This window comes from Vibrio atypicus, assembly GCF_009811315.1.
GTDB lineage: Bacteria > Pseudomonadota > Gammaproteobacteria > Enterobacterales > Vibrionaceae > Vibrio > Vibrio atypicus.
In genome coordinates, this window is sequence record NZ_BLID01000005.1 from 57672 (window position 1) to 173014 (window position 115343).

At 42.6% G+C, this 115343-nt stretch carries 110 protein-coding genes, 1 riboswitch and 1 other annotated feature (1 of these 112 only partly in view); of the genes, 65 read left to right on the forward strand and 45 right to left on the reverse strand.

The features are described from left to right. The first annotated feature begins 53 nt into the window (after positions 1 to 53). Together GVO60_RS12040 and GVO60_RS12045 are read left to right on the forward strand one after the other, a co-directional pair. Positions 54 to 4007, forward strand: a complete 3954-nt coding sequence (locus tag GVO60_RS12040; RefSeq protein WP_159654331.1) for a hybrid sensor histidine kinase/response regulator — start codon at positions 54 to 56, stop codon at positions 4005 to 4007. A gap of 92 nt (positions 4008 to 4099) precedes the next feature. Then, entirely contained in the window at positions 4100 to 5836 is a 1737-nt protein-coding gene (locus GVO60_RS12045) for a methyl-accepting chemotaxis protein (protein ID WP_159654333.1), read from the forward strand. Positions 5837 to 5851: 15 nt separating this feature from the next. On the opposite strand, the gene GVO60_RS12050 is transcribed toward GVO60_RS12045, so the two are convergent. Both GVO60_RS12050 and GVO60_RS12055 read right to left on the reverse strand, forming a co-directional pair. Then, a complete protein-coding gene (locus GVO60_RS12050) occupies positions 5852 to 6124 on the reverse strand; it encodes a DUF1496 domain-containing protein (RefSeq protein WP_371862457.1) in 273 nt (90 codons plus the stop codon). A gap of 34 nt (positions 6125 to 6158) precedes the next feature. Continuing rightward, entirely contained in the window at positions 6159 to 7070 is a 912-nt protein-coding gene (locus GVO60_RS12055; RefSeq protein WP_159654337.1) for a 1-aminocyclopropane-1-carboxylate deaminase/D-cysteine desulfhydrase, read from the reverse strand. A 406-nt stretch (positions 7071 to 7476) separates the two neighbouring features. On the opposite strand from GVO60_RS12055, the gene psrA reads away from it, so the two are divergent. The 3 genes from psrA to fabV all read left to right on the forward strand — a co-directional run bounded on the left by psrA (position 7477) and on the right by fabV (position 11861). After that, positions 7477 to 8103, forward strand: a complete 627-nt coding sequence (gene psrA / locus GVO60_RS12060; protein WP_162596543.1) for a TetR family transcriptional repressor PsrA — start codon at positions 7477 to 7479, stop codon at positions 8101 to 8103. Positions 8104 to 8165: 62 nt separating this feature from the next. Further along, positions 8166 to 10457, forward strand: coding sequence for an acyl-CoA dehydrogenase (locus tag GVO60_RS12065; RefSeq protein WP_159654341.1), 2292 nt, complete (start codon positions 8166 to 8168; stop codon positions 10455 to 10457). 201 nt (positions 10458 to 10658) lie between these two features. Continuing rightward, entirely contained in the window at positions 10659 to 11861 is a 1203-nt protein-coding gene (gene fabV, locus GVO60_RS12070) for an enoyl-ACP reductase FabV (protein ID WP_159654343.1), read from the forward strand. A 64-nt stretch (positions 11862 to 11925) separates the two neighbouring features. On the opposite strand, the gene xthA is transcribed toward fabV, so the two are convergent. Then, positions 11926 to 12732, reverse strand: a complete 807-nt coding sequence (gene xthA, locus GVO60_RS12075) for an exodeoxyribonuclease III (protein WP_159654344.1) — start codon at positions 12730 to 12732, stop codon at positions 11926 to 11928. Positions 12733 to 12940: 208 nt separating this feature from the next. On the opposite strand from xthA, the gene GVO60_RS12080 reads away from it, so the two are divergent. Further along, the gene (locus tag GVO60_RS12080; protein WP_159654346.1) at positions 12941 to 15058 is read left to right on the forward strand and encodes a methyl-accepting chemotaxis protein; all 2118 of its coding nucleotides are present in this window, start codon (positions 12941 to 12943) and stop codon (positions 15056 to 15058) included. 89 nt (positions 15059 to 15147) lie between these two features. Here GVO60_RS12080 and GVO60_RS12085 read toward each other — a convergent pair whose 3' ends face one another. From GVO60_RS12085 to dinG, 5 genes are read right to left on the reverse strand one after another with little or no spacing between them, the layout of a single operon-like run. Then, positions 15148 to 16278 carry a cupin domain-containing protein gene (locus GVO60_RS12085; RefSeq protein WP_159654348.1) on the reverse strand — a complete coding sequence of 377 codons (1131 nt, stop codon included), beginning with the start codon at positions 16276 to 16278 and terminating at the stop codon, positions 15148 to 15150. Beyond that, positions 16266 to 16442 (reverse strand): pleiotropic regulatory protein RsmS, encoded by a 177-nt coding sequence (rsmS, locus tag GVO60_RS12090; RefSeq protein ID WP_159654350.1) that lies wholly within the window; start codon positions 16440 to 16442, stop codon positions 16266 to 16268. The genes GVO60_RS12085 and rsmS overlap by 13 nt, the downstream gene beginning before the upstream one ends. Then, entirely contained in the window at positions 16443 to 16991 is a 549-nt protein-coding gene (locus tag GVO60_RS12095) for a primosomal replication protein (protein ID WP_159654352.1), read from the reverse strand. Further along, positions 16988 to 17767: a sulfite exporter TauE/SafE family protein gene (locus GVO60_RS12100; protein ID WP_159654354.1), complete on the reverse strand. Its 780-nt coding sequence runs from the start codon at positions 17765 to 17767 to the stop codon at positions 16988 to 16990. Before GVO60_RS12100 ends, GVO60_RS12095 begins: the two co-directional genes overlap by 4 nt. A gap of 36 nt (positions 17768 to 17803) precedes the next feature. Then, positions 17804 to 19879 carry an ATP-dependent DNA helicase DinG gene (gene dinG / locus GVO60_RS12105; RefSeq protein ID WP_159654356.1) on the reverse strand — a complete coding sequence of 692 codons (2076 nt, stop codon included), beginning with the start codon at positions 19877 to 19879 and terminating at the stop codon, positions 17804 to 17806. A 515-nt stretch (positions 19880 to 20394) separates the two neighbouring features. Here dinG and GVO60_RS12110 point away from each other — a divergent pair. Both GVO60_RS12110 and GVO60_RS12115 read left to right on the forward strand, forming a co-directional pair. After that, a complete protein-coding gene (locus GVO60_RS12110) occupies positions 20395 to 21414 on the forward strand; it encodes a porin (RefSeq protein ID WP_159654358.1) in 1020 nt (339 codons plus the stop codon). Between the two features lie 68 nt (positions 21415 to 21482). Beyond that, complete coding sequence (locus GVO60_RS12115) at positions 21483 to 22118, forward strand: DUF2057 family protein (protein WP_159654360.1); 636 nt, start codon at positions 21483 to 21485, stop codon at positions 22116 to 22118. A 74-nt stretch (positions 22119 to 22192) separates the two neighbouring features. Here GVO60_RS12115 and bioA read toward each other — a convergent pair whose 3' ends face one another. Further along, positions 22193 to 23470, reverse strand: coding sequence for an adenosylmethionine--8-amino-7-oxononanoate transaminase (gene bioA / locus GVO60_RS12120; RefSeq protein ID WP_159654362.1), 1278 nt, complete (start codon positions 23468 to 23470; stop codon positions 22193 to 22195). Positions 23471 to 23599: 129 nt separating this feature from the next. Here bioA and bioB point away from each other — a divergent pair, with 129 nt between their 5' ends. Genes bioB through bioD form a run of 4 tightly spaced genes read left to right on the forward strand, consistent with a single transcriptional unit; the run spans position 23600 to position 27264 of the window. After that, entirely contained in the window at positions 23600 to 24652 is a 1053-nt protein-coding gene (gene bioB / locus GVO60_RS12125; protein ID WP_159654364.1) for a biotin synthase BioB, read from the forward strand. Beyond that, positions 24639 to 25784 carry an 8-amino-7-oxononanoate synthase gene (gene bioF, locus GVO60_RS12130; RefSeq protein WP_159654366.1) on the forward strand — a complete coding sequence of 382 codons (1146 nt, stop codon included), beginning with the start codon at positions 24639 to 24641 and terminating at the stop codon, positions 25782 to 25784. Before bioB ends, bioF begins: the two co-directional genes overlap by 14 nt. After that, positions 25784 to 26587, forward strand: a complete 804-nt coding sequence (gene bioC, locus GVO60_RS12135; RefSeq protein ID WP_159654368.1) for a malonyl-ACP O-methyltransferase BioC — start codon at positions 25784 to 25786, stop codon at positions 26585 to 26587. The genes bioF and bioC overlap by 1 nt, the downstream gene beginning before the upstream one ends. Then, positions 26584 to 27264 carry a dethiobiotin synthase gene (gene bioD, locus GVO60_RS12140; RefSeq protein ID WP_159654370.1) on the forward strand — a complete coding sequence of 227 codons (681 nt, stop codon included), beginning with the start codon at positions 26584 to 26586 and terminating at the stop codon, positions 27262 to 27264. Before bioC ends, bioD begins: the two co-directional genes overlap by 4 nt. A 71-nt stretch (positions 27265 to 27335) precedes the next feature. Here the strand turns inward: bioD and GVO60_RS22440 are convergent, their stop codons facing one another. Continuing rightward, a complete protein-coding gene (locus GVO60_RS22440; RefSeq protein ID WP_167522339.1) occupies positions 27336 to 27503 on the reverse strand; it encodes a hypothetical protein in 168 nt (55 codons plus the stop codon). A 341-nt stretch (positions 27504 to 27844) separates the two neighbouring features. Between GVO60_RS22440 and htpX the strand changes: the two genes are divergently transcribed. From htpX to GVO60_RS12185, 9 genes are all read left to right on the forward strand, one after another. After that, positions 27845 to 28708, forward strand: coding sequence for a protease HtpX (gene htpX / locus GVO60_RS12145; protein WP_159654372.1), 864 nt, complete (start codon positions 27845 to 27847; stop codon positions 28706 to 28708). Positions 28709 to 28897: 189 nt separating this feature from the next. Next, a complete protein-coding gene (locus GVO60_RS12150; protein WP_159654374.1) occupies positions 28898 to 29317 on the forward strand; it encodes a nuclear transport factor 2 family protein in 420 nt (139 codons plus the stop codon). Continuing rightward, complete coding sequence (locus GVO60_RS12155) at positions 29314 to 30039, forward strand: SDR family NAD(P)-dependent oxidoreductase (protein WP_159654376.1); 726 nt, start codon at positions 29314 to 29316, stop codon at positions 30037 to 30039. Before GVO60_RS12150 ends, GVO60_RS12155 begins: the two co-directional genes overlap by 4 nt. Before the next feature lie 11 nt (positions 30040 to 30050). Further along, positions 30051 to 31331 carry an NAD(P)/FAD-dependent oxidoreductase gene (locus GVO60_RS12160; protein ID WP_159654378.1) on the forward strand — a complete coding sequence of 427 codons (1281 nt, stop codon included), beginning with the start codon at positions 30051 to 30053 and terminating at the stop codon, positions 31329 to 31331. Then, positions 31331 to 32116: a DUF1365 domain-containing protein gene (locus GVO60_RS12165; protein WP_159654380.1), complete on the forward strand. Its 786-nt coding sequence runs from the start codon at positions 31331 to 31333 to the stop codon at positions 32114 to 32116. The genes GVO60_RS12160 and GVO60_RS12165 overlap by 1 nt, the downstream gene beginning before the upstream one ends. Beyond that, the gene (locus tag GVO60_RS12170) at positions 32113 to 33357 is read left to right on the forward strand and encodes an SAM-dependent methyltransferase (protein WP_159654382.1); all 1245 of its coding nucleotides are present in this window, start codon (positions 32113 to 32115) and stop codon (positions 33355 to 33357) included. The genes GVO60_RS12165 and GVO60_RS12170 overlap by 4 nt, the downstream gene beginning before the upstream one ends. A 1-nt stretch (position 33358) precedes the next feature. Next, positions 33359 to 33883: a DUF2878 domain-containing protein gene (locus tag GVO60_RS12175; RefSeq protein ID WP_159654384.1), complete on the forward strand. Its 525-nt coding sequence runs from the start codon at positions 33359 to 33361 to the stop codon at positions 33881 to 33883. Further along, the gene (locus GVO60_RS12180) at positions 33840 to 34400 is read left to right on the forward strand and encodes a chalcone isomerase family protein (RefSeq protein WP_159654386.1); all 561 of its coding nucleotides are present in this window, start codon (positions 33840 to 33842) and stop codon (positions 34398 to 34400) included. The genes GVO60_RS12175 and GVO60_RS12180 overlap by 44 nt, the downstream gene beginning before the upstream one ends. Continuing rightward, complete coding sequence (locus tag GVO60_RS12185) at positions 34397 to 34924, forward strand: DUF3833 domain-containing protein (protein WP_159654388.1); 528 nt, start codon at positions 34397 to 34399, stop codon at positions 34922 to 34924. The genes GVO60_RS12180 and GVO60_RS12185 overlap by 4 nt, the downstream gene beginning before the upstream one ends. Before the next feature lie 57 nt (positions 34925 to 34981). On the opposite strand, the gene purB is transcribed toward GVO60_RS12185, so the two are convergent. From purB to mnmA, 3 genes are all read right to left on the reverse strand, one after another. Beyond that, positions 34982 to 36352: an adenylosuccinate lyase gene (gene purB / locus GVO60_RS12190; RefSeq protein WP_159654390.1), complete on the reverse strand. Its 1371-nt coding sequence runs from the start codon at positions 36350 to 36352 to the stop codon at positions 34982 to 34984. Between the two features lie 164 nt (positions 36353 to 36516). Continuing rightward, the gene (gene hflD, locus GVO60_RS12195) at positions 36517 to 37134 is read right to left on the reverse strand and encodes a high frequency lysogenization protein HflD (RefSeq protein ID WP_159654392.1); all 618 of its coding nucleotides are present in this window, start codon (positions 37132 to 37134) and stop codon (positions 36517 to 36519) included. A gap of 29 nt (positions 37135 to 37163) precedes the next feature. Beyond that, positions 37164 to 38288 (reverse strand): tRNA 2-thiouridine(34) synthase MnmA, encoded by a 1125-nt coding sequence (mnmA, locus tag GVO60_RS12200; RefSeq protein ID WP_159654394.1) that lies wholly within the window; start codon positions 38286 to 38288, stop codon positions 37164 to 37166. Between the two features lie 196 nt (positions 38289 to 38484). Between mnmA and GVO60_RS12205 the strand changes: the two genes are divergently transcribed. Next, the gene (locus GVO60_RS12205; RefSeq protein ID WP_159654396.1) at positions 38485 to 38754 is read left to right on the forward strand and encodes a hypothetical protein; all 270 of its coding nucleotides are present in this window, start codon (positions 38485 to 38487) and stop codon (positions 38752 to 38754) included. Between the two features lie 138 nt (positions 38755 to 38892). After that, the gene (locus GVO60_RS12210) at positions 38893 to 40197 is read left to right on the forward strand and encodes an inosine/guanosine kinase (RefSeq protein WP_159654398.1); all 1305 of its coding nucleotides are present in this window, start codon (positions 38893 to 38895) and stop codon (positions 40195 to 40197) included. A gap of 92 nt (positions 40198 to 40289) precedes the next feature. Here the strand turns inward: GVO60_RS12210 and GVO60_RS12215 are convergent, their stop codons facing one another. Then, positions 40290 to 40706, reverse strand: a complete 417-nt coding sequence (locus tag GVO60_RS12215) for an H-NS family histone-like protein (RefSeq protein ID WP_159654400.1) — start codon at positions 40704 to 40706, stop codon at positions 40290 to 40292. 567 nt (positions 40707 to 41273) lie between these two features. Continuing rightward, positions 41274 to 41456: riboswitch (Lysine riboswitch) on the forward strand. Between the two features lie 114 nt (positions 41457 to 41570). Here GVO60_RS12215 and tet(35) point away from each other — a divergent pair. From tet(35) to hisIE, 9 genes are all read left to right on the forward strand, one after another. Next, positions 41571 to 43172: a tetracycline efflux Na+/H+ antiporter family transporter Tet(35) gene (gene tet(35) / locus GVO60_RS12220; RefSeq protein WP_159654402.1), complete on the forward strand. Its 1602-nt coding sequence runs from the start codon at positions 41571 to 41573 to the stop codon at positions 43170 to 43172. 176 nt (positions 43173 to 43348) lie between these two features. After that, positions 43349 to 43485, forward strand: a sequence feature (His leader region). 53 nt (positions 43486 to 43538) lie between these two features. Next, on the forward strand, positions 43539 to 44435 hold the full coding sequence (hisG, locus tag GVO60_RS12225; protein ID WP_159654404.1) for an ATP phosphoribosyltransferase: 897 nt from the start codon (positions 43539 to 43541) through the stop codon (positions 44433 to 44435). Positions 44436 to 44440: 5 nt separating this feature from the next. After that, on the forward strand, positions 44441 to 45736 hold the full coding sequence (hisD, locus tag GVO60_RS12230) for a histidinol dehydrogenase (RefSeq protein ID WP_159654406.1): 1296 nt from the start codon (positions 44441 to 44443) through the stop codon (positions 45734 to 45736). A gap of 11 nt (positions 45737 to 45747) precedes the next feature. After that, a complete protein-coding gene (hisC, locus tag GVO60_RS12235; protein ID WP_159654408.1) occupies positions 45748 to 46788 on the forward strand; it encodes a histidinol-phosphate transaminase in 1041 nt (346 codons plus the stop codon). Positions 46789 to 46844: 56 nt separating this feature from the next. Then, entirely contained in the window at positions 46845 to 47918 is a 1074-nt protein-coding gene (gene hisB, locus GVO60_RS12240) for a bifunctional histidinol-phosphatase/imidazoleglycerol-phosphate dehydratase HisB (protein ID WP_159654410.1), read from the forward strand. A gap of 10 nt (positions 47919 to 47928) precedes the next feature. After that, positions 47929 to 48543 (forward strand): imidazole glycerol phosphate synthase subunit HisH, encoded by a 615-nt coding sequence (gene hisH, locus GVO60_RS12245; protein ID WP_159654412.1) that lies wholly within the window; start codon positions 47929 to 47931, stop codon positions 48541 to 48543. A 28-nt stretch (positions 48544 to 48571) separates the two neighbouring features. Continuing rightward, positions 48572 to 49309 carry a 1-(5-phosphoribosyl)-5-[(5-phosphoribosylamino)methylideneamino]imidazole-4-carboxamide isomerase gene (gene hisA, locus GVO60_RS12250; RefSeq protein WP_159654414.1) on the forward strand — a complete coding sequence of 246 codons (738 nt, stop codon included), beginning with the start codon at positions 48572 to 48574 and terminating at the stop codon, positions 49307 to 49309. Beyond that, the gene (gene hisF / locus GVO60_RS12255) at positions 49291 to 50064 is read left to right on the forward strand and encodes an imidazole glycerol phosphate synthase subunit HisF (protein ID WP_159654416.1); all 774 of its coding nucleotides are present in this window, start codon (positions 49291 to 49293) and stop codon (positions 50062 to 50064) included. Before hisA ends, hisF begins: the two co-directional genes overlap by 19 nt. After that, positions 50061 to 50696 (forward strand): bifunctional phosphoribosyl-AMP cyclohydrolase/phosphoribosyl-ATP diphosphatase HisIE, encoded by a 636-nt coding sequence (gene hisIE, locus GVO60_RS12260; RefSeq protein ID WP_159654418.1) that lies wholly within the window; start codon positions 50061 to 50063, stop codon positions 50694 to 50696. Before hisF ends, hisIE begins: the two co-directional genes overlap by 4 nt. A 53-nt stretch (positions 50697 to 50749) precedes the next feature. Here hisIE and GVO60_RS12265 read toward each other — a convergent pair whose 3' ends face one another. Further along, entirely contained in the window at positions 50750 to 51955 is a 1206-nt protein-coding gene (locus GVO60_RS12265; RefSeq protein ID WP_159654420.1) for a putative manganese transporter, read from the reverse strand. Between the two features lie 182 nt (positions 51956 to 52137). Between GVO60_RS12265 and GVO60_RS12270 the strand changes: the two genes are divergently transcribed. Together GVO60_RS12270 and GVO60_RS12275 are read left to right on the forward strand one after the other, a co-directional pair. Further along, a complete protein-coding gene (locus GVO60_RS12270) occupies positions 52138 to 53043 on the forward strand; it encodes a manganese-dependent inorganic pyrophosphatase (RefSeq protein WP_159654422.1) in 906 nt (301 codons plus the stop codon). Positions 53044 to 53129: 86 nt separating this feature from the next. Beyond that, positions 53130 to 53510, forward strand: a complete 381-nt coding sequence (locus tag GVO60_RS12275) for a DUF2750 domain-containing protein (RefSeq protein ID WP_159654424.1) — start codon at positions 53130 to 53132, stop codon at positions 53508 to 53510. A gap of 41 nt (positions 53511 to 53551) precedes the next feature. Here the strand turns inward: GVO60_RS12275 and GVO60_RS12280 are convergent, their stop codons facing one another. The 8 genes from GVO60_RS12280 to pspF all read right to left on the reverse strand — a co-directional run bounded on the left by GVO60_RS12280 (position 53552) and on the right by pspF (position 62259). Then, a complete protein-coding gene (locus GVO60_RS12280) occupies positions 53552 to 55120 on the reverse strand; it encodes a hypothetical protein (protein ID WP_159654426.1) in 1569 nt (522 codons plus the stop codon). A 10-nt stretch (positions 55121 to 55130) separates the two neighbouring features. After that, positions 55131 to 55913, reverse strand: a complete 783-nt coding sequence (locus GVO60_RS12285) for a DUF2927 domain-containing protein (protein WP_159654428.1) — start codon at positions 55911 to 55913, stop codon at positions 55131 to 55133. 8 nt (positions 55914 to 55921) lie between these two features. Beyond that, the gene (locus GVO60_RS12290) at positions 55922 to 56707 is read right to left on the reverse strand and encodes a peptide ABC transporter ATP-binding protein (RefSeq protein ID WP_159654430.1); all 786 of its coding nucleotides are present in this window, start codon (positions 56705 to 56707) and stop codon (positions 55922 to 55924) included. Next, the gene (locus GVO60_RS12295; RefSeq protein WP_159654432.1) at positions 56704 to 57702 is read right to left on the reverse strand and encodes a peptide ABC transporter ATP-binding protein; all 999 of its coding nucleotides are present in this window, start codon (positions 57700 to 57702) and stop codon (positions 56704 to 56706) included. The genes GVO60_RS12290 and GVO60_RS12295 overlap by 4 nt, the downstream gene beginning before the upstream one ends. Next, on the reverse strand, positions 57702 to 58589 hold the full coding sequence (sapC, locus tag GVO60_RS12300; RefSeq protein ID WP_159654434.1) for a putrescine export ABC transporter permease SapC: 888 nt from the start codon (positions 58587 to 58589) through the stop codon (positions 57702 to 57704). The genes GVO60_RS12295 and sapC overlap by 1 nt, the downstream gene beginning before the upstream one ends. Further along, a complete protein-coding gene (locus GVO60_RS12305) occupies positions 58576 to 59538 on the reverse strand; it encodes an ABC transporter permease (RefSeq protein WP_159654436.1) in 963 nt (320 codons plus the stop codon). Before GVO60_RS12305 ends, sapC begins: the two co-directional genes overlap by 14 nt. Next, positions 59538 to 61151 carry an ABC transporter substrate-binding protein SapA gene (gene sapA, locus GVO60_RS12310; protein ID WP_159654438.1) on the reverse strand — a complete coding sequence of 538 codons (1614 nt, stop codon included), beginning with the start codon at positions 61149 to 61151 and terminating at the stop codon, positions 59538 to 59540. The genes GVO60_RS12305 and sapA overlap by 1 nt, the downstream gene beginning before the upstream one ends. A 115-nt stretch (positions 61152 to 61266) precedes the next feature. Next, positions 61267 to 62259 carry a phage shock protein operon transcriptional activator gene (pspF, locus tag GVO60_RS12315; protein ID WP_159654440.1) on the reverse strand — a complete coding sequence of 331 codons (993 nt, stop codon included), beginning with the start codon at positions 62257 to 62259 and terminating at the stop codon, positions 61267 to 61269. A 199-nt stretch (positions 62260 to 62458) separates the two neighbouring features. Here pspF and pspA point away from each other — a divergent pair, with 199 nt between their 5' ends. From pspA to GVO60_RS12350, 7 genes are all read left to right on the forward strand, one after another. Continuing rightward, on the forward strand, positions 62459 to 63127 hold the full coding sequence (gene pspA, locus GVO60_RS12320; protein WP_159654442.1) for a phage shock protein PspA: 669 nt from the start codon (positions 62459 to 62461) through the stop codon (positions 63125 to 63127). Positions 63128 to 63236: 109 nt separating this feature from the next. After that, the gene (pspB, locus tag GVO60_RS12325; RefSeq protein ID WP_159654444.1) at positions 63237 to 63470 is read left to right on the forward strand and encodes an envelope stress response membrane protein PspB; all 234 of its coding nucleotides are present in this window, start codon (positions 63237 to 63239) and stop codon (positions 63468 to 63470) included. Further along, positions 63463 to 63852: an envelope stress response membrane protein PspC gene (gene pspC, locus GVO60_RS12330; protein WP_159654446.1), complete on the forward strand. Its 390-nt coding sequence runs from the start codon at positions 63463 to 63465 to the stop codon at positions 63850 to 63852. The genes pspB and pspC overlap by 8 nt, the downstream gene beginning before the upstream one ends. 134 nt (positions 63853 to 63986) lie before the next feature. After that, positions 63987 to 65018 (forward strand): efflux RND transporter periplasmic adaptor subunit, encoded by a 1032-nt coding sequence (locus GVO60_RS12335; protein ID WP_159654448.1) that lies wholly within the window; start codon positions 63987 to 63989, stop codon positions 65016 to 65018. Position 65019: 1 nt separating this feature from the next. After that, positions 65020 to 66108, forward strand: coding sequence for an efflux RND transporter periplasmic adaptor subunit (locus tag GVO60_RS12340; protein ID WP_159654450.1), 1089 nt, complete (start codon positions 65020 to 65022; stop codon positions 66106 to 66108). Beyond that, a complete protein-coding gene (locus GVO60_RS12345) occupies positions 66101 to 69202 on the forward strand; it encodes an efflux RND transporter permease subunit (protein WP_159654452.1) in 3102 nt (1033 codons plus the stop codon). Before GVO60_RS12340 ends, GVO60_RS12345 begins: the two co-directional genes overlap by 8 nt. A gap of 67 nt (positions 69203 to 69269) precedes the next feature. Next, entirely contained in the window at positions 69270 to 69836 is a 567-nt protein-coding gene (locus GVO60_RS12350; protein ID WP_159654454.1) for a DNA-3-methyladenine glycosylase I, read from the forward strand. A gap of 4 nt (positions 69837 to 69840) precedes the next feature. Here GVO60_RS12350 and GVO60_RS12355 read toward each other — a convergent pair whose 3' ends face one another. The 4 genes from GVO60_RS12355 to cls form a co-directional block, all read right to left on the reverse strand. Beyond that, complete coding sequence (locus tag GVO60_RS12355) at positions 69841 to 70704, reverse strand: lipase secretion chaperone (RefSeq protein ID WP_159654456.1); 864 nt, start codon at positions 70702 to 70704, stop codon at positions 69841 to 69843. A 10-nt stretch (positions 70705 to 70714) separates the two neighbouring features. Beyond that, positions 70715 to 71641: an esterase/lipase family protein gene (locus GVO60_RS12360; protein WP_443098426.1), complete on the reverse strand. Its 927-nt coding sequence runs from the start codon at positions 71639 to 71641 to the stop codon at positions 70715 to 70717. Between the two features lie 225 nt (positions 71642 to 71866). Then, positions 71867 to 73072 (reverse strand): cystathionine beta-lyase, encoded by a 1206-nt coding sequence (locus GVO60_RS12365; RefSeq protein ID WP_159654460.1) that lies wholly within the window; start codon positions 73070 to 73072, stop codon positions 71867 to 71869. 62 nt (positions 73073 to 73134) lie between these two features. Continuing rightward, positions 73135 to 74589 (reverse strand): cardiolipin synthase, encoded by a 1455-nt coding sequence (gene cls / locus GVO60_RS12370; RefSeq protein WP_159654462.1) that lies wholly within the window; start codon positions 74587 to 74589, stop codon positions 73135 to 73137. Between the two features lie 371 nt (positions 74590 to 74960). Here cls and GVO60_RS12375 point away from each other — a divergent pair, with 371 nt between their 5' ends. From GVO60_RS12375 to GVO60_RS12455, 17 genes are all read left to right on the forward strand, one after another. Further along, positions 74961 to 76391, forward strand: coding sequence for a sodium-dependent transporter (locus GVO60_RS12375; protein ID WP_159654464.1), 1431 nt, complete (start codon positions 74961 to 74963; stop codon positions 76389 to 76391). 122 nt (positions 76392 to 76513) lie between these two features. Then, on the forward strand, positions 76514 to 77209 hold the full coding sequence (locus tag GVO60_RS12380; protein WP_159654466.1) for a TIGR01621 family pseudouridine synthase: 696 nt from the start codon (positions 76514 to 76516) through the stop codon (positions 77207 to 77209). Positions 77210 to 77220: 11 nt separating this feature from the next. Beyond that, a complete protein-coding gene (locus tag GVO60_RS12385; protein ID WP_159654827.1) occupies positions 77221 to 78171 on the forward strand; it encodes a class I SAM-dependent methyltransferase in 951 nt (316 codons plus the stop codon). Positions 78172 to 78551: 380 nt separating this feature from the next. Further along, positions 78552 to 78752 carry a Flp family type IVb pilin gene (locus GVO60_RS12390; protein WP_159654468.1) on the forward strand — a complete coding sequence of 67 codons (201 nt, stop codon included), beginning with the start codon at positions 78552 to 78554 and terminating at the stop codon, positions 78750 to 78752. Between the two features lie 20 nt (positions 78753 to 78772). Beyond that, entirely contained in the window at positions 78773 to 79204 is a 432-nt protein-coding gene (locus tag GVO60_RS12395) for an A24 family peptidase (protein ID WP_159654470.1), read from the forward strand. Positions 79205 to 79213: 9 nt separating this feature from the next. Then, on the forward strand, positions 79214 to 80029 hold the full coding sequence (gene cpaB, locus GVO60_RS12400) for a Flp pilus assembly protein CpaB (protein WP_159654472.1): 816 nt from the start codon (positions 79214 to 79216) through the stop codon (positions 80027 to 80029). Positions 80030 to 80043: 14 nt separating this feature from the next. Further along, a complete protein-coding gene (locus tag GVO60_RS12405) occupies positions 80044 to 81366 on the forward strand; it encodes a type II and III secretion system protein family protein (RefSeq protein ID WP_159654474.1) in 1323 nt (440 codons plus the stop codon). Continuing rightward, positions 81363 to 81881, forward strand: a complete 519-nt coding sequence (locus tag GVO60_RS12410; protein WP_225874926.1) for a hypothetical protein — start codon at positions 81363 to 81365, stop codon at positions 81879 to 81881. Before GVO60_RS12405 ends, GVO60_RS12410 begins: the two co-directional genes overlap by 4 nt. A 3-nt stretch (positions 81882 to 81884) precedes the next feature. Then, a complete protein-coding gene (locus GVO60_RS12415; RefSeq protein WP_159654476.1) occupies positions 81885 to 83120 on the forward strand; it encodes a CpaE/TadZ family protein in 1236 nt (411 codons plus the stop codon). Further along, the gene (locus tag GVO60_RS12420) at positions 83120 to 84403 is read left to right on the forward strand and encodes a TadA family conjugal transfer-associated ATPase (RefSeq protein WP_159654478.1); all 1284 of its coding nucleotides are present in this window, start codon (positions 83120 to 83122) and stop codon (positions 84401 to 84403) included. Before GVO60_RS12415 ends, GVO60_RS12420 begins: the two co-directional genes overlap by 1 nt. Beyond that, positions 84400 to 85320 (forward strand): type II secretion system F family protein, encoded by a 921-nt coding sequence (locus GVO60_RS12425; RefSeq protein ID WP_159654480.1) that lies wholly within the window; start codon positions 84400 to 84402, stop codon positions 85318 to 85320. Before GVO60_RS12420 ends, GVO60_RS12425 begins: the two co-directional genes overlap by 4 nt. Then, entirely contained in the window at positions 85320 to 86210 is an 891-nt protein-coding gene (locus GVO60_RS12430; RefSeq protein WP_159654482.1) for a type II secretion system F family protein, read from the forward strand. The genes GVO60_RS12425 and GVO60_RS12430 overlap by 1 nt, the downstream gene beginning before the upstream one ends. Next, positions 86203 to 86964, forward strand: coding sequence for a tetratricopeptide repeat protein (locus GVO60_RS12435; RefSeq protein ID WP_159654484.1), 762 nt, complete (start codon positions 86203 to 86205; stop codon positions 86962 to 86964). The genes GVO60_RS12430 and GVO60_RS12435 overlap by 8 nt, the downstream gene beginning before the upstream one ends. Then, positions 86961 to 87467 carry a TadE/TadG family type IV pilus assembly protein gene (locus GVO60_RS12440; protein ID WP_225874927.1) on the forward strand — a complete coding sequence of 169 codons (507 nt, stop codon included), beginning with the start codon at positions 86961 to 86963 and terminating at the stop codon, positions 87465 to 87467. Before GVO60_RS12435 ends, GVO60_RS12440 begins: the two co-directional genes overlap by 4 nt. Then, positions 87442 to 87993, forward strand: coding sequence for a tight adherence pilus pseudopilin TadF (gene tadF, locus GVO60_RS12445; protein ID WP_159654831.1), 552 nt, complete (start codon positions 87442 to 87444; stop codon positions 87991 to 87993). The genes GVO60_RS12440 and tadF overlap by 26 nt, the downstream gene beginning before the upstream one ends. A 1-nt stretch (position 87994) precedes the next feature. Continuing rightward, entirely contained in the window at positions 87995 to 89254 is a 1260-nt protein-coding gene (locus tag GVO60_RS12450) for a TadE/TadG family type IV pilus assembly protein (protein ID WP_159654486.1), read from the forward strand. A gap of 18 nt (positions 89255 to 89272) precedes the next feature. Beyond that, positions 89273 to 89908: an OmpA family protein gene (locus GVO60_RS12455; protein ID WP_159654488.1), complete on the forward strand. Its 636-nt coding sequence runs from the start codon at positions 89273 to 89275 to the stop codon at positions 89906 to 89908. 43 nt (positions 89909 to 89951) lie between these two features. Here the strand turns inward: GVO60_RS12455 and GVO60_RS12460 are convergent, their stop codons facing one another. The 7 genes from GVO60_RS12460 to GVO60_RS12490 form a co-directional block, all read right to left on the reverse strand. Continuing rightward, positions 89952 to 91442, reverse strand: coding sequence for a GGDEF domain-containing protein (locus GVO60_RS12460; protein WP_159654490.1), 1491 nt, complete (start codon positions 91440 to 91442; stop codon positions 89952 to 89954). After that, complete coding sequence (locus GVO60_RS12465) at positions 91442 to 92443, reverse strand: BMP family ABC transporter substrate-binding protein (RefSeq protein WP_159654492.1); 1002 nt, start codon at positions 92441 to 92443, stop codon at positions 91442 to 91444. Before GVO60_RS12465 ends, GVO60_RS12460 begins: the two co-directional genes overlap by 1 nt. Positions 92444 to 92621: 178 nt before the next feature. Further along, positions 92622 to 93227 carry a CDP-alcohol phosphatidyltransferase family protein gene (locus tag GVO60_RS12470; protein ID WP_159654494.1) on the reverse strand — a complete coding sequence of 202 codons (606 nt, stop codon included), beginning with the start codon at positions 93225 to 93227 and terminating at the stop codon, positions 92622 to 92624. After that, positions 93217 to 93867 (reverse strand): ATP-binding cassette domain-containing protein, encoded by a 651-nt coding sequence (locus tag GVO60_RS12475; RefSeq protein ID WP_159654496.1) that lies wholly within the window; start codon positions 93865 to 93867, stop codon positions 93217 to 93219. Before GVO60_RS12475 ends, GVO60_RS12470 begins: the two co-directional genes overlap by 11 nt. Continuing rightward, entirely contained in the window at positions 93833 to 95539 is a 1707-nt protein-coding gene (locus tag GVO60_RS12480) for an ABC transporter permease (protein WP_159654498.1), read from the reverse strand. The genes GVO60_RS12475 and GVO60_RS12480 overlap by 35 nt, the downstream gene beginning before the upstream one ends. Before the next feature lie 23 nt (positions 95540 to 95562). Further along, positions 95563 to 96705 (reverse strand): ABC transporter substrate-binding protein, encoded by a 1143-nt coding sequence (locus GVO60_RS12485; protein WP_159654500.1) that lies wholly within the window; start codon positions 96703 to 96705, stop codon positions 95563 to 95565. 201 nt (positions 96706 to 96906) lie between these two features. Further along, positions 96907 to 97353 (reverse strand): META domain-containing protein, encoded by a 447-nt coding sequence (locus GVO60_RS12490; protein ID WP_159654502.1) that lies wholly within the window; start codon positions 97351 to 97353, stop codon positions 96907 to 96909. Positions 97354 to 97552: 199 nt separating this feature from the next. Here GVO60_RS12490 and GVO60_RS12495 point away from each other — a divergent pair, with 199 nt between their 5' ends. Further along, positions 97553 to 97801 carry a DUF1289 domain-containing protein gene (locus GVO60_RS12495; protein WP_159654504.1) on the forward strand — a complete coding sequence of 83 codons (249 nt, stop codon included), beginning with the start codon at positions 97553 to 97555 and terminating at the stop codon, positions 97799 to 97801. Positions 97802 to 97927: 126 nt separating this feature from the next. Here GVO60_RS12495 and GVO60_RS12500 read toward each other — a convergent pair whose 3' ends face one another. From GVO60_RS12500 to GVO60_RS12535, 8 genes are all read right to left on the reverse strand, one after another. Next, positions 97928 to 98149 carry a hypothetical protein gene (locus GVO60_RS12500; protein ID WP_159654506.1) on the reverse strand — a complete coding sequence of 74 codons (222 nt, stop codon included), beginning with the start codon at positions 98147 to 98149 and terminating at the stop codon, positions 97928 to 97930. Positions 98150 to 98512: 363 nt separating this feature from the next. After that, positions 98513 to 98911, reverse strand: a complete 399-nt coding sequence (locus GVO60_RS12505) for a GspS/AspS pilotin family protein (protein ID WP_159654508.1) — start codon at positions 98909 to 98911, stop codon at positions 98513 to 98515. 1 nt (position 98912) lies between these two features. Continuing rightward, positions 98913 to 99209, reverse strand: coding sequence for a YciI family protein (locus GVO60_RS12510; protein WP_159654510.1), 297 nt, complete (start codon positions 99207 to 99209; stop codon positions 98913 to 98915). Between the two features lie 101 nt (positions 99210 to 99310). Further along, on the reverse strand, positions 99311 to 99709 hold the full coding sequence (yciA, locus tag GVO60_RS12515; protein ID WP_159654512.1) for an acyl-CoA thioester hydrolase YciA: 399 nt from the start codon (positions 99707 to 99709) through the stop codon (positions 99311 to 99313). A 95-nt stretch (positions 99710 to 99804) separates the two neighbouring features. Beyond that, a complete protein-coding gene (locus tag GVO60_RS12520; protein ID WP_159654514.1) occupies positions 99805 to 100356 on the reverse strand; it encodes a septation protein A in 552 nt (183 codons plus the stop codon). Between the two features lie 91 nt (positions 100357 to 100447). Beyond that, positions 100448 to 100675, reverse strand: coding sequence for a hypothetical protein (locus GVO60_RS12525; protein ID WP_159654516.1), 228 nt, complete (start codon positions 100673 to 100675; stop codon positions 100448 to 100450). A gap of 178 nt (positions 100676 to 100853) precedes the next feature. Then, positions 100854 to 103361, reverse strand: a complete 2508-nt coding sequence (locus GVO60_RS12530; RefSeq protein ID WP_159654518.1) for a hybrid sensor histidine kinase/response regulator — start codon at positions 103359 to 103361, stop codon at positions 100854 to 100856. Then, positions 103354 to 104559 carry an acyl-homoserine-lactone synthase gene (locus GVO60_RS12535; RefSeq protein WP_159654520.1) on the reverse strand — a complete coding sequence of 402 codons (1206 nt, stop codon included), beginning with the start codon at positions 104557 to 104559 and terminating at the stop codon, positions 103354 to 103356. Before GVO60_RS12535 ends, GVO60_RS12530 begins: the two co-directional genes overlap by 8 nt. Before the next feature lie 187 nt (positions 104560 to 104746). Between GVO60_RS12535 and GVO60_RS12540 the strand changes: the two genes are divergently transcribed. Further along, positions 104747 to 105685: a tetratricopeptide repeat protein gene (locus GVO60_RS12540; RefSeq protein WP_159654522.1), complete on the forward strand. Its 939-nt coding sequence runs from the start codon at positions 104747 to 104749 to the stop codon at positions 105683 to 105685. Positions 105686 to 106107: 422 nt separating this feature from the next. Beyond that, positions 106108 to 106404 carry an integration host factor subunit alpha gene (ihfA, locus tag GVO60_RS12545; RefSeq protein ID WP_159654524.1) on the forward strand — a complete coding sequence of 99 codons (297 nt, stop codon included), beginning with the start codon at positions 106108 to 106110 and terminating at the stop codon, positions 106402 to 106404. A 98-nt stretch (positions 106405 to 106502) separates the two neighbouring features. On the opposite strand, the gene GVO60_RS12550 is transcribed toward ihfA, so the two are convergent. Then, the gene (locus tag GVO60_RS12550; protein WP_159654526.1) at positions 106503 to 106823 is read right to left on the reverse strand and encodes an HI1450 family dsDNA-mimic protein; all 321 of its coding nucleotides are present in this window, start codon (positions 106821 to 106823) and stop codon (positions 106503 to 106505) included. Between the two features lie 2 nt (positions 106824 to 106825). Beyond that, entirely contained in the window at positions 106826 to 107392 is a 567-nt protein-coding gene (gene yeiP, locus GVO60_RS12555; protein WP_159654528.1) for an elongation factor P-like protein YeiP, read from the reverse strand. 130 nt (positions 107393 to 107522) lie between these two features. Here yeiP and GVO60_RS12560 point away from each other — a divergent pair, with 130 nt between their 5' ends. After that, positions 107523 to 108290, forward strand: a complete 768-nt coding sequence (locus GVO60_RS12560; RefSeq protein ID WP_159654530.1) for a nucleotidyltransferase domain-containing protein — start codon at positions 107523 to 107525, stop codon at positions 108288 to 108290. Between the two features lie 151 nt (positions 108291 to 108441). Continuing rightward, complete coding sequence (locus GVO60_RS12565) at positions 108442 to 110436, forward strand: PTS sugar transporter subunit IIC/EAL domain-containing protein (protein ID WP_225874928.1); 1995 nt, start codon at positions 108442 to 108444, stop codon at positions 110434 to 110436. Positions 110437 to 110438: 2 nt separating this feature from the next. On the opposite strand, the gene GVO60_RS12570 is transcribed toward GVO60_RS12565, so the two are convergent. After that, positions 110439 to 112802 (reverse strand): DNA polymerase II, encoded by a 2364-nt coding sequence (locus tag GVO60_RS12570; protein WP_159654534.1) that lies wholly within the window; start codon positions 112800 to 112802, stop codon positions 110439 to 110441. A gap of 400 nt (positions 112803 to 113202) precedes the next feature. Here GVO60_RS12570 and uvrY point away from each other — a divergent pair, with 400 nt between their 5' ends. Then, a complete protein-coding gene (uvrY, locus tag GVO60_RS12575; protein WP_038138544.1) occupies positions 113203 to 113847 on the forward strand; it encodes a UvrY/SirA/GacA family response regulator transcription factor in 645 nt (214 codons plus the stop codon). After that, on the forward strand, positions 113847 to 115343 hold the 5' portion of the coding sequence (gene uvrC, locus GVO60_RS12580; protein WP_159654536.1) for an excinuclease ABC subunit UvrC. Its footprint extends 339 nt past the window's final position; the window shows 1497 of its 1836 coding nt (coding positions 1–1497); the start codon lies at positions 113847 to 113849; its stop codon lies off the right edge, out of view. Before uvrY ends, uvrC begins: the two co-directional genes overlap by 1 nt.

The following is a 115343-nucleotide window of genomic DNA, read 5'->3' on the forward strand; positions in this document are numbered from 1 at the left end:
ATAGACAAGCAACCTAAAAATTCACCTTTATGATTAACTAGAAGGCGCAATCTATGCCCTCGATTAGGATTTTGTTTACTGTTTTGTTTGTCGCGATGGGGCTTTGTTCGCTCGCGATGTTTAGTGTGACGCAGAAACTAACAGAATTGAGGGAAGAGAATCGTCACTACCAAGAGCAACTTTATCTGTTTTATCAATTGTCCCAAGAGTTGAAGCAAAGTTCGGATCATCTGACCAAATTTGCTCGGGCTTACAGTGTAACGGGTGACGAAAAGTGGGAAATCCTATTTAATCGCGTTCTTCAAGTTCGCAACGGGAAAGCGCCCCTTCCTCAAGGAAATGAGTATCAGTACTGGGATGTTGTGGTCAATTCAGGGTTGGATTTTAATTCGGAAAGCAACCAAACAAGCGTGCCGTTGCTTGAACGAATCCAGAATTCAGGTATTGATTCAATAGAGTATTTGGAACTGAAGAGCGCACTTCAGCTTTCCAACACTTTAGTTCAGCTTGAACGACAGGCTTTTTTAGCAATAAAAGGCTATCAAATCGATGAGTACGGACATGAGGTTTATGTTGGGAAAGTGGATTTAGAAAAAGCACAAGCACTGCTCTATGGCTCTTCTTACTTTTCAGAGAAAGAGAGGATCATGAGTGCTATCGGCGCTGCGCATGCTGCCATTTTAGAGCGTATCGAAGGAAGAATTGATCAGGTTACCGAGAGCGAAGGGCATTACGAAACGTTTAACAAAGCGATACTTGTCGTTTTACTTTCTTCTATCGCTATCTCTTTCATCTTGCTATGGCAGCTCTATATTAGCCCATTAAGCCGTTTACTTAATACGGTGGTGACGCAGGTAAAAGATCAAGATTACGCATTCACGATCACGCAGAAAGCCTACGCTGAGCTGCAAAAGTTTATTGATAGCTTAAACGTGGTTTTCCATCATATTTCGGAGCAACTCAATCACAATACCTTGGTTAAAGATTTTAATATTGTTCTTCGCACTAGCCAATCCACCCAAGTGCTTTGCCGAGAGGTCACTCAGTTTTTACTTCGTCAGTTTCCCCTACAAATGATCGCTATCTATATCTATCAGGATGGGCAACTAAAGCGTATCTCCGGCGCTGGTTTTAGTGAGTCAACGAATGATGTGATACGCGATCCTTCTTCTACTGAGATGGGCGTTTTGCTTTCTTGTCAGCCATACAATATGAGCAACTTAAGTGGCAAATACAGTTTGCTTATCAACGGCGCCTCTCTTGAACTCAATGAGATTTACTATTTTCCGCTTTGTGTGAATGGTCAACCTGTGGCCTTACTTGAACTTGGCACGACAGAGACTTTATCGCCTCAACAATATAAATGGTTAACTCAGATGCTCGATGATCTTTCGGTCAGCATTCAGTTGAGTCAAAACGTTGAGCTACAAAGAAAAGCGGAACAAAAGGTGTTAGAGCAATCACTACTCAATCAAGAGATCTTGAATGCAACGCCAAACCCGATGTATTGCCTATCACCTGACGGTGTTTACCTCACTGTTAACGCGAAGTTTTGCGACATGGTTGGAATGACCATGGATGAAATTGTGGGCAGCTCACCAAGTAAGATGTTTAGTAACAGCACAGCTCAAGTATTTACCACTGTTCATAATGAGTTGAGTGAGCAGCAAGGCAATCGAGATTATGAGCTATCGCTTTACGATAAGGCTGGAAAACTGCGAGAAATGCTGGTTTACGAAGCGTCATTTAATAACGTGAATGGCGTGGTGTCTGGCATTGTCGGTATTTTGCTTGATTTAACTGAACGTAAGCAGATGGAAAATGAATTACGTGATGCAAAAGATACGGCAGATGCGATGAGCCAAGCAAAAGGTGACTTCCTTGCGAACATGAGCCATGAGATTCGCACGCCAATGAACGCGATATTAGGCATGGCACATTTGGCTCTCAATACTGAACTAGACCCCACCCAGAGAAAGTATCTATCAAGAATCAATGAGTCAGCAAAGAACCTGTTAGGCATTATCAACGACATACTCGATTTCTCTAAGATAGAAGCGGGTAAGCTCTCAGTTGAGAGTATTGATTTCAATCTTGACGAAGTCTTTGAAAACATGACTAACGTCATCTCATTTAAAGCGCACGAGAAGGGCGTTGAGTTTTTGTTAGACATCGATCCTAAGGTACCGATTGGGCTCATTGGCGATCCATTACGATTAGGACAAATTCTGGTTAATCTGTGTGGGAATGCCGTTAAATTTACCGAAAAAGGAGAAATCGTTGTATCGGCATCCGTTGATGAACTGACTGATAAATCAGTGATACTGCGTTTTTCTGTAAGAGATACAGGTGCTGGTATCGCACCAGATAAGATGCAGAATTTGTTCAGTGCTTTTTCTCAAGCGGATAACAGTATTACCCGAGAGTTTGGTGGGACAGGGCTTGGGTTAAGTATCAGTAAACAGCTGGTGGAATTGATGGATGGTGGGATTACGGTCTCGAGTGCTGAAGGTATAGGTTCTACATTCTCGTTCACCATTCGTTGTGGTCTCCAAGAAGCAAAAATGCGTGATATTGCCGAATCTATTCCTTCATTGGCAGGCAATACAGCACTCGTCGTGGATGATAATGATTCTGCACGTAGCATTCTGGTTACGCTACTAACCGCGATGCATTTTAAAGCGAAAGCTGTGAGTAATGCTTATGAAGCTTTGGATGAGCTCAGTACCCAACATTTCGACATGTTGTTTGTAGATTGGACCATGCCCGGTATGAACGGTTTAGAGCTGCTTCAAAGAGCCGAAAAAGAGAGTTTGGTCCAAGACAGTAAGAAGTTTCTTGTCACAGCGTATGGGCGAGAGCTCTCTCTTATTGAAGCGAGCAATAAAATGGTTGATGGCTTAATTGTGAAGCCTGTCAATCCATCCAATTTGCTTGACGCCATTATGGATGCCTTCGGGATTGAACACTTAAGTAATCATCAAACTAGCGTGATAACAGAGCGTCCTTGTTTCGATCACCAAACGGTGTTGTTGGTGGAAGATAACGTCGTTAATCAGGAAGTGGCGCAGGGAATTCTTGAAGGCACCAACCTTAACATTATTGTTGCTAACCATGGTGAAGAAGCCATTTCACTTCTCAATTCGAACTCGGTAGATCTGGTTTTAATGGATATGCAAATGCCTGTTATGGATGGCATAACTGCGACTAAGGAAATCAGAAAAAATCCGCAGTGGGACTCTTTACCTATCATCGCTATGACAGCGAATGCGATGCAAAGTGATGTTGAGCATTGTGTTGCGTCCGGTATGAATGGACACATCGCAAAACCTATTAACGTATCGAACTTCTATCAAACACTTTCCACTTACCTAGCTTTGGCTGATGGCAAAGAAATGGCAAGCAACAAGCCGGTCATGCCTACAAATGAGAATGCCGATTACCCTGTACTTGAGGGGATAGATGTCGAACAAGCGATTTTCAATACAGGTGGTAGTGCTAAGTCATATTTTTCCATTTTTGAACGTTTCCTAGAGAGCCAAAAGGTAGATGGCCAAAGCATGCTCCAACTAGCTCGTAGCAAAGAGTGGGAAACACTGGGTCGAATGGCTCATACATTAAAAGGTGCATCCGCAAACCTTGGAATAGATTCTGTAGCGCGTTTGGCTCGTAAGATAGAAACGCAAATAGAAGAGCAAAGTGAGGGAGTCGTGGAGACTTGTCAGCAAATTCGTGACGTTGTCTCCCATTTAAATGATCAATTCACACGCTGGCAAAAACATCATCAGCAGGAATCGAAGCCCATCTGCCATGAATTGAAAGAGCTATACGAGCAGTTAGTTGAAAACGTGAATAACTATGATGTCAATGCGTTAGATGTGATTAAGCAAGTAAAACAGAGTGAGCTCTGGGATTCTGAGCAGGTCGAAACATTGATTAATCTAATAGAGAATTTTGAGTTTGAACAGGCAAAAGAGTTACTCGCTCAGTTGCCTAGGCCCCATTGATTTTGGGCATAAACAATAAGCGATAAAAATCGTAACGAGTATGAAATACAACGTCAATAATAGGCTTTCTTTATGGACAGAGGAAAGACAACATGAATATTAACAACACTATGAAATTGGTGTTTGTTGTAATTGGGCTCGGCATTATTATTAGTGTCGTAACCGTGTTACAGCTCAATGGTTTATTACAGCAAGTCGACCAAATGGCGAAAGTTCGTTATCAGTCTTATCAAGCGGCAGATGAATTGCGTCAAAGCTCTGATGATCTCACCCGATTAGGCCGTACTTATGTACTTACAGGTGACGAGAATTACGAAAAAATGTATATGGATATCTTGGCGATACGAAATGGTGATAAACCTCGCCCTCAAGAATACCACACCATTTATTGGGACTTGGTTTTGAACTATGGACAGAAGCCCAAACCAGACGGCCAACGAGTTTCGCTCCAATCTATGATGGAGAGTTTAGGCTTTTCTGATCAAGAGTTTCGCTTGTTAAAAGAAGCGCAAGGTAATTCAGATGCGCTTGTTAACATGGAAGTAAAAGCCATGAATGCAGTGAAAGGTCTCTATCCAGATAGTTCGGGTAATTACACTAAGCGCGGAGAGCCTGATTTTAAGATGGCAGCGGAGCTATTGCATAGTAAGCAATACCATCAAGAGAAAGCAAAAATAATGGCGCCAATTGATGAGTTCTTTCAAGCACTAGAAGCCCGGACTTCTTCTCAGTTTGATAGTGCGGCGCAAGATGTTAGAACAACGGTTTTGATTGGCAACATCTCTTTGATTGCCGTTTTTATTATTGCCATTGTTGGCTATGTAATTGTTAATCGTAAAGTGATGAAGCCGATTGATGAGATGGCGAAGACTTTAAAGCAAGTTGACGTAGACTCCGATCTTAGCTTGAGAGTAGAAGAAAACAATCACAACGAATTAGGTACCATCGGGACGACGATCAATAAAGTGCTTGTGAGTTATGCGACAACCATCAATAAGATTAACCAAGTTAACTCGACCATTTCTCAAATCTCGGAAGCGATCCAAGATATCACCCAACGTAACATTGATATGTCATCTCAACAGAACCAAGAGATGGAAATGGCAGCAACCGCAATGGAAGAGATGACTGCGGCACTTTCTAATGTCTCACAGAGTACTACCATGGCGGAAGAGTATGCAGGCAGTGCAGAAAAAGAAGCATCAACCAGCAAACAGGTCTTTGATAAGACAACTAATGAGTTTGGTCAACTGGAAGGCGAGTTCTCTAATACGGCAGATATCATTCAGCAACTTGCCGAAGAATCAAATAACGTGGGCAATGTTCTTGATGTAATCAAAGCGATTGCGGAACAAACAAACCTACTTGCTTTGAACGCTGCGATAGAAGCGGCAAGGGCAGGGGAACAAGGTCGTGGTTTTGCCGTGGTTGCTGATGAAGTACGCTCACTTGCTCAGCGGACACAAGACTCAACGGGCGAGATCGAAGGTATAGTTCAAACACTGCAAGAGAAAGCAAAACAATCAACAGTGACGATTCAAAGTAGTGCTGAAAAAATGCAGTCAACTCGTGAAAACATGGGAGTGGCGAATGATGCTCTGGGTACAATTCAAGGTTCTGCGGTCGAGATTCACAAACTCAACACCTCAATAGCCGCAGCGACAGAGGAGCAGTTAACCGTGAGTGATGAGATATCTGGCAATATCTCAAATATCAAAAATCTCTCGTCCGATATGAATGACGCCATCAATCAGTTGGAGCCGATTGTGGTCGATTTAAAACGTAACGTTGACGACTTGAACGGCGCGATAGAGCATATCCGCACATAGATAATTGGGCACGCATCATTTGTCCGGATGCGTGCTTATTTTCTTTTGTTCTTCATTGTCTAATTCTGCCCATTTGAGCTGGCCATTGCTTTCAAAATCATTGGCCGCTTGGCAGATTAGATAATGCTCACCCACCTGTAAAATAGCGCCCATTGAATAGGCTTGATCTTGGTAATAGCAGACTCTTTTAGCGAGTTGAGCTGTGTCTACACCGATACCAACGACCGCTTTGTTAGGAAGAGCAATCACTTTTTCCGCCATCACTTGGTGTGAACTTAAAAGGATCATGCAGGCAAAGAGAAATATACGCATAGCTACCTCATCATTCGATTTCTGCGCTTAACACACCATATTTTCGCTCATACCTAGGCAACATACTCTCGTTACCGAGCAAACCGCCTTGGTGAATGTATATCAGCGTTTTATCTTGATTATCAGGATACCAATATTGTAGACATTGCCACATCATAGGGTCGTAGAGAAGGTCAAATTCAATGTGAGTTTGCTCTTCCAATGCTAACCAAGTGAGATAATCTGGTTTATATAGCTTACCAAAATGATGCTTAGTCGGAAGTTCAAGTACGGTTGGAAAGCTGGTTTCTCCTAGATCAGCAAACTGTTGCTTCAGATACTCAGCGCCACCGACGACAGGGCAGGTAATTACTTCAATGCCATGCGGTGATAAATGTTTGTGTAGATAGAGTGCGGTCGTTCCGGTACCGGATGGCAGCGCAACCGTGAATGTTTGCCCCGCTTCAAACCGAGTCCAAGAAAGTATTTCTCGCGCCAGTTGAGCAATACCGTGTTCTGCATGCTCAAATCGTCCACCTTCAGGAACAACTAAACAATGCTCATTGGGCTGGCGAATTTGTTCAATGTATTGACTCGGATGCAGCTTTGGCTCGTTCACCACATGGATCTTTGCGCCTAAATCCAAAGCGGCACGATAATTACCTTTCGGGTTAGCAATTAGCCAATCTGGCATGTGGTCGACATAGAATTCAAACTGCCAACTTTTGATAGCCGCGAGAGCCGAAAGAGAAAACATGGCATTGGATTGCGCGCTGCCATAACTGATTAATGTTGTTATCTCGTGTAAAGGCTGCTCAAGCAGGGCCATAAATTTACGGGCTTTGTTGCCTGTAAAATGGCTATGAAGTTGATCATCGCGTTTAAGAAAAAACTCAATACCTTCAAATTGATGTTGAGTGATTGGAGTGTCAGCAAGCTTCATGAACATCAGCAATTAATAGGATTAAGCTCCATTTTAACCAAGTTGAGGTAAGGAGCCATATGATCGGGGTCATTAAGATAAAAAAAGCCCAGAGCAAAGGTGCTCTGGGCGGATACAAACATAGGAGTTAATAAGAAAAAGCAGCGTAAATTAGTAGCTTCAGTAAGAAAACAAGTTCGACGGCCTGTCAACTTAATTGGAATGCTCTGCTAACTACACTTATTCAGACTAGTCATTTTCAAAACAGTTCAATAAAAAGTGAAAAAAATTTAATTTTTCTTTCAGAGGGTTATCTGCACAATCATTACTCTGGTCAGACCAATGGCTAATTTTGTGATGTTAACGACTTGTTGATTATTTGTGTCGGGTGTATATTTCAAACAGTTGTTTAATACGAGTGATTGAAATGTCAGGCAGAAACAGTACCAAAGAAAAAATTCTTGATGTCGCCGAAGCTCTGTTTGCGGAGCATGGGTTTAACGATACTTCTCTACGTACTATCACAAGTAAAGCGGGTGTGAACTTGGCCTCTGTGAACTATCACTTTGGCGATAAGAAAACCTTGGTTCGTGCAGTATTGAACCGTTACTTAGAAGCTTTTATGCCTGCAGTACAAGATGCTTTGATCAACTTGAACCTTGGTGAAGGTTACGAAATGTCAGACGTGTTTGAATCATTGCGTGGCCCGTTACGTAACTTAAATGATGTCAGACCTAATGGTACTAGTCGTTTTATGTTGCTGATTGGCCGCGGCTACACCGATGTACAAGGCCACTTACGCTGGTTTATTACGACGCGTTACCAAGACACCTTGTCACTTTTTACAGAGTCGGTAATGAAAGCGAACCCTAAACTCACTCAAGAAGAGTTGTTTTGGCGACTACATTTCACTCTAGGCACTTGTGTCTTCACTATGGCATCTAGCCAAGCATTACTCGAAATAGCAGAAAACGATTACGGAAAGGCGATGGATGCGAAATCTGTCGTTGATCAACTGATTCCATTTTTAGCAGCAGGCGTCGCTGCGGAATAAATCTAACATTAATAAAAAACAAGAATATTGGACCACCCTACAGTGAACAAAAGGATCTGATTATGAGCTCTCTAAGACAAAAATGGGTAAGCGACCCGGCTTTCAAAATGTTTAAGAAAGTGCTGCCACCACTCTCTAGCACTGAGAAAGAAGCAATGGAAGCAGGTAGCGTTTGGTGGGATGGAGAGCTGTTTTCAGGTCATCCGGACTTTACTAAGCTACACCAGTACCCAACACCAACGTTGACGGCTGAAGAACAAGCCTTTATGAACAATGAGCTAGAGACTTTATTAGCGATGCTCGATGATCATAAGATCGTGAAAGAAGATCGTGATCTTCCGCCTGAGGTATGGGAATTCCTGCGTAAAGAGCGTTTCTTCTCACTGATTATCTCTAAAGAATATGGTGGCCGAGAGTTTTCGTCTTTGGCGAACTCAACCATCGTATCTCGCATTGCAACGCGCAGCATCAGTACTGCTGTATCGGTTATGGTTCCTAACTCACTTGGACCGGGTGAGCTTCTTTCTCACTATGGTACACAAGAGCAGAAAGATTACTGGTTGCCGCGTTTGGCTGACGGTACGGACATTCCATGTTTTGCACTGACTGGTCCTGAAGCGGGTTCGGATGCAGGTGGTATCCCTGATGATGGCATCGTTTGTTATGGCGAGCATGAAGGTAAAGAAGTACTTGGTATTCGCTTAAATTGGAATAAGCGTTACATCACGCTTGCGCCGGTTGCTACGGTACTTGGTCTAGCATTTAAAATGTACGATCCTGACGGCCTTATGGGTGACAAGAAAGAGTTAGGCATTACTTGTGCACTTATCCCAGCCGATCACGAAGGCGTTGAGATTGGTGAGCGTCATGATCCGTTAGGCCTTGCGTTTATGAATGGCCCAACCCGTGGTAACGATGTTTTTATCCCAATGGAGTGGTTAATTGGCGGACAAGACTATGCAGGTAAAGGCTGGCGTATGCTGGTGGAATGTCTATCTGCAGGTCGTGGTATTTCTCTACCGGCGCTTGGTACTGCAATGGGTCATCTGACAGCACGTACTACAGGTGCATACGCCTACGTTCGTAAGCAGTTTGGTATGTCGATAGGCAAATTTGAAGGTGTCGCAGAAGCATTAGGTCGCATCGGTGGCTTAACTTACCTGCTTGAAGCGAGTCGTACATTAACCACAACTTCGCTCGATCTGAAAGAAAAGCCTGGCATCGTAACGGCAATCGCGAAGTACCATATGACTGAAATGGCACGTACTATTTTAGATGATTCAATGGATATCCACTCAGGCCGTGCAATTCAAGATGGCCCGATGAACTACTTAGCGGCCCCATATCTTGGTATTCCGGTAGCGATTACTGTAGAAGGTGCAAACATTCTGACTCGTAACCTGATGATCTTCGGTCAGGGTGCGACACGCTGTCACCCATATGTCTTGAAAGAGATGGAAGCGGCTGCAAACCCAGATGAGAAGCAAGGTGCGAAAGAGTTTGATGATCTGCTATTCAAACACATCGGCCACGCGACGAAGAACACTTTTGGCGCGTTCGGTGCGGCGCTGACGGGTTCGCGTTTTATCAAAGCCAACATGAGTGGCCCAACTCAGAAATACTATAAAGAGATGACGCGCCTAAGCCGTGCTTTAGCCGTTAGCGCTGATATCGCGATGGCGACATTGGGCGGTGATCTTAAACGTAAAGAGATGATCTCGGCGCGTTTGGGTGATGTGCTTGCTTACCTATACATGGCATCAGCAGCACTGAAAAAGTATGAAGATGAAGGTCGTCAGCAGCAAGACCTAGACTACGTTCACTATGCGGTTCAGCACTGTTTATACAATGCGGCGCAAGCGCTACAAGACGCGTTCACAAACTACCCACAGAAAGCGGTTGGTCGTTTATTAAAAGGATTGATCTTCCCACTAGGTAATCACTACGAGAAACCAAGTGACAACTTAACGGTGAAACTCGCGGAAAGCTTGATGACACCAGGAGCACACCGAGATCGCCTTACTCACCTTTGCTACATCGGTAAAGAGGAAGATGACAGTGTTGGCCTAATGGAAAATGCTTTCATTGCGATGTACAACGTGAAAGGGTTAGAGCGTAAATTGATGCGTGCAGCGAAAGAGGGCAAAGTGGCTCGTAAGGGCTTGCTAAAGGATCGTTTAGCGCAAGCGCTTGAGGCTAACGTACTAACTCAAGATGAAGTTGACCAAGTTGTTGCTGCTGACCAGTTACGTTACAAAGCAATTCAAGTTGACCACTTTAGCCATGATTTCAGCGAAGTTCGTACTCATGGTGAATCAAAAAAAGCCAAAGCAAAGCTGGATAGTGCGGCGTAACAGGCACACTCAATCCGAATTTGCTTTAATTTAGCATTAGAAGAAGGCACCTCTTGTAGGTGCCTTTATTTTGTGCGGAACTTAGCTGTTCAGGTTGAAAGTGCTCCAACCACTTGCATTTTAGCGACATTTTTACAGAAATTAGATGCGAAGTTGAGGTGAACCTTTTATCCTAGCGGGGTTTTGTTAAGGAAGTTGAATATGATCATCAAACCTAGAATTCGCGGATTTATCTGTACTACTACGCACCCAGTGGGCTGTGAAGCTAACGTAAAAGAACAAATTGCTTACACTAAAGCACAAGGCCCAATCAAAGACGCTCCTAAGCGCGTTCTTGTTGTGGGTGCATCAAGTGGCTACGGCCTATCTTCTCGTATCGCTGCGGCATTTGGTGGCGGCGCTTCAACAATCGGTGTTTTCTTCGAAAAAGAAGGCACAGAGAAAAAACCAGGCACAGCAGGTTTTTACAACTCAGTTGCATTTGAAAAGCTAGCGCGTGAAGAAGGTCTTTACGCAAAAAGCCTAAACGGTGACGCTTTCTCAAATGAAGCGAAACAGAAAACGATCGATTTGATCAAAGAAGACTTAGGTCAGATCGATATGGTGGTTTACTCACTTGCGTCGCCAGTGCGTAAAATGCCTGAAACAGGTGAAGTGATTCGTTCATCTCTAAAACCTATCGGTGAAACGTACACATCGACAGCGGTTGATACCAATAAAGATCTGATCATTGAAGCAAGTGTAGAGCCTGCAACAGAAGAAGAGATCAAAGACACTGTGACAGTAATGGGCGGTGAAGATTGGGAACTTTGGATCAATGCACTTTCTGAAGCTGGCGTGCTAGCTGACGGCTGTAAGACAGTCGCATACAGCTACATCGGCACTGAGCTTACTTGGCCAATCTACTGGGATGGCGCGCTAGGTAAAGCGAAGATGGATCTAGACCGCGCAGCTACTGCACTAAACGACAAGCTTTCAGCAACTGGCGGCACAGCTAATGTTGCAGTTCTTAAGTCAGTAGTGACGCAAGCAAGCTCAGCAATTCCTGTAATGCCTCTATATATTGCGATGGTATTTAAGAAGATGCGTGCGGAAGGTGTTCACGAAGGTTGTATGGAGCAGATCTACCGCATGTTTAGCCAGCGTCTTTACAAAGAAGACGGCAGCGCAGCGGAAGTTGATGACAAGAACCGTCTACGTCTTGATGACCTAGAATTGCGTGATGACATTCAGCAACACTGTCGTGACCTATGGCCACAAATCACATCTGAAAACTTAAAAGAGCTGACTGACTACGTTGAGTACAAAGAAGAGTTCTTGAAGCTATTCGGCTTTGGTGTTGAAGGTGTTGATTACGAAGTTGATGTGAACCCAGCTTACGAAGCAGACTTTGTTGCTATCTAATTGAAGCATGAGTTCTAAAATAAATCCGGCGCCTAGACGCCGGATTTTTTGTTTGAGCTATCTATTACTTAAACGTTGACCAAATCGGCGCGTGGTCAGATGGCTTTTCAATACCACGTAACTCGTAGTCCACATCTGATTCGATACACTTCGTTGCCAGTTTTGGTGTCGCCAATACCACATCAATGCGCAGACCGCGATTATCAGGGAAACCTTTTGAGCGGTAGTCAAACCACGAGAAACGGTCATTGACGTCAGGGTGGATCTGACGGAAAGTATCGACAAAGCCCCAATCTAACAAAGTTTGTAGCCACTGACGTTCTTCAGGTTGGAAAGAACACTTACCTGTTTTCAACCAACGCTTACGGTTTGGTTCACCAATACCGATATCGGCATCAATAGGGCTAATGTTGATGTCACCCATTACGATGATTTGCTCATCATTGTTATGGTGTTCGTTTAGATAGCCCATTAAATCAGCATAAAACTGACGCTTATATGGATACTTGGTTTCATGGTTAATATTGTCGCCTTGAGGGAAGTAACCATTGAGTACCGTCACTTTTTCACCATTGTCATCTTCTAACGTCACCATAATCATGCGTTTTTGGTGCTCTTCGTTATCCGTTGGAAAACCTTTTTGAACTGAGATAGGTTCTTTCTTACACAGCATTGCTACGCCGTAATGGGCTTTTTGGCCGTGGAAGTAAACCTTGTATCCCATGGCTTCGACATCTTCGAGTGGAAACGCTTCGTCGTGAACCTTGATTTCTTGAAGACCAATCACGTCTGGTTGATGTTTATCGATAACGGCTTGAAGTTGGTGTAGTCGAGCACGTAGACCGTTGATGTTGAAAGAGATGACTTTCATCCGAGATCCTTATTGTTTTTCTGTGACGAATTTAAGAGATGTTACCACTTTCTACTTATATAGACTAAAGCAAACCGATTGATTGATTCCTATTAACACATTTGTAAACTTTTCGTTGATATATGGGTTTAATGTGTTGTAATTAAATTGTTAATCAACTAGCTCGCTGATGTGTAAATGCACCATCATTTACTTATAAGGATGTACTATGCGATCTCTGTCCGTTCAATGGAAAATAACGCTATTAGCAGGGTGTTGTCTGCTACTTACTTCACTATCTCTTATCGGTTTTTCTATATATAACGCGGTATCAAATCAAAAATTGATTAAAGAGCAGAGCGCAAGTTCCGTTCTGAAAAAGTCAGAGCAGTTGATAGAGACCCAAGCCGTTCTCAATGCGACAGAGGTTGCAGAATATTTGAGTGAAGCCTTGTATCGAGCAGAAATGTTGGCTTCGAGCGCTATGTTTCAAAAAACGAACACTGAAGAGAACTTTGGTGATAGCGAGGAGCTACGTACCGCATTGGATGAGATGGTCCGTAAATCTGTCATCAATTTTGACTCTATTCAAGGTGCGTATTTGGTGTTCGAGCCAAACTTGTTAGACGGTGAAGATGCTAACTATGAAGATGCAGAGTATGTGGGCTCAAATGAGAAAGGCCGATTTGCGCCATATTGGATTACTGCTACCAATGGTGAAAACATAATTCCAAACGTACTCACAGAAAAAGACCTAGCAGACAACAGCAACAGTGAGCGCTTCTTCTGTCCAATCTCAAGTGGTAGCACTTGTATCTCTTCTCCTAGATTGATCTCTCACGACAGTGGTGAATTTCTTACTTCCTCTATCTCTGTTCCAATACTTATTGATGATATTCCGGTTGGCTTTTTTGGCATTGATTTAAGGCTAGATGCGTTAAAAGGTTTGGCAAACCAGTCAGACGCAAAGCTGTTTGGTGGCCAAGGTTCAATTTCAATTATTAGTTTAGACGGCACTTTGGTCGCAAGTGATGATAGTGCAAAACCAGTCGGACAATCCTACAGTAGTGACATAACATCGAGCGCTCAATTGACAGACCTTTTGTTTGCTCAATCAGTGCAAACAAAATGGAGTGAGGATGGTCAATGGTTGACGGTTTTTGCCCCGATTATGATCGCCAACCAATCTTGGGGTGTGCTGTTTGATATGCCTAAAGAGAGTGTGCTGCATGATGCGGTTCAGTTAGACATTATTATTAGCGAACAAGTGGCATCAAGTATCCAAACTGAAATGATGGCGGGTACTGTGCTGGTTATATTTGGACTTTTGGTCATCACCTTTATGGCATCTCGCTTAGTGAAGCCAATCCGAGAAGTTGTAGCTCGACTGGAAGATATTGCTTCTGGAGAAGGGGATTTAACTCAACGTATTGAAGTTAAATCTGGTGATGAAATTGGCCAATTAGCACAAGGATTTAATCAGTTCTTAGATAAACTTCAAGGCATCATTAAGGATATCGTTGATACAACATTGCAAGTTGCAGCAACCTCGGAACAGTCCAAAGTCGCAGCACAAGGCACTCGCAGTAGTAGTGATGCTCAGTTTAAAGAGGTTGATCTAGTGGCTACAGCTTCTGAAGAGATGACACAAACGGCTAGTCTGGTTGTCCAGAATGCAGAGATAGCGGTACGAGAAGCAGAAAAAGCAAATGAAGCGGCTTCTGTCGGTCAACAAGTGATTGAAGCGTCTCAATATGAGATGGAACGCTTGGTTGAACGTATGACTGCGGCGGTACCAGTCGTTGAAGAATTAGCTAAGAACAACACCAATATCACGGAAATATTAACTGTGATTGAAGGCATTTCAGAACAAACTAACTTGTTAGCATTAAACGCAGCTATCGAGGCCGCGCGAGCAGGTGATCAAGGACGAGGCTTTGCTGTGGTTGCAGAAGAAGTACGTAACCTCGCGAGTCGCACTCAATCTTCTGTTGGCGAAATCCGTGATGTGATTGCCAGTGTACAATCTGGTACTCAAGATGTGGTGGCAGCGATTCAGGAAGGAAACGATTTAGCGAATGACTCATCTCAGCAAGTGGCAAAAGCTGTCGGGGAGTTGAGTCATATCTTTGAAGCTATTGCCTCAATTAGCGATATGAACAGTCAAATTGTAAAAGCGGCAGAAGAGCAACAGTCCGTATCGGGTGAGGTGAATCAGAGTGTGAGTAATATTCGTGATCTCAGTGCGCAGATATTATCTCAGGCAGAAGAGTCAGAGTCCGTGAGTGGTCAGATTGGGACGTTATCTGAAGAACAAAAGCAGTTGGTAAATCAATTTAAAGTCTAATGCTCGGATTGTCATTATTCCCTATAGCGCGAAATTTGGCGCTATAGGGAGTCTAATAAGCGAAGTACTTGCCTAGTCTAAATGACCATTTAGTCTAAATACCAAAAGCCTAGATTAACTAACTCAGTTAGAAGTTCGAGCTCTTGTTCTGGTAAATGATCGATATCAGAGCTTGAGATGCTAGTTTGATTGCAGAGAAGGGTGGTTAACACTCCATCTGTGACTGGGTAAGCGTCACCATTAATGTAAATAACCTGTTTGTTGTTTTGGTTATAAAGTGCGCGTAAGCCAGAGACTTTTACAACCGACCCGCCGGCATCCAAATGAGAACGGATTTCCAAAGGCTGATATGCCTCATCAGGTTCAACGATATCAAGCTGGTGGCGAGACTGGCTTAATGTAGTCGCCATAAAGTCTGCGACGTCATTTTCCGACTCAAGTGTCGCTTTGAGCATTTTGGTCAGAAGAGCTAAATCAGAGTTTAGTATCTCTCCGTTGTGTTGTTGGGTGTTCATTGACGGGTTATGTAAATGGACATCGCCTTTTTCATTTGCCAATACATAGTCAGCAAAGTTGCTAAGCAGTTCCTGCTCTTTTGGAGAACGAAAGCCCATCGAGTAGCTCATGCTTGCTTCTATGGTATTGCCTTCGTGTGGGAAGCCTGGCGGAATATAGAGAATATCTCCAGGCTCTAAAATTTCATCAATAATCGGATCAAAGCCTTCTATCTGACGAAGAGCGCCCGCTTGAACAGATTCTTGATATTGGCCTTGGTCTAGAGCTCCTACACGCCATCGACGTTTACCACTGCCTTGAATAATAAAGACATCATATTGATCAATATGTGGGCCGACGCCGCCTTCCGGCGCTGAGTAACATACCATTAGATCGTCAAATAACCATTGAGGGATCCCTCGAAATGGCTCGACCAGCTCTGCCGCGCCTAAATGCCAATGATTACACGCTTGGACAATCAGTTGGTAATGGCTTTCGCCAAGTTCAGAAAACAGGGACTCTTCTAGGGGGCCATGTTTGGCTTTCCACTGACCATTTATGTTGGAGATAAAGCGTGAATCGACCTCTTCCTCCATCGATAAACCTGCCAATTCGTCGGGAGAGATAGGGTCAATAAAATCAACGAACCCTTGTTTGATTATCGTTGGCTTTTTGTGCCAAAACTCGGAGAGAAATTGGTTCAGGTTGACGTTTAGTTGGTACATGCTTGAGCTTGCTCCAACTTGCTTTCTAAATCCGACTTAACAATATTGATTGCTTGAAGTGCGACTTTTGGATCCACTTCGTTGCTCTCTAATAAGTAGATAAGGTCAACGGCGAGCTTTATTTCGTCCGACGCGTTTTCTAATCCTGTTGGTTGTGTTGACATTTATCTGTATCTCTCTCGGTACGTGATTTGATTTTCAATCTTACGCTTTGCCTCTTGGCAGCGTTTTAAACGTTGTTCCGTCGTTAATAAATCTTGTTCTGCTTCAACTCGTTGAAATGGTGGCAATGAATTGAGTTTACGCTGTTTATCTTTGACCATTTCAATGAGTCGTCTTTCCCATTCGCAATGTTGAGCTAAGTGTTGTTGAAGTTCGTTTAAGGGGCTCTGCATATAGCGATGATGCTTTGGCTCAGCGCGGCGGATACCAGTAGTGGCAATTTCTCGTTGTATCGCACTGATTTGAGCGACTAACTTGTCTGTTAAGTATTCTGCTCGTGATGAGTCCAGTTGCCCGGTTTTTTCTTCTCTTAGAATACTCTCTAATGTGATTTGTGTTTCTTCAACACAAGGTAATAGACGTTTGGATTTACAGGGAAATAACCGCTCATCAAAAAGAGGTTTGTAGTTGTCGCCGCGTTGCTTGTCTAGCTCATGTGCTTGTTGAGCGAGTTGTTCGAGTGTTGCAGTTAATTGCTGAAAGCGACTCATAAGGTGACAAACCAAGCTTCATAAGCGAGTTTTACTGCAAGAATACTGACAACAGTGACAAAGACTGGTCGAATGAATTTAGCCCCAAAACGAATTGCTGAGTGGGCACCTACAAATGCGCCAGCCATCAAACAAACCCCCATAGTTAAACCTAGTACCCAATCAATATGGCCCAAAATGGCGAAGGTCACTAAAGAGGTGAAGTTGCTGGTAAAGTTCATTGCTTTTGCTAAACCAGAGGCGAGCAAAATATTTAGCCGATAGAGCGCCATAGAACTAACCGTCCAAAAAGCGCCAGTCCCTGGTCCAGCAACGCCATCATAAAAACCAAGCAGCATGCCTTGAGCGTACTGTTTTTTGTTTAAGACAGGGCAAGGTTGGGGCATCTCGTTGCGATTAGCGTCTGGTGTTTTATGCCAAATAGTATAGACGGCTGCGGCTAAAATAATCAGCGGTAAGATTTTTTCTAGCCACTCTGTGGTAATGAGATCGACAAATAGAGTCCCAAGCGTCGCGCCAATTAAGGTTGATACAAAAGCGCGTTTCCAGCAGCGTGGCTTGAATAAACGTTTCTTATAGTAAGTGAAAGCTGCTGTAGAGGAAGCAAAGGTAGCGGCTAGTTTATTGGTGCCAAGTGCAATATGCGGTGGTAGGCCTAAAGATAGCAAGGCAGGGACGGTTAACATCCCACCACCACCAGCGACAGCATCGATAAATCCAGCAGAGAAAGCAACTAAGGCCAACACCAACAGCATTGTTGGCTCAAGTAATTCCATATTTCGTTGTTCTTTTATTTATGAGGTCAATAGACTTTAGTGTTCAATGACACGCTTAAAAGGCGGCAAAGAATCCAGCAGCGATTTTCCGTAACGCTTAGTCACAATACGGCGATCTAGGATGGTGACTTTACCAGAATCCCTCTCTTTACGCAGCAGGCGTCCGACAGATTGAATCAGCTTTTTACTCGCTTCTGGGACGGTAATTTGCATAAATGGGTTACCACCTCGATTTTCTATGTACTCAGCATGAGCCTGTTCTACTGGAGAAGTCGGTACACCAAAGGGAATTTTGGTAATGATTAAATTCTCTAGTAGCTCACCCGGTAGATCCAAACCTTCAGAAAAACTCCCCGTTCCAAATAAGACACTGGTTTTTTGGCATTGGATCAGCGTTTTATGTTTATTGAGAATTTCTGTTCGCGATTCCTGGCCCTGAACTTGTAAAGCCCAGCCCCTTTTAACGAAATCTGTGGAAAGAGCCTCTGCAACTTTATTCATTTGCCAATATGAAGAGAATAGAACCAAGTTAGCTTGTTTGTCCTCAATTAAGTTAGGCAAAATTTCGATAAGATATTCCGTAAATTGAGGTGCTTGAGGTTCGTACTTCATTTTAGGAACATAAAGTTCCGCTTGATTTTGGTAATCAAACGGTGAAGCGAGAGCCAAAAATCTTACCCCATCTTCTGGTTTTTCACTGATCCCAGCCTGTCGACAGAAAAAGTTAAATGAGTTCAAAGCTCGCATTGTCGCTGAGGTGAGTACCGCACCGACGCATCGACTCCAAAGCTGTTGGTCAAGTTGCCAACCAACCTCTAGAGGAGAAACATTGACGATGAAATCACCATCTCGCTCAGGGCTCACTTCTAACCAACGAGCTAAAGGTGCTCCTTTTTCTCGTTGAGGTTCAGCCATTAGGTTCCAAACCGCGGCTAAATTGTCCATCCGCTGGATGAAGAAACCTAATTCTGCCAATGCAGGTTCAGCTAACCGACTAGAGAGCTCACCATCTTTAACACGCTCCGCTATTAGATCCGCCACTTTACCTACCGCTTGAGCACCTTTTTGCGACAATTTTTTTAGCTCTTTAGATTCTTCTTCTAGCCAGCTTGGTAGTTTGCCGTTTTCAAAGCGGTAAATACTCTCATTAAAATGGGCAGGATCGAAACGAGTTGCCAGTTGAGATAAAGAGGGGATTAACTGTTGTACAGAATCTTGCAGCTCATTTCTAAATCGACTGACACGCTTTTCATCAGCCATCCCCGCAAATTTTGCAACTGACTGATTGAGTCGCTCTAGCCAAGTCGCTGCACCTTTTAGACTAGCCGCTGCAGAGGAGTGGTCTCTGGCGACATGAGGTAGGTGGTGTGCCTCATCAAATACATAAATTGTATTTTCAGGTTCAGGTAAGATTACGCCGCCGCCTAGGTCAGCATCAGCCATAACTAAACTATGATTGGCAATAATGACATCTGCTTTGTCCATTTCTGAGCGAGCTTTTTGGAAAGGACATCCTCGGTGTGCAGGCATGCTGCCGTTACAGCTATGTTTGTCACTGACAATCATTTGCCAGATTTCATCACTGATCGGTTTTGGCCAGGAATCTCGGTCACCATCCCATTTGTTCTCAGCAAGCTTTTTGTACATCAGTTCTAGCTGGTCAATGTCTTTCTTTTTAGGTTTTGTTTCAAACATAGCGAGCTGGCCGCCATCAACTCCGGAAGCGGATGCGAGTTTCTCTGCGCAGCAGTAACGCTGTCTTCCTTTTGCCAAAATGAAAGAAAACTCACGATCTGTCAGTCTTCTATATAGAGGCAGGTCTTTGTTGACCAGTTGTTCTTGAAGCGCAACGGTAGCGGTGGAGATGACAACTTTACGGTTATTGAACAGCGCAACGGGAATCGTCGCCATTAAATAAGAGAGAGACTTACCAATTCCCGTTCCAGCTTCAGCCACAATAATACGTGTTGATTTGTGATAGTCGCCACAAAGAGTCTTAGCTATTTCTGCAACGAGATAGTTCTGCGCGCGGCGAGGTACAAAGTTATCAAGCTGAGACTGTAGATTTTGATAGCTGTGGCGAATGGATTGTTGGATTTTACTGGTTGTCATACTGCGATCTCTATAACGGGAGAGGGATGATAGCACAGTTATCTAAGTACTACTCAGCTCACGAAATAGAATCCTTATTAACCAAATGTGGATCTTGTTCACAAAAAAAAACTGAACCATCAGGAACTTAGAATAATTTCTAAATGTAAAAAATATATAACCCCACAACCGCTTCTCGATTAGTGTAAAAATCTACGTATAGGCTATTTTATGTTAATTTTTAGTTGATGTGACTATTGCGACTGTTTTATTTGTTTTTTGCTTTGCGCAGTGGAAGCTTATGAAGTTGGTCGTAAAATGTGCGCAAAATTATGCAAGTTATTGTTTTGCATTGAATTTATGTTTTTTTATCTGGTTTTTTTAGAAGATTTGACACGCAGGATAATCTTTTGCAATCTAGACCTCGCAATTTAGTGACGATGACATTTGACCAATAAGAGTTCAAAGTCATCATCAACAAACATAAAGGGAACCGGATAAGGATTTCCCAAATTAAGAAAAGGCAGTGGATTATTATGAAAAAGACTCTAGTAGCTCTAGCTATTCTAGCAGCAGGTTCAGCAAACGCATTTGAACTATACAACCAAGACGGCACTTCAGTAGCTGTTAAGGGTGAAGTTGATCTTTACGTTCAAACTAGTGAAGCTCAAAAAGATGGCGAAGCTAAGTCAAAAGAAAACGCACACGTATACACTTGGGCTTACGCTCAAATTGACTTTGAGCACGCTCTAAACGATGACGTTGCAGTTTTCGGTTCTTTTGAAATCGAAGGCGACGGTAACAGCGCTGCTAAATTCGATGATGTTGTTGGTGGTTTCAAAGGTGATTTCGGTAAGTTATCTATCGGTGAAACTGGTTCATCTTACGGTGCTCTAGAGAAGGCTGAAGTTTCTAACGAGCAGGCTGAATTTGACGTAGTTTACAACTCTTCTGAGTCTGCTGGTAAAGGCATCCGTTTCGAAACAACAGTTGCTGAAAACCTAGCGCTTTCTGCTGACATCCAAACTCGTGCAGATGAAGATGACGATGCTAACTACGCAGTTTCTGCTGATTACGCAACAGACGCATTCTCTGTAGCAGTTGCTTACCTTGCTTCTGGTGACCAAGGTAAGAAAACTGACCCTGACTACGTAGAAGGCGGTTCAGCTTACGGTATTTCTGCGTCTCTAGATGTTATCGAAAACCTATACTTAGCGGCTACATTCACTAAGTACGATGGCCAAGGTGAAGTTGGTGTATCTGGTGGTAACAACGACGGTGTTAAACTTGAGTTTGCAAACCATGAAGGTACATCTATGGGCCTAGCAGCAGCGTACACAATCGATAAAGCTCGCATTTATGCTGCATACCACCAAGTACAAGCTGATAAGCTAGCTGACGGTACTAAGCTAGATGATACCGCGACTGGTTATTATGTTGGTGCTGATTACGCTGTACTTTCAAATGTTACTGCTTACCTAGAATACGGTGCCGCTGATGTTGAAAATGTAGGTGACTACTCTAACGTAATTGCTGGTATGTACATCGCGTTCTAATTAGCTTTTATATAAGTTAATATCTAAGCCAGTGCATTGCACTGGCTTTTTTCATATAAGGAGTATTTATGAAGCGTACTGTTCTGGTTTTTGCCTTGTCTTTATTTTCACTCGTGAGTTATGCAGGAACGGTGGAGCTCGCACAAGGTGTTGATATTCATTCTGTCAATGGCGAGAAAATCAAAAATGCCGAAGACATTCAGTTAGTGAATGGCCAAAACCAATTGGTGCTGAGTTTTGGTGGTAAATTAATTGAAAGTGGCAAGAAAGAGCACTATTCAGCGCCGCCATATGTTGTTGTTGCAATGCTTGACTCGTCGACAAAGACTAAAATAAAACTAAACTCGAAACGTCTGTCAACGATCACCAAAAATGTTAAATCTGGTTCGGACATCTTTGAAATAACCCAAAAAGGGGAAGACGTTAGTACGACTCAAGAGATATTGCCGCCTGCAGATACATTTCTACCGTATTCAAATATCGAAAAATTAGTCAAAGAATATAATCAGCAACGTGGCTTGATATTTGAATCTGGCACCATTCGTGAACTTCAAAAAGAGCTAGACCAGGTGCAGAAAACTCAAGTGACTGAAGTTAAGACAAAAGCAGAAAGTGAGGCGTCGCTGCAGTTGAAAATATGGTATAGCAGAGCTACCGAAGAAGAGCGTAAAGAATTCCAACGTTGGATGATTGAGCAGAAATAACAATCGTTTGATGATAATAGAGAGCGCAGTGACGTGATGAGTCATGCGCTCTTTTACTTTCTGCGGGAAGGGGATTATTGAAAACAGTCAGGGTTGTTTAGTGCAGATTCAATTGCTGCGACCAACTGTTCAATGTTTGCCATACTGCTAATATAGGGCGGCATCATATAGATGAGCTTGCCAAATGGGCGAATCCACACGCCTTGCTCAACAAAGTGGGCTTGAATCACTTCCATGTTGACGGACTTCGTTGCTTCAACCACACCAATAGCGCCCAACCAGCGCACATCAGAAACTAATGCGTGTTGCTTAAGCTTGGGTAACAACTCGGCAAAGGCTGTCTCAATTTGATGAGTTTGCTCTTTCCACTCCCCATTTTCTAACAGTGTCATGCTTGCTTCTGCTACCGCACATGCGAGTGGATTACCCATGAACGTTGGCCCGTGCATAAAACAGCCTGCTTCACCGCCACAAACAGTGTCAGCGACGTTTTTAGTGGCCAGCGTAGCGGATAAGGTCATGTACCCACCAGTTAATGCTTTCCCTACACATAAAATGTCTGGCTGAATACCAGCATGTTCACACGCGAACATTTTCCCGGTTCGGCCAAATCCTGTTGCTATTTCGTCTAAGATCAACAAAACACCATAACTATCGCAAAGTTCACGAACACCTTTTAGGAAATTAGGGTGGTAAATTCGCATCCCTCCAGCACCTTGGATAATAGGCTCCAAAATAACTGCTGCTATCTCTTTGTGGTGTCGTGAAAGTTTATCTTTGACGCTCTCTAGATCACTTTCATCCCAATCTTGCCAGAAGCCTGTTTTAGGGGAATCGGCGAAGATATGCTCTGGCAAAAAACCTTTATAAAGTGAGTGCATAGAGTTATTGGGGTCAGTAACGGACATCGCTGCAAACGTATCACCATGATAGCCATCTCGCAGTGTTAAGAACTTTGATCGTTGTTCACCTTTTGCGTGCCAATATTGCAGTGCCATCTTCAGACTCACTTCCACAGCAACAGAACCAGAGTCCGCCAAAAATACGTGTTCTAAGTTGCTTGGCGCGAAGTTAAGTAGCTTTTTACATAGTTCAATCGCTGGTTCATGAGTAATGCCACCAAACATCACATGAGACATTTTATCAATTTGACCATGTGCAGCGGCGTTAAGGGCAGGGTGGTTGTAGCCGTGAATGGCCGACCACCACGATGACATCCCATCAACAAGTTGCTTGCCATTTTCAAGTTGTATTTGAACACCATTAGCTGAGACGACCGGGTAGCAGGTTAGAGGTGTTAGCGTCGAAGTGTAAGGGTGCCAGATATGACGGCGATCGAAGGTGAGATCCATGTACCAAACTCCAAATAGGATTGGTTAAATTTTAACCATTTGTAAACTTTTAATTTTCTTAATTGTTGACAGTCTACAGGGTGTGGTTAGACTAGCCAAGTAACAAATCTAATAACTAAAGGAATGCACGTGGAAGTACGTCACAACTGGACTGTTGCACAAGTTCGTGAGCTCATGGAAAAACCATTTATGGACCTTCTTTTCGAAGCGCAAATGGTTCATCGCCAATTTCAACAACACAATCACGTTCAAGTGAGCACGTTGCTGTCGATTAAGACCGGAGCCTGTCCTGAAGATTGTAAATATTGCCCTCAGAGTGCCCGCTATACGACTGATATAGAGAAAGAGCGTCTAATGGAAGTCGATCGAGTATTGGATGCTGCTGAAAAAGCGAAGAATGCTGGTTCAACACGTTTTTGTATGGGTGCTGCGTGGAAAAATCCGAAACAGCGTGATATGCCGCATCTTCGTAAAATGATTGAAGGTGTGAAAGGCATGGGGCTTGAAACCTGTATGACGCTAGGCATGTTAACTCCGGAACAAGCGAGTGAACTGGCAGAAGCGGGTTTGGATTACTACAACCACAACTTAGATACCTCGCCAGAGTTCTACGGCAATATTATTACGACGCGTACCTATCAAGATCGTCTAGATACGCTTTCTCATGTTCGTGATGCTGGGATGAAGATTTGTTCAGGTGGCATCATTGGTATGGGCGAAAATGCAAACGACCGTGCTGGCTTGTTTGTCGAGTTAGCTAACTTACCAACTCATCCAGAGAGTGTGCCAATTAATATGTTGGTGAAAGTCAAAGGGACGCCTCTAGAAGAAGTGGATGATGTTGACCCGTTTGATTTTATTCGCTTGATAGCAGTCGCTCGAATCATGATGCCTAAGTCGGCGGTACGTCTGTCTGCTGGCCGCGAAGATATGAATGAACAAATGCAAGCGCTTTGCTTTATGGCTGGAGCAAACTCAGTGTTCTACGGTTGTAAGCTGTTAACGACACCTAACCCGTCAGAAGATAAAGATATGATGCTTTTTGAGAAACTTGGAATTAATAGCCAAGAAGTTTCGCAGAAACCAGATGAAATTGAAGAAAATGATTTATTAGATCGTGTGGTGGAGCGAGTTGCTTCTCGACCTGCGAAAGATGATCTGTTTTACGATGCCAGCGTTTAGCGACCGTATTCGTCATGCTCTTGCAAGTCGGGAGCAATCGGGCCTTACTCGCAGGTTAATGCCGCTTTCTGCTGGAAACCGTCCTGAACTTGAGTGCAATGGCGATAAATTCGTCAATTTCTCGAGTAATGATTATCTTGGTTTAGCCTGTGCTCCCGAACTGTCCAAGGCGTGGCAGGAAGGCATTGCTTTGTATGGCAATGGTAGCGGTGCTTCTCCGTTGGTGACGGGCTTTAGTTCAGCGCATAAAAACTTAGAAGCGGCATTGTGTGAGTGGTTAGGTTTTGAACGAGCTATTTTGTTTAGTTCTGGGTTTTCTGCCAATCAAGCTTTGTTATTTGGATTGCTTGAAAAAGGTGATTTGCTTATTCAAGACAAGCTCAACCACGCTTCTTTGATGGAAGCGGGGATGTTATCACCAGCGACGATGACACGCTTTAAACACAATGACGTCGAATCTTTGAAAAAACGTCTGACTTCCGATGCTTTAGTTGTCACCGAAGGTGTATTTAGCATGGATGGTGATTGTGCTCCGTTAAAACAAATTCGAGATGTGACCAACGGTAAAGCTTGGCTGGCTGTAGATGATGCACATGGTGTCGGTGTGTTGGGCGAAGATGGTCGCGGAAGTTGTAGCGAATTCGGCATTAAACCAGAACTCTTGGTGGTTACTTTTGGCAAAGCGTTCGGGTTGTCGGGAGCCGCAGTTTTATGTAGCCATGAGGTTGGGGATTACCTCACTCAGTTTTCTCGTCATCATGTTTATTCGACGGCAATGCCACCTGCACAGGCGTATGCACTGACATATGCGCTCAATATGATTCAAACCGAACAATGGCGAAGAGACAAACTCCTAGAGCTTCAGCACTATTATGCAGAATGTTTTTCTTCGTTTCCTGGTTATGTTGAAACTCGAACACCAATAAAGCCATTGGTGCTTGGGGATGCAGAGCGCTCAATGGCTGTGGCGGCAGAGTTAAACCGCAGCGGTGCTTGGTTGACGGCGATAAGGCCACCGACTGTACCGAAAGGTAGCGCTAGGCTTCGTATTACGTTGACAGCGAACCACGATAAATCGCAAGTGGAATGGCTTGCGAAGCATTTATATAAAGCATTGGAAAAGGTGGGTTAATGAACCAAGCTATTGCAATTAACTCTGAAATAATGGTCGATAAGCAAGCCATTGCTGAAGCATTTGGTAAAGCGGCTAAAAGCTATGATCTTCATGCGGCTTTCCAGCGAGATGTAGGTGAACAGTTATTAACGCTCCTCCCGGTAAGTTTAGAGGGCAAAAGGGTTCTAGACCTTGGGTGTGGTACCGGCTATTTTTCCAAACGTCTGCTTGAGCGTGGTGCTCAAGTAGTCTGCTTTGACCTCTCTTCTGAAATGCTCAATAGAGCTAAGCAGCGCTGCGGAGATCAATCTGTTAGCTATCAACAAGGTGACGCTGAACAGCTTCCTTTTGGTGATGAGAGTTTTGATTTTGTGTTTTCTAGCCTTGCATTGCAGTGGTGTGAAGACTTGTCTCGACCACTAAGAGAAATTCGTCGAGTATTGAAACCTTGTGGTCAAGCTGCTTTCTCTACCCTGCTTGATGGTTCTCTTTGTGAGTTAAAGGCATCTTGGGCGAAAATTGACTCATATCAACACGTCAATGATTTTATAAGTACCAATCAGGTAAAAATTGCGTTAGCGCAATCCGAATGCCAAAACCATCGACTAAACTTGCCCACGATCACAGTTTGGTACGATTCTGCTTTTTCTTTAATGCGTGATTTAAAAGGCATTGGTGCAAATCATGTAAGTGGTCGCTCACAAGGCTTGACCAGTCGCAAAGCACTGATGCAAGTTGAGCGAGCGTATCAAACATTCAAAAACCATCAGGGTCTTCTACCTGCAACATATCAGGTTTGTTTAGGGGTTATTAATCGATGATTGATGCATTTTTTATTGCTGGTACGGATACCGATGTTGGAAAAACAGTTGCTTCTAAAGCAATTTTAAACGCGTTAGCGAATAAAGGTCTTAAAACCATTGGCTACAAACCGGTTGCCGCTGGTAGTGACAAAACAGAATTGGGTTTTCGTAACTCAGATGCGCTTTTTTTACAAAACGCATCTACGGTTGATGTCGCTTATGATGACGTTAACCCATACGCTCTTGAGCTGCCTGCATCACCGCACATTGCAGCAAAAGCAGAAGGTATCGAGATAGAGTATTCAGTATTAAGCGACAAATTAGCGCAGCACAAACAACAGTCTGATATCGTTCTTGTCGAAGGTGCAGGAGGTTGGCGAGTTCCTGTCTCTGATGCAGACTGCCTATCGACTTGGGTACAACAAGAAAAGCTTCCTGTTGTGCTTGTCGTTGGTATTAAACTTGGGTGCTTAAGCCATGCAATGTTAACACTTGATGCGATTAAAGCTGATGGTCTTAATGTTGTGGGATGGGTAGCTAACCGTGTTAACCCAGGTACAGAGCACTATGCTGAAATTATTGAAATGCTTGAGCAGAAAATTGACGCACCAAAAATCGGTGAGATTCCTTATGTACCAAGCGTTAAGCGTAAAGAGTTAGGCAAATACATTAATGTAGAGCCTCTTTTTGCGTAATCCAAAAGTGAGTAAATAAAAATATAAAGGGCAGCCAATGAGGCTGCCCTTTGTCATTTGTTGAGACTCGCTTATTTTTCGTTTGTCAGCCCCAACATAGCTTGCTGCATTTCTGCAACATGCGCTTGTGATGCATGCTCGGAAGTGATGCCGAGTTGCTGTTTCGCTTCTTCCTCTGAAATACCAAGGTGACAGCAAAGTAAATCAATAGCCATTTGATAGTTGCTAGTTTCAACCATGATGTTATCCCTTTATTCGTGGATTTTATATCTAAGCAAAATTTAGCATGCCTAGGTTTAAGTACAATAAGACCAAAGTCTAATGCTTTTTACAGCTGTTTATTGGTGCTTGGCGAGGTATCACGCATGTCGATGAATTGGTCATATTTTTTACGATCTTAGCGTTTAAGAAAACAAATGTTTCAATTTGAGACTTAACCTTGTTTTTAAAACAGATAGACTATATCTATAAAACAAGTATTTTATTGCAGCTGCCAAACGTAAAAACCTTCTTCATGCTCGAAGATAGGAGCGCCTTGGCGGTACATATAATAATAAGCTTCCAGTTTCGGAGAAAAGTAATGAAGCGTGTCATGTTGTTCTTAGCAACCAACCTAGCAGTCGTGCTGGTGTTAAGTGTTGTACTCAATATTGTTTATGCTGTAACGGGGATGCAGCCTGGTAGCCTGTCAGGGTTACTGTTAATGGCGGCTGTATTTGGTTTTGGTGGTTCGTTTATTTCATTGATGATGTCAAAAAGCATGGCGTTACGCTCTGTTGGCGGCATGGTGATTGAGAGCCCACGTAACGAGACAGAACATTGGCTTCTGGAAACGGTTCGCCGTCAATCAGAGCAAGTAGGCATTGGTATGCCAACCGTAGCGATCTATGATTCTGCGGACATTAATGCATTTGCAACCGGTGCGAAGCGTGATGATTCGCTTGTCGCTGTTTCAACGGGCCTACTTCATAATATGACTCGTGATGAGGCAGAAGCTGTACTTGCCCATGAAGTGAGTCACATTGCTAACGGTGACATGGTCACTATGACCTTGATGCAAGGTGTTGTGAATACATTTGTTATCTTCTTATCACGCTTTATCGCGAACATTGTTTCGTCAAATAGCGATGAAGAGGAAGGCGGAAGCAATATGATGGTTTACTTCGGTGTCTCTATGGTATTGGAGTTGATTTTCGGCTTCTTGGCGAGCTTTATTACTATGTGGTACAGCCGCCATCGCGAATTCCATGCGGATGCGGGTGCAGCGCAATTGGTCGGAAAACAGAAAATGATAGCAGCGCTTGAGCGTCTAAAGGTTAGCCATGAGTCACAGCTTGAAGGTTCTATGATGGCTTTTGGTATCAATGGCAAACGTTCGATGACAGAGCTACTAATGAGCCATCCACCGTTAGATAAACGCATAAACGTGTTACGTAATTCATAACGCTTAAATTAGCACTTGATTGAATTAATAAAAAAGGCTTGGTTTTGTACCAAGCCTTTTTTGATCCAAGCGAATCAAATCAACGTATAAACCGGAAATTAGTAAGTTTTCCATGTTTGTACAGCTCAAAAAAGTATCCTACTTTTAACATGTTGTACGCATTGTACCTTGTATAGCAAAGGTGAAAGGATGAATGTTGAGTCAGTTGGTTCGGTCTACCAGCACTTAAGTAAACGTAATTTATATTTGCTAGACGATATCTACCATGAAGATGTTGTGTTTGAAGATGCAGCCCATCGTTTAGAAGGGTGGAGTGCATTGCAGCAATATTTTTCTTCCTTGTACTCGAATGTTCATCGTTGCGAATTTGATATAAAAGAGCAGCAGCAAGTTGGAGACAGCGGTTTTCTCACTTGGACGATGACGTTAGAGCATCCAAAGCTTAAGAGTGGTTCTCAGGTTCAAGTTAATGGAGTCAGTCATCTTAAGTTTTACCAAGGTAAGGTCATCTACCACCGCGATTACTTCGATTTGGGGGAGATGCTTTACGAGAATTTACCTCTACTTGGAAAAGTGATTAAGACGATTAAACAGAGGCTAGGGCAATGAATTGCGTCTTAATTACAGGCGCTACTTCTGGCATTGGGATGCAACTAGCGAAAGATTATGCTGACAGTGGCTGGCACGTTGTCGCTTGTGGCAGAAATAGCCTTGCTTTGCAGCTTTTACAGCACTACTCAAGTTTAATTACCCCTTTAGAATTTGATCTGACTGATTTAAATGAGACGACTCGGGCAATTGGCAAACTCGATTTAGAACCCGAACTTTGGATCCTTAACGCAGGAAACTGTGAGTACATAGATAACGGGGTTATCGAAGCTGCCTTGTTTCGTCGTGTGTTCGATATTAATGTCATTGGATTGGTTAATGCTATCGAAGCTTGCCAAAGTCGGTTTCGCGCGGGTCATCGCATTGCTATCGTTGGGTCGATAGCTAGCGAACTAGCTTTACCACGTGCTGAAGCTTACGGTGCATCAAAAGCTGCGGTGAGCTATCTCGCAAGGACCTTGCAGCTAGCACTTAAAAAACAATCGATTGATGTGTCGACTGTTTATCCAGGCTTTGTTGAAACGCCACTTACCGATAAAAACACTTTTCCCATGCCAATGATGGTCAGTGTGGAGTACGCATCAAAGGCGATTCGAGATGGTTTAGCGAAAGGCTTATCTCACATTTATTTTCCTCGTAGATTTACTCTCTTAATGCGTTTGCTTGGGGCTCTTCCTTATCGCTGGCAAAACGTACTCACCTCAAAACTCATCTCTGGGTAAAGGAGTTCATTATGAAAATTGCGATTATAGGAACGGGTATATCAGGGCTTACTTGCGCATACAGGCTGAATGCACAACATGATATTACAGTGTACGAAGCGAATGACTATATTGGCGGTCACACTGCGACAGTGGATGTGGAGCTAGCTGGTGAAACATACGCCGTTGATACGGGGTTTATTGTATATAACGATCGTACTTACCCAAACTTTATTCAAATGATGAATGAGATTGGAGTAAAGGGAAATCCGACTCAAATGAGTTTCAGCGTACGAAACGATGCAACGGGTTTGGAGTATAACGGGCATACCATTACCACACTGTTTGCTCAGAAGCGTAATTGGCTCAATCCTAAATTCTACTCTTTTATTTTTGAGATTTTGCGTTTTAACAAGAGCGTTAAGGAAGTCGTTGAGTTGGGCGCCGGAAAGGGACAAACGTTAGGTCATTTCCTCACTGAGAATCAATTCAGTGATTACTTCAGTAAAAACTACATATTACCGATGGGCGCCGCAATTTGGTCATCAACCTTAGCGGATATGCGAGCATTCCCTTTAGATTTCTTTGCTCGATTCTTTTTAAACCACGGCTTACTTGATGTTACTAACCGCCCACAGTGGTACGTGATTGAGGGCGGTTCAAGAGCGTATATCGAGCCTTTGACACGAAGCTTTTCCGACAAAATCCGTTTAGCGACTCCAGTGGAGAAAGTTTCGAGAGACTCTGCGGGCGTAAAGGTATGGGCTAAAGGCGAGATTGAGCGTTTCGACCATGTCATTTTTGCATGTCATAGCGATCAGGCGTTGGCCATGCTGGATGATGCGACGCAGCTTGAGCAAGATATCCTTAGCGATTTAGAGTATCAGCAAAACGAAGTGATACTTCATACGGATGCTTCTTTATTGCCAAAACGTAAAGCTGCGTGGGCGGCTTGGAATTATTGGTTAGACGGAGGTCGAGATGAGCAACAGAGACCGCCGACTCTCACTTATAATATGAACATACTGCAACATATCGAAGCACCTGAGACGTTTTGTGTGTCGCTGAATAGTGCAGAGCAGATCGATTCGAAAAAAATCTTACGCACTTTCTATTACGACCATCCAGTATTTAGCCGCCAATCTATGCGAGCGCAAGGTCGCCGTAGCGAAATCAACGGGCATAACCAAACTTGGTTTTGCGGTGCATACTGGTACAACGGCTTCCATGAAGATGGTGTGAGAAGCGGTTTAGATGTTGTTACTGGTCTAGAAGCGTTAACTGGGCAAGTCGGTCAAAAAGGGGCAGCCTAATGGACGCTGACCACAACTGCTCATTGTTGACTGGTGACGTTCGGCATAGACGCTTTACACCGGTTAAGCATCAGCTCAAATATCCTCTGTTTATGCCATGTATCGACTTGGACAATCTTGAGCAATTATCCAAGAGCGTCTGGTGTTTTGGCACTAAATGGTGGCACTGGGCTCGTTTCAAGCGCGAGGACTACTTAGGGGCTGGGTGTCTAAAACAGTCGGTTATAGACAAGGTGAGTGAATTGACTGGTGAGCGGGTTAATGGCCGGGTTGAAGCCGTTGTTCATTTGAGGTATTTGGGGATTTATTTCAGCCCAGTTAACTTTTATTACCTTTATGATGAAGACGGTGTGTGGCGCTATTTATTAGCAGAGGTGAGCAACACACCTTGGAACGAGCGACACTATTATGCGATTCCAGCCGACACTAACTCCCCGTATAAACACGAAAAAGCCTTTCATGTATCTCCATTTAATCCAGTCGAACAGCAATACGTTTGGCGTTTAAAGCCACTCGATAAAAGGTTGTTCGTCCACTTGGAATGTCATCGTTCGAATAAAGAGTTCGATGCCACCTTGAGTATGATAAAGCAGCCGATGACATCAAAAAATCTACTTAAACATCTGATCTTAACGCCGGTTATGGCAGTAAAAGTAGTTGCCGGTATCTACTGGCATGCATTCAAGCTTTGGTGCAAGGGAGCGCCTTTTTATTCTCATCCTAAATACCAAGCAAAAGATAGTGCTCAACCAAAAGAGAAACAAGTCGAGGAGCATAGAACATGATGAATATTCAAGCGTTACCATTTCCGGGGCAACTGACGACAGGGCAAAAAACAGCGAGAAGCATTGCACTTACTTGCTTGTATAAAATCAACAAAGGCAGTCTAACGGTTGTTGAATCCTTTTCAGAGCATGAGCGCACTGAAAGACATATGTTTGGACGACCAAAGGATGGAGAGCCTAAAGCGCTTATCGAAGTGAAGAACCCGGCTTTTTATGCTCGTTTACTGACTGGCGGGAGTATCGCTGCAGGCGAAGCTTACATGGATGGTTGGTGGGATAGTCCTGATCTCACAACTTTAATGGAATTGATGGCGCTTAACCTAACGGCTCTCGACTCTATTGAGAATCGCACCAGCTTTCTATCAAAGTTAACTTACAAGCTAGGGCATTGGATGAATAGAAACACGGTGGCTAACTCAGAGAAGAATATCCAAGCGCACTATGACCTAAGCAATGAGCTCTATCAAACATTCCTAGATACCAATATGCTTTACTCCTCTGCGATATTTTCTTCCTCCAATGATTCGTTAGAGCAAGCTCAAATCAATAAGATGGAGCGCCTGTGTCAACAGCTTAAATTAACAGAGCATGACTCAGTGATAGAAATTGGAACTGGCTGGGGAGCAATGGCGATTTATATGGCTGAGAAATACGGTTGCCAAGTGACCACCACGACCATATCAGAGCAGCAATACCAATATGCGAAAGAGCAGATTGAATTGAAAGGCTTACAAACCAAAATTACGCTTTTAAAACAAGATTATAGAAATTTGACAGGTCAGTTCGACAAGTTGGTTTCTATTGAAATGATAGAGGCCGTTGGTAAAGAGTTTTTAAATTCTTATATTCAAAAATGTCAGTCGCTGTTGAAACCTCAAGGTCTAATGGCGATTCAAGCTATTACGATTGCTGATCAACGTTATGACTATTACAGCGACAACGTTGATTTCATCCAGAAGTATATTTTTCCGGGGGGCTTCCTTCCATCGATTACGGCATTAACACATGCTGCAACTAACCAAAGTGACCTCGTATTGAGAGATTTACATGATATTGGTCTCGACTACGCTCAGACCTTGAATGCGTGGTATCAAAAATTCAATGCTGCTGAGAATAGGGTGAGGGAGCTGGGGTTTGACGACACCTTTATTCGGATGTGGAATTATTATTTTTGCTACTGCGAAGGTGGCTTCAAAGCTAAGAGTATCAGCACTGTTCATATGACTTTCCAGAGAGCTTAATATGAAAACGTCGCAGCTGATTCTAATTTCGACCTGGTTTCAAATCTTGTGGTTTATGGCGATTCTAGGAACGGAAAAATGGCAGTGGGTGACGTTAAGCTTAGTGGTCTTCACCATTGTTGTCAGTGCTAAATATGGTGCTTTGCGTCTCGACCGTCTATTGCTGTTATTTATCATTGGTTTAACGATTGACCACACAAATACATTCTTTGGACTATTTGAGTTTTTAACTGCCGGATTCCCTATATGGCTTGCTGCTTTATGGGGTATTTTTTTGTGGTATGCCAACTATCTTGTTCCTATTTTGAACCGTTACCCTTTCTGGGCCGTATCTATAGTGACAGGATTGAGTGGAGCGCTTAGCTATTTCGCAGGAATGAAATTAGGCGCTGTGCAATTTCCTTTTGATTTTACACTGACTTTTATGATTCTTTTTGCTGAGTGGGCACTGATGATTATCGTTATCAAAAGGGTGTATAGATATGAATATCACGCAACAAATATTCGCAGCGGTGCTCGCCACTAGTTTGTTTTATAATTCTTATTGCTACGCATCTGCCGCGAACGATAAATTGGCTTGGTCTAGCTGGCCTTCTGTGGGGCAAGCGCAATTGACTGTTTTTATCTTTGATGTTTATCAGTCTCAATTAAAGACGCCATCTGGATTCTACTCCTTAGCCAAAGATATCACGCCTCACCCTCTGGCTTTATCAATCGATTATCAACGGAATATCTCTCAAAACCAGTTGTTAGAGGCAACAGAAGAGCAATGGGAAAAGCTGGGCTATCACCCTGAAGAGAGGAGTCAGTGGGTTGATAAGCTCGATCAAATATTCCCTGATATCCAAGAGGGGGAAAATCTTACTTATGTCACTGACGGTCAGTCCGGCTATTTTTACTACCGAAAAGCTTCTGATCAAGATCCTGCATTGATCGGAACCATAGATGATGAACATCTAAATGATGCCTTCCTAGCCATCTGGCTTTCGCCAAATACAACTTATCCTGATTTACGTGCCCAATTAATAGGACGAACTCAATGATTAAATACCTTCGTGCTCTTGCCTTCTTTTTAATCGTTTTTTTAACAGCGTGCTCAAACGATATTGGCGATTATAAAACATCGAAGCCTCAGTTTGATTTGTTTGAGTATTTCGACGGGCGAACACAAGCATGGGGAATGGTTCAAGATTATACAGATAAACAAACACGTCGATTCAGCGTTTCTATCGATGGTGTGGTTGAAGGGGATACGTTAACGCTTGTTGAGGATTTTGTCTTTGCTGATGGCGAAATTGACCAACGTATCTGGACGATTAAGCGGGTAGGTAAAGACCAGTATGTAGGGGAAGCGGATGATATTATTGGTCAAGCTAGCGGCGTGGAAGCGGGGAATGCACTTCAGTGGCAGTATGATTTTGAGCTTAAAATGGATGATTCTACTGTCGTTGTCGCTTTTGATGACTGGCTATATCGTCAAGACGAAAAGCATGTATTCAATTTAACTAAAATTAAGAAGTTTGGTATTGAAGTTGGCCAGATAACACTGTTTTTCCAAAAGAATTAAAAAGAAAGGGCTGACGCATTCACGTCAGCCCTCTTAATTTTTAATGCGTTAGCGTGATTACAGCTTGTCAGTCAGCTCGATTGCTTGACCGATGTAGTTTGCTGGCGTCATTTCTTTAAGACGTACTTTCTCGTGCTCAGGTAGCTCAAGGCCGTCGATGAAGTTACGCATTGCTTCGCCATCTACACGCTTACCACGAGTTAGCTCTTTTAGCTTCTCGTACGGTTTTTCAATATTGTAACGACGCATTACGGTTTGTACTGGCTCTGCTAGTACTTCCCAGTTCTTGTCTAGTTCAGCAAGAAGCGCTTCACGGTTTACTTCTAGCTTGCTAATGCCTTTAAGCGTAGAAGTGTAAGCAATGATCGCGTAGCCAACACCAACACCAAGGTTACGTAGAACCGTTGAGTCGGTTAGGTCACGTTGCCAGCGAGAAACAGGAAGCTTCTGTGCTAGGTGACCGAATACAGCGTTTGCAAGACCTAGGTTACCTTCAGAGTTTTCAAAGTCGATTGGGTTAACTTTGTGAGGCATTGTTGAAGAACCAATCTCGCCAGCAATGGTTTTCTGCTTGAAGTGGCCTAGTGCAATGTAACCCCAAACGTCACGGTCGAAGTCAATCAGGATAGTGTTGAAACGAGCGATAGCGTCGAACAGCTCAGCGATGTAATCGTGTGGCTCGATCTGAGTTGTGTAAGGGTTCCAAGTAACGCCTAGAGACTCAGTGATGAACTCTTCAGAGAATTTATGCCAATCTAGCTCTGGGTAAGCAGAAAGGTGAGCATTGTAGTTACCTACTGCGCCGTTGATTTTCGCAAGGATCTCAACGTTTTCGATCTGCTTGAATTGACGCTCCATACGGTACGCCACGTTTGCCATTTCTTTACCCATTGTAGATGGAGAAGCAGGCTGACCGTGTGTACGAGATAGAAGAGGAATGTCACGGTATTCCACTGCTAGTGCTTTGATCGCGTCGATTAGGTTACGGATTTCTGGAAGAATCACGTTCTCACGCGCTTCTTTAAGCATTAGAGCGTGTGATGTGTTGTTGATGTCTTCAGAAGTACATGCAAAGTGGAAGAACTCGTTTACTGCGTGCAGTTCAGGAACGTCAGCGACTTTTTCTTTTAGGAAGTACTCAACTGCTTTAACGTCGTGGTTAGTTGTACGCTCGATCTCTTTGATACGGCGAGCATCTTCTTCAGAGAAGTTTGCAGCAAGGTTGTCTAGGAATTGATTCGCTTCTGCGCTGAATGCTGGTACTTCTGCAATCTCAGTCGTCGCAGCAAGTTTTTGTAGCCAGCGGATTTCAACAATAGTACGGTACTTCAATAGACCGTATTCGCTGAAAATTTCGCGCAATGCAATTGTCTTGCTTCCGTAACGGCCGTCTACTGGTGAAACAGCAGTCAGTGCTGACAGTTCCATGATGTTCTCCTGAATTGAGTTTCTAAATTTCGTGAGCTTTATACCAATATCGCGCACGTTTGTCACGAACATTACGCAAACGTTTGCGTTGCTCGTATTTTGAGACAAAGTACTTTGATATAAAACAATGAGCTCGCGACGATGCGCGAGCTGGTAATTGGGTATTATATTCTAGCTAAGAGGATTTGAGCTTGCTCGACCATCTTCTTGCGTCCGAAGATGAGATGGCGGCGTCGACCACCCACTTGTCGCCACAAAACAGCGCTACGAATACCAGACAATAATAGAGCACGAACTTTATGTTGATTACTTGTCTGCTGCAGAACTGAAGGGGTGCCTGTCACTTGAATTCGAGGACCGATCGGGCTAACGACGTCAAGGTAAACGCTCGCTAGATTACTGATCATTTGCTCGCTCAATAATTCAAAGTGTTCTAATTGGCGATCAAGCATTTGAATTCGGTCGCCTAGTTGAGACATGGCATCGTTACGACCACTAAGTTTACGCTCTAAAGCCATTAAACTGATGATGTAGCGAGTGATTTCACTACCTGTTGGTGTGCTGTCGATACCTTTAACTAAGCATTCTAACCCAAGCTTTAAATCCGCTTCACGTCCATAAACACTGACAGTATTGCTTGGGTTTATATTCAAAATCGCTTTTAGTGAAGCTTCAAACGCGTCGTTGTCGCAATGACCATTCTTAGCAACCTGTTGAACTAAAGCAACAGCTTGGCATATTCCTGCAAATGCAATGGTACGGTCATAAAGTGCGTTAGCCACGTAGTAATACTCCTAATATATTGCGTTAGTTAGATGCGTTTTTCGATGATACCACCACCAAGGCAAACTTCACCTTGATAGAATACTGCTGATTGACCTGGTGTCACTGCAATTTGTGGTTCGTCAAAAATAACCTTAATGTTTTCATCATCAATTGGGATGATTGTACAAGGAATATCAGTTTGACGGTAACGCGTTTTTACTGTGCACTTCAAAACATCAGTAATTGGTGTGCGATCTACCCAATGAAGTTGAGAAGCGACTAAACCTTCAGATTTAAGCAGTGGGTGATCTTTACCTTGTACCGCAATAAGAACGTTACGCTTAAGATCTTTTTCACCAACAAACCAAGGGTCTTCATTGCCGCCGCCGCCTTTGCGACCGCCAATATGAAGTCCTTTACGCTGACCTAGCGTGTGGTACATCAAACCTTGGTGCTTGCCAATAACTTCACCTTCTGGCGTCTCAATATTGCCAGGTTGTGCTGGAAGGTATTTACCAAGAAATTCTGTAAACTTACGTTCACCGATGAAACAAATACCCGTTGAGTCTTTTTTCTTCGCAGTGATCAAATCTTGCTCTTCTGCAATTCGACGTACTTCTGGTTTTTCTAATCCGCCAACTGGGAATAAGCTACGTGCAACTTGCTCACTGCTTAGTGTGTAAAGGAAGTAACTTTGGTCTTTGTTACCATCTAAACCGCGTAACATTTGAGGCTGTTGACCATTATTGATCTCTTCTTGAGTCGGGAATGTACGGCGTACGTAGTGACCCATTGCGATGTAGTCAGCATCTAAAACTTCATCTGCAAATTCAAGGAATGCTTTAAATTTGATTTCTTTGTTGCAAAGAATATCTGGGTTTGGTGTACGTCCTGCTTTGTATTCCGCTAAGAAATATTCAAAGACGTTATCCCAATATTCAGCCGCAAAGTTGATGGTGTGTAGGTGAATGCCTAACTTGTCACATACTGCTTGAGCATCGGCGAGATCTTCCGCCGCTGTGCAATATTCTTCGTTGTCATCTTCTTCCCAGTTCTTCATGAACAAGCCTTCTACTTGGTAGCCTTGTTGTTTTAGAAGATAGGCAGAAACAGATGAATCAACGCCGCCGGACATACCGACGATGACTTTCTTTTGGCTGTTATCAGACATTACTAAGCACCACTTAAATTAACTGGAGGCAGATTCTAACAGAAAGCATCTCGAGGTGACAGATCCGAGATCGAACTCACACTTCGAAAATCGCTGAACTTTTGTTCGCTTAATCACTATATCTGCGCTTTTATCACTATAGGGTGTCTATATGTGGCATAGTTGGCAAAATTCAAGTCCCTATGGAAACGAAACAATGAGTGAAGAGAACCAAGTTTTTGAAGAAGCACAACTAATTGAAGTGATCGAGAATCAATTGGAAGATGGCAGCCCTTTGAAAGTGAAAGAAACCTTAATGCGTTTGATGATGACAGGGACACCAAGAGAAGAAGCGGTTGCGATGATGGCGTGCGCGGTTTCTATTGAGATCTTCGATGTAATGAAAAATGAAGTTGAGTTCAACCTGAAACGCTACGCTGAAAACTTAGATCGACTACCAGATTTGAGCTTTATGGAAGGTGAATAAAGCCTCTTATTTATTACGCTCTTGTCGACAATAAATTAATTAGCCTAGCAAACGTTTGCTATAATTCCGATTGTTGCCGCGCTAGATAGTGCGCGGTAGAATCCGGCATCTTTTCATCCCTTAATCAGAATTCTTGTTATGAAATTTCCTGGTCAACGTAAATCAAAACACTACTTTCCAGTACATGCGCGTGATCCGCTTGTCAGCCAGTCGCAACAAAGCAAAAAAATGTCGCGCACACATATTATTGGTATCGATCAGACTCTAGTTGATATCGAAGCGAAAGTGAGTTCTGAATTAATCGAGAAATATGAACTGAGTAAGGGACACTCTTTAGTTATCGATGATGCAACTGCTGAAGCACTATACAATGAACTAAAAGAAAATGAATTGATCACCAATGAGTACGCTGGCGGTACTATTGGTAATACACTGCATAACTACTCTGTTTTAGCTGATGACCGCTCAACCCTGCTTGGTGTAATGAGTCAAGATATTAAGATCGGTAGTTATGGATACCGCTATTTATGTAATACATCAAGCCGAATGGATCTTAATTACCTTCAAGGTGTTAATGGTGCGATTGGCCGTTGTTTTGCTCTAATTACTGAAGATGGGGAACGTACCTTTGCGATCAGTGAAGGCCAAATGAACCAACTTCACCCAAATAGCATTCCGGAGAAAATCTTTAAAAATGCTTCTGCTTTAGTATTAACCGCTTATTTAGTTCGTTGCAAAGAGGGTGACCCAATGCCTGAAGCAACAATGAAAGCGATTGAGTACGCTAAAAAATATGATGTTCCTGTCGTTCTAACATTGGGTACGAAATTCGTTATCCAAGACGATCCTAAATTCTGGCAAGAATTTTTACGTGATCATGTTTCTGTTGTTGCAATGAATGAAGATGAAGCCGAAGCATTAACTGGTGAATCTGAACCACTTGCAGCCTCGGATAAAGCTCTTGATTGGGTTGATTTAGTTCTTTGTACTGCAGGCCCAGTTGGTCTATTTATGGCAGGTTATACAGAGGAAGCGGCAAAACGTGAGACTTCTTTGCCACTATTACCTGGCAGTATCGCGGAATTTAACCGTTTCGAATTTAGTCGTCCGGCCGTTAAAGAACACTGTGAAAATCCAACTAAGGTATATTCGCATATTGCGCCTTATATGGGTGGTCCAGAGAAAATTAAGAATACGAATGGAGCAGGTGATGCGGCATTATCTGCATTGTTGCATGATATGGCAGCGAATAAATACCATAAAGAAAATGTGCCTAATTCCAGTAAGCATGCTCATGCATATTTGACCTATTCTTCTTTCTCACAAGTTTGTAAGTATTCAAATCGTGCGAGCTATGAAGTTTTAGTTCAACACTCTCCACGTCTATCTCGCGGTCTACCGGAGCGAGAAGATAGCTTAGAAGAAGCGTACTGGGAACGTTAATCTTAGCGGAATTAAAAAAGCCTCGCATTAGCGAGGCTTTTTATTAGTAGCAATAAAAAACGCCTAATGAGGCGTTTTTTAATAATCAGTGCTTACTTGATTAGGAAATCTTCTAGAGATTTGCCTGCATCCAACTGCTCTTGAATTGCAGAAGGTGTACGACCTTGACCAGTCCAAGTTTTTGTTTCGCCGTTTGCGTCAGCGTATTCATATTTAGCTGGGCGAGGCGCACGCTTAGATTTAACTTTTGCTTTGCCTTTAGATTCACCTGCTAGAGCAGAAATAAGAGCTTCAACATCAATACCGTCTTTTGCAATTTGTTCAGCAATTGCAGATAGTTTCGCTTCTTGCTCAGCTGCCGCCGCGCGCTCTTCTTCTTCCGCTTCTTTACGTTCAGCAACGACAATAGTTAATTTGTCTAACGCTTCTTCAAGTTGTTCCAGAGTCAACTCACGGCCAAAAGCGCGTAGGCTACGAATGTTTAATAGTGTTTTTGTTAGTTCCGACATATTTAAATCTCACTTAATAAGGAGTGCCTAATGAGTTGATAATAATCCTGAAGCGGAATTATTACAATATGGCAAATATAAAATTAATAGAAATCTGACAAATAATAATACCACTTTAGTCGAAAGCGTATTACGGGTGACGAATAATGTGATGAAGGGGAACATTATGTAAGAATTAATGAGTTTTTATAACCGAATCATCCATTTTAAGGAAGTGGTTTCATATATTTTAATTGCAGGGGGAGGGGGCTGATTTTAATAGTAAAGTTAACTTTGATGATTTATTTGAATATCGATTAATTACAGCACTAAACTTTTCTTTTGGTCTATGTAAGTAATGATGATATTTCGTGCGGAAAGAATAGTAAATTTGTATGACATTCTTGAGTTGGATGAGTATGCAGTGATGATGAAATCTTACCCTTAGCTGGTTACCAATATTTTTAACAATAAATCTAGAATGATGTATTGAAATGATGGTCTAGATAAGTACAATGAACGTCACCTAATGCGTTGTGCAAGTTAAATTGTTGTTAAAATGACTTTTCAATGGTTTAAAGTTTTTGTACTCGCGGTAGAGGAGCGGAATAAATAAGTAATACTTGTTGGGGTGATGCCAATGAACAAGTACGAAAGGTTAACCCGCCGAAGTGAGCTATCACATCAAAGATGCTTGCTGGGGTTGTACTCGAAAGGGACAACACTGCCATAGTCTATAATTTTGTAAAACTATGGAGCGCTACTGTAGGGCTGGGAGAAGCATTCGCTTCCTCGTCGCTATTTTATACTCAATTGTTTGGAAATGAATTCCTTCAGTTAGTCTGCAGTAGATCTCTAACCATTTATTACTGGTTTTTGAAGATCATGAATTTAATTGATTTTGCGTCATCTCCTATATCTCTTTTGCCTCCGTTAGTGGCATTGAGTCTTGCTATCGTAACTCGCCGTGTACTTGTATCTTTGGGTATGGGTATTGTTCTTGGTGCTATCTTGCTGAACGATTATTCAGCGGGCGGCACATTAAGCTATGTTGGCTCTACAGTATCTAGTGTGTTCGTCGAAGATGGCGGAATAAACACTTGGAATATGAGTATTGTTGGCTTCCTACTTCTACTCGGTATGATGACAGCTTTACTGACCTTGTCGGGCGGTACTCGAGCATTCGCTGAGTGGGCGCAAGTGCGTGTAAAAAGTAAACGCGGTTCTAAGCTACTTGCTGCCTTCTTAGGTGTTTTCATTTTTGTCGATGATTACTTTAACAGCTTGGCGGTAGGTGCAATCTCTCGCCCTGTAACAGATCGTTTTTATGTATCTCGCGCTAAACTTGCCTACATTCTGGATTCTACCGCTGCACCAATGTGTGTGGTAATGCCAGCTTCAAGCTGGGGTGCTTACATTATGACAATCATTGGCGGCATCCTAGTTTCTCACGGTATTACTGAGTACTCTGCTCTTGGCGCCTACATGCGCTTAGTGCCAATGAACTTCTACGCAATCTTTGCTCTACTGATGGTGTTTGCAGTAGCTTGGTTTGGCTTGGATATTGGTAAGATGCGTGAGCATGAAATTGCCGCTTCTCAAGGCCGCGGTTTCGAAAAAGAGAGCGAAAATGATACTCAGGAAGCACATGAGCTTAACGAAGAGCTAGATATTCGTGAAAGTGAAGGTGGTAAGGTTTCTGATCTGATTCTGCCAATCGTCTTTCTTATTGCGGCAACAGTTGCTTCAATGCTTTACACCGGTGGGCAATCACTAGCTTCAGATGGTATTGAATTTAACCTTCTTGGCGCTTTTGAAAATACCGATGTTGGTACGTCTCTTATTTACGGTGGCCTTGTTGGTCTTGCTGTTGCGCTATTCACTGTCTTTAAGCAAGGTATTGCGTTTTCAGAAATCTCTCGCACGCTATGGATTGGTGCTAAATCAATGTTTGGCGCGATTCTAATCCTAGTATTCGCTTGGACGATTGGTTCTGTAATCGGTGATATGAACACTGGTAAATACCTTTCAACGTTAGCGCAGGGCAACATTAACCCTCATTGGTTACCAGTTATCTTGTTCCTATTGTCTGGTTTAATGGCATTCTCGACAGGTACATCATGGGGTACGTTCGGCATTATGCTTCCAATCGCGGGTGATATGGCTGGTGCAACGGACTTAGCATTAATGCTACCTATGTTGAGTGCTGTGCTAGCAGGTTCAGTATTTGGTGATCACTGTTCACCGATCTCTGATACTACGATCCTTTCATCAACAGGTGCGCGTTGTTGTCATATTGACCACGTCTCGACACAGTTGCCTTATGCATTATCAGTTGCCCTTGTCTCATGTATCGGCTTTGTAACGCTAGGTATGACGGCTTCTGTTGGTTTGTCATTAGCGGCATCAAGTGTGGCTTTCGTGGCAATCTGTGTACTACTTTCTGTGTTGTCTAAGTCTAAAATGGCAAGTTGTCAAAATGTCTAAATAGACGAAAGCAAATTCAGACATAAAGGGAGCTTAGGCTCCCTTTTTATTTGTCTTATACAAATTGAAAAAAGTTTAAATAAATAGTTGAAAAATGTTTACACCTTGGTTAGTGTGGATATCAACAAAGCGAACAAGAAGAGCTTATTAAGTATGCGTAAATTAGTCATGAACATTCATCACCATCATCACCCAGTCTAGTCTTTCGGGAGATGCACGCATACCCGGGAGACAGGACACTCCCGGAGGCTAAAATCGCAAACTACAAGATTTAGAACCCTCGGGAGACACACTCTTCCGAGGGTTTTTTAGTTTTAGCAATCTTAAAAGTTTATAAATATCAAAAATTTGCACAGGGATAAAGCAATGCAGACACAACGCCTAAGAATCGCAATTCAAAAGAAAGGTCGCCTAAGTAAAGAGTGCCAAGAGCTTCTTAAAAAGTGCGGCGTTAAATTCAACATTATGGGTGAGCGCCTAGTCGTTCACTCACTAAATATGCCAATTGATTTACTCCTTGTTCGTGATGATGACATCCCAGGCCTAATTATGGACGGTGTGGTTGACCTTGGCTTTATCGGTGAGAACGAACTAGAAGAAGTTCGCCTTGATCGTAAAGCATTGGGTGAGCCAAATGAGTTTGTCCCTCTACGCCGTTTAGATTTTGGTGGTTGCCGCTTATCTATCGCAATTGATAAAGACGAGCAATACAACGGCCCTCTAGACCTTGCTGGCAAGCGTATTGCGACGACATACCCTCAACTTCTCAAAGCTTACATGGATGAGCAAGGCGTGCCTTTCTCTACGTGTATGCTGACAGGTTCAGTTGAAGTTGCACCACGCGCAGGTCTAGCAGATGCAATCGCTGACTTGGTCTCTACCGGTGCAACGCTTGAAGCAAATGGTCTGAAAGAAGCGGAAATTATCTTTAAGTCTAAAGCAACTCTAATCCAGCGTACGGGTGAATTTGATGCTGATAAGCAAGCATTAATCGAAAAACTCCTGACTCGTATGCAAGGCGTTCAACAAGCAAAAGAGTCTAAGTACATCATGCTACACGCGCCAGTGGCACAGCTTGAGCAAATCAAATCATTGCTTCCAGGTGCTGAAGATCCAACGGTTCTACCACTATCGACTGATAAAGAGAAAGTTGCAGTACATCTTGTTAGTACAGAAAACTTGTTCTGGGAAACTATGGAGCAACTTAAAGAGTTGGGCGCGAGTTCAATCCTAGTACTACCGATTGAAAAGATGATGGGGTAACCGTTATGAGAACAGTTGTTTGGCAATCATTAAGTGAATCTCAGCAAGACTCCATTTTAGAGCGCCCAGCGATTGCTGAGGGTGCAAACATTACCGCTGCCGTTGCTGACGTTATTGCCAAGGTTCGCAGTGAGGGTGATGCGGCACTTCTAGAGTTGACTGAAAAGTTTGATCGAGTGAAGCCTGAATCGATTCGTGTCTCGGAACAAGAAGTAACTGACGCCTGTGGTCGTTTGTCAGACAACATGAAACAGGCTCTAGACCAAGCTTATTCAAATATTGCTAAATTTCACAAGGCGCAGAAACCTCAGCCTATTAAGGTAGAAACGCAACCTGGCGTGCTATGTGAGCAAGTGACACGTCCAATCCAAAAAGTGGGTTTGTATATCCCAGGTGGTAGCGCACCGTTGCCTTCAACAGTGTTGATGCTGGGTGTTCCTGCTAAAATTGCAGGTTGTCGTAAAGTTGTTCTTTGCTCTCCACCGCCGATTGCAGATGAGATCCTTTATGTTGCTCGACTGTGTGGTATTGATGAAGTCTATAACGTTGGTGGTGGTCAAGCGGTTGCTGCCATGGCTTACGGTACAGAGACTGTATCAAAAGTGGATAAGATTTTTGGTCCTGGTAACGCGTACGTCACTGAAGCAAAACGCCAAGTGAGTAACGACTTCCGTGGCGCTGCGATTGATATGCCAGCTGGTCCTTCAGAGGTTTTGGTTCTGGCTGATGATACAGCAGACGCGGACTTTATTGCCGCAGATTTACTGAGCCAAGCAGAACACGGGCCGGATTCTCAAGTTGTGCTAGTCACGCCATCTCCTTTCATTGCTGATCAAGTGACAGATGCCGTGCTGCGCCAATTGAAAGTGCTATCGCGTGCAGATATTGCAGAAAAAGCCTTAGCGTCAAGCTTAGTGATCATTGCTGAGTCTATGACTCAAGCTGTTTCGATCTCTAACTATTACGGCCCTGAGCACTTGATTGTTCAGACTAAAAATCCGCGCGAATTATTACCTTTACTCGACAATGCAGGTTCTATTTTTCTTGGCGATTGGTCGCCTGAATCGGCGGGTGACTATGCATCGGGGACTAACCATGTATTACCGACTTACGGTTACACCCGTACCTATTCAAGCTTGGGCTTAGCGGATTTCTCTAAGCGTATGACAGTTCAAGAGTTGTCGGCTGAAGGTTTAAAAACATTGGCACCTACCGTTGTCACAATGGCAGAAGCTGAAGGGTTAGATGCTCACAAACGAGCGGTGACCATTCGAGTAGAAAAACTGGCGGCAAAAGCGTAAAGGTGGTTGAGATGGAAAAGCTAGCGCGTAAACAAGTACAGAAGTTAACCCCCTATCTATCGGCTCGTCGTATTGGCGGCACGGGTGATGTTTGGCTAAATGCCAATGAATCGCCATTTGATAATGAATACAAAACCGATTTTGCTCGTTTGAATCGTTACAGCGAATGTCAGCCAAAAGATCTTATTGAGGCTTATGCCGCATACGCTGGCGTTAAACCAGAACAGACGCTGACATCCCGCGGTGCGGATGAAGGTATCGAGCTGCTTATTCGCGCTTTCTGTGAGCCAAATGAAGACGCGATTCTTTATTGTCCGCCAACTTACGGTATGTACTCAATCAGTGCTGAAACGATTGGCGTAGAACGTAAAACAGTACCACTCACATCCGACTGGCAACTTGACCTAGCGGGTATTGAAGAAAACCTTGATAACGTAAAGCTAGTGTTTGTCTGCAGCCCAAATAATCCAACGGGTAACTTGGTGAAACGTGAAGACATCGTTTCCCTACTTGAGATGACCAAAGATCGCGCGATTGTGGTGATGGATGAAGCGTATATCGATTTCTGTCCTGAAGCCTCAACGGTTGATTTGCTTGCTCAATACCCGAACCTAGCAATTTTAAGAACGCTTTCTAAAGCGTTTGCTTTGGCGGGACTTCGTTGTGGATTTACTCTGGCTAATGAAGAGTTGATCAACGTACTTCTTAAAGTGATCGCTCCTTACCCTGTACCTATCCCAGTAGCGGAGATTGCGACTCAAGCACTGTCAGAAGCTGGGCTTGCAAGAGCGAAGTTCCAAGTGTTGGATTTAAATGCAAACCGCGCGTATTTACAGGTTGGCTTATCCATGATTGCAGGACTTGAAGTGTTTGAAGGGTGGGGTAACTACCTATTGGTTAAGTTTCCTGATGGCGACACTCTATTCAAAGCTGCGTGGGACAGTGGGATTATTCTCCGCAATTCTCCGATCGAAAATTGCGTGCGAATCAGTGTAGGTAACCGAGACGAGTGTGAAAAAACACTCGGATTTATAAGAAATTACTACAGCTAAAAGATTATTTGTTTCCATAGTTGTGGGAACGAAAAAATTGAAATAAGGAAGTTCAAGTGAGCAAACAACAAAAAATTCTATTTATTGACCGTGATGGCACCTTAATTGTTGAGCCTCCTGTTGATTTTCAAGTGGACCGTTTAGATAAGCTTAAGCTGGAGCCTTTTGTTATCCCTAGTTTGTTATCATTGCAAGACGCGGGCTACCGCCTTGTCATGGTGACTAACCAAGATGGTTTAGGCACAGATAGCTACCCGCAAGATGAATTCGATGCTCCACATAACATGATGATGGAAATCTTCGAATCGCAAGGGGTGAAGTTTGATGATGTACTGATTTGCCCGCACTTTGAAGAGGACAACTGTTCTTGTCGTAAACCTAAGCTAGGTATGGTGAAAGAGTACCTACAAGGCGGTAAAGTTGACTTCCAAAACTCAGTGGTGATTGGCGATCGTCAAACGGATCTGCAACTGGCCGAGAATATGGCGATTCAAGGGATTCAGTACAACCCAGAAACGATGGGTTGGAAACAAATCTTAAAAGACCTGACGGTAAAAGCGCGCATTGCTGAAGTGATACGTACTACCAAAGAGACAGACATCAAAGTTACGGTTAACTTAGACGAGCAGGGTGGCAACAAGATTTCTACTGGCTTGGGCTTTTTCGACCACATGCTGGACCAAATCGCGACACACGGCGGCTTCCAAATGGTTTGCCAAGTCGAAGGTGACTTGCACATTGATGATCACCACACCATTGAAGATACAGCTCTGGCTCTTGGTCAGGCATTGAAAGACGCGTTGGGTGATAAACGTGGCATTGGCCGATTCGGTTTTAGTCTACCAATGGACGAATGTTTAGCTCAATGTGCGTTGGATTTATCTGGTCGCCCATACCTAAAGTTCGATGCTGAGTTTAGCCGCGAGCAAGTTGGCGACCTTTCTACAGAAATGGTTGTGCACTTCTTCCGCTCTTTGACGGATACGCTAGCATGCACCTTACACCTATCTTCCGCCGGTGATAACGATCACCATATCATTGAGAGTCTATTTAAAGCCTTTGGCCGTACACTTCGTCAAGCGATCAAAGTTGAAGGCAATGAACTACCAAGCAGCAAAGGCGTACTTTAAGGATTAAGTTATGACAGAACAAAAAGTCATCATCATTGATACCGGTTGTGCCAATGTTTCTTCGGTTAAGTTCGCAATTGAGCGCCTTGGCTATCAAGTGGTAATTTCGAAAGATCCTCAAGTGGTACTTGCTGCAGATAAACTGTTTTTGCCTGGCGTCGGTACCGCAAGCGAAGCAATGAAAAACTTACAAGAGCGTGATCTGATTGAGTTAGTGAAGAAAGTCGAAAAGCCATTACTGGGTATCTGTTTGGGTATGCAGCTTCTTGGCAAACTATCTCAAGAGAAAGGACAAAAAGCGGATGAGATGGTGGAGTGCCTTGGGTTGTGTGATGGTGAAGTGCGTTTACTCGAGACTGGCGATTTGCCTTTGCCGCACATGGGCTGGAATACAGTCACTGCACAACCTAATCACCCACTATTCAAAGGCATTGAAGAGGGTGAATACTTCTACTTTGTTCATAGCTTTGCCATGCCGGTTGGTGATTATACGATTGCCTATTGTGACTACGGTAAGCCATTTACGGCAGCGGTTCAGAGTGGCAACTACTACGGGGTTCAATTTCACCCGGAGCGCTCATCTAAAGCGGGCTCGAAACTCATTCAGAACTTTTTAGAGCTGTAATTTTTAAGAATCAAAGGGAAATAGTTCAGTGATTATTCCAGCATTAGATTTAATCGAAGGTCAGGTAGTTCGCTTATATCAGGGTGACTACGGACAAGTGACAGAATACAAAGTTGATCCTGCCGAGCAATTTAATCTCTACCACCAAGCTGGGGCTAACTGGCTTCACTTGGTAGATTTGACCGGGGCGAAAGATACTACTGCCCGTCAACTCGACCTAATCGCAAAATTACTCGCCAGTACACCGGCAAACATTCAGATTGGCGGTGGCGTTCGCAGTGAACAAGACGTCGTTGATCTGCTTGAAGCAGGCGCGCAACGTGTGGTTGTGGGTTCAACCGCAGTTAAACAGCCTGAATTGGTAAAAGGTTGGATGGAAAAGTATGGTCCGGAGAAGATCGTTCTGGCGTTAGATATCAATATCGATTCCGAAGGTGTTCGCAAAGTGGCGATTTCAGGTTGGCAGGAAGATTCCGGCGTGACAATCGAAGCGCTTATCAATGATTATCTCACCGTTGGCTTGAAGCATGTATTGTGTACGGATATCTCAAGAGATGGCACATTGGAAGGTTCTAACGTAGAGCTCTACGTTGACTTATGTAAGCAATACCCTCAAGTGCAATTCCAATCTTCAGGTGGCATTGGCTCTTTAGCGGATATTGAAGCGCTAAAAGGCAGTGGTGTTGCAGGCGTGATTGTAGGCCGAGCATTACTGGACGGTAAATTTACCGCAGAGGAGGCATTTGCATGTTGGCAAAGCGAATAATTCCATGTTTGGATGTGCGTGACGGGCAAGTCGTTAAAGGTGTTCAATTCCGCAACCACGAAATTATCGGTGACATTGTTCCTTTAGCACAGCGATATGCTGAAGAAGGGGCAGACGAGCTCGTGTTTTATGACATCACGGCCTCGAGTGACGGACGTGTTGTTGATAAAAGCTGGGTAAAGCGCGTTGCAGAAGTGATTGATATTCCCTTTTGTGTCGCGGGTGGAATTAAGTCAGCTGAAGACGCTGCTCGAATTCTAGAGTTCGGGGCGGATAAAGTATCGATTAACTCTCCGGCTTTGGCGAACCCAGAACTGATCACAGAACTTGCCGATAAGTTTGGCGTTCAGTGTATTGTAGTTGGCATTGACTCGTACTTCGATAAAGAAACAGGCAAATATCAGGTCTATCAGTTTACTGGAGATGAGGCTCGCACTAAGGCAACTAAGTGGGAGACAAAGGATTGGGTTCAAGAAGTGCAAAAGCGCGGCGCTGGTGAAATCGTGTTGAATATGATGAACCAAGATGGTGTACGCAACGGCTATGATATCGAACAACTCAATATGGTGAGAGAAGTGTGTAACGTCCCTCTGATTGCCTCTGGTGGTGCGGGGGCAATGGAGCATTTCGCTGAAGCCTATAACAAAACCAATGTGGATGGTGCACTAGCGGCGTCTGTTTTCCACAAGCAAGTCATCAATATTGGTGAACTGAAACAGTATTTAAAACAACAGGGTGTAGAGGTGCGAGTATGAGTTTTGCTACCGCGGAAGTAAGTACACTGTCAGAAAGAATTAATTGGGATAAGGTAGATGGCCTAATTCCAGCTATTGTGCAAGATTTTCAGTCTAGCCAAGTGTTAATGATGGGTTACATGAATCAAGATGCGTTGGCTAAAACCGGCCAAACAGGTCAGGTAACGTTTTTCTCACGTACGAAAGAGCGCTTGTGGACTAAAGGTGAAACGTCGGGCAATGTTCTTCAGCTCAAGAATATCTCTCTTGATTGTGATAACGATACGCTGCTCGTAAAAGTGAACCCAATTGGGCCGACTTGCCATACGGGTACAACGACATGTTGGGATGGTGATTCACAAGAAGAATCACAAATGGTGTGGCTTCATCAACTTGAGCAGCTATTGGCTGCCCGCAAGAGTGCCGATCCAGACTCTTCCTACACCGCGAGTCTTTATGCTCGTGGCACCAAACGCATTTCGCAGAAAGTGGGTGAAGAAGGCGTTGAAGTCGCGCTTGCGGCGACGTCGGGCGATAAGGCGGAGCTAGTGTGTGAGTCAGCCGACCTGATTTATCACTTGATGGTTCTGTTGCAAGATCAAGGTTTGTCGATGAATGATGTCATTAATAAGCTGAAAGAGCGCCATAAATAACAATTAATACAAACGCCCTCGAATGAGGGCGTTTTTGTTTCTCATATTCTTCATTAGATTTCGAACAGAAAGTAATAACTGTAACCAACAATGAAAGCCGGGATCGCTGAGTAAATGGTCGCAACTAATGCCGCTTTAGGAGCAAGAGCAATGGCAGGGAATAGTGCATCACCATCGTTTGAAATTGAGTTAGCAAGCTGAGCAGACAGCGGAGCCGCACCCGAAATATACAAACTTGTAACCAGTATCTGCGGGCCACAGCCTGGTAGCAAGCCAACCACCAATCCCATAAGTGGCATCCACATTCCCCAACCAGAAAACGTTTCGGCTAAATTAATGTGGCCAAAGAAAGTAATGAGCTCAAATGCCATGAAAGCCAAAATAACCCAAGCGGTGACAAAGTTGGTGTCTTGTGCTGCTTTTTGCAAAGGGTGTGAAGAAACCTGCTTGATGTCTTCAGATACCGTCGACTCGTAATCTTTGATCTCTTTAGTCACAGACCAAAGTAACATGCTAACAATAATTAGCACGGCGCCTATCCACTCAATTCCCATTTCAGGCAAGCCCAGCAATTGATTGATGTCGACTTGAAACGACCCTAAGGCTGCAATAATCGTCGCGGGTAATAATAGCCATTTCCAAAACGCACCTTGTAAGTTGATGGCTTTTTTCTCAACTGGATTGTGTTGCCCTTTAGCGCAACTAAATCGATGGGATATTGCTTTGGCTTCTGGTCGTTGGAAGTCGTCATTGTGAATCGCATTTACTGACCAGCCTGAAATGCAGCCGACTACCACCCCCATTGCCACGACAGCTAAGCCAATGTCGGGTTTACTGGCAAGAAGCAAGAATGCAGCGTCACCCATTGTCGAAGTCAATACCGCAACAATAGCGCCAAAGCCAACTCGACCACTGACAAACTGTGTTGTAACAATGATCGCCCCACCACAACCCGGTAATGCACCAAGTAATGCGGCGAACATGACTTGATAATGGCGTGAGCTTTGATAGAGATTAACGATTTTGCTCTCTTTATTCACGAACAAAGAGAGGTAATGATAAATAGCTAAAGTGAAAGCGACATAAGATGATACAGCCCAAAATGCATCAGACAATGTATTGATCGTGACATCACGAGTCGTATTGCTCATAACGAGTGCGAGCAGTGTAATAGGCAGCAGTAAGCGTTTATATGCAGGCTTAAACTGCGTAAATGAGAGCCAAGAGGGCAGAATACTAGAGAGTTGAAGTGCGTTCATAATGCTGTAAATACAAATGAGAATGATTATCAATATAGTATAGTTGCGACAATTTGCAACAAAAAGTTGATAGAGGTATTTTTCTTTTTGCTAAACCATGACAAATCTCAAAAATCAGGTAAAGTAACGCCTTCGTGAGTAATTTGCCCTGAAAGGGCCTATTTTAGTCGATAGGAAATAAGATGATTCTAGTAGTAGGTCACAAGAACCCTGATAGTGATAGTATCTGTAGTGCATTAGTAGCGACTGAGCTTTTGAAAGCTCGTGGTGAACAAGCTATGCCAATTCGCCAAGGCGAAATCAACCGTGAAACTCAACACATTCTTGAAGTTGCAGGCGCTGAAGTGCCAGAACTTCGTACCTCTGTTGCAGGTGAGAAGATTTGGTTGGTAGACTACTCAGATCTAGCGCAAGCACCAGATGATGTGGCTGAATCTGAAATCTTAGGCATTGTTGATCACCACCGTTTAGGTGATGTGATGACAGTGAACCCAATGGAAGCGTGGATCTGGCCTGTTGGCTGTACTAACACAGTACTTTTCAACATGTTCAAAATCGAAGGTCACGAGATCTCTCCTCAGATCGCTAAGCTAATGATGTCAGCGATTCTTTCTGACACCGTAGGTTTTGCTTCTCCGACTTGCACTCAAAAAGATAAAGATGCAGTTGAAGAACTAGCAAAAATTGCAGACGTATGTGACGTTGATGCATTCATCAAAGATCTTTTGATTGCTAAAACAAACATCGAAGGCCTATCTGCGGCTGAACTGGTTGAAAAAGACCTTAAAGGCTACCCATTCAATGGTCGCGATGTTGTTGTTGGCCAAGTTGAACTAGCAACTCTAGAGCAAGTTGACGGCATGATTGATGCGCTAGAAGCCGATCTAGAGCGTCGCTGTGCAGAAGAAGGTCTAGCATTCGCAGCTGTGATGCTAACGGACATCACTACTGCTCAAACTCGTCTACTATACAAAGGTGAGTGGGCTGAGAAACTTGTTAAGCATGAAGAAAACGGCATGCTTATGATGGAAAATACACTAAGCCGTAAGAAGCAAGGCTGGCCTTGGCTACAAGCTGAGCTAGTGTAAGACTATCCAATTTGTCTATTTTCAACGCCCATGGTTTTTGCCATGGGCGTTTCTTTTATTGTTACTAAAAAGATGTGGAGAAGCCGATGTCTGAGTCACTATCTAAAGAACAGCTAGAAACAGTAAACAAAATGCGCTCAGAAGAGCGTCTGAACTACTGTATCAAAGAGATCGCTAAGCAGCGCAAAGTTTGGATTCTTACCGATGAGCATGGCTGCGTGATGTTAAACACTGAAGATGAAGATTGTGTGCCAGTTTGGCCGCATGAAGAGTTTGCGAATCAGTGGGCGACAGGCGAATGGGAACACTGTAAAGCGGAGTCGATCTCTACCGCGAAATGGTTTAGTCGTTGGACTCACGGTCTTGAAGATGATGAGCTGGCCGTTGTGGTATTCCCTAACAACGATGAAGAGGGAGTCGTGCTTTACCCTGATGAATTTGAATTCGAACTTAAGAAGCGCGGATAACCTATTTGAAAGCCAGTTAATCATTAACTGGCTTTTGTTTTTTATGGGGTCACTCTTTTATATAGCACCCAATCACTGTCAACAGACGGGACAATCTCGATTTGTTGATAGGGTTCAAAAGCTTTAGTAAATGATGGGTTTTGCTCAAAGTGTTCAATAAAATCAAAACCGTTTGGGTATCTTAATAGCGTTTCACTCTTTTCTACTAAAATCACCTCAGGTTTTCCATTGGTAATGTCTTCTGCGACAGTTTGGGCAATCCACTCAATCCTTTGTTTGTTTTCTTGTTTATCAGCTTCTTTGAGCGTTTCTGGTAGCGCCCAAAGAACAGGAAATCGACCAATCCATTTTTGATCAAGGTGAATCGCGATCGAATGAGCGGGGAAGAGCCGAGCGCCAAAAACGTAAATATTCGAATGGGGCGAAGTTTGTTGTCGTACGGCATCGTAAATATTTTTGTATGACTCGAATTCGATAGGAGCAGTGGGTAGCTCGTTGTTTTGTGCCATTAGTTGATTGACAGCTCGCGGATAATTCACCGGGTCGACATCAATAAAGTGAAAATGGCGAATAAAGAGTAATACGGCGATAAAAAAGCCGCATGGTATGGCTTGCTTCCAGTAAGGACGCGTAACGAATTCATATAAAGCAAAAAATAGACTCGCTAAGACTAATGTAGAAAGTACAGTGAAAGAGAGTACTAAGTGATAACTAAAGCCCGCTCTACCCGCAAGAAAAGCCCCGAGCGCTGCAAACACAACTAGATAAAACCCGTTGATCATCCTTGGATTTTGAACTCGAGCTTTTAGATAACGAAAAGGCAGTAGGAGAAGTAAGAGCAATAGCAGCGTCCGAAGCAGTAGATTGGTGGTTTGCTCGAAATAGGCGATATAGGTTTTTGAGGCTAATGGCGCGACTGCCTGAAAATAGTATGGATGAGCGAAATACACATAGCTTACGTAACTAGCGCCAATCAATGTGATAAGGATGTTTTCCCAGCGAAATAGCAACGCTAAGCGCCTCTCTTTGGCTAGGTAATACAATTCAAGCAGGATGAGTACTAAACCGTACTGAGGCTTCAGACAAACGGCTAGGGCGGCTAGTGTTGCGGTTGTGGCCCTAATGAAGATAGACGTCTGACGCCGTTCTAGACGACACAACATCATACACAGATACAGCATCATAGCGGCTGCGATGATGTGCTCACGTTGTAAAAAGGCTGCGGGTAAAACAAATAGCAAGCTTAAAGCAATTGCGAGTAACCAAAGTTCGGTTTTCTCGGTGTTAAGTTTGGCTAAATAATAATGACAGCCTACAAAAACAAGTAGCAAATAGATGACCATGCTAACGCGAAGTGATGCCACTCCTGCCAACCAACCTAACTCAAAAGGTATAAGAAAAAGACGGTAGATAAATACAATGAGTGGTGGATTTATCTCATAGTGTTGCGTATATAAGTCACCATTTTGGCCGAACAGCGCCATTTGGGTGAGAAACGCGACATCGGCATTGAGGAAGTAATGTGTTTGTGTGAGCAAGCAATGCGCAGCTGCAATAAAAATGAACAACCATGTAAGGAGAGGTCTAATCGTCCGTTTTTGCAATGACATTGTGGCCTTCCTAATATCCAATTAATTGATATAGCTCACCTGATTTAGCATCAGATACCGCGCGGTTGAGAATGCCTTGTTGTTGATAGCGTTTAATAATAGCTTGTAGGCGAGGTCGCACGTCGGCTTCCTTCATTCCTGGTTTTAAGCTTGGTTCATATAAGATTTTAAGCAAAATAATGTCGAGCGGTGATAGTAAGTCTTCAGGTGTTTCATCATTAAATATGGAGGGGAAAGCTGTTTCTGCATCATTAGGTAGCCCCATGACTTGAGCAATTTCCTCGACAATACAAGCCAATAATTTGCCGTGTTCTCGAGCTTGATCGACTGGAATAATGATAGCGGCAGACGCAATGGAGTTGTTTTTTGCGTTGAGCCGATAGCCAGCTTTGCATATTGCTCCATGCATATTTTTGAGCGCGGAAGACCCGATTTCTCTTTTAACATCATCTCGCCACTCAGACTCTTGAGTGTATAGCCAAATGACATTAGCTCTATCCCTTGATTTTACCCGCTGAATCGGGTGACCTGTAATGCGGCTTAAGTGTTCAATATGAGCGTTAGTGAGTTCGTCGTGCATGTCGATGTCACTCACTCGGTGATCGACCCATATTTTTACGGGTTGTTGCCATTTTATTAGCGCCCAATCACCTGGTGAATACTCACGCTTCAACGCGACATCAATAAAGGCGCGTTCGACAAACTTAGGGTCTAGCCATGTTTGTTGTATTTCATAGGCTAGACCAAAAGGAGAGATAAAAAGAGTGAGCGCTAGCAGAGCCTTCCTTAGCATCTGTTCACCTATTTGAAGCAGGTCGATTTGTTGAAGTGACTCTCGACCAAACGCTGAGTAATAATATGTTCAGGGCAGGAGAGGATTTGTTGAGTGTCGCCGCTTTCAACCACTTCCCCTTCATGCATCACCATCACTTTGTCTGTAATGTGCTTCACAACGCCAATATGCTGAGATACATAAATAAAGGAAACCCCCATCTCTTCTTGTAGTTCTAAAAAGAGGTTGATGATCTGTGAGCGCATCGCCATATCCAAACCGTTAAGCGCTTCGTCTGCCACAATGATTGAAGGCTGAAGAATTAACGCTCGGGCTAGACAAACACGCTGCTTTTGCCCTGTTGCTAGCATTTGAGGATAGAAATACGCATGTTCTGGCAGTAAACCAACACGTAGAAGCGTATCTTTAACACGCTTCATACGAGCTTCTGGTGGCATACTGGTATTTCGCTTTAGCGGTCCTTCAAGGATTCGGCCAATTTGAATTCTTGGATTGAGTGACGTATTTGGATCTTGGAATATCATCCGGATCAGTTTACAACGCGTCTCGTAATCCTTGTGCGACAGCAGTTCACCGTTGACTCGTATCTCGCCTTGTGTAGGTTCCACAACCCCCGCAAGCATACGTGCCAGCGTTGACTTTCCTGAACCATTTTGGCCAATAAAACCAATGGTTTGGCCCGCTTCCAAAGTAAAGCTAACTGGCTTAACGGCTTGATGCACCTTTTTGCGAAATAGACCAGAGCGCGTTATAAAATTCTTGGATAAGTCGTTAACTTCTAATAGAGCACTCATGCTTTTTTCTTCTCCATGTTAAGTGGGAAGTGGCAAGCAAACTTATGGTTCTTAATTCGTTTTGTCATCGGTATTTCAACACACTGACGCTGCGCATACGGGCAACGTGGGCCTAAGCGGCAACCAATAGGAAGGTGCTGCAAAGGAGGAATAGAGCCAGGCAGTGACTGAAGCTTCTCTTTGTGAGGGATCCAATCGTTAAAATCTGGCATCGCTTTCAGAAGAGCAACGGTATATGGATGCTTTGGTTTAGTCAGTAGCTTTTTGGTATCCGCCGACTCAACGGATTGTCCGCAATACATCACAGTGATGCGATTAGCCCATTGAGTAATTGTTGTGAGATCGTGGCCTATCAGCATGATCGAAGTATTGTGAACTTGGTTCATTCGGCTCAATAGACGCAAAATTTGCGATTGAGTGATGGGGTCAAGGTCATTGGTTGGTTCATCAGCAATCAATAGCTTAGGCTTAGCCGCAATGGCCATCGCAATCATGATCTTCTGGCACTCACCGTCAGTCAGCTCGTAAGGATAACTGCTCATGATTTGCTGGTGGTTTTTGATACCCACTTTATGCAATAGCGCAATGGCTTGTTTTTTACGCCATTTAAATCGCTCCCACCATTTGCCGTCAAACGACTTGGATGGAATCGCTTCGATAAGCTGCCTGCCTACTTCTTCTGAAGGATCCAAACAAGTAGAAGGCTCTTGGAAAATCATTGCAATATCGCGAGCAATGACTCGTCTACGCTCCCGAGGTGTCAACTGAAGTAGATCGATATTGCCCAAACGCATACGGTCAGCGGTCACTTTCCAATTGTCTTTACAAACGCCAACAATCGCTTTCGCAACTAAGCTTTTTCCAGATCCGGATTCACCTACCAGTCCACGAATTTCACCTTCATTTAAAGTCAAACTCATTCGATCTACCGCTTTCATCATTCCTTGCGGTGTTTCGATTTCGATCGTGAGGTGTCGAATATCAAGTAACGGCATTATTCGATCCCCGCATTTAAGGCTTGGCGAACGCCTTCGCCAACTAAGTTAATGACAATAACGGTAAACATGATCGCAAGGCCAGGTAAAGTCACAGTCCAAGGGGCTAAGTAAATAAGCTCAACTGAATCACCAAGAATCGCTCCCCATTCAGTGCTAGGCGCTTGTGCCCCTAGTCCAAGGAAACCCAGTGCAGTGATATCAAGAATAGCGATAGATAAAGCCAAGGTGATCTCGGAAGCAATGACGACCAAAATATTGGGTAAGATCGAGTTCCAAAGTAAGTAAAAATCGTTAGCACCATCAAGACGAGCGGCCATGATGTAGTCTTTTTCAACTTCGGTATGGACCGCAATGTAGACTGAACGAATAAAACGCGGAATCAAGGCCAAACAGATCGCAAGTAGAATATTGAACTCACCAAAGCCTAAGAAAGCGACAAAAATAATCGCCAATAACAGCGATGGGATAGACATCACTGTATCTAGTAGGTGATTCAAAGTACTTGATACGAGCCCTTTCGTCATCCCGGCAAGAATACCAATAGCACAGCCGATTGCACCAGCGACTGCAGTAATAATCAATGCAGCACCAAACGTGTATTGAGATCCTGAGATTAAGCGAGAAAGAATATCTCGGCCTAAGTCATCCGTCCCTAAAAAGTACTCTACGGTTCCTGCTGGGTTCCATGACGGAGGAATCAATAGCTCACCGGTTTGCGCTTGAGGATCATGCGGGGTGACCCATGGTGAGACTAGGGTTATTAAGACGATTAAGCCTAAACACCATAAGCCGAACATAGCCAAATTATTTGAACGGAAGCTACGCCAGAATCGCTCAAACTGGGTTGGTACTTGCTCTTCCTGATAAATGTTATCGGTTAGCATACCATTCCTTCCTTACTAGTGGGTTAACCATAGCACCGATCAGATCGGATAAGATATTTGCGGTTAATACCAGTGTTGCAACAACAATGACTCCAGCTTGAATAGCGATATAGTCTTGGTTTGACAGTGCATCGAGTAGCCATCGACCAATACCAGGCCAGTTGAAGATGGACTCAGTGATAATCGCTAGTGTCAGCATACTGGATAGTTGGACGCCAATTTTTGGAATAATCGGAGGAATGGCATTTCTTAACACATGTTGTGTAACGATTTCTCTGGTCGATAAACCTTTGATTCGTGCTGCACGAATATAGTTTTGCCCCATGACTTCAGCGACAGAGGTTCGCATTAGGCCAATGACCTGAGTTGTTGGTGCAAGGGCAAGAACCAAGCATGGTAAAATCAAATGTTCAATGACGCTTTGTAGTGCATGGGCGCGATAAGGCCCGTCAGCAAAGAATGCGTCTATTAAGGCAAATCCGGTGACATGATCAATTTGGTAGAGCAGATCGTAGCGCCCTGCGACAGGAAACATTTCGAAGTGCAGAGAAAACACCATGATCATCAATAACGCGACCCAAAATAGCGGCGCAGAATAACCAGACATAGAGGTAAAAGAGATGAAGGTATCGACCCACTTGCCTTGCTTCATACCTGCTAATGTACCAATCGGAATGCCGATCAGCAGCGACAAAATAAAAGCGATGAAACAAAGCTCTAATGTGGCAGGGAAGACAATCAGCAACTCATCGATGATAGGAACACCAAAGCGATTGACTCCAAAGTTAAGTTGCATTAACTCGCCTAAGTAAGTTAACCAGCCCGTCCAGAAATCTTGTATCGCCCATGCTGAATTAGGCGCTAAGCGTAAAATGCTAAAACCCACCATGGTTAAAATTAGCATGGTGATAATGAATAGATTAAGGCGCCTAACAGTATAGAGGAACATTAATGAACCCTCTCTACGTGGTCAAAAGGTTGCGCGTTAAATGGGCTCACTTTAAATCCTTTCAGCGACGAATGTTGCGCTTGTAGTTGCATGCCGTGATTAAGTGGTATTACAGGAAATTCTTCATTCAGAATATTTTGCGCTTGTTTATAGAGGTTAAGACGATAACGTTTTTTATCGACCTCTAACGCTAGATCTAACAAGAAATCAAAGTCAGGATTACACCAACTTGATACGTTAAGTCCGACTCGTTTTGAATCACAAGAGAGTAGTGGACGGAAGAAACTATCTGGATCGCCGGTATTTGCAATCCAACCCGTTAAATACAGGTCGATGTTTTGATTCGCATCGAGGCGGGAATAGCGTTCATCTGTCATTAAGTTCAAGGTAATACCGACATCGGCTAAATTGGCTTGAATGAGTTCTGCCGTTTTTCTCGGGCTTGGATTATATGCGCGGGGTTCTACTGGAACGGACATCGTGAGTTCTAACCCTTTGCTAAACCCTGCTTCACGCAATAGAGCGATCGCGTAGTTTCGATCATAACGAAGCTGAGTGGCATCTTTTTGATAAGCCCAAGATGACGGAGGCAAGACTGAGTATGCTTGACTTCCAGTGCCGTAATAAACCGAGTCCAAGATGTTTTGTCGGTTAATGGCGTAATTGAGTGCCTTTCTCACCCGAGAATCATTAAGTGCAGGGTGAGAGGTATTGACTGCGATGAATGAAATGTTCATAGCAGGCTTTGCGGTCAACTCAATATTGTCACGCTGCTCAATAATCGGCAGTTGGCTTGAAAGCGGTGCATTGAGAATGTCGCACTCTTCACGAAGTAATTTCGCAAGGGTACCTGTGCCTCGGTTTGAAATATCAAACACCACTTGACCCATTTTGGCTTTACCCCTCCAGTAGTTAGGATGCTGCTTTAAGCGAATGAAATCATTGATTTGATATTCAGCTAGAAAAAATGGTCCGGTACCAACAGGAAGACTATCTAGCTGGTTTTTCTCGTCTATCAGGATGAGATGATCGGCATACTCTTTAGAGTGGATCACCGCATGACTAGTGGCGATATTCGATAAGAACGAATTATCCGGGCGGCTCAAGGTGAACTTGACGCGGTTGTTTGATAACGGAACGATATCGATGACGAGGTTTTGAAAATCTATCCCGTTAAACCAAGGATAGAGACCACCACCCACGTAATGGAATGGGTTAGAAGAGTCGATTAAGCGACGAAAGCTAAATACGACATCATCTGCTGTTAAGGTGCGAGTGGGTGTAAACCAAGCTGTTGTCTGAAAGGCAACGTCATCGCGTAGCTTGAAGATGTACTCTGTTCCTGCTTTATTTGCTTTCCAACTTGTCGCCAGGTTCGGCGCAGGCTCAAAGCTTTGCGGATCGATAGTTAGCAAGGTATCAAACAGCTGAGGGCTAAGAGTTTCTGGAGTTATGCCATTATCGGTTAATTGCGGGTTGAACGTGTTAGGACCACCTTGGCCGCAATAAACAAAACCTTGTTGGCGAACTTTGTCATGATCAATAGCTTCGCCACAGCCTACCAATAGACTGAAACTGAAGAAACTGAGTGTAAATTTAATGAATGCTTTCATAGAAAGAACGACTGCCGACGATAAGCACAATGGAACCTGCCATTGTGCCTTATTATCTTATTAATTTACCATCAATTATTGTTCATAACCAAAGTAAACCTTAACTTTTGTCCTGTTACTCGGGATTGGTCAGATTATATTTACGAACCATGCCCCTGAGTTGGTGATAACTTAAGTCTAGCAACTGAGCAGCTTTTCTTTGATTGAATTTACTTTCTTCTAAAACTGCGTTGAGGATCTGTAGGTCTTGCTCTTCTTGCCACTGCTTATAATTGAGTGGAAAAGTGAAGTTGATTGATGCATTTTCTACGCTTGTTGCTTCGGTTTCTGGCTCTTGATGCCACTCAGCAGCGAAGGGGTCAAAAACCATGTTTTCAATCGGTGCGTCTTGTTGGCCATGTTGATAGACAGCACGCTCGATAACGTTTTTTAACTCACGGACGTTACCTGGCCAAGGGTAATCTACTAAGCTTTGTTGTGCGTCTAGGCTAAAGCCAACAAAGTACTCAAAGCCTAGCTCACGGCACATCTTGATCGCGTAGTATTCTGCAAGCAGCAAGATATCTTCTTTACGCTCTCTTAGCGGAGGTAATTGAATAACATCAAACGCTAATCTATCCAGTAAGTCAGCGCGGAAATCACCGTTTTTAGCCATTTCAGGTAAGTTAGCGTTTGTAGCGCAGACTAAGCGAACGTTGGCGTTAAGCAGTTCATGACCACCTACACGCTCATATTGACCATACTCAATAACGCGTAACAGCTTTTCTTGAACCAAGAGGGGAGCGGTTGCCAGTTCATCAAGAAAAAGTGTGCCGTTTTCCGCTCGCTCAAATCGACCTTTATGTCGACCTTTCGAGCCGGTGAATGCGCCTTGCTCGTGTCCAAATAGCTCAGAATCAATCAACCCCTCACTAAGAGTCGAGCAGTTGAGAGAGATTAAAGATTGATCCCAACGCTTAGATAAGTAATGTAATCGTTGAGCAATAAGCTCCTTACCGGTACCACGCTCGCCGATGATTAATATAGGGCGCTCGATCGCCGCGAGCTTTGACACTTTATCAAGAACCGCTAAAAAGGCGGGAGACTCGCCAATCAGGTTTTGTTGCATGGTGACCTTCCGTTGGTTAATTTTACCTACTGTTGGTTAAATTCATCACACTTGACGCTGCTATGCAAGAGGTGTTTTCGTAAGTTATTGATATGAAATGATTTAAAAGTTGGCATGCATCTTGGAATACTATAAACCAAGATGAGAACACCAAACAACACTAGCGGCATTAATGCCAATTAAATGAAGGAGCTGTGCTATGGGTATTTTTTCTCGATTCGCGGACATTGTAAATTCAAACATCAGCGCACTACTTGATAAAGCTGAAGACCCTGAAAAAATGATTCGCCTTATCATTCAAGAAATGGAAGATACGTTAGTTGAAGTACGTACCAACTCAGCGAAAGCAATCGCTGATAAAAAAGAATTGGCACGTAAAGTCGAAGCGTTAGAAGACCAAATTGTTGAATGGCAAAACAAAGCAACATTGGCTCTTACCAAACAAAGAGAAGATCTTGCTCGTTCCGCTTTGATTGAAAAGCAAAAACTGCAAGACGTATTGAAAGGTCTTCATACTGAACAAACGTTAGTTGAAGAAACAATCGAAAAACTGACTGGCGAAATTGGTAAGTTAGAAAGCAAAATCACAGAAACACGTGCTAAGCAGCAAGCATTAGCAATTCGCTCTCAAGCGGCATCTAACCGTCGTGATGTTCAAAAGCATCTACATACGGCTCGTACCTCTGAAGCTATGGCGAAGTTTGAGCAGTTTTCGCGTAAGATTGATGAGCTAGAAGCGGAAGCGGATGTGTATTCAAAAACAGGCAATGCTAAGAGCCTAGATCAAGAGTTTGCAGAACTACAGGCTCAAGATGAAATTGAACAAGAGCTAGCAAAACTTAAGCAGCAAATGGAAGAGAAGAAATAACTCTCTCGATAATAAACACTGCCTACCTAGGGCCAAAGCTGGAATGCCTTGGTTCTAGGTACCCTTATTCATCTATTGACTCTCGATGCCTTAAAAGTAGGAGTTACTTATGTCGTCATTTCTTATCGCAGGACCTCTAATTGTATTTTTGATCTTTGTTGCTCCATTGTGGCTTGTGCTTCATTACCGTAGTAAGAAAAGAGCTGCTGGTGGTTTGTCTGAAGAAGATTTTCAGCGCTTGCAGTCATTGTCGGAGCGAGCAGAGCAAATGCAAAAGCGCGTAAATACACTGGAACGCATTTTAGATTCTGAATCACCGGAATGGAGACGTCGTTATGAGTAAGCGAGAGTTATACCGTGATACCGCGAATGGAAAAATTTCTGGGGTCTGCGCCGGATTAGCGAATTACTTTGGTATTGAAGTATGGTTAGTTCGTATCCTAGTGATATCAGCAGCCTTACTCGGTGGTAGCTTCCTCGTTTTGCTTGCTTACGCTGCGATGACTCTAATGCTAGAGAAGCAACCTGCTAACTATGTTGAGTCTATTAAGAGTAAGCAAGAGCACAAACTTAAAAGCAAGCCTTGGGAGCAAGGACAAACACCAGAAGCACTATTGAGTACGCTAGAGAGAGATTTTGACTATCTAGAAACCAATGTCCGTTCAATGGAAGCATATGTGACTTCAGATGCATTCAAAGTCAATCGTGAGTTTAAGAACTTATAACTCTAGATTGAGACATGGGCTGTTATTATTGTAGCAAATTATTAATTTTAATAACTTTTTAGCCCAACTACTGTGGAAGTCATGTTACCAATCATCTATCTTTGTTACTAATCGTGATAATTGGATGATTGAATATGCACAAATCAGTTTGGCTTCTCGCCACAGCCACTCTTATCGGTGGATGTGGTAAGGAGCTTCCTCCTGTACCAGAGCCCGATTCTCGGCCTGCAAAGCTCTTCACTGTTTCTGTTGGTAATGCCACTTTTGAACGACATTTTCCTGCCACTTCAGAAGCTGGAGATAAAGCAGTCTTGGCATTTAGAGTGCCAGGTCAGCTTCAATCTATTGATGTCGTTGCTGGCCAAAAAGTAGCAAAAGGGGATGTCCTGGCTTCACTTAACCCTGATGAGTACACCCTCTTAGCGAAACAAGCTGAAGCACAGTTCAAATTGGCAGATGTTCAGTATCAACGCTACAAAAAGCTAAGAAAAGACAAAGTGGTTTCAGAGCAAGATTTTGATCAAGCGAAAGCAAACCATAATTCCGCTCGAGCAACCCTAGAGCAAGCACAAGCAAACCTTCGCTATACCAAACTGGTTGCTCCGTATGAGGGCACCGTTTCTCTTGTCCCAGCTGAGAATCATGAGTATATCGCAGCGAAATCAGGTGTATTAAACATTCAAACCGATCAACTGATGAAGGTTATTTTCCAATTACCGGATTATCTCCTAAGTCGTTTTTCTAGCGGTATAAATTTAAATGCCATGATGACGTTTGATGCCTTCCCAAGTAATCAGTATGAGTTAACGTTCCAAGAAATTGATACTGAAGCCGATCCTAAAACGGGCTCATACAAAGTCACCATGATTATGGAGCGCCCTGAAGACAATGGAATTTTGCCTGGTATGGCGGGTTCGGTACACGTCGCGGTTGAATCAACAGGTGCAACAAGAATTCCTGAGTCTGCTTTGTTTGAAGAACAAGGACAAACTTACGTTTGGCGTGTTGATGACCAAGGTATTGTAGCGAAAGCCGCTGTGACTTTGAATGATAAACGCCAAGTGCAAAATGGCTTAGGAAATGGCGATCAAATCATTATGTCTGGTGTGAGTGGCATCGAACCAGGAATCAAGGTCCGTGAATGGATTAAAGAGAGAGGGCTGTAGGATGAAGCATTGGTTAGGAATGTGCGCACTCTCTTCTGCTGCGCTTCTTAGCGGCTGTGGTGGTGAGCCACAGTATGTCGATTTTGGTGACGCAAAAGTAAAAGTGTTAGCGCTTTCTAGTAGTAAAGTGAGTGAAGATAAGCTTTATTTTCCTGCGGTAGCCAATGCTGCCGAACGCTCCCATCTTAGTTTTAGGGTCGCTGGGGAAATCAGTAAAATATACGTAAAAGAAGGTGACCAGGTTAAAAAAGGTGACTTGATTGCGGAGATTGAACCAACGGACTACAAATTGGCGGTCGACAATGCGACCGCGCGTTATACCGTGGTAGATAGCCAGTACAAAAGATCTAAGCCGCTTGTTGATAAAGGCTTATTGGCAAAGTCTCAGTTTGATGAAATCGCAGCAAACAGACAGATTGCTTATGCAGAGTTGCAATTGGCGAAGTTGAGACTTTCATTTACTCATCTTAAAGCCCCTGTGGATGGCATTATTTCTCGTGTTAGCGCTGATCAGTTTGAAAATATTCAAGTTGGTCAGCAAGTGGTGAATATTCATAGTGTCGATAACGTTGAAGTTCTAATTCAATTGCCTGACCGTTTGTATATTAATCAGCCTAGTCAAAATGTGCTGTCAAAAGTCAACGCAGTGGTGAAGGTGCCTAGTGGCAATGAATACAGTGCGCAAATCAAAGAGTTCACGACTGAGCCCGATCCTGCAACAGGTACTTTTACCGTGACACTTTCGCTACCAATGCCCGAGGAGGAGTACATCCTTGATGGTATGGCTGTTGAGGTAACATCAAAAGGTGAAGATATCGGCTTAGAACTAAATGCCGGTGTACAAGTCCCGATTGAATCAGTATTTAATGCGGATGGTGACCCTTTAGAGCGAGACAACAAATTTGTGTGGGTATTGAACTCAGACAATACAGTGAGCAAAAAGAAAGTTGTGGTCGGTAAAGCAAGTAAAGATACGGTTCAGGTTTTAGATGGTTTAACTAACGACCAAGTGGTTGTGATTGCAGGTGTATCTAGATTGAGAGAAGGGATGCAAGTAGACGTGATTGAGCAGGAGGCAGGCAATGAGTGAGCAAACCAAGAACTCGCCTCAAAGCGATGATGATATTACAGGTATCGCAGCATATTTCGTTCGAAATCGTGTTATCAGTTGGATGATTTCACTGATATTTTTAATCGGTGGTACGGCAGCGTTTTTTGGTCTTGGCCGATTAGAAGATCCGGCATTTACGATTAAAGATGCCATGGTTGTTACTTCTTACCCAGGAGCGACACCGCAGCAAGTTGAAGAAGAGGTCACTTATCCTTTAGAAAAAGCGATTCAGCAGCTGACCTACGTGGATGAGGTTAACTCGATTTCTACTCGAGGTTTGTCGCAAATATCAGTGACCATGAAGAATAACTATGGCCCTGATGATCTGCCACAGATTTGGGATGAGTTGCGCCGTAAGGTTAATGATTTAAAAGGTCAATTACCTCCGGGAGTGAATGATCCTCAAGTCATCGATGATTTTGGTGATGTATACGGGATCTTACTGGCCGTGACAGGCGAGGGCTACAGCTATAAAGAGTTACTTGATTACGTCGATTATCTCAGACGTGAACTTGAACTGATTGACGGCGTGAGTAAAGTCTCGGCGTCTGGGCAGCAGCAAGAACAAGTCTTTATTGAAGTTTCGATGAAGCGCATGAGTAGCTTGGGGCTTTCACCAAATACGGTGTTTAACCTTCTATCTACTCAAAACGTAGTGTCTGATGCCGGTGCGATTCGAATTGGTGATGAGTACATTAGAATTCAACCTACCGGTGAGTTCCAAAACGTCGATCAACTGGGTGATTTGATTCTTACCGAAAGTGGCGCTCAAGGCTTGATTTACTTGCGTGATGTGGCCGAAATTACCCGTGGCTACGTCGAAGTTCCAAGCAACATCATTACCTTTAACGGTGACATGGCACTTAACCTCGGTGTTTCGTTTGCTCAAGGTGTTAACGTTGTTGAAGTGGGCAAGCGATTCGATCGCCGTCTCGCTGAACTCAAGTATCAACAGCCGGTCGGCGTAGACATTTCAGAGATCTACAGCCAACCGAAAGAAGTTGATAAATCGGTTAGTGGGTTTGTTGTCAGTCTAGGCCAAGCGGTCGCGATTGTTATTATCGTACTTCTATTCTTTATGGGGCTACGCTCTGGACTACTGATTGGCCTGATTCTGCTCTTAACCGTTCTTGGTACTTTCATCTTCATGAAGTACTTCGCGATTGATTTACAGCGTATATCATTAGGCGCACTTGTTATCGCACTTGGTATGCTAGTAGACAACGCCATTGTGGTAGTAGAAGGAATATTGATAGGTACGCAAAAAGGGAGGACAAGGCTACAAGCGGCAACCGATATTGTCACCCAGACTAAGTGGCCGTTGTTGGGCGCAACGGTGATCGCAGTAACAGCATTCGCGCCTATCGGTCTTTCTGAAGATGCAACAGGTGAGTACTGTGGCACCTTGTTTACTGTGTTACTGATCTCGTTGATGCTCAGCTGGTTTACCGCGATCTCTTTGACGCCTTTCTTTGCCGATATTTTCTTCAAAGGTCAGAAAATCGAAGCAGGTTCAGAAGATAGTGACCCTTATAACGGTATGATCTTCGTGATGTACAAAAACTTCCTTGAGTTTTGTATGAAACGAGCATGGTTGACCGTTATTGTGTTAATTCTAGGCCTTGCTGCGAGTATCGTTGGCTTTGGTCAGGTGAAGCAGTCATTTTTCCCGTCATCGACGACGCCAATGTTCCAAGCTGACATTTGGATGCCTGAGGGGGCAGATATTCGAGCGACCAATACGAAGCTTAAAGTGTTGGAATCTTGGATCTCTGAACAAGAGGGCGTTGAGCACGTGACGACAACTGCGGGTAAAGGTTTGCAGCGATTCATGCTGACTTACGCGCCTGAAAAAAGCTACGCAGGTTACGGTGAAATCACGACTCGAGTTAAAGACTATGAGCAACTTGCGAGTCTTATGTCTAACTTCAGGCAGTATGTGGAAGAGCGATTCCCTGAGATTAACTACAAGCTCAAGCAGATCGAGTTAGGTCCTGGTGGCGGTGCGAAAATTGAAGCGCGTGTGATAGGTTCAGATCCAACCATCTTGCGTGGTATCGCTAAGCAAGTTGAAGACATTATGCATGCCGATCCGGGCGCGACGAATATTCGTCATGACTGGCGTGAGCGCACTAAGGTTCTTGAGCCTCAGTTTAATGAGAGCCAAGCACGTCGTTATGGTATTACCAAGTCCGATGTGGATGAGTTCTTAGCGATGTCTTTCTCAGGTAAAGCGGTGGGTGTTTATCGTGATGGTACGACACTCATGCCTATTGTTGCTCGCCTACCAGAAGATGAGCGCGTTGATATTCGCAATATTGAAGGTATGAAGATCTGGAGTCCAGCTTTAAGTGAGTATATTCCGTTACAACAAGTGACAATGGGCTATGACCTTCGTTGGGAAGACCCAATTATTGTGCGTAAAAACCGTAAACGTGTACTAACGGTGATGGCAGACCCAGATATTCTTGGTGAAGAGACTGCAGCAACTTTACAAAAACGCCTCATGCCACAGATTGATGCGATTGAACTGCCGCCAGGTTATTCATTGGAGTGGGGCGGTGAGTATGAGTCATCAGGTGATGCCCAAGCTTCGCTGTTTACGACCATGCCAATGGGTTACCTGTTCATGTTTTTAGTGACGGTGTTCTTGTTTAATTCTGTTAAAGAACCTTTGATTGTATGGTTAACTGTCCCTCTAGCTATCATGGGGGTAACGACCGGTCTCTTGGCTCTCAATACACCATTTGGCTTTATGGCGTTGCTGGGCTTCTTAAGTTTGTCAGGTATGTTGCTGAAAAATGGTATCGTACTGTTAGATCAAATTGAGATTGAGATGCAGTCTGGTAAAGACCCATATCTTGCAGTGGTGGACGCGGCACTTAGTCGTGTACGCCCTGTATGTATGGCGGCGATAACGACAATTTTGGGTATGATTCCACTGCTACCAGATATTTTCTTCAAGCCGATGGCGGTAACGATCATGTTTGGTTTAGGTTTTGCGACGGTGCTGACACTTATTGTCGTGCCAGTGTTGTATCGTTTGTTCCACAAAGTGAAAGTACCTAACTAAGTATTGTTATTGATTAAACGCCCCTGACTTTGTCGGGGGCGTTTGTTTTTAAAGGAGAGAGTTTCGAATGAGCACAGATACCACATGCGCTTGGGCAATGAACCATGAATTGGAAAGGATCTATCACGATACGGAGTGGGGAGTACCCGTATACGATGATAAGGTGCTGTTTGAATTTATTACGTTAGAAGGGGCTCAAGCTGGGCTTAGTTGGATCACCATCTTAAAAAAACGAGAAGGTTATCGTGCTGCGTTTGAAGAGTATGATCTTGAAATACTAGCGAAATATGATGAAACCGAAGTTGAGCGAATTATTGCTAATTTTGATGTGGTTAAGCATCGCGGTAAGATCAATTCAGTATTTAGTAATGCGCGAGCGACACTTGCTTTACAAGAAGAGTACGGAAGCCTTTCAAACGCATTGTGGCAGTTTGTGGAAGGGAAGCCGGTTATCAACACTTGGACTGAAATGAGTGAAGTTCCAGCTTCAACAGAGCAATCAAAAGCAATGAGTAAGTTCTTAAAGAAAAAAGGCTTTAAGTTTGTTGGTAAGACGATTTGCTATGCTTTTATGCAGGCCGTTGGAATGGTTGATGATCACTTGACGGACTGTCCAAAAAAGCCGATTGCATAAGACATTATTTTCCTGAATCATGAATTCGCTCCAAAGCTTCGACACGTTTTAATTGTGATGTGTCGAAGTATTCTGTTCTTAATTGAGCAATCTGCTTACTCTTATCTATATTTGAAATTTCATTCGATGCCAGTATTGACTCTCTTTGTTGGAAAAACTCGGATAATTGTTGGCTGAATCGCTGACGGTTTTCGTCAAGAGCTTCTAAACGTTTTGCTCCTTCCTCTCCCACAATGCTCACTCGCTCTAGATACTGCTGCTGAGAATCTTTGAGTTCAGTGCTATGAATCAGCTGTGTCACTAGTTGATTGTTACGTTCTGCCTTTTGAATAAATTCAGGTTGCTGTGAGAGGACCATTTCGAGTTGTTCATTGCTTGAATTACCGTCAAGGGAGTATTCGTTGATGCGTTTTTTCTCAATCGCAAATTCTCTCAAAGCATTTTCATCACCAAACAGTTCATTAATTTGTTGGTCAGTAAAAAACTGTTCTTGCAGCTCAATGATGGCCAAATGAAATTGCTCAAAATCATCCGCTGTCATTGCATGAATGGAAAGCGGCGTTAGCTCCGTAAGAGCTCGTTTGTACTCTTTGTAGGTGTCAAACAATGAGGAGCTGATTGCTAATTCGGATTCGTTGGTTGCTTGCTGTTGAACCCGTTGGTCTATTTGTTCAAAGTTTTGTTCTCCTAAGCTACTTAATGTGTAGTCGTAAAACGCTTTCTGAGACGATAAATCTGGCTGGGTGTCTTGTTGGGAGATTGCTTGCTCAATTGGGTGACGTTTACTTGAAGTGAAGGAGTTATAAAAGGTCACCCCAACGGCGGAAAGTGTAGTTAATAAGATTGTGACAAGAGTGACCTTTTTCATTACTACTCTCCTATAAACCTTGCAATTTTAAGCGGTTCGCATGTTGACGATAAAGTGTTACAGGATCCGTTTCGAAGAGGTGATGAATACCGAGAAGGCCGTTGATCTCATCAAGATGATTCATTTTATAGTTATCTCGAATGACTTTTCCTAAGTGAGTGCTACAAGTTCCGACAAGGCCATCGTTAGGCCCGTCGAATGCCCAACCTAAGACCATCATGGCTCCATCTGTTGGATCAAGGAAGTTAGTGAAGTTAGCCGCGCCAGTCCATGAGTAGTAATAAACACCATTGCTTTCGAGTTTTTGGCCCTGACCGCATTCTGTGCTTGGAATTCCTTCTGGATAATATTGATTGAAAGCGAGGGAGCCTTCGGTTGTCAGCGCGTCAAGAGAGGCGAGAGGGTCTTGATTTAAATCGCTGCCACCAGATAAAAGGTTAATCAGTGAAGTCAGTCCCTCTGCCATTTTTACCGCGAGATATTCGAGCCCAGAGCCTTCTGCGACATTACCTCTTACCAGGTCTGCGACTTCAGATCCTTTATGCACGCCACCAATGCTAGTGATAGAAGCTACCAGGTCAGGGCGAACTGATGCGACATAGCGAATGGTGGGTCCTCCGTGGCTGTGACCGATTAGGTTTACTTTTTGCGCACCAGTCGCTGCGAGTATTGTCTCGACCTGATGGAGTAGTTGTTCTCCCCTAACTTCACTGCTGTTGGTTGCGGATACCTGTGCAACGTATACGGTCGCACCATCTTTGGTCAAAGAATGAGGAATCCCATAAAAATAGTCGACTCCGGCCAAGGTATCAAAGCCAAATAAGCCGTGTACAAGTACGATAGGGTGCCGAGTTTCTGTGTACCCAGAAGCATTGGCTAAGTTGCTGGTGGCTGGCTGAATGATGGAGAACGTGAGTAGAAGAGTAAATGTTAAGATTGCTTTCAAAATAAAATTCCTCTGGTTAGACCTCTGATGAGAATTTAACCCTAGGAAAATTTGACGTGTTTGCGTAATTCTAAATGTTATTTAGATGTTAAAATGTGCTGGCGAGTTAAAAATCAACATCAATCTTAAACTAGACCTAAAGTTCAAAAATTTGATTAAGTTTTTATATTTCAAAGATTTAATAGAGCTCTGGGTTAGAGCTCTATTTTGAACTATTTAACCTGTAATTTCGCGCTCTAGAATTAAGGCGTTGTAGCGCTCAAGTCCGGTCTCTAAATCGGCAATAAGATCATCTACATCCTCTAGGCCAATATGGACTCGAATTAGAGTTCCGTCGAAATTGGGGTTAGCCACTGTGCGCAAGCTGTTAAAACTCTTTGGCTCATTGGCTAAGATCAAGCTTTCGAACCCACCCCAAGAATATCCCATACTAAAATGCTTCATTCCGTCGAGTAGAGCCGTTGTAGCGTGAGGATAACTACTCTTAAGTACAAATGAGAATAAGCCATTTCCACCCGTGAAATCACGTTCAAAAAACTCATGACCTGGGCAGGTTTCTAGTGCCGGATGACGGACATGGTCTACTTCTGGTCTTGTTTGTAGCCATTGTGCTACTTTTAAGCTGCTTTCTGCATGTTGACGAAGGCGAACATCGAGAGTGCGGATGCCACGAAGCCCAAGATACGCATCATCTGGCGAGACACATTGGCCCATCAAATAGCTTTGCTCTCGAAGCTGATCCCAACATTTTTCGTTGGCCACAGCAGTTCCAAGCATGACATCAGAGTGGCCGACGATGTATTTAGTTGCGGCTTGAATTGAAATATCGACACCAAACTCAAATGGTGAGAAATTCACACCTGCAGCCCAAGTATTATCGAGCATTACAATGATATCTTGCTCGTGAGCAATGCGCGCTAAGGTGGGGACATCTTGTACTTCCATTGTGATAGAGCCAGGAGATTCTAAGAACAGTACCTTAGTGTTAGGCTGTATGAGTTCACGAATATTCTCGCCGATGGTTGGACTGTAGTATGTGGTTTCGACCCCCATCTTTTTCATGATTTGATCACAAAAATCACGTGTTGGTTCGTAACAAGTGTCAACCATCAGAATATGATCGCCAGATTCGACAAAAGAGAGGATAGCGTTAGAGATGGCAGCGGTTCCGCAAGGGTATAGAGCACAGCCCGCTCCGCCTTCAATCTCTACCATTGCATCTTGAAAGGCAAAATGGGTGTTAGTGCCACGTCGGCCATAAAAGAGCGTTTTATTCGCTCGGTTGATGGTTGCTTGGTGCTTTTCAGCAACAGTATTAAATACAACCGTAGATGCACGCTGTACAGGAGGGTTTACGACACCATTCGTCCACTTATCATTTCGACCAGCGGTAACGAAAGTTGTTTGCTTTTTTTCTGACATTTGAAGTCCTTGTCCATATCTGTTGCCATATTTAAAACATGGCAACAGATATTTAGCAAGGCTTAGAGTAGCGGATTGAACAAGTAAAAGACGCGTTCAAGAAATCGAGAGTAAAGTGTACGTTTTTGCCACTCGTTTAGGTTTACGGAATGAGAGTCATCCATGTAACTCTGCTGTAACCAGTACATCTCTTTGGTAAACGCTTCATCATCGATAGCGAGCGTCAGCTCAAAGTTTAGCCACAGGCTGCGCATGTCCATGTTAACGGTTCCGACAAGGCAAAACTGTTCATCAATTACGACCGATTTAGTGTGAAGCAGACCGCCATAAAATTCATAGATTTCTACGCCTGCTAGCATCAGTTCCGTGTAGAAAGCCCGTGAAGCCCATTGAACCATCAAAGAGTCGTTTTTATGGGGGATGATCAGCTCAACTTTGATTCCTCGTTGCGCCGTCATTTTTAGGGTTTCCAGTAGGTCGGAACTTGGTACAAAATAAGGCGTTGTTATCCGTACCGATTTATTAGCCTGGTTAATTGCTAGAGTGAGTACCTGAGAAATGAGGTGTTCGGGCATACCCGGACCGGAAGGTACGACTTGCACTGGATGCTGAGGTTGCTCAGGATCAATTCGGCATTCCGGTAACTGAGGAAGGGTTCGCGATCCTGTTTCAACTTCCCAGTCCCAACCATGAATTGCTGACAATACATTAACCGTTGGGCCAGTGACTCGAACCATGATGTCAATCCATTGGCCGACACCTGAGTCTTGTTTGAAGAATGCAGGGTCCACCATGTTCATAGAGCCGGTGTAGCCGATGTTGTCATCAATCACGATAATTTTTCGATGCTGCCTTAAATCTAAGCGACGCAAGAAAATACGCCACGGACTTACTTCGAGTGCTTGAACAACCTCGATCCCGGCATTTTTCATCATCTTATACCATTCGCTTCTAAAAAATCGCGGGCTACCAGCTGAATCAAGTAACAGCTTAACTTTAACTCCTCGCTTGGAAGCTTTTATTAGTGCTGCAGCAACAGAATCGGCTAAGCCACCAGGATGCCAGATATAGAAGACCATTCGAATACTGGTTTCTGCGTTTTCAATATCTTTGATAACCGATTGAAGAATTTTTTGTGGAGAGCTTTGCAAGGAAAGTGTGTTACCACTTAATGCAGGTAAACCTAAACGGTTGTTACAAAGCTCATCAATTCTATAGATATGACGACCAAAACTTTCTGGTGCGTGTGCATGACATTCATTTAATCCTGAAAACCACTGTTCAAATGGGGTGAACATTTCTTTGGCACGCTCGGCGCGTTTCCTACCGAGGTTGAGTTCGCCAAATAGAAAGTAGCAACCCACACCAACAATTGGGATGATATATATGATCATCAACCAAGCGAGTGACACGCTAACAGCGCGGCGTTTTAGTACGACGCGTATTGTTACACCTGCGACCAGGATCCAGTAAAACACGATCCCAGCAAGGGTTAAGAAGTGATAAAACTTGTCCATTCAGCTACCTAGAGTCGAAATCCGGCAACTAAATAGTAATCTGCTATACAAACACCGACAAGGAATAACTATGTCAATTAATAGATTGTTGCTGGATTTTGGAAAAAGTGGAATTCTGTTAGAGGAGTGTTAAATCCAGTGAGAAGAGTGTGTAATAGTGTAAAAAAGCAGCATTTAAACATAATAATTACATTTGTGTTGAAAAAATGTACTTTTCGGGGTTCCAATTTTAATCTTAAACTGGTTTACTTGCCATAACGTTAGCGTCACTCAAAATTCTAATAAGTGTAAAAATATATATACACTCAACTTTTATAGGCGCCTAACAGAAGCAAACACAACTTATAAAAACTGATTTAATGGAGTAAACCGTGGCTACGAGTTCAAGTGCACAGCCCCGTGATACGTGGGGGTCTAAATTAGGCTTCGTTATGGCCGCAGCAGGTTCTGCTGTAGGTCTAGGTAACATTTGGAAGTTTCCGTACACAGCAGGTGAGAGTGGTGGTGGCGCATTCGTTGCTATCTATCTTATGTTCGTAATTTTTATCGGCTTCAGTGTAATGCTTACAGAGTTCGCTGTTGGTCGTAAGACAGGTCTTTCAGCAGTAGGTGCATTTAAATCGACGGATCGCCGTTGGGCATTTACTGGTGTAATCGGTGTTTTAAGTGGTCTACTAATTATGGGTTTCTACCCTGTAGTTGGCGGCTGGGCATTGGCTTATATCTTCAAAGTGGGTGGTGGTCTATTAAGCACACCAGAAGCAATTGGTGATAGCTTTGGTGGTTTCATCTCTAACCCAGTTCAACCACTAATGTGGATGGGCGTTTACCTATTCCTGAACATCGTTATCGTTATGAAAGGTATTTCCGGCGGTATTGAGAAAGCAGGTAAGGTATTAATGCCGCTACTATTCATCATCCTTATTACCGTTGCTGTATATGGTATGACTCTACCTGGCGCAATGGCGGGTGTTGAATTCTTGTTTAAGCCAGATTTCTCTAAGGTTGATAGCAATGTTGTGCTAGCGGCTCTAGGTCAAGCATTCTTCTCACTATCTCTTGGTATGGGTTGTATGATGACTTACGGTTCGTACCTTAAGAAGAAAGAGAATCTAGTTCAAACAACAGGTATGGTTACTGCAATGGACACCGGTGTTGCAATCCTAGCAGGTGTTGCAATGTTCCCAGCAATGTTCGCGTTTGGTATGGCTCCTTCAGCTGGCCCTGGTCTAGTATTCGTGGTTGTTCCACAGCTATTTGCTGAAATGGGTGGCTTGATTGGTCTATTGCTAGCACTACTATTCTTCATTGGTCTAACTGTAGCGGCACTGACATCTTCAGTATCTCTATTAGAAGTAGTGGTTTCGTACCTAATCGATGAAAAAGGTATGAAGCGTTCAACAGCGGTTATCTCGGCAAGTGTAGTTATGGCAACACTTTGTGTGATTGCGTCACTATCTCTTGGAGGTGTTGGTCCAACTCTATTTGGTACAGGCGCATTTGATATCTTCGACCTACTAACAGACAAGATCTTCCTAGCTGTTGGCGGTATGTTGGTATGTATCTTTGCAGGTTGGCGTCTAACTCGCTCTGAGCTTGAGAAAGAGATTACTAACGACGGTGAAGTATCATTCCCACTGTTTGGTCTATGGTACAACCTAGTTAAGTACATTATCCCTGTAGCAATCGCAATCGTTGCATTCATGGGCATCAAGTCTGGCTTTGACAGCGGTAAAGGTGAAATCATGCTACTAGGTATTGGTATTATCGCCCTAGCAGGTATTTTCTCTAAGAAACTGTAAAGTAGACTAATTTGATACTATAAAAGGAGGAGTCAGTCGGCTCCTCCTTTTTTTGTTTATGCTCTCTATGGTGTTGATGCTCAATCTAGGTATACTCTTGCCTCCAAAGTGGAGCTTGCTCAATGTTTGATATTTTACATACCCACCCTGACTTTCTCGTCATAAACAAACATCCTAATATCTCTGTACATAAAGACGATGGCGATACCATGCTGCTTCAAGAGATTGCTAAAGCAACGGGAGACGAAAAGTTATTTTTAGTTCACCGTTTAGATAAAATGACGTCTGGTATTTTGTTGCTAGGGCGTAATTCTGATGCCGCGAGCCTACTATCTAGAATGTTCGCAGAGCGAAGTGTGGACAAATTTTATCTGGCCATTGGCAGTAAAAAGCCGAAAAAGAAACAAGGCTTAGTGAGCGGTGATATGGAGCGTTCACGTCGCTCGGCATGGAAGTTACTCAATAGCCAGAATAATCCGGCGGTGACCCAATTTCTCTCGCTAGCAGCAGAACCCGGTGAAAGGTTATTTATTTGTAAGCCTTATACGGGTAAAACACATCAAATTCGAGTGGCACTTAAATCTGTGGGCTCTGCTATTGTCGGCGATCCTATTTACAATGCCAATTCGCAAGCCGATCGTGGCTACTTACATGCCTTTGCTTTGCGCTTTTTCTATAAAGAAAAGAATTATCAGTTCATTTGTGACCCAAGAGAGTACCCTTCACTAGGGTTAAAATGGAATCAAGAAATCGTCAGCCAAGGTATTGAATCATGGCTTAAACCATCGGAGTTATTATGGCCGAAGATCAAAAAGTAGATTACCAGTCCATGCAGATCGAACAGTTGCCAATCTTTTTTGAGCAGCTTCATTTGGGGCTAAACAGTGTCCCAAATGAAGTTCGTCGACTATTTCATGGTAGAGGTCGGTGCTTTGAAGGTTTAGAACAGTTGACGTGTGATTGGGTAGAAGGCCAACTGATTGTCAGCGTGTTTAAACCAGTAGATGAACTGTTTATGCAGGCGTTAAAAAATGGGCTTGTTGCGCTATCTGAGACGGAGATATGGCTAGAAAAAAACGGACAATCTATAGTTATTCAACACCGATATGCTGAAGGTGCGCCATTAGAAATCATTCTAGGTGAACTTGATAGTCGTCCTGTTGTTACTGAGTCTGGTTTGAAATTTCAATTAGACATAGGTAGAAATCAAAATTTCGGTTTGTTTTTAGATATGCGCTATGGTCGAGATTGGGTTGCTAAAAATGCGAAAGACAAAAATGTACTCAACTTATTTGCTTATACATGTGGTTTTTCTGTCTCGGCTATTGAAGCCGGTGCAGACCAAGTTGTTAATGTAGATATGTCTCGTGGCTCGTTAGCTAAAGGAAGAGACAATCACAGATTGAATGGCCATAACCTAAATAAAGTGAAGTTTCTTGCTCATGACATATTTAAGTCTTGGGGAAAGATAAAGAGAACTGGACCTTACGATCTAATCATCATCGATCCACCTTCATTTCAAAAAGGTAGTTTTGCGTTAACTAAAGATTATAAAAAGATTTTACGTCGGTTGCCGGAGCTACTAACATCAAAGGGCAAGGTGTTAGCTTGTGTTAACTCACCTCAAGTGAGTTGTGACTTTCTAATCGATAGTATGAAAGAGGAAGCGCCAAAGCTAACTTTCGTCCAGCGACTCAGCAACCCACCAGAGTTCCTTGATCTAGATGAACAGGCAAGTCTAAAGGTATTGGAATTCAGTTATTTATCAGATGAAACTTAAGCAATGTGATGATCATATTTTACATGTAAAAAAAAGTAATAGGATTTTTCTGAATGTGAACGTATCAACTTTGAGAATTGATACATTGGTCTATAGTTTATATTGTGTATAAAAAAAGCTAAGAGCGTTTGTTTTTTGAACTCGCGTTGTGAAACATTGCTTAGCTAGCTTCTTTTTGGTTGTTTATCATTCAATGAGAAGTGCTAGATCACAAAAAAGTAATTTAACCATTAAGAAAGTGTTACTTTGATTTATTTTTCTTAATAAAATAAGTTGTATTATTAATTTGTCACAATGTAATCAGTTATATAGAATACAAACTATCTTTGATGCATATATTTTTATAGTTATATGCAATTTTATTAGTAAAGGGAAAACACATGTTAACTAAAGCTTTTGTTGCCGCTCAAAGCGCATTTTACTCTTTCAAAAACGACGAGCGCGGTGTTACTGCGATCGAATACGCAATCATTGGTGTAGCGGTTTCCGCAATTGTTCTAGCAATGTTTAACAGCAGCCTAAGTGATGCTCTAACTGGTGCAATGAGTAAGATTACCTCAAAAATTAACGCAGCCGGCTAATTTGTATAGATTACCTTAAGATGTTAATACTGTTATGGTGGTTATTTATAACCACCATTTGTGTTTATATTTGCTGGATTGATGTTCTAGAGAGAAAAATATCGAACAATAGTGTTTTCTGGTTATGTTCACTACTGTTCATTTCCGTTCTTATTTATAACTCTGAAGTGTACTTCTGCCAACCTGCAATCGTGCTATTTTGTGGAATCTTGCTTTGGAAACTCGGCATTTTTGGTGCTGGTGATGTCAAACTAGCAAGTGTCTTTAGCATTCTAATTAGCCCTGATTACTACTTATTGGTAGTCGTAATGATGTTAGTCTTAGGGGGCATTGAAGCGCTTATGTACATTATCGTTAAAAAACTTAAACCTACTTTATATACTCAAAATGGAATTCCATTTGCTCCACCTATTGTGGTTAGTGGATTGTTTGGAATCGCAGCTTCAATTTAGGGAACTAACGTGCGTACGAAACTTATTCTTGGTGTTGCTGTTATTGCAATAATTTTTGGTTTATATGGCCTCGCAGGTAAGCTTACCCCTCAACAAAGTTCTGTCGAATCTTCAAAGAAAGAGACTAGACCAGTCAAAATGTATTCCGTATGGCAGCTTAAGAATGATACTCAGAGAGCAGGCTCGGTTGATAAAACACATTTAAGACGCTTGAAATTGTCAGAAGAAGATGCGCAAGCATTAAATATTTATGACGATATGCTTTTTGAATATCCCGTAGGTAGTTTATATCGCTCGTCTATGAACGTTGGGGATATCTTATTCAAGACAGATATAGTTACACCAAACTCCCCCGATTTTTTGGATTATTCTTTGACTGACGGTCATGTACCATATCCTCTAAAAGTCTCGCCGGAAGCCGTCGTTGGTGGTGTTATTCGAGCAAATTCATATATTGATATTCTCGCCTTGACTGGCCCCGTAACTGAAGCTTCGATTGAGGTGGGGTCTTCTGTGTCTGCTCGTGGTAAAGCTATTTCAATTTCGCCGGTGTTAATGGGTGTCAAAGTGTTGCGTGTTGACCAAACTCTTATTGAAGATGCAAGTACTAAAAAGCAAGAAGTTAACCCTGATACGCATTTGATACTGGAGCTAAATCGTAAGCAAGTATCAGTATTGAGTGTTGCTAAACAAATTGCGACGTTAGAGGTTCACAAGTCTGTTGGGAATTATAAGCCTGCTGAGCTTAGTGCAGATGCCGGTGATGTACTGCCAGGTTTCAAATCAGTGATCGAATATAGAGCTGATGCTATTACTATTAAGTAGGGAAAACGAGAATAATGTATTTGATCAAGGCAACATTTACCTTTCTTATTTTACTTTGGAGTGCTTTAGTCTCTGCTGAGAGTCTTTTGAATTTAGGGGAGGGGGAAGCTAAGGCTATAACGACCAAAACAGAGATTGCATCTGTATTTATTTCAAATCCAGAAATAGCGGATTATCAGGTCGTAGATAAAAACAAATTGGTCATTTACGGCAAGAAAGTTGGTTCTGTTTCGCTACTTGCTTTCGATGACAACTCTCAAACTATTATTAGTCGAAAGCTTGTTGTAAATACTAGTTTGATTCATGTTCAGCAACAGGTGCAGCTTCGCTATCCAAATGTTGATATTTCCATCTACAATTTAGGTGAGCAAGTTGTTTTAGCAGGTAAAGTGTCTAGCGATAAGGTTCGTGATGAAATAAACATTCTTGTTGGTGAATTGTTGGCAAAAGATTATGTTGATCACAAGATTGAATGGGATTTAGGCGATGATACTTATGAAATGGAGTTTATGACTCGGCGTCATTATAAGGGCATTGTCAATAACATCGAAGTTGCGACAACTAAACAAGTTAACGTCAAGCTATCTATAGCAGAGGTTTCCCAATCATTTTTAGAAGAGTTTGGCGTTCAATATGCTAGTAGTGGTTATTCTGTTGGTACGTTTGTTGATCAGTTAGTGAACTTTAGTGCTTCTGATATTGTTTCTGTAATAACAGCTCTCGGTGATGATAGTGTCGGACAAGTTCTTGCTGAGCCAAACCTTTCGGTTATCTCCGGGGAAACTGCAAGCTTTCTTGTCGGTGGTGAATTGCCTGTCGTAACAGTTATCGATGGGGGCACTAATGTGTTGTATAAAGAGTTTGGTATTCGACTGGAGTTAATGGCTAAAGTTTTAGAGGATGACAAGATCAAGTTGTCTTTGATGCCAGAAGTAAGCTCACTAGATACTCAATATGAAAATGAACGCTATAACTTGCCAGCTTTAAAGACGCGCCGCGCACGGACTACAGTTCAGCTTGGCGATGGGCAAAGCTTTGTATTAGGTGGGTTACTTAGCACTGAAGATAGAGAGTCTTTGAGACGCGTTCCTTTTATTGGTGATGTACCTATTCTTGGCGCTTTATTTAGACATTCAGAAACCGTTAGAAATAGGACGGAGTTGGTGATTGTAGCGACGGTAAATTTGGTTAACCCAGTTAATCCTTCACAAATTCAACTACCTACAATGAAGCGTACAACGACTATGCAGCGATTCTTCAATGTGGATTATAGTTATACACCAGCAAGTAAAACATGGGCTGAAGAAGTTCTTCAAACTGGGGGCTTCAAAAAATGAGATATCTTTTAATAATCAGCGTTTTCTTGTTTGTTTCTGGGTGCGCAGAACGAATTGATGAAAGAACTGGAATTCAGGTTGAGTTAGTTCCAATTGCTTATACTTTCAAAGCCTCTGTCAATAGTGAGAATCTAAAGCAGGTAGAAAACAAGATTTCAGAATATGTTTCTATTCATAGAGATAAAGTGCTTTCTGAACAGATTATTTTCACATGGAGCTCTGAATTTGCTAAAAAAATCGCCAATAAAACAAAGAACAAGTTGCTGAAACAAGGTGTTGACCCTAAAAATATTCATATCTACGAGTCTAACGGTAGGAATAGCAAGTTTGATTTAGTGATCGCTCTTGAACAATACCAGGTCTTAGTTCCTTTTTGCGAATACTCAAAGGTTAATCGTTATGGTTTTAGGGAGAGCGATTGCTTTGTAGAGAGTGCAAGATGGCAATCAATACAACACCCAGAAAAAATGGTGCCTAAAAATATTAGTAACAATGAAACTGAAGTGGAAAAGTAGAATATGCTAGATCTTGTCGAACTTCTTAAACCTTCAGATTCGCTAGAGCCTGAATCACAAAGCCTTTCTTCTGTTTTATTTTATCAAACAGAAGTGTGTCGTAGTCTCGTCGAAGAAGCATTTACGTTTGAAGGATTAGCTGTCCCTAAGTTACTTGAAAACCAAGATGAGGTTATTAAGAAGCACGCTCGTAGTAGTGCATTGGAAATCGTTATCGTTGAACTAAACGAAAGTAAAAATGTTACCGATGATATGCGTCGTATTAGTCACTTATTACCGAATTCAGCTTCAGTAATCGTTATTGGTAGTGAAGATGCCATTTCAACGATTCGCAACCTTAAGGAAATGGGTTTTTATTACCTGTTTTGGCCTGTTAGTAAGCAAGAGCTCATCGATTTTGTAAAAAACGTTTCAGATAATCGCTCAAGAAACTCTGGCCTCGGTAAAGCTCGTGATGCAAAAAAAGTGGCCTTTTGGGGATCAAGTGGGGGTGTAGGTACTTCGTTACTTGTTGCAGAGATAGCATGCGAACTTTCGAGTAAAAAAAATAGCTCTTGCGTGATTGTTGATCACGACTTTGTTGGGGGCAATTTAGATATTCTTTTAGGGCTTAAGAAGTTCGAGAAGAAAGACATTCCTCCTGGTGCATTAACAGCGAGTTTAGACACGTCCTATGCGCTTAATATGACTCAGAAGATTACTTCGATGTTGTCAATTTTATCGGTTAAATCTAAAGAGCTTGATGAAACTCAGATGAAAGAGTACGTGCGAACTTTGTCTGATGAGCTTTCTGAACAAACCAATTTTTTGATAGAAGATCTTTCTCGTTCAGTAAATAGTAAAGTTGATTTAGCCTATAGTGCGAATGAGTGTGATGCTATTGTTTTAGTTCTAAAACCTACGGTTTCGAGCCTAAGAGACGCAAGTCGTATTTGTTCTCTACTAAAAGAGCTTGAAACCAAAGCGCGTGTCATTGTTGTTATAAACCATACCGCACCTGAAAAGCATGCGACTGTAACGGAAGAAGAAGTAGAGAAGTATCTAAGACGGCCAATTGATGTTATTTGCCCTTACGATGGTCAAATGAGTAAAGCGTTACTCGAGGGCAAACACTTACATGACCTCAAACTTCCAATTAGTAAAAGTATCAAGCAAATTACAGCTGCTCTTCTGGGTGAAAAGCAAGAAGGAAGCAAAGTGGGTTTATTGTCAAAGCTTATTAGCCGAGGGCGTAAATAATGGATCATTCTAAGTCTATCTTTGTTGCAGTTCGTCGTCAGATATTTGAAGCTCTCGATAGCGAAGCTGTTACGGTTTTATCGAAAGAGCAACTGAGCAAACAGTTAGCTGATGCTGTTGATTTGCTGATTGATAGGCAAGGCTGGTCGGTCCCTTCCATAGTAAAAGCGGATTATGTTCAAAGCTTAGTGAACGAGATTCACGGTTTAGGTCCAATGCAATCATTGATGGAAGATGAAAGCATTAGCGATATCATGATTAACGGCTGCGATAATGTATTCGTTGAACGTAATGGCCTAGTAGAAAAATCTGAAGTTACCTTTATCGATGAAGAGCAATTGATTCAAATTGCAAAGCGAATTGCTGCACGCGTAGGTCGTCGTGTTGATGACTCGTCTCCAACTTGTGATGCCCGTTTACCTGATGGTAGCCGGGTCAATATCGTGATTCCTCCAATTGCTATAGATGGTACATCCATCTCAATTCGTAAGTTCAAGAAGAACAGTTTAAGTTTCGACTCGTTGGTAGAGTTTGGGGCGATGAGTCCTGAAATGGCTAAGCTCCTGATGATTGCAGCTCGTTGTCGTCTAAATATTTTGATTTCAGGTGGTACGGGTTCAGGTAAAACCACTATGTTGAATGCTCTCTCTCAGTTTATTTCAGAAAAAGAGCGCATTGTTAGTATAGAAGATGCTGCAGAGCTGAAATTACAACAACCCCATGTCGTGCGTTTGGAAACTCGAACTTCAGGTATTGAAGGTACAGGGGCTATTGACCAGCGTGACCTGGTTATTAACTCTCTGCGTATGCGCCCAGATCGCATTATTGTTGGTGAGTGTCGTGGTGGTGAAGCGTTTGAAATGCTTCAGGCAATGAACACAGGTCATGATGGCTCAATGTCTACCTTGCACGCCAATACGCCGCGTGACGCATTATCGCGTGTAGAAGCTATGGTGATGATGGCGACCAATAACCTACCTCTTGAGGCCATTCGTCGTAATATCGTGAGTGCCGTTGATCTTGTCATCCAAATAAGCCGTTTGCATGACGGTTCTCGTAAGGTTATGAGTGTTTCAGAAGTGGTGGGACTTGAAGGGCAAAGCGTTGTTTTAGAAGAAATCTTCCGTTTTGTCCCTAACCAGATGCAAGGAGAGGATGGGAAGGTTCGAGGTAACTTCGTCACTGCTGGTCTGATGCAGCGCTCTATTTTAGTTGAAAAAGCTCGTTTCTTTGGATTGGATGCCCAGCTTAGTCAATTGTTCGCTGCGCGAGAAATAGTATGATTTTCTGGTTGTCATTGATACTCGGAGGTTTGCTACTTGCTATAGCATTTTGGCCAACCCAACGTAAAGACAGTGAATACTTAGAACAGCTTAATCAAACATTGTATGTTAACTCCATGGATGAAGACCATAAAGCAGTTAACTTTAACAGTCTGACTGGGGAAACTTTTGTTCAAAAGGTTAAGCGACGTATTACCAATGTTAAGCTTCAACTTGGACGTTTTGCTGCTTTAAAAATCGCTATCTATTTTTGTCTGGTTGCTTTTGTCTCTTACTATGCGAATCAAACATTTCTGCCATTTTCACCTATATACGTTCTGATTATTGGCCAGATTGTTGGGGTATTTGTTGGACTGTCTCTCCTAGAAGCAAGGCAAAAGAAAGAGTTTGAAATGGCATTTCCAGATGCCCTTAATATGTTGGCGAGTGCTGTAAGCTCTGGTGAGAGTTTGATGCATTCCATTATTTTCGTAGGCAAAACATTAGAAGGTAGTGTTGGCGAAGAGTTTAAGCGAATGGGGGAAAGACTTCAGTTAGGAGAATCTCCAGATACTGTTTTTCGTAAGTCCTGTAACCGTTTTCCTTATCAGTCATTTCAATTTTTTGTAATTACGTTGCGCGCTAATATGCAGCGCGGAGGACAGCTAAAAGATGTAATCACGCGCCTCAATAGACTCATGTTTGATGCGCGAGCAATTGAGAAAAAGAAATATGCTTTGACCTCTGAAGCTCGAACTTCTGCAAAGATAGTAGCTGCGATTCCTTTTTTCTTTTTGTTTATGTTGCAATACCTTAGCCCTGAAAACTATGACTTTGTAATGAATCATCCTAAAGGTCAGCCTATTCTTTACTACGTTCTTATTAGTGAGGCGATAGGTATTTCGATAGTATGGGGATTGATGCGAGGAGTAAGGTAATGAATTTGACTCCCCAGCTATACATTTTTTTGCAGTTATGTTCTGTATTACTAGGTGTAATTTTGATCATCCTAGTGCTGTTTAGGTTAGTTAAGCGGAAAATGTTTCTCACGCAGTTTTCATTGAAAACGGATTCAAACCGAATGGGCGGTTTTGTTGAGTTTGTATCGGAAAAAGTAGCAAAGCCGGCGGTAGAGGGTAGCAATCAAGAGATCAATGATAAGTTTAAGCGTGCAGGTATTTCGAATAAGAGCCGTTGGTTAAGCTTATATATGCCACTAAAATATGGAGCGCTTTTTAGTGGATGCTTTGCTATTTATATCTACTCGCTTCAAAATACGCTGGATATGCCGACTCTTGTCGCTTTGATGGCTACTTGGTTGATTATATGTATTGTTTTGCCTGACGCGATATTAGATAGCAAAGGTAAAGCGAGAATAGCTAGAATTTCATCACAATTGCCTTATTTACTAGATCTATTGGCTGTTTGTGTGCAAACGGGTATGACGATCGAGTCTGCAATGAATTATTTATCGAAAGAAATGTCAGGATTTGATAAAGAACTGGCTGGGTTGCTAAAGAAAACCAATGATCGTTCGCGCTTAGTGGGGATGCAAAAAGCACTAGACGAACTTTATGACGATATTCCGTCTAGTGAGATGCGGAGTTTTGTTATGACACTGAAGCAGAGTTTACAATATGGTTCTTCTATTTATGGTGTTTTGACGACATTAGCCGGGGATATCCGAGATGTACAGATGCTATCGTTGGAGGAAAAAATCGGTAAGTTGGCTGCAAAAATGTCAGTGCCTTTGATCTTGTTTATTATGATTCCGATTGTAATTTTAATCGCAGCCCCAGGTATTATAAGGATGATGTCAAATGTATAAGTTTATGTCTGTTCTTTGCTGTTTTCTTATTGTCGGTTGCATGTCCACAAACGATCCTAAAGCATCTTTGGATAAAGAGGCACTACTACTACAAGCTCAGAATTACAGCGAGCTCGTAGGATTATATAAGGCCGAACTAATTAAAAAAGACACGCCAGAAACGAGAATAAAGTTAGCGCGTAGCTATCTGATGATTAAAGATGCAGACTCAGCCCTATTTACTTTACAGCCTCTAATGGCGCAAAAAAAAGTTCAGCCTGACGTGCTTTTAGTAAATGCGAGTGCTCATTATGAGTTAGGCAACTTTAAACTTGGGTTAGCTGAGATTAAACGAGCGTTAGACTCGGATGCAGGGAATGCTGAAATTCAAAATTTAGCTGGTTTGCTATATGCAGCAAATGGCGATTACAACCATGCCCGCACACAGTTTAATCATGCTCGTACCAATTTTTATAATGATATTACCATCAAAAATAATCTAGCAGTCTTAGATATCATTGAAGGTCATTACCTTGATGCTGTACAACGCTTGATGCCGATTTATACCAATGATCAAGCTGACGCTCAGGTAGAGGCGAACTTGATGTTGGCTCTTGCGAAGCTAGGTAATTTTGATTATGTGCGCTCTATGCTAGGCCCAGAAATTACTGAAGAAGAGGCATTTAACCATTTTGCAGCTCTGCGTAACTCAGAAGCTATTGTTCAACATGTAGCAGAACCTATCTTGTCATCAAAGAAACAGGAACTCCAATGAAGAATATGCTGAAGGTTAAGTACCAAAAGGGTATTGCCAGCATAGAATTTGCTCTTGGCTTTATGGCTTTTTGGCTGATGTGTATGGCATGGGTTGAAATGAGTTATCTTTCCTACATTAGTGCCATATCAGACCTTGCAATATCAGAGGCGGCTCGAAGTGCCAAGGTTTCAGAAGGTGGATACAGAGCTGTGTTTGAAGGGGTAATTAATGATAGCAACGCTCTATGGTCAGGTGTTGTTGATGAATCTAATTTTAGAATGTCAGTTCAATACATAGGAGCAATCGCTGACTTAGCGAATGTTAATCCATGTGAAGTACCAGATGGCGAAAGTTTTGCTGAGTGTGGTACTGCAACAGATAGTGCAATGGCAATATACCGTATTGATTATGATTTTACATCTATCTTTACTTATTTTATGGATACATCGAGTATTGTTAGTCGAGAAGTAATCGTTGTTCAGGAGTATGAGCGTGATGCTTTCGAAATTAGTGGCTTTTAAACAGCGTGGAACATTTAGTGTTGAGTTTGCAATCGTTGGTTTGATTTTTAGCTTACTGCTTGTCTTTAGTGGCGATGTGATTATTAAACTATCTATGAAAGGCAAGTTAGATCGTCTTTCATACTCTATGGTGAATATTTTAAAAGAGAGAACACAACTTTACTCTGAAGATTATACGATCACTCAGGCTGAAGCGCGTGAAATGTATACTATATCTCAAGGCTCTTTAGCTCGTATGGGAGGAAGCTCTTTCGACAGTACGAAGTATAAAACGATAGTTGAGGAGCTGACATTTGCAAGTAATGGCAGCCCGAATCCAGTTCGCACCTATAGTTTTGGGGCTGATGTCTGCTCGCTAAGCACAACGTTAAGGGAGCTGAGGCATTTGTCCGTGATTACTTCTTGGGATCGTCAAGCTACGCTTTACCGAGTTACCTTATGTTACGAAACCGAGAATTGGGTTGGAGAACTACTTGGTGGTGATTTTAGAATCGTTTCATCAGACGCTGTGATTATTGGTAGATAGTATGAAAAGAATTAATAAACAATCTGGCCATGCAGCATTACTATTTGCTCTAATTATTCCTGGTTTGTTCGGGTTGTTTACGTTAGCGAGTGATGGTGCTCGTGCAATACAAACTAAAGCTCGTATTGAAGATGCAGCTGAGATAGCGGTACTTGCTGTGGCAGCGCATAATGATGACAACGAGGACTCTGCAGGTTCGGGAAGTGGTAGTCAAGTTAACCGAAAGATTGCATCCGACTATCTTGAAGCCTATTTGCATGATATGACGCTTGTCAGTGAGTTAAAAATACACAAGTATAATTGTGACCAAATACCGGAATGTGTTCGAGGTTTAGCTAATGGTCAACCGCGTTTTTTTCAATATGAAGTAGAAGCGACCAGCAGGCACGTTTCTTGGTTTTCTGGAAATGATTCAATTCAAGGGTTTGGTGATACGTTTGATGCCAAGGGAGCGGCAACGGCTCGAAAGTACCAAAGCGAGGCGGTTGATATAATATTTGTTGCCGACTATTCGGGTTCTATGGCAGATGGTTGGAACGGAGGTCGATATGCGAAATATGTTGATTTACGTAATATTATTAAACTTGTGACAGATGAATTACAAAAGTTTAATGACCTAAATAACAGTGATGATAACACTGTTGGATTGACGGGATTCAACTATTATACACGCACCAAGCCGACAAATCGTTCAAATTATTGTTTCATGAGCCAGCTTGAGTACAAAAATAATGGCAATATTAATTACTCGAAAACGGTAAATCGAATTTTTACTGAAAAGAATAATAGGTATTGTGTGAATCATTATGATAGTTCGCGTTTTTTTGATTTACCTTTAACTGATAATTACTCAGCTTTTAATGGTCAGATAAATAGTTTTTACCCTAATCATGGTACTGCATCCTATCAAGGTATTATGCGTGGAGCTCAAATGCTCAGTGAAGGTACGAACCCTCGTCGGCTGCTAATTGTTCTGTCAGATGGTGATGATACTGGTTCAACTCAGAAGAATATCCATAGGAAGTTAGTAGATGCAGGTATGTGCAACAAGATAAGAGAAGAGCTTTCTTCTGGAACTTCAGCAAGTGGCCAAACTATAAAAGCTCGTCTCGCTGTTGTTGGTTTTGACTATGACGTGAACGATAATACAGCTTTGAGAGATTGTGCTGGAGAAGACAACGTGTTCAAAGCTCAAAATACAGATGATATTTTAAACAAAATACTTGAACTTATTACTGAAGAAATCGGACACCTCAATTAAATTTAAGCGGATATGATAATGATATTTAAATCTACACTTTTAGCTTCATCGCTACTTTTCTTATCTGCACATGCTAGTGCAACTGAGCAGAATGACCCGTTAGCACTTTACTGTAATCAAGATGGTGTTGAGTTTGAGCATTCTGTGACGGTAAAGCCTGGCGTTATAGTTGCTAATCATCAGGGTTCGTTTTACCAAGTTGTTACCCCGAGTGAAACGACACCGGCAATGGATTGGTTAAGTGACGAACTTAAGCAAATTGGTCTGTCACTAAACTGTTCGGAATATTTACTTACTAATAGCAGTATTGAGTTTGCGGGTGATTCTGAAGTAATTGCGCGTGTCTATTTTAATTTTGATGATTCAACGCTCACAAGCCAGTCAGAATACGTGTTAACAAGAGTTATGCGGCTTATTGAGAAGCGTTCTCCAAATTTAGAATTATCCGGTCACACGGATAATGTGGGAGATGCCGGGTACAATTTTAGTTTAGGGTTAAAGCGTTCTAAATCGGTAGAAAAATACCTTGTGGATCGAGGGGTCCAACCAAACCTAATTACGACGACTAGTTATGGTGAAACCAAGCCATTCGTTGATAATATGAGTGACGAAAATCGTCAACTCAATCGCCGTGTAGAAGTTTCTACCCTTTGACGTAGACATAGAGTAGAGATTAGAAAAATGAAACCAAGCTAAATTAGAGCTTGGTTTTTTTATTTATAACCCAGCCACTGCGTGTTTCTTTCGCCTCATACATAGCCAAATCTGCTTCGTGGATAACAGCCTCGATGTTTTGATTACCGCTCTCTCTACGTGCAATACCAATACTGGCTGAGACTAGTAGTGATGCTGCTTTGTAGTTAATTGACGTATTTATGTCGTCAATAATCTTCTGTGCTAAAGATTCTATCAACGCTCTTTCAGTATTCTCTTGAACGATGATAACAAACTCGTCACCGCCCAAACGATAAACCTTGCGTGTTTCTGTTGAATGTTGATTTAAGCGTTGTGCTATTGTTTTCAGTAAAAAATCGCCAGCACTATGACCATGTGTATCATTGATCGGTTTGAATCCGTTGAGGTCGATCATAATAAAATACGCTTCTGTGTCCGGTGTTTTTGACAATCGATCGATATGGTGATTGAAGCCGACTCGGTTGCCAATCTGAGTTAGTGAATCTGTGACTAGGCGCATTTCTAACTCTTTTTTCGCCGTAATCAATGATGTGACATCTAGAGCTGAACATTCAATAATGAAGTCGTCGCTATCGGTGGTATTGAACTGAAATGAACGTTCACCTTGAAGAGTCTCGACTTGATAATACTGTCCATCTTTGATCTTGTTGTTGGCAATTCGCATTATGAGCTGAGATTGAAGCTCTCTCGAGTACTTTTCTGCGAGTTGACTGGTGTCACCGAAGTGATGTTGAAACTCATTGTTGGCGCGAACAATTGTTTTATTTTTTGTGTCGACAACAAACTGGCAAACCTGAGTTAAGTTATAACTGGTATTTAGTCGTTGTTCACTTTTCTTAAGTTCATTAATGTTATCAAGTAACCGCTCTCTTAAATTATCTATAGAAGAAAACAGCGATGTAAATTCTACGTATTGATGTTCAGGTGGTGTTATGCCTATTTCACCTTTGGACATTAAATATCCATATCGTTGGGCGTCATAAAAAGGCTTGCTAAGCAACGCAAGTATTTGTCGACTAAACAAAAAACCAAGCAAGAAAAAAGCGCCAACAAGGATCAATGCAATTGGGATAATTGACATCAGCTCACTCTTCCCAATTGCTTCTTCGTTTTTTTCAATGTCTAATGAGCCAACCATATTGGCATCCATATCGTATATTGGAAAAGACAAATGTGTGACTTGCAGGTTTTTAGTTGTTGTGACTACTTCAGCCAATGTCATATCAAACACATTTGAGTTTAATGAAACTTTCACAACATGATCGATATGGGCGATATGATTGACGACCTGTTGCGCAGCGTCAGTATCTAATTCTGTAACAGCGTGACGAGCATTGAGAGATTGAGATTCAATGATTTCAGCAAACTGGTGGTTGAGTGACTGTAGGTTTGACTGGTAATAAAAAACAAACCCAAGCCCTCCCAATATCGAAAGAGGAACTAGCGTGAATATGACGTAGTAAAAAATGATTCTATGGGTTAATCGTTTCATTATAAATGTCTATTACAGTGTTTATTTAGCCTTTGTAGAGGTTTACTAGCAGGCATTTTCATCTCATCGCTTAGCTTTCTAATCAATTCCATATCGCTGTCGGTGATTAAAGTATGCTTAGGGTTTAATACAACATCAACCATGTTTTGTGATACCCCAAAGTGTTTGTGATTGCTGTTCCAAATACCCAAATGCAATTGCTTTAGTACTGCATACGTAGCCTTATCAACGTGTTTTATCATCGATGCTAGTATTACATTTGAGTATTGAGCGCTTTTATCAGTATCAACACCAAATGCCATTCCACCGCGTGCTTTGATTACATCGTAAACACCAATGCTTGCTTCTCCTGCTACGGGGAAAATAATATCAGCACCTTCATAGAGCATTTTAGAAGCTATTTCTGATGCCGCATGTTTATCTGTCCAAGCGCTATGTGATTTTCCAATGTAAGCAATATCGACTTCAACTTTTTTATTAACACTTTCTATACCGAGTTCGAATCCGCATAAAAAGTTATTGATTGGTGCGCTGTCTACACCACCAATAAAACCAACTTTGCCAGTTTGCGTTTTTATTGCCGCGAGATAACCCATTATGTAAGCACTGTGTCTATTATCAAAAAGAATACCAATGCTATTAGATGCATCATAGCTTATGTCGTAGGCAATAAAACGAGTGCCAGGATGGCTTTTTACAAAGTTTTCGAGGTTAGGAGTGCTAGAGGCATACACGGTTAAAATTGGATCATATTTGTTTTCTACCGCGTCCCTTACTGTATCCATGTAATCAGAGTGATTTACAACTGTCTGAGATACGTTTATACCAAGCTCATGTTGAGCTTTTTCGATACCTTGCTCTATTAATCCCAAAAAGCTGTTAGAGCTAGGAGGGGTGATGTAGACAACCATAGGGTTGAGTGGAGATGAGTGATCTCTTGCGCTAACATTTGTCGAGAGAGAAATGACAGCGATACATACTAGCAAGAGTAAATTGAGCATTATTGTCTGGACTTATAATTCTTATATTGGTTATGTGCTTGTTTGATATGCATATAACGCTAATTAATCTGTAGAGTGCGGATTCTATTGTATGTTTAATCGTCATTCAATTGTCGCCGACAAAATTTGAACTATTTAGGCATATATCTCGTACACTAGTAGAATTCAGTTACTTTAGCTACTTAAGGGTATGGTAGCCTGAATAAATTCGAGTGAATGTCGTTATCCAACACAACCCCCCAAACGTATAAGCGATAAGGCTATAATGTTGAGGGAGTAGGCAAAAGAGTATGAAGCAGGCGATGGTTTCTGTTCCTTCAGTTATGCCACTCATGTAGTAGAGAGACTTGTTCTTATATACTGGATTTTCTATACCTCGTTTACTAGCCATAACAGCGAAGGCTAGAAAACTACTTCCTGTTCCAATAAATGAGAAGATCAAAAAGGCACTCGCCAAAGCGTTTTGTTCTGGAAGAGCAACTGCAAATCCAAACGGAATCAAAGAGTAAAAAAGAAAGTCGAGGCTAATGTCCAAAAATCCTCCTGCATCGGTAATCCCTTGAATCCTTGCCAACGCGCCATCAAGACCATCTGCAATTCTGTTCAAACAGATGAATAGTAGGGCGAGATCATATCGTTGGTAGATTAATGCTGGGAAGGCAAAACAACCTAGTACAAAGCCAGCGAGTGTTATCTGATTGGCGGAAATACCAAGAGTGTTTAGACCTTTCGCTGCCTGTTTTAGAGGTTGTTTGATTATTTGGATACTATATCTATCTAACATTCGTGATATTCCAGTCTAGCTGAACAAGTTGGCTGTGAATTGGGACGTCCCCTTCATCGTGGGTAACCAGTAAGGTAGGTACATTCGCTTTGCTTAACTGCTCGAACACCCATTGGCGAAATTGAATACGAAGATCTTTATCAAGCTTACTGAAAGGTTCGTCAAGTAAAACAACCAAAGGCTCTGCAAGTAACATGCGAACGAGACTAACTCGCGCTCTTTGGCCTCCTGATATCTGTTCTGGGTACGAATATGCGAGCTGTTCTAATGAAACCTTTCTAAGTGCCTCGATGGCTCGATTTTCTCGCTGTATTCCTTTAACACTATTTGGCAGGGCAAAAGCTAGGTTTTGCCAAATATTAAGATGGGGAAAGAGGAGATCATCTTGAAACAAGATACCGACATGGCGTAAATGGGGTGGTTGGTACGAAAGGTCATTGTCTTGCAGCAACACTCTCCCCTCAAAGTTAAACTCGTCGCTGAGATGACCAGCAATTAAGTTTAGTAACGTTGATTTTCCGCAGCCGCTAGGCCCCATCACCACTGCAACTTCACCGGAATCTATAGTGATATTGATAGGAGAGAATAGGGGAGTGCTAGACTGTTTACGGATGACGAGGTTTTCGAGACGTAGCGTCATTGGGTACAGACTCCTGATAAATAGTTGGTTTAACGCGGGCTCTATGTTGCAAACGTGAAGCTAAAATTGCGGTTGTAAAAAAGACAAAAGGCAGCAGCGCTTGCCATAGAGCATAAATGGCCGTCACTCTTCGGTCGAAGCCACTTGAAAGAGCAACTGCCTCTGTCGTTACCGTCGCAATACGTCCGCCACCTAAGATTAAAGTAGGCAGATACTGAGCAAGACTTACGCTTGCCCCAATTGCCCAGGCATACAAAATGGAAGGTAACAGTAGCCGACTTTTCACCATGAAGAAGGTCTGTAATGGACTTTTCCCAAGGCTTAGTGCAGCGCGCGTATAGTTTTGGTTATAGCTCTTCCATGGTCCATCTAAAGATAGATAGACGAAAGGAAAAGCGAAAAAGATATGTGACCAGATAACCCACAGGTAGTAGCTTTCACTCGAAACATAAAGGGTTGCGATCTGCAAACCAAACAAAATAGACAGTTGCGGAATAAGCATTGGGATAGCGACGACATATCCAGGAATATGGAGCTTATTCTTTATTCGATATTCATGCGCTAAGACTGCTAAGCACAAGGTGATCATTGCCGTGATAAGGGCGATGGCAATGCTCTGGCTGATGATTGGTAAAAAGCTAGGCCATTCGCTCTCCCAAAAACGATCACTGAATCGGGAGGGCATGATATCAGGGAAGCGCCATCTCTGTGCATACGACCAAATTAGCATGAGTGGGAATATGGCGATACTTAATAGAGTGATGATGCCGAAAAATGAAGTTCCAGGAAGCGATATTCCTGCACGTCCGGAGTATTGCCAACGCTTAAAATAGTGAGTGGCAAACTTTTCAATCAATAGGACTAGCAATAATAAAAAGCTGGTAAGAATGAATAATAAAATTGCACCTGATGCAGCTCTAGGAAGTAACTGCAGATCAGGATCGTTAAACCATTGCCATACTAGCATTGCTAATGTTGGCGGTGTGTTTGGCCCTAAAATCAAAGCAAAATCGACGACGGACGAAGCATAGGCAACCACGGCAAAAAGTGGAAAGCGCATTTTTGCCAACCATTGTGGTAATACTACCTTGATCCAGAGTTGACTAGGGGAGTAACCTAAAGAACTGCCTACTTTGCTGAGCTTTTCAATTTCAAGTTGTTGCAGAATAGGAATACTCATTAGGAGTAAAAAAGGTACTTCTTTCAAAGCTAATGCTAATGTTAATCCTATGGCAAAAGGATCATGGACCAACCAACTGGTTGATATGTCATTAAACTCGACACCGAATAACGTAGAGATGATCCGTGTCGTTAATCCTGTTGGTGCAAATAAAAAAGCAAATCCAATTGCAAATGCAACATGTGGTACTGCAAGCAACGGAGAAAGCACTAATTCGACTCGCTTCCAGTGTTTATTGCGCCATAGGCTTTGAAGAATAGCGAAACAAATAGTGAGAGCCAGATAAGTACTGGTTAATGCTGTAAAAAGGGTGAGTAGGCTAGACGTGCTAATTCCTGGCCAGTTTAATACGTCTGCGTAGCCTTGGAGTGATAGCGAATCAAGTCCTACAGGAGGTATGTAGCTAAACGACGAAAGCATCACACCTATGATCCCTGGCAGGGTAGGTATGATAACTATGCATATAAGTAATAAGTACGTAGCTCTAAACATCTGGCTCTCGTCGTGTAGCTTAATTAGTTTCCGTAGCGCTTCTGCCATTCAGTTTCTAGCGCGACTTGCCAGCTAGGATGTGGTTCTGCGATCGATTTAAATAATTGAGTGTTTTTAGCTGTTCCAGTTAGGTATTGGTTTTGCAACACGGAAGGGTCTCCCCATATTTTGAGATCTCCCTTGCGAGATTGTGCTTCCGGACTAAGCAAAAAATTAATCGCGACTTGCGCACCTTCGGAAGCCGTCGCGTTCCACGGTATTGCTAAAAAGTGAATGTTTGAAAGTGCGCCCATATCCATTGCATATGCAGCAGTCGAGTCAGCTAAGGTGCCATTTTCTTGAGCAGAAAACACAGCGTTTGGATTAAAAGTAATGGCAAGATCAAGTTGACCATCATCAAGTAACTGAAGCGTTTCTGCACTACCTGAAGGGAATTGCGTACCTTTACGCCATGCAACTGTGTGAAGCTCATCTAGGTATTTCCAAAGAGGAGCCGTGATGAGTTGGAAATCTACTTTTTCCGTTGGCTGAGATAGTGTCTCGTCATTGTTAGTGAGTTCAATCAGTAGCGCTTTTAGAAAACTCGTACCGTGAAAAGCGGGTGGCTTCGGGTACGTAATTCGATTAGGGTATGCTTTTGCATAGCTGAGTAATTCGCTAAAGGAAGCCGGTGGGTTATTGAGCTTTTGTGTATCATGGATGAATACCAATTGCCCAACTCCCCAAGGCGCTTCTAAACCATCCGTTGGTACAGAGAAATCGCTATCGACAGGAAGTGATTGGTCAACATATTGCCAGCTAGGCAGCTGATCTACAAATGGACCAAATAGAAGCTTATTCGATTTCATTGATTTGAAGTTTTCGCCGTTGATCCAAACCATATCAACACTACCACCGTTATTCTTTCCCGCTGCTTTTTCAGCGATTAGGCGAGCAGTTGTCTCGGCGATATCTGTAACTTTAACGTGTTTGAGTGTCACACCATGTTGCTGTTGGAGTTGGCTGTTTGCCCAGCGTAGATAGTTGTTGATCTCCTGGCTTCCCCCCCAAGCATGAAAGTATACCGTCTGCCCATCAGCCTTATTGGTTATCTCTTCCCAAGAGTTATTGGCATGTAAATGAGTCACCGTAAGCAGCGAAAATATTAATGTGATCAGCCTTGTCATAATGGTCCCTAAATTAAGTGTCACTTGTTCGGTTTGGTGTATAGACCGGGTTAGTGGCCATACCTATTCATTATGACGGAAAAAATTCAAATTTTTTATATATTTGAAGGTTTAGTGATGGTTTGTTAATTGAGGAAGGGATGTTTTAGGTAAAAAAAAGCAGCCTTTAGAAGGCTGCTTTGATGTTGAATAACCTAGCAATTAGTTTTTCCAATCGTTAAGTTTAAATGTAAGAGTGTGCACATCGTTCTTTAGAACAAGTCCATCTTTAGTTAGTGACATATCACTCCAGTCAGACAGAGTTTGAGAAAACGCTTGTTCTACATCCATTATGTCGCCAACACACATTTTCATGGTCATTCCCATTTTTTCAACACGGAATTGATTGTCTTTTAGCTCGCCTTGACCAAAGAAATTGTTACAACCAGCGTTACCATTTGCGGTCATGTTTTCACCAATTTCTAGGCGAGGTCCTTGCTGACGGCCTTCCGTCACTACTTTATTACCGTCGACGCTTACAAGCTCCCAGTTATGGTGTTGTAGGTCTTGAGCTGTAATTTGTTTCACATCGTCACCATTGCTTGCACAAGCTGTCATTAGGATAGGCAGAGAAATTGCTGCAAGTAATGTTTTTGGACTAAGCTTCATAATAAATCAACTCCAATATGTGGATACACTAGTCGACATTGCTCGACTATTAATGACGGCTAGTATAGTTAATAAAACGGTGTTTTTGTCAGCTTTGCGTCATAGTTTGGTATGAATCACATAATGGAACTTATTGATAAACATCCAATTATAGTTTGAAGTAAAGTTTGAGCTCAGTTTCTATCCGTCGAGGCGCATTATGGAGCAGTTAGAGTTCTTTGTTGTCCCAAATCCTTGCGTCGGAATATGTACTGTCGATGAAAAGGGATATTGTCGCGGTTGCATGCGTAAGAGAGAAGAGCGTTTCAAATGGCTAGAAATGACGCCTGCGCAGCAGTTGCATGTGATCAAGTTGTGTCGTCAACGATATTTGAGAAAAGTGCGAGGATCTCAGGCTGTACCTTCAAATATCGATATAGATTCTAATCCTCAGCAAGATCTTTTTTAAGTTAAAACACTAATGAGAGTATATGTTTTGATGTCGTACTTATAGACGATTTTATGAAGAATAAAGAGAGATTCGGAGTAAACTTTATTAGAACCTCTCTCAATACACATCATGCAAGTATTAGCGTTATTTCATTCCCCAACGGTCACTGACCCACCCACCTGCATTATCATCGTAATGGCTACCTGAAAATCTATGATTAGCTTCTACGTGGTTTTCGTTTCCGCTTTTTGAATCCATTAAGTTTTGAATGTAGCTTGCCATAGGATCACCACCGCTCAGTCGCTCTCGCCGTGTTGCTACCTCTTTAATCAGTTGAAGACGGTATGAATTGCTAGCACGTTTCATTTGGTGATCCTCCTTGTTTATGACACTAGTATGAAAAGTTAGAAGCTAAACAATCACCCGTCAATGGTGTATTGGTTGTTTTTTAGTCAATTCTTTCCTGTAAAACAAAGTGAATAAGAGGCAAGGTTAGTTTACATATACTAACTCCTTGTGATCTTGCGGAATTTACGATTCGCCTCATTCAATAGTTGCAATAAAAAATTCATAAATGTTTATTGCTGATATAGACGGTGCTTCTTTGTGGTGTGGCGTGCTGTGTTTTGTCTACCACTTAAATAAGAAGGCACATATTTGATTAGTATAGATATAGAAAAACCTCGCGGCAGCGAGGCTTTTTATCAATTCAACTATGAAGGAAGTTTGTTAGTTGGCTTCGCACGTATCAAGCGTAATTAGCTGATCAGCCATCAGTTGACCTCGTGAATTTCGCATTTTTATTCTATAACTTAGCCCAGCATCTAAATTCTTCTTGATTGCTGGGTTAGTGCAGTATGTATTAATGCTGCGCTTCAGGACTTCAGTCGTTGGCTTTGCACCTTGCGCATCTTGGTTATACACCATCATCATTTCGATAACAGAACCTTTCGCTGACGCTCGCATTATAGAGAGGGCACCGACTTCTAGTGGCAACTCAGCAGAAAGAAGCTGTGCGCGATTATCTGCGAGTAGCTCTAGGTGTTTTTGCTTTTGAGCGGATGAAGAACACCCTGCTGTTACGGCGATAAGTAGGGCTATCGCCGCAGGTTTGGCAAAATTAAACATATTAGAATACTTTTTTGAAAGGTTTTACAACAACGTGTTGATATACACCAGCCGCAACATAAGGATCAGTGTCTGCCCAAGCTTGAGCCTGTTCAAGAGAGTCAAATTCGGCAATAACGGTTGACCCAGTAAAACCAGCTTCTCCAGGGTTGTCTGAATCAATCGAAGGCATAGGTCCGGCGGTTAGAAGACGTCCTTCATCTTGCAGCTGTTGAAGGCGCTCTAAGTGAGCTGGACGTACGCTCATACGTTTTTCAAGAGAGTTCTCAACATCTTGGGAAAAAATAACATACCACATGATTCGATATCCTTATTGGGTATTTAAAACTATCAGGCCTTCACTCTACCGTAACACGTTCATATTAAAAGTATTCGAGCAGATAATTTGTGAATTCTATCTTAAACCGACTGGATTGGGCGTGGTTTTCCTTCACTATCGATTGCGACATAATTAAAGGTTGCTTCACACACTTGGTAACGAGACTGAATGCCATCTTCTGTGACGGGTTTTACCCAGACCTCCAAATTGATAGACATAGAAGTGCGGCCGATTTTAGTACATTCGCCATAGCAACAAACAACATCTCCGACTCGAACTGGCTTTTTAAAAGTAATACTTGAAACTGATACAGTCACGATTCGTCCAGATGAAATTTCTTTCGCTAATATACCTCCAGCTAGATCGAGCTGAGACATTATCCAACCACCAAAAATGTCGCCGTTTGCGTTAGTATCTGCGGGCATCGCTAGAGTTCGAAGGAGAAGCTGACCTCTTGGGGCCGTTATATCATGATTCATTTTGACATCCGTAACAAACAAAACAGCGACTCAATTAGTCGCTGTAAACTCGCCTAAACGAGGAAAATAAACCAGATTGTAACAAATGATAGGGGCTAGTCGCTAGAGTCTGAGTGGGGCAGATTTTTAGGAAGTTGCTTATAGATATAAACGCCTGTAAGCAACGTAAAGCCAAAGGTCGCAATGAGCAAACCAAATACTTTAAAATTGACCCATACATCCAATGGCAGTCGAAATGCAACATAGATGTTCAGCACGGCACACAATGCAAAAAATATCACCCAAGCGAAAGTGACTTTCTTCCAAACCGCATCAGGTAATGTGATTTCTTTTCCAAGCATTGATTTTATCGCTGATTTCCCCATGAAGTGGCTAGTTGCAAGCCCGATTGAGAATATCGCGTAGATGATGGTTACTTTCCACTTAATAAAATTGTCGTTGTGTAGAAAAATCGTCATCCCACCAAAAATTGCGACCATTAGAAACGTAACAAGCTGCATTTTCTCTATTTTTTTATAGAAAAAATAGGTGAGAACAAGTTGAACGGCTGTTGCTGCAATGAGTGCCCCTGTTGCAACATAGATATCCTGCATTTTGTATAAAGCGAAGAAAATTATGAGGGGGATAAAGTCGAGCAGTTGTTTCATTGAACTAATCTTAATGTTGCCACTGAACTCTCAGTCTAACTAATTTAGCTAATAAGACAAAGAGTGAAGTGGCAACCTCTCAACATCATTTCTAGACTTGCAATTGGCGTTTATAGTCTTCTAAATACCCTTCATTTCGTAAGTTATCGACGGTGATTTGAAGTTCTTCATCACTCATTGCGAAACAACTCGACTTTCCAGTCATTACGTTAAGATATTGATGGTATTCGATTTCAGTAAAGTGACCCAAACGATCAACCAATAAGGATTTTATCCCATGGTGAATGAGTCGATAATATGTGTGGCGTTGGACCTGCATAGGCGGCTCCTTACTATAAGCAAAGCCGAAACTTTGCCGCTAAAAACCTATAGCGTTAGAGCTGCATATTTGATGCCAGATATATGAAGAAAATTGGTCTAAATATTGACGCAATTTGAGAGAAAGACGCAATTTGAGAATGCCTTTTACCAGATTGCAACGAGGTAAATGCACTCTGTTAAGCTGTTTCTTTTGCACTTAACGAGGATTGTAGAACTCGTTGAAGGGCAGTTTTCGTTGTCGGTTTAGAAAGTCGCCCATCCATTAACTCGCTCATACGTATGATATCTTGCTCTCCAGACTCTCCGGAAAGTGCGATGATTGGGATGGTGGGATATGATTGCTTAATGATGCTGGCCGCTTCAAATCCATCCATAACGGGCATCTGTATATCCATAAAGACTAAGTCGATAGGGTTATTTTGAATAATTTCAATCGCTACTTTTCCGTTATTTGCCAGAACCACGTCGTAGCCGAGTTGTTGTAGGTAGAGTTTGACTAATGCTCGCTGGACCTCTTTGTCATCGACGACCAGAATGAGATTTGGGGAATCTAGTGCTTTTTTAGGTTGCGTTAGCGCGTATAGCTCATCTTTTTTTTCTGCGGCTTTGTGCTTTGCGGGCTCTGAAGGCTGTGGTTGCGCTGTGATATTGCTCACCGGGAACACCAGAGTAAACTCTGTATAGCTATCAAGCTGTGATTGGCAACGAATAGAGCCACCAAATGACTTCATAACGCGCTGACAGTAACCTAAACCTAAGCCACTCCCGCCACTTTTATTATGGCTAAAGAAATCATCGAAAATGCGGTTAATGAGATCGTCGGGGATACCTGGTCCTGTATCTCGAATTACAATTTGATTTTCATAATCATTGTATTCAGTACGAATATCAATCTTGCTATTTGGGAAGGAATCAAAATAGTAAACGGCATTACGCAATATATTAAATATTACAAAGTTAAACAGAGTCTCGTTGATTTTTGCGACAAAATCATGGTTGAGTTGCAAGTTTACTTTGTTAGCCTCTGCTGTGTTTTCAAAACCGTACTGAGCGACGGCATTTTCAATGGCAGACTTAATCGATACCGGTTCGACAGGTTCTTGGTCCAAAGAAGAAGAATTCACTTCGCGCAGAATAATATCAATCAACTGCCTTCCTCGGTTGATGGCTAATTGTCCTTGTTCGACATGAGGCATCAGTGAGTTAGGGGTTGCGGGCTCTTCTAATTTCTGTTTTAAACATTCAAATTCATATTGAACTTGCGCTAAAGGATTGCGCATTTCATGTGCGATAGAGTTCGCTAAAGCTTGTGCTTGGCGAAGTTTTTGTTCGTGATTGATATGAACTTGCGCTTTTTTCAGAACGCGTGAAATTGCTTTGAGTTCTTCATAAGAGAAGTTGACGTTAGCAACCTTATGGCTCGAAACAAGCACATGAGAGAGTTTATTTTTCGATTCATATAGCGGTAATACGAGTGCTGAGTCTGAATTGTTCATATTGCGAAGCAATTCATAGAGACCAGCTTCACTTGATTGTTCGACTGTATCTTCGAGTTCATCAATGACTAATGGCGAAGAGTGCATCTCAAAATATGAGCGATATTGATTTGCACCTTGATAGTCGTCTAGCAGTCTTAATTTATCGCTTGGAACACCTAAGTAGCTTGCAAGCCTAGCTATCGCTTTTTTAGGTGATTCTTGGAAAAGTGTTTCTAAGCGAACAATTTTATCAATTGGCGACAGGAACGAGCCATAGAACAATCTGTTCGTCATTAGCTTAATTTTACAGTATGAGATTGACCAGGTTGAACCGATGAAAATGGTAAATAATAGAATGGTACTGAAACTCATAGCGACATACTGATTGAGAGTATAGAGGCATAAGGTATAAACACCTGCCGTTATTGCTGCAGTCAGGGAAAGAGACAACATATAACGGAAGCTGTAAAAACGAGAAGCGAGAATCGCATAACCCATAAATAGCATCTCACTTACCGAGAGGGCTGGTGGAAGCCAAGTAAGTGAGAAATCTTGAAAGAAATAAGTAAACCCAAGCTGAATTACAGCTGTTGAACACATGAATATCGTCATTCCCATGATCATATAATTGATACGGGTGCGTCGAATCCTGCTTGCGCTACTTCTTATCGAAAATAAGTTAATAAAAGTGAAGAAAACCAGCGTTGTTAAACCAAGGAAAAATGGTTGAGTGTATTCGCCAAAATCCAAAATGAATTGGCTAGGTCCACTAATAATCGCACCTCTAACGGTATACCCAGGAATTAAGTTCCAAATCAAGCATAATGCGATGGTGATCAAGACAATTGAGTTTTGAATCAGGTGCGGTTTGGCGTGAGCGTAATGTGATTTTATCGTGACGGTAAATTGATAGGCTGAGGCGAAAGCGACGAGAGCGGACAAATTTGCCACGATAGCCATGGTAACAGCGGCTTGTTCACCAAATTCAACTAAGAAACCTGTATGGAAATAAGCGTTACTCATTATCCAAACTGATAACCCTAAGGTGTAGGTGATGTAAAATACGTACGGTTTGACACTTTTTGAACCATAACGCTTCGTCAAAGAAGTACAGAAAAAACCTGCCCAACCGAATACAAGCAGTGCGGTGAGAAGCAAGACGATTGCTTTAGGGTAAAGTAGTTGGGAGGCAATAGTACTAAGCATGGTTTAGCTCTTTACGGCGAACTCGTTTCATTTGGTAAACAGTTTGTTGTTTGTAGCTACGAAAGTTACTGGCTGAAAATTCTGCACTAAGGCGAGCAATATTCCAAACACCTTTGTATGTCGGATGATCAGAGCCGCTTAATTGGCAACTACTCAGTGGAAGGTACACATCAGACGGCAGGGAAGCATAATATTGGATCATTAAGGGTTGCTCAATGATGACAAATGCGATGTTGAATTCCGCGTCATGCAGTTGTTGCATTAAGCGTTTCTGCGCGAGGTACAAGAAAAAGAGTCTTTGCGCTGTTGTCCCACTTACCGTCAAGCGAATAATCTCGCAGCTTTGCTCTGGCATGGAAAGATTTGACCAAAGCATAGAATCAAATTGCTTGGTACTTTGTTGGCGCAATGGGCTAATAGAGTCGGTCAAATAATCTTGTTCAAGTTGGGTTAATTGGTCTGGATCGCCAATATTCTTCCATTTTTTGGTCTGGAAAAATGGTGAGAAATAGAGCCAATCGTTGGCTTGACCACTTTCCTGAACCTTTGCACTGGATACGAGCGTTGGATAGTCGCAGCCAAGAGTTTGAGTGGTTAATAGAAAATGTGTTCCAGATTGCGATTGATCCAAAGAATAGAGTATTTCATACCACTTTTGCTCAAGCACTAACGTAGACAGATTGACCATGACTATTGCATCTACGAGTGTCATCGGGTAGTCGCAATGCAAGGTATGATAAAAAGCATTGGTAGAAGATATATCTTTTATAAGTTCGTCTTGATAAGCATGTTCTGCGTTAGTTAGGTTTGCGGCTTTTCCTTGAGATAATAGGCCTGAGGTTGACAGGTACTTGTTGTGTAGTTTCCATAATTGGTAGTAAGCCCAAGCTTCAGGCCAGCAACTGAATACAGTTAAAGCTTCGTGTTCAATATTTCTCCATTGAGTAGGCCAATGGGCAGGAGGAGTACTAATAAGACTGACAAAAGTGGAAGAACTGATTTGAGTTGAGAGGTTTTCCGATCTCAGCTCGGGGTGGACTTGATACGCCTGGTTTAAGCGATCAGTAAATCGCTCTTTGAAAAACGAAAAACTTCGTTCATCGAACAAGAGTTCAATTTTACTGAAAAACCGTTCAGCCCTATCGAAATCTATCGTTTCGATTAACGCTGATTTGTAGTGCCAAGCCATAGCTAACATGTACGTTGTTTACTCTTTGGTCTTATTATTAAACTGCTGCCACTAATACGCAAACGATTTTATAGTAAATGTTAAGTGTCTTCATAAATCGAAATTAAAAACCTTTGTACAAAAGAAGGTAAGTTATCAGAGAATATTTTGGTATGACGTACCATTAAATTATCGCTGCGCTAACTTTTACTTAGATATGAACACTTTTACTCAATACTCAGATGCAAATAACAAGGCTCTTGAGCTCTTAACCGGTTTACAGGGGGATAGAAACATTGCCGACGTAGAGCAGGCCATTCAAGCACTTGATGGTATCTCTGAAACCTATAGAGAGCAGCTAAGTCCGTTGTTTTATGAGTTTCTTGAATCGACGTTAAGCTACCGTCAAGGCCATCTATCTCAAGCTTTGGAATGCTACGAACACTTGCTTTCTCAGTTTCGCCGCCCTGAGGAATACACGTTGTTTCCCTATGTATGTGTCTATATTGGTACAATCTATATGCAGCGCGGTCAGTATCAACTTTCACAACATTATTATTGTCTTGCGGAAAAGAACTTGGAGCGGCCAGATAACAAGCTGCTTGCGTTTTTAAATGTGAATTTGAGCGGTACTTACTTGCAGCAGAAAGAGTGGAAGCAAGCGTTAATTTGCAGCTTAAGAGCACTAGAATACAATGAGGACGTTTGCCACGAAGGTGCACATTCAATGGGCCTTCTTAATTCTGCGTTGGCTTATACGAAGCTCGGGCAGTTTGAAAAAGCAAAAGAGCAACTTGATCTTTGCGTCGATTTTAGCGAACAAAAGAATTTGCTCCACGCTAGTGCCTATACTCAACTCTACCTTGCGGTTTGGTTTGATGCTCGACACGATGAACAAAGTGCGCAGCAAGCTTTCCACCAAGCTTTTCGTTTGACAAAAAAACATGGAGACTCATTGCTCCAAATTGAATTCTTTGAAGCCTATGTGACGTTCTTGTTCAATGTTGGCAACTACACGCAAATATTGGTTTTTATCGAGAAAATATTGCCTAGCCCAGCGCTCAAACAGTCCCTCCCTGCAAAGTTAGCTCTGTGTCGAATGGCGTTAAAGAGTGTAGAGACGTTAGGAGACGCTAAGCTATTTGAGGAGGATTGATAAGTTGCAACAGCAGGAGAGAGAGTTTCGTAGCAAGCTATGCTCAAAGAGTATTTCGGCATATTCTTTCTGAAGAATAACGAATATCAGCGATAAGACACTGATTTTATGTGTAAATGAGCATAAGCTTACTTCTAGGGTGGGTATTTTGGAGTTATATATCAATAATTCTATCAATTTAGTCTAATCTTTTGAATGTTAAGGTTAATCTTCGACCTTTTTACTACGAAATAGTGATTTAACTAGATGGATTTGTTGTCTGTTTTTGCCTTATACCTGAACAATTGAGAAAAAAGTTGGCGAAAATCATAAGCTTGGCATACACTTTCAAAAGTAAGGCTGATATGTTGTTGATTGGCCTAGCGAAAGTTTAGGTGTCACCTATAGGTGGCAATGTTTAACACAGCTTTGAGGAAAGTTTTATGGCGCTCACAAAGGCCGATTTGGCTGAGAACCTGTTTGAGAAGCATGGATTCAGTAAACGGGATGCCAAGGAAACGGTTGAGGCGTTTTTCGAAGAAGTTCGTAAGGCACTAGAAGATGGCGAACAAGTAAAATTGTCTGGCTTCGGTAACTTTGATCTTCGAGATAAAAATGAACGTCCAGGTCGAAACCCAAAAACGGGTGAAGACATTCCTATCAGTGCTCGACGCGTAGTTACCTTCCGTCCAGGTCAAAAACTGAAAGCACGTGTAGAAAATATTACTATTGAAGATTAATGCTTCGCACGATGTGTAGCTTTAATCTAGCTGCCTAACGTTTTAGACCAGCAAAAAAACACCCAAGTCATGCTTGGGTGTTTTTATATCTGGCTTTGTTAGTCACGCTTCCACAAAATGTGGCAGAACTTATGTTCCGGATCACGACTTACCAGTAAACGAGCAAATACATCATCTAAGACATCATTTTCTTCGTTTACTAAACCTACACGAACTTCTGCATAGACCTCTTTATCTACATCGAAACCCACGTGACCCGACCAATCATCGCCTGTTTCCACAAGTTCAGCGGCACCACGTTCTTCAAATTGAGCTGTGAAGATAATCACGTCAGCTGCTTCTAGGTTATCAGGAGCCATCTCAAGGAAGATGTCGTAAGCGGTATCTATGGTGTCATCGTAAGAGATCAAGTCAGTCATAATTATGCACGGCTCATGTATTTGCGTTCAGTTGTGTTGATGATGATGCGATCACCAGTAGCGATATACTCAGGTACTTGTACTGTTAGGCCTGTTGGTAGGCGAGCTGGTTTAGTACGAGCAGAAGCAGAAGCGCCTTTAATTGACGGATCCGTTTCTTCAATCACCATTTCAACAGAAGCAGGTAGTTCAATACCTACAGCGCTACCGTTTACTAGGATTACCTGCAAACCTTGAATATCTTCAGTGATGAATAGTAGTTCGTCTTCGATTTCATCTTTTTTGAAGGTGAACTGAGTGTAATCTTCATTATCCATGAAAATGTACTCGTCACCATCAACGTAAGAGAAAGAAGAGTTACGTTTGAACATATCAACCGTATCGACTACGTCGTCAGATTTGTAACGCTCATCAACGCGAGCGCCAGTGTTTAGGTCAGTACAACGCAGCTTGTAGATTTTAGCGCCGCCACGGCCACCTGGAGTCGTAACTTCAATATCTTTGATTAGTAGTGTTTTGCCGTTAGATTCGATAGCAAAACCTTTTTTAAGCTCACTTGCCTTAGGCATGAACGTTTTCCTTTGTATGGTGTTGAATCCGACTATTATATACCTAGCCTTATGCAGAAGGAATATCTTGATTCATTACCCGTGGTAGGCGAACATTAGAAGACTGAAGAATTTTAATTAAATCACCCAAATGTACCTCTCTAGCATTGACCCAAAACAGCCTTTTCAAGCGCCTTATCAACCTGCGATCAATGACGTTGTCAGTTTTTTGACCAGTGGGTTAGGGGAAAACTTACACAGTATTTATGTTTACGGAAGTGTTGCTCGAAAAATGGCGATTGCAGGTCAATCAAATCTAGATGTGATCATATTGACTCACCAATCTTTCGCAGAGAACAAAACGGCGTTACTTAACTCTATTAAGTGGCGCTTCCAAAAGAGTTATCCGTTTATCACCGAAATTAACTTTAAGTGCGCGTTTGTCAGCGATGTTGTCAGCCTAGAGAGTATTTTTTCTTGGGGCTTTCAATTGCGCCACTGTGCGGTGTGTATTCATGGTGAAGATCTTGCGGAATGCTTTGGTGACTATGAACCGAGTTGGGAGATTGCCAAACACTGGAATATGGATGTTGAAGATTGGGTAGCGGTGTATCGTAATCGCATTGCGAGAGCAGATAAAGAAGCAGACCTTATTAAAGCGCAAAAGATCATCGCAAAGAAGTTATTAAGAGCAAGCTATTCATTGGTAATGTATAGAGACAAAAACTGGTTTGATGATCCTACCGTTTGTGGCCAGCAGTTTTTACGTTACCACCCCGAGAAACAAGTTGAAATTGAACGTTTAGGGATACTTCTTTCAGGTAGATTGATCGCCAAACGCTCTGTAATTGGGATCTTGGACGGCTTTGGAAATTGGTTAGTGAAACAATACAAAAAAACGGAGTTTCGGATTGGCTAAGTATCAGAAATATTTAATTTTCTGATATATTTATTAGTAACTGTGCTAGCTTTATAGAAGGATGTTTATTGAGGTTAGTATGCAGCAGGAAAGCAGCAACAGTAGTCAGCCGACTCACCGTATTACGATAGCTAGTATAGGAAAAGCTATCATGCCTTCTTTACAAGCTATCAGAGAAGGAATGGTGTGGCTTATTCCTTGTTTAATGATCTCTTCCTTTGCACTGTTTTTTGCCAGTATTGGAGAGTTTATCGCTGGCTATCGTTACCCTTGGATTGAGCATTTTTACTCACTACATAATGCTATCGCAGAGTTCTTTCCTTACCTCATGACGTCCACTATCTCATATGTATTGGCAATGCGGTGGCGTTTACCACGTCCTCCTATCGCATTGTTGATGGTGACCTTTCTGGTGGTAGTGAGCTATGTGATCCCAGAAGAGCAAACCGTTCTTATTTTTCATATCATTTTGGCTATCATCACGCCTCTCTACGCAATTCCAGTACTCGCGTACTTGCTAAGGTTTGACGCTTTAAAACTAACGCGAACTGAATCGGCGGGGCGAATCGTAAAAGAGTCACTCAACTTAGTTATTCCAGCTATTTTGACCTCTTTTGTTGTTCTTGCCGCGAATTTCGTTGTTGTTAGTACATTATCTGATATTGAATTTCTTTCACTTCTCTCCGTTGATTACGCGAATTCGCCTACGCTATTTGGGGTGACCTTTGCCGCGCTTAACTCGACGCTCTGGTTTCTAGGTGTACATGGCTATTATGCTTTACTACCCATGGTCGAGTTACTTCAAGAAGCGAGCAATTTAAACTATTCAACTATTCTGGCTGGAGGCTCTGCTCAATATCACATGAACCTATCGTTTATGGGCTCTTTTGTGTTTATTGGTGGTAGTGGCGCAACGTTTTCTTTGGTTGTCGCGTTACTGGTTTTTGCGAAGCAGCGAAGCTTGAAACTCATTGCGTTAGCAAGTATTCCCATTGGTTTGCTAAACATTAATGAAATTTTGCTGTTTGGTTTGCCTATTATTTTTAATCCGCGTCTGTTTTTGCCTTTTTTACTCGTCCCAATTAGTAATGTGATGATCAGTATGGTTGCGGTTTCTTTTGGTATCGTGAGTTCGCCATCGGTTTCTGTCCCTTTCAATAGTCCTATATTGCTGAATGCATGGATGGCTACTGACGGTGATATTTCTGCGGTATTCCTGCAGTTGTTTAATATTGCTGTTGGTGTGGTTATTTATTATCCAGCAGTGAATGCGATGAACATTGCTAAGCAACGTGCCGACATCCACCTTTCTGCCTTTGACACTTCATACACGCGCAGAGAGGAAGAAGCGCGAATGTTGATGGACGATCCAATCGCACAAGCCAATCTGCGAGAGAAACAGGCGTTGCGAGTTGAGCAAGAGCTTGAGCAAATTGGTCAGCGCGATTTTTGTTTAGAGTATCAACCTCAGGTATCGAGTGTGACGGGGAAAACAGTGGGTTGTGAAGCGTTGATTCGCTCAGTGAATGCCCAAGGGAAGTTGCAATACCCTAATACGTTTTTGCCTTGGTTAGAAGAGGCGGGCTTAATGAAAGATGTCGATCTATGGGTATTTAAACAAGTCATCAATGATCTCCAGGAGATGCAAAGTCATGGTATCTACCTACCCGTAAGTGTCAATGTCACCGCAGATATATTAGTTGACCAAGATTATATGAATCAGCTTGTTAAAGTGATTTCACCATATGCTCGTTTTATTCATATTGAAATCACAGAAGAAACACTGTTGTCAGACGAAACGTTAGTTGCTGCTGCCTTTAACCGTTTGCATCAAATGGGCGTGAAGGTACATATAGACGATTTTGGCACAGGTTTCTCGTCGTTGAGTTACTTAAATAAGTTTGATGTGGATGTGTTAAAGGTTGATCGATCGTTTGTTTTAGCACTCGTCACGGGTAAGGGAAGAAAGGTATTTGGCAGTATCTTGTCGATTGCAAAAGAGTTAGGTCTAGAGGTCGTGGTTGAAGGAGTAGAGAGCCAAGAACAGCTTGATCTTATTCCAAAGGAGCAAAGCATCGCTGTTCAAGGGTGGTACTACGCCAAATCATTACCGATCAACAGACTGATTGAGTACGTAGTTAAGTAACGCTAAAAGAGCCCTAGTTGCGGCTCACTAAGTGAACTGAAATCCAAACCGATAAATGGCAAGATAGCTTCAGCGACAGGCTTTAGCTGTTTATCAATGTAATGCTGATAATCAATGGCACTTTTTAGATACTCTTTCGGCTCTGGCCCTGAGATAGTGATCAAGTACTCAATGCGACCGCGGTTTTGGTATTGGAGAGGGCGACCAAGCTGGCCGTTGATCTCATCCGCCATTCGAGCTGCGCGAACTTGAGGAGGAATGTTCTTTTGATATTCATGCAGTTTTCGACGTAAACGTTTTTGATACACAAGTTCATCGTCAAATTCGCCTGCTAAAGTGCTTTCGACAAAGCTGCGAACATAATCGCTTGGGTTTTCGCCATGGAATACCATTGAATAAAGTTTGGACTGAAAGCGTTGGGCAAGGGGCGTCCAGTCGGTTCGAGCACTTTCTAAGCCCTTAAACACGATACGCTCTTGCTCTCCTTCACCAATGAGTCCGGCATAGCGCTTTTTAGATCCCGTTTCTTGGCCTCGGATGGTTGGCATAAGAAAGCGGCGATAGTGTGTCTCATATTCAAGTTCTAGAATCGAGGTCAGGTTGTACTCTTCTCGTAAGTGTTTTGTCCACCACGCATTGATGTGTTCAACCAAAGACTGACCAATTGCGTCAGCTTGTTGCTGCGAGAACTGGCCGTTTAAAGAAACAAAAGTAGAATCGGTATCGCCATAAATAACTTGGTAGCCTTGCTCTTCGATCAACCTTTTAGTGGTCTTCATGATCTCATGCCCACGCATCGTGATGCTTGATGCTAAACGAGTATCAAAGAATCGACACCCTGAGGATCCTAAAACGCCATAAAATGAATTCATGATGATTTTAATTGCCTGAGAGAACGCTTTTTCATTGTTCTTCTTGGCGATATCTCGCGCTGCCCATAAATCTTCGATCATCTTAGGCAGAAAATGTTTATCGCGGGCAAATTGGCCGCCTCTAAAGCCAGGTACCGCTTGGTCTTCATCTAAACCTATTTCTAACTGTAAACCTTCGATGAGTCCCATAGGGTCAATCAAGAAAGAACGAATGATGGACGGGTAGAGGCTTTTGAAGTCAAGCACCAGCACTGAGTCATAGAGATTGGGGATTGAGTCCATAACATAACCGCCGGGGCTGGCTATCCAGTTCTCAGGGTGCAGGTTAGGTGCAACATACCCGGCCCGATGAATTTGCGGTAAGTAGAGATTAGTGAACGCCGCAACGGAGCCTCCAACACGGTCAAGCTCTACGCCTGTTAAACGTGAGCGCTCTATTGCAAATTCAAGCAAATGTGTGTGAGCGAAGATTTTATTGACTAGCACGCAGTCTTGAAGATTGTATTTGGCGAGAGAAGGTTTGTCCTTTCTGAACATATGATTGATTTCATCCATACGATCATGAACATTGTGGATTTGCTTTCCTTCACCCAGAAGCTCCTGAGATACGGCCTCAAGCGACCAGCTTCGAAAATGATAAGTTGCTGTTTTTAGCGTGTCGATACCATCCATAACGACGCGGCCAGGAATAGAGATAAACCCTTGTTGGGTAGTATTCGAACTGCGGAAAAAACTAGCTTGATTCCCTCGGCCGATATTGAGCTTCAGCTTATTCCATTCAGCTCGTTTGTGGAGCAATCGGAAATCAAAGTCGATAACATTCCAACCGATGATTACATCAGGGTCAAATTGGTTAAACCAACGAATCATTGCAACTAGTAGCTCGTGTTCATCTGAGACCCATTTAATCGGTGTTTCAGCCGGTTGAGGTTGACCTATCATGATGACGCGACTGTCCATTGGGCTGTCTAGCCCTATAGAGTATAAAATCCCTTTTTCAGAGCATTCAATATCTAGTGAGACGACTTTGAGTGATGGCGTATAGTCACCTTGTCGACATTTTACCTGGGTAACACGTTGGAATCCGTTTCGTGATTGCGCAATGCCAGTAAACTCAACGCTGCCTTTAATAAAACGTTCCATCAGATAGCGGTCGGCTAAGCGAATGTCATCCTCTAAGACTAATAGATCATGATTCTTTAGCTGGTGGCTTAACGTTTGTGAGTCCTTGGTCGTGTTGGTGTAGCAGGCAACCATAGGCGTCGCTTTAAAATCTTTGAGCGGTAACGGTTTAAACGTAGAGTTAATTCGTTGTTCTTGAGCGAGGTTTTCAGCGGCAGACAAATGCTCTTGAGAAATGAAGAACACAGGCTTTTCATTTTCAATAATTAGTTGAGTAGGGCCTTGCTCCGTTGCAAGCCATAAGTCGATTTGAGTCGTGCCAGAAAAATCGCGGGCTTGCCGAGTTAGTAAAAAACCGTGGTTAATCGTCATTGTTTCACTGCTAAATATTAAGGCGAAGCGTCAGAAGTAAGCTTCGCCCCATAGATTAACATAACCATGTGCAGGAACAGAAAATCATCTTTTTGGGCAGTGTTTTTTTCAAGAGGGCGGACTGTGTTGGAGTATCCCAAGGCTGCTCACTGAAGAGAATACGAATGAGCCAAACTCTCTCTAATTTGAGACGGTTGACAGTTTTTGATATGTAAGTGACTGATTTGAAAGTTACAATGAAAATAATCGGTAGTTCTGAAAATAAGTACTTGCTAAACTTTGCGTTTGCGCACATATTCAGAATAAGCAAATTCTCAAATTTGCGTTAAAATAAGCGACCATGCTGTTACTTTCTTGATGAGAGTTAACAGAGCTGAACAAATAGTGTGGAGATACAAGTTTGATAAGTGTTTTCCTTGTAGATGATCACGAGCTGGTTCGCACAGGGATACGACGTATTATTGAAGACGTCCGTGGAATGAACGTAGCAGGGGAAGCTGAGAGCGGTGAAGATGCAGTGAAATGGTGTCGCAGTAATCATGCTGACGTCATTTTGATGGATATGAATATGCCGGGTATTGGTGGTTTAGAAGCAACCAAAAAAATCTTGCGATTCAATCCTGATGTTAAGATCATCGTTTTAACTGTTCATACGGAAAATCCGTTTCCAACTAAAGTGATGCAGGCCGGTGCAGCCGGATACCTGACTAAAGGCGCAGGACCAGATGAAATGGTCAATGCAATTCGAGTGGTGAACAGTGGCCAACGCTACATTTCGCCTGAAATCGCGCAACAGATGGCTCTGAGCCAATTCTCTCCAGCATCGGAAAACCCTTTTGCCGATCTATCTGAGCGTGAATTGCAGATAATGATGATGATCACCAAAGGACAAAAAGTGACTGATATTTCAGAACAACTGAATTTGAGTCCAAAAACGGTGAACAGTTATCGCTATCGACTATTTAATAAACTCGATATCAGTGGTGATGTAGAGTTAACTCATCTCGCGATACGTCATGGAATGTTAGATACCGAGACGTTGTAGTGACCACTTCATTTGACTCGGTTTCGTTCCTTAAAACAGTAACGAATCAGCCCGGTGTTTATCGTATGTATAACACCGAGGCTGTCGTTATTTATGTCGGCAAAGCAAAAGATCTTAAAAAACGCCTAACGAGCTACTTCCGGAAAAAGGTAGACAGTGAAAAAACACGGGCGTTAGTCAGCCATATTGCTAAAATTGATGTCACAGTAACGCACACTGAGACAGAAGCACTGATCCTTGAGCACAACTACATTAAGCAGTACTTACCTAAGTACAATGTGTTGCTGCGAGACGACAAATCTTATCCATATATTTTCATCAGTGGTCATAAACATCCTCGACTTTCGATGCATCGTGGTGCTAAAAAGCGCAAAGGGGAATACTTTGGCCCTTATCCAGATTCCGGTGCGGTACGTGAAACGCTGCATCTGATTCAAAAAATTTTCCCTGTCCGTCAGTGCGAAGATACGGTTTATAGCAACCGCACTCGCCCCTGCTTGATGTATCAAATTGGCCGCTGTGCCGCTCCTTGTGTAAGTTCTGTTATTAGCGATCGAGATTATGCTGAGATCGTTGAGTTAGTACGCCTGTTTCTACAGGGTAAAGATCAAAAAATTCTAGAGTCGCTTGTTCAGAAAATGGAAGAGGCGAGTAAGACACTCAATTTTGAAGATGCCGCTCGGTTCAGAGACCAAATTCAAGCGATTCGTCGCGTGCAAGAACAGCAGTTCGTTTCTGAAGATTCGATGGATGATATGGATGTATTGGGTTTTGCTCAAGAAAATGGCATTGCATGTATTCATATCTTAATGATTCGCCAAGGAAAGATTCTGGGGAGTCGTAGTCACTTTCCTAAAATCCCAAATAATACAACGCAAGAGGAAGTCTTCTATAGCTTCCTTAGTCAGTATTATCTAGCACATAACGAAGCGCGCACGATTCCTACTAGAATCATTCTTAATTCTGGTCTATTGGATGAAGGGCAAGAACCGCTTCAACAAGCGTTGACCTCACTAGCAGGCCGTAAGGTGCATTTTCATGTTAACCCAACAGGGACTCGTGGCAGGTATCTAAAACTTTCCAATACGAATGCTTTGACGGCTATCACGACTAAGATCAACCACAAAATGACGATCTCTCAGCGATTCAAAGAGCTTCGAGAAGTTCTCGGAATGGAAAACATTGCGCGAATGGAGTGTTTTGATATTTCGCACACGATGGGTGAAAGTACGATTGCATCCTGTGTGGTATTTAACCATGAAGGCCCCGTTAAGCAAGAGTATCGTCGATATAACATCACCGGAATTACAGGTGGTGATGACTATGCGGCAATGGGGCAAGCATTAGAACGTCGTTATTCTAAGCAGCTAGATGTCGAGAAGATTCCTGATATTGTCTTTATTGATGGTGGTAAAGGTCAACTTAATCGAGCTCACGAAATTATCTCTCAATGTTGGAGTGAGTGGCCAAAACGACCGCGACTGATTGGCATTGCT

Bases quoted from the DNA above. Each gene is read 5' to 3' on its own strand.
- GVO60_RS12040 (WP_159654331.1), top strand. From the start codon at position 54: ATGCCCTCGATTAGGATTTTGTTTACTGTTTTGTTTGTCGCGATGGGG.
- GVO60_RS12045 (WP_159654333.1), top strand. From the start codon at position 4,100: ATGAATATTAACAACACTATGAAATTGGTGTTTGTTGTAATTGGGCTC.
- GVO60_RS12050 (WP_371862457.1), bottom strand. From the start codon at position 6,124: ATGATCCTTTTAAGTTCACACCAAGTGATGGCGGAAAAAGTGATTGCT.
- GVO60_RS12055 (WP_159654337.1), bottom strand. From the start codon at position 7,070: ATGAAGCTTGCTGACACTCCAATCACTCAACATCAATTTGAAGGTATT.
- psrA (WP_162596543.1), top strand. From the start codon at position 7,477: ATGTCAGGCAGAAACAGTACCAAAGAAAAAATTCTTGATGTCGCCGAA.
- GVO60_RS12065 (WP_159654341.1), top strand. From the start codon at position 8,166: ATGAGCTCTCTAAGACAAAAATGGGTAAGCGACCCGGCTTTCAAAATG.
- fabV (WP_159654343.1), top strand. From the start codon at position 10,659: ATGATCATCAAACCTAGAATTCGCGGATTTATCTGTACTACTACGCAC.
- xthA (WP_159654344.1), bottom strand. From the start codon at position 12,732: ATGAAAGTCATCTCTTTCAACATCAACGGTCTACGTGCTCGACTACAC.
- GVO60_RS12080 (WP_159654346.1), top strand. From the start codon at position 12,941: ATGCGATCTCTGTCCGTTCAATGGAAAATAACGCTATTAGCAGGGTGT.
- GVO60_RS12085 (WP_159654348.1), bottom strand. From the start codon at position 16,278: ATGTACCAACTAAACGTCAACCTGAACCAATTTCTCTCCGAGTTTTGG.
- rsmS (WP_159654350.1), bottom strand. From the start codon at position 16,442: ATGTCAACACAACCAACAGGATTAGAAAACGCGTCGGACGAAATAAAG.
- GVO60_RS12095 (WP_159654352.1), bottom strand. From the start codon at position 16,991: ATGAGTCGCTTTCAGCAATTAACTGCAACACTCGAACAACTCGCTCAA.
- GVO60_RS12100 (WP_159654354.1), bottom strand. From the start codon at position 17,767: ATGGAATTACTTGAGCCAACAATGCTGTTGGTGTTGGCCTTAGTTGCT.
- dinG (WP_159654356.1), bottom strand. From the start codon at position 19,879: ATGACAACCAGTAAAATCCAACAATCCATTCGCCACAGCTATCAAAAT.
- GVO60_RS12110 (WP_159654358.1), top strand. From the start codon at position 20,395: ATGAAAAAGACTCTAGTAGCTCTAGCTATTCTAGCAGCAGGTTCAGCA.
- GVO60_RS12115 (WP_159654360.1), top strand. From the start codon at position 21,483: ATGAAGCGTACTGTTCTGGTTTTTGCCTTGTCTTTATTTTCACTCGTG.
- bioA (WP_159654362.1), bottom strand. From the start codon at position 23,470: ATGGATCTCACCTTCGATCGCCGTCATATCTGGCACCCTTACACTTCG.
- bioF (WP_159654366.1), top strand. From the start codon at position 24,639: ATGCCAGCGTTTAGCGACCGTATTCGTCATGCTCTTGCAAGTCGGGAG.
- bioC (WP_159654368.1), top strand. From the start codon at position 25,784: ATGAACCAAGCTATTGCAATTAACTCTGAAATAATGGTCGATAAGCAA.
- bioD (WP_159654370.1), top strand. From the start codon at position 26,584: ATGATTGATGCATTTTTTATTGCTGGTACGGATACCGATGTTGGAAAA.
- GVO60_RS22440 (WP_167522339.1), bottom strand. From the start codon at position 27,503: ATGGTTGAAACTAGCAACTATCAAATGGCTATTGATTTACTTTGCTGT.
- htpX (WP_159654372.1), top strand. From the start codon at position 27,845: ATGAAGCGTGTCATGTTGTTCTTAGCAACCAACCTAGCAGTCGTGCTG.
- GVO60_RS12150 (WP_159654374.1), top strand. From the start codon at position 28,898: ATGAATGTTGAGTCAGTTGGTTCGGTCTACCAGCACTTAAGTAAACGT.
- GVO60_RS12155 (WP_159654376.1), top strand. From the start codon at position 29,314: ATGAATTGCGTCTTAATTACAGGCGCTACTTCTGGCATTGGGATGCAA.
- GVO60_RS12160 (WP_159654378.1), top strand. From the start codon at position 30,051: ATGAAAATTGCGATTATAGGAACGGGTATATCAGGGCTTACTTGCGCA.
- GVO60_RS12165 (WP_159654380.1), top strand. From the start codon at position 31,331: ATGGACGCTGACCACAACTGCTCATTGTTGACTGGTGACGTTCGGCAT.
- GVO60_RS12170 (WP_159654382.1), top strand. From the start codon at position 32,113: ATGATGAATATTCAAGCGTTACCATTTCCGGGGCAACTGACGACAGGG.
- GVO60_RS12175 (WP_159654384.1), top strand. From the start codon at position 33,359: ATGAAAACGTCGCAGCTGATTCTAATTTCGACCTGGTTTCAAATCTTG.
- GVO60_RS12180 (WP_159654386.1), top strand. From the start codon at position 33,840: ATGAATATCACGCAACAAATATTCGCAGCGGTGCTCGCCACTAGTTTG.
- GVO60_RS12185 (WP_159654388.1), top strand. From the start codon at position 34,397: ATGATTAAATACCTTCGTGCTCTTGCCTTCTTTTTAATCGTTTTTTTA.
- purB (WP_159654390.1), bottom strand. From the start codon at position 36,352: ATGGAACTGTCAGCACTGACTGCTGTTTCACCAGTAGACGGCCGTTAC.
- mnmA (WP_159654394.1), bottom strand. From the start codon at position 38,288: ATGTCTGATAACAGCCAAAAGAAAGTCATCGTCGGTATGTCCGGCGGC.
- GVO60_RS12205 (WP_159654396.1), top strand. From the start codon at position 38,485: ATGAGTGAAGAGAACCAAGTTTTTGAAGAAGCACAACTAATTGAAGTG.
- GVO60_RS12210 (WP_159654398.1), top strand. From the start codon at position 38,893: ATGAAATTTCCTGGTCAACGTAAATCAAAACACTACTTTCCAGTACAT.
- GVO60_RS12215 (WP_159654400.1), bottom strand. From the start codon at position 40,706: ATGTCGGAACTAACAAAAACACTATTAAACATTCGTAGCCTACGCGCT.
- hisG (WP_159654404.1), top strand. From the start codon at position 43,539: ATGCAGACACAACGCCTAAGAATCGCAATTCAAAAGAAAGGTCGCCTA.
- hisD (WP_159654406.1), top strand. From the start codon at position 44,441: ATGAGAACAGTTGTTTGGCAATCATTAAGTGAATCTCAGCAAGACTCC.
- hisC (WP_159654408.1), top strand. From the start codon at position 45,748: ATGGAAAAGCTAGCGCGTAAACAAGTACAGAAGTTAACCCCCTATCTA.
- hisH (WP_159654412.1), top strand. From the start codon at position 47,929: ATGACAGAACAAAAAGTCATCATCATTGATACCGGTTGTGCCAATGTT.
- hisF (WP_159654416.1), top strand. From the start codon at position 49,291: ATGTTGGCAAAGCGAATAATTCCATGTTTGGATGTGCGTGACGGGCAA.
- hisIE (WP_159654418.1), top strand. From the start codon at position 50,061: ATGAGTTTTGCTACCGCGGAAGTAAGTACACTGTCAGAAAGAATTAAT.
- GVO60_RS12265 (WP_159654420.1), bottom strand. From the start codon at position 51,955: ATGAACGCACTTCAACTCTCTAGTATTCTGCCCTCTTGGCTCTCATTT.
- GVO60_RS12270 (WP_159654422.1), top strand. From the start codon at position 52,138: ATGATTCTAGTAGTAGGTCACAAGAACCCTGATAGTGATAGTATCTGT.
- GVO60_RS12275 (WP_159654424.1), top strand. From the start codon at position 53,130: ATGTCTGAGTCACTATCTAAAGAACAGCTAGAAACAGTAAACAAAATG.
- GVO60_RS12280 (WP_159654426.1), bottom strand. From the start codon at position 55,120: ATGTCATTGCAAAAACGGACGATTAGACCTCTCCTTACATGGTTGTTC.
- GVO60_RS12285 (WP_159654428.1), bottom strand. From the start codon at position 55,913: ATGCTAAGGAAGGCTCTGCTAGCGCTCACTCTTTTTATCTCTCCTTTT.
- GVO60_RS12290 (WP_159654430.1), bottom strand. From the start codon at position 56,707: ATGAGTGCTCTATTAGAAGTTAACGACTTATCCAAGAATTTTATAACG.
- GVO60_RS12295 (WP_159654432.1), bottom strand. From the start codon at position 57,702: ATGCCGTTACTTGATATTCGACACCTCACGATCGAAATCGAAACACCG.
- sapC (WP_159654434.1), bottom strand. From the start codon at position 58,589: ATGCTAACCGATAACATTTATCAGGAAGAGCAAGTACCAACCCAGTTT.
- GVO60_RS12305 (WP_159654436.1), bottom strand. From the start codon at position 59,538: ATGTTCCTCTATACTGTTAGGCGCCTTAATCTATTCATTATCACCATG.
- sapA (WP_159654438.1), bottom strand. From the start codon at position 61,151: ATGAAAGCATTCATTAAATTTACACTCAGTTTCTTCAGTTTCAGTCTA.
- pspF (WP_159654440.1), bottom strand. From the start codon at position 62,259: ATGCAACAAAACCTGATTGGCGAGTCTCCCGCCTTTTTAGCGGTTCTT.
- pspA (WP_159654442.1), top strand. From the start codon at position 62,459: ATGGGTATTTTTTCTCGATTCGCGGACATTGTAAATTCAAACATCAGC.
- pspB (WP_159654444.1), top strand. From the start codon at position 63,237: ATGTCGTCATTTCTTATCGCAGGACCTCTAATTGTATTTTTGATCTTT.
- pspC (WP_159654446.1), top strand. From the start codon at position 63,463: ATGAGTAAGCGAGAGTTATACCGTGATACCGCGAATGGAAAAATTTCT.
- GVO60_RS12335 (WP_159654448.1), top strand. From the start codon at position 63,987: ATGCACAAATCAGTTTGGCTTCTCGCCACAGCCACTCTTATCGGTGGA.
- GVO60_RS12340 (WP_159654450.1), top strand. From the start codon at position 65,020: ATGAAGCATTGGTTAGGAATGTGCGCACTCTCTTCTGCTGCGCTTCTT.
- GVO60_RS12345 (WP_159654452.1), top strand. From the start codon at position 66,101: ATGAGTGAGCAAACCAAGAACTCGCCTCAAAGCGATGATGATATTACA.
- GVO60_RS12350 (WP_159654454.1), top strand. From the start codon at position 69,270: ATGAGCACAGATACCACATGCGCTTGGGCAATGAACCATGAATTGGAA.
- GVO60_RS12355 (WP_159654456.1), bottom strand. From the start codon at position 70,704: ATGAAAAAGGTCACTCTTGTCACAATCTTATTAACTACACTTTCCGCC.
- GVO60_RS12365 (WP_159654460.1), bottom strand. From the start codon at position 73,072: ATGTCAGAAAAAAAGCAAACAACTTTCGTTACCGCTGGTCGAAATGAT.
- cls (WP_159654462.1), bottom strand. From the start codon at position 74,589: ATGGACAAGTTTTATCACTTCTTAACCCTTGCTGGGATCGTGTTTTAC.
- GVO60_RS12380 (WP_159654466.1), top strand. From the start codon at position 76,514: ATGTTTGATATTTTACATACCCACCCTGACTTTCTCGTCATAAACAAA.
- GVO60_RS12385 (WP_159654827.1), top strand. From the start codon at position 77,221: ATGCAGATCGAACAGTTGCCAATCTTTTTTGAGCAGCTTCATTTGGGG.
- GVO60_RS12390 (WP_159654468.1), top strand. From the start codon at position 78,552: ATGTTAACTAAAGCTTTTGTTGCCGCTCAAAGCGCATTTTACTCTTTC.
- GVO60_RS12395 (WP_159654470.1), top strand. From the start codon at position 78,773: ATGTTAATACTGTTATGGTGGTTATTTATAACCACCATTTGTGTTTAT.
- GVO60_RS12405 (WP_159654474.1), top strand. From the start codon at position 80,044: ATGTATTTGATCAAGGCAACATTTACCTTTCTTATTTTACTTTGGAGT.
- GVO60_RS12410 (WP_225874926.1), top strand. From the start codon at position 81,363: ATGAGATATCTTTTAATAATCAGCGTTTTCTTGTTTGTTTCTGGGTGC.
- GVO60_RS12415 (WP_159654476.1), top strand. From the start codon at position 81,885: ATGCTAGATCTTGTCGAACTTCTTAAACCTTCAGATTCGCTAGAGCCT.
- GVO60_RS12420 (WP_159654478.1), top strand. From the start codon at position 83,120: ATGGATCATTCTAAGTCTATCTTTGTTGCAGTTCGTCGTCAGATATTT.
- GVO60_RS12425 (WP_159654480.1), top strand. From the start codon at position 84,400: ATGATTTTCTGGTTGTCATTGATACTCGGAGGTTTGCTACTTGCTATA.
- GVO60_RS12430 (WP_159654482.1), top strand. From the start codon at position 85,320: ATGAATTTGACTCCCCAGCTATACATTTTTTTGCAGTTATGTTCTGTA.
- GVO60_RS12435 (WP_159654484.1), top strand. From the start codon at position 86,203: ATGTATAAGTTTATGTCTGTTCTTTGCTGTTTTCTTATTGTCGGTTGC.
- GVO60_RS12440 (WP_225874927.1), top strand. From the start codon at position 86,961: ATGAAGAATATGCTGAAGGTTAAGTACCAAAAGGGTATTGCCAGCATA.
- tadF (WP_159654831.1), top strand. From the start codon at position 87,442: ATGCTTTCGAAATTAGTGGCTTTTAAACAGCGTGGAACATTTAGTGTT.
- GVO60_RS12450 (WP_159654486.1), top strand. From the start codon at position 87,995: ATGAAAAGAATTAATAAACAATCTGGCCATGCAGCATTACTATTTGCT.
- GVO60_RS12455 (WP_159654488.1), top strand. From the start codon at position 89,273: ATGATATTTAAATCTACACTTTTAGCTTCATCGCTACTTTTCTTATCT.
- GVO60_RS12460 (WP_159654490.1), bottom strand. From the start codon at position 91,442: ATGAAACGATTAACCCATAGAATCATTTTTTACTACGTCATATTCACG.
- GVO60_RS12465 (WP_159654492.1), bottom strand. From the start codon at position 92,443: ATGCTCAATTTACTCTTGCTAGTATGTATCGCTGTCATTTCTCTCTCG.
- GVO60_RS12470 (WP_159654494.1), bottom strand. From the start codon at position 93,227: ATGTTAGATAGATATAGTATCCAAATAATCAAACAACCTCTAAAACAG.
- GVO60_RS12475 (WP_159654496.1), bottom strand. From the start codon at position 93,867: ATGACGCTACGTCTCGAAAACCTCGTCATCCGTAAACAGTCTAGCACT.
- GVO60_RS12480 (WP_159654498.1), bottom strand. From the start codon at position 95,539: ATGTTTAGAGCTACGTACTTATTACTTATATGCATAGTTATCATACCT.
- GVO60_RS12485 (WP_159654500.1), bottom strand. From the start codon at position 96,705: ATGACAAGGCTGATCACATTAATATTTTCGCTGCTTACGGTGACTCAT.
- GVO60_RS12490 (WP_159654502.1), bottom strand. From the start codon at position 97,353: ATGAAGCTTAGTCCAAAAACATTACTTGCAGCAATTTCTCTGCCTATC.
- GVO60_RS12495 (WP_159654504.1), top strand. From the start codon at position 97,553: ATGGAGCAGTTAGAGTTCTTTGTTGTCCCAAATCCTTGCGTCGGAATA.
- GVO60_RS12500 (WP_159654506.1), bottom strand. From the start codon at position 98,149: ATGAAACGTGCTAGCAATTCATACCGTCTTCAACTGATTAAAGAGGTA.
- GVO60_RS12505 (WP_159654508.1), bottom strand. From the start codon at position 98,911: ATGTTTAATTTTGCCAAACCTGCGGCGATAGCCCTACTTATCGCCGTA.
- GVO60_RS12510 (WP_159654510.1), bottom strand. From the start codon at position 99,209: ATGTGGTATGTTATTTTTTCCCAAGATGTTGAGAACTCTCTTGAAAAA.
- yciA (WP_159654512.1), bottom strand. From the start codon at position 99,709: ATGAATCATGATATAACGGCCCCAAGAGGTCAGCTTCTCCTTCGAACT.
- GVO60_RS12520 (WP_159654514.1), bottom strand. From the start codon at position 100,356: ATGAAACAACTGCTCGACTTTATCCCCCTCATAATTTTCTTCGCTTTA.
- GVO60_RS12525 (WP_159654516.1), bottom strand. From the start codon at position 100,675: ATGCAGGTCCAACGCCACACATATTATCGACTCATTCACCATGGGATA.
- GVO60_RS12530 (WP_159654518.1), bottom strand. From the start codon at position 103,361: ATGCTTAGTACTATTGCCTCCCAACTACTTTACCCTAAAGCAATCGTC.
- GVO60_RS12535 (WP_159654520.1), bottom strand. From the start codon at position 104,559: ATGTTAGCTATGGCTTGGCACTACAAATCAGCGTTAATCGAAACGATA.
- GVO60_RS12540 (WP_159654522.1), top strand. From the start codon at position 104,747: ATGAACACTTTTACTCAATACTCAGATGCAAATAACAAGGCTCTTGAG.
- ihfA (WP_159654524.1), top strand. From the start codon at position 106,108: ATGGCGCTCACAAAGGCCGATTTGGCTGAGAACCTGTTTGAGAAGCAT.
- GVO60_RS12550 (WP_159654526.1), bottom strand. From the start codon at position 106,823: ATGACTGACTTGATCTCTTACGATGACACCATAGATACCGCTTACGAC.
- yeiP (WP_159654528.1), bottom strand. From the start codon at position 107,392: ATGCCTAAGGCAAGTGAGCTTAAAAAAGGTTTTGCTATCGAATCTAAC.
- GVO60_RS12560 (WP_159654530.1), top strand. From the start codon at position 107,523: ATGTACCTCTCTAGCATTGACCCAAAACAGCCTTTTCAAGCGCCTTAT.
- GVO60_RS12565 (WP_225874928.1), top strand. From the start codon at position 108,442: ATGCCTTCTTTACAAGCTATCAGAGAAGGAATGGTGTGGCTTATTCCT.
- GVO60_RS12570 (WP_159654534.1), bottom strand. From the start codon at position 112,802: ATGACGATTAACCACGGTTTTTTACTAACTCGGCAAGCCCGCGATTTT.